This is a genomic window from Neisseria macacae ATCC 33926 (assembly GCF_022749495.1).
Taxonomy (GTDB): Bacteria; Pseudomonadota; Gammaproteobacteria; order Burkholderiales; family Neisseriaceae; genus Neisseria; species Neisseria macacae.
Map to the genome: position 1 here is coordinate 2,240,666 of NZ_CP094241.1, position 115,343 is coordinate 2,356,008.

Below are 115,343 nucleotides of genomic sequence, written 5' to 3' on the forward strand. Positions count from 1 at the left end.
TCGCCATCCCGCGCTCTTTTCAATAAACTGGTTGCGCTACCCTGCCCCAATCCTTTGTATAGTGGATTAACTTTAAATCAGGACAAGGCGACGAAGCCGCAGACAGTACAGATATAGTGGATTAAAATTGCAATGATACGGCGTTGCCAACGCCCTTATGTACTACCCGTACACGGCGGGCGTTGCCGCCTTGTCTCATTTTTATTTTAATCCACTATAGTACGGAACCGATTCACTTGGTGCTTCAGCACCTTAGAGAATCGTTCTCTTTGAGCTAAGGCGAGGCAACGCCGTACTGGTTTAAAGTTAATCCACTATATCTGTTACTTGCTGCCGTGTATCCAACGTTCAGCCGCTGAGCAGGAACACTTTACAAAAAGGTCGTCTGAAAACCGAAAAATCAGTTTTCAGACGACCTTTGTTTAGCTCAAACCTTCCCGGTTTAAGCGGCGTTGACTTTGTCTTCGCGGCGCAGCAGGGTAATCAGGTCGCTGATGCGCTGTTTCATGCTGCGACGGTCGACGATTTGGTCGATAGCGCCTTTTTCCAGCAGGAATTCTGCGCGTTGGAAGCCTTCGGGCAAGGTTTCACGGACGGTTTGTTCGATAACGCGCGGACCGGCAAAGCCGATAAGGGCGTTGGGTTCGGCAAGCACGACATCGCCGAGGAAGGCGAAACTGGCGGATACGCCGCCCATGGTCGGGTCGGTCAGGACGGAGATGAACGGCAGGTGTTTTTCAGTCAGAAGATGCAATGCCGCGCTGGTTTTGGTCATCTGCATCAATGAGTTGACACCTTCCTGCATCCGCGCACCGCCCGATGCGGCAACGCAGATGAAAGAGCAGTTGTCGGCTACGGCGCGGCGCACGCCTTGGACGAAGCGTTCGCCGACGACGGAACCCATAGAGCCGCCGATAAAGCGGAATTCGAAGGCGGCAATCACGACGGGCAGGCCGTTCATAAAGCCTTTCATCACGACCAACGCATCATCTTCGCCGGTGGCTTTGCGCGCTGCGGCCAAGCGTTCGGGATATTTTTTGCTGTCTTTGAATTTCAGCGGGTCGGTCGGTTTGATATTGGCGGCGATTTCTTCGCGACCTTCCTCGTCCAAAAGCAAATTGAGGCGTTCGCGCGCAGAAAGCGGGTTGTGATGGTTACATTTCGGGCAAACTTGGTCGTTTTGCTGAAGTTCGGTCGAGTAGATGGTTGCCGAGCAGGAAGGGCATTTGTGCCACAGGCCTTCGGGAACGTTGGACGAGCCTTCGCTTTTGCTGCGGTTTTTGATTTTAGGCGGTAGGATTTTGTCTAACCAACTCATGGATGACTCCTTGGAATTCGGGATTCAGACGACCTTTGCGTGTGTTTGCGGAAAAGGCCTTAACGGATTGCGTCTTTTAATTCTTTTACCAACGCGCCGACGGCTTCTGCTTCGCGGCCTGCGTTATTTTCAATTTCTTTGACGATGCGGCTGCCGACGATGACGGCATCGGCAACAGCGCCGATTTTGCGCGCGCTTTCGGCGTTGCTGATGCCGAAGCCGACGCCGATCGGGATGTCGATATACTTGCGCAAAAGCTCTATTTTACGCGAAACTTCCTCGGTATCCAAACTTGCCGCGCCGGTAACGCCTTTGAGCGAAACGTAATAGACAAAACCGCCTGCAACGCGGGCGATGGTTTGGATACGCTCTTCGGTCGTGGTCGGGGCAATCAGGAAGATGCAGTCGATGCCGCGCGCTTTGAGTTCGTCGTGCAGCGGGGTAATGGTTTCGACAGGGGAATCGACGGTCAGCACGCCATCCACGCCGGCTTCGGCAGCCGCTTGGACAAATGCCTGATAACCCATTTTATGAATTGGGTTCAGATAACCCATCAGGACGACGGGCGTGTTGCCGTTTGTTTCGCGGAAGCGGCGTACGATGTTCAATACGTCGTTGAGGGAAACTTTGTTTGCCAACGCACGCTCGGCGGCGCGCTGGATGGTCGGGCCGTCCGCCATCGGGTCGGAAAAGGGAACGCCCAATTCCAGGATGTCGGCGCCGTTTTCAACCAGACTGTGCATCAGCGCAAGCGTGGTATCGAGATTGGGATCGCCTACGGTGATATAGGGAATCAGGGCTTTTGCGCCGTCAAGCGCGGCAAAGGTTTGCTGGATTCTGCTCATCTTGATTTCTCGTTTCCGTAACGGCTGTTTCCAGCCGGTTTTCATCGACAATAAGTTGGCAAGTATAGCATTGACTGTCTGTTTCGGGCGAAACTGCATGACATTTTCAGTCATTTTTTCATATAGATAAAAGGTCGTCTGAAAATCTTTTCAGACGACCTTTCCAAAACCGGGCAGTCGGAATGCTGCCGCTATGCCGATTTTCCACCGTTTAATCGCGTTTGTGTTCGATATATTCTTGGTGTTTGGCTTGAGGATCGGCGCGGGTCACCGTGTATTCGCCTTCGATGATATCGCCGTCATCTTCAGTACGGCGCGTAAAGGTTTGCTGACGGAAAGACTGCGTATTCATTTGAGCCGCAGGCCGACCCTTTATCGGCAAAAGCAGCAGCAAGGCGATAATAGTGGAAACAAAACCCGGACTGAGCAGCAAAATCCCGGCGACGGTATAACGTATCGGCCACAGCATCTGATACATGGAAATATTGTCCCCGCTGCGGATGGCCGCACCTGCCAGCAAAATGCCGGACAGCCCCGTGTGGCGCAGCATCATCGTGCCGCCGATAAAGCTGACTATCATCAGCAGGAAAGTGAATCCGCCGCCCAGCCAATCCGCCACCCAAACGATGGACATAATTTCCAAAAACAATAATACTAAAAAACCCACACCGAAATACTGCATCTTTGCTCCTTTAAATTCCGAACCCGCTTCATGCCGCGCAAGTCGGCGCGTTTAGCCGCAATTTCAATCTATCTTATTGAATCTTATTAAATATCACAAACCGACATTTTACACTTCCCGAATAACCGGTTTCCCTTAACATAAAGATAATGCGCCCTACTTTCAAGGCGCGCGAATGTGAAAAACCGTAAGGTTTCGGCACGTTTCTTCAGACGAGGTCGTCTGAAACGGCACGCGCTCTTACAGCAACTTCTTGATATCGTTTTCTATTTCTTCCGGCGTTACGCTGGGCGCAAACCGTGCCGCCACTTCGCCTTGCCGATTAATCAGGAATTTGGTGAAGTTCCAGCGGATATCGCCCGCCTGATGCTTACTGCCCCATGCCGCCAGCCGCAACACCACTTCTTTCAACATATGCCCGCCCCTATCCTTCGGCTGTTGTGCCTTCAAATAAACATAAAGCGGCGATGCAGATGCGCCGTTGACATCGATTTTGTCAAAAATTTTGAATGTAGTACCAAACTTCGTCTGACAGACGGAAGCAATTTCCCGACTGCTCTCCGGCGCCTGTCCGCGAAATTGGTTGCACGGAAAATCCAATATCTCCAAACCTTGCCCGTTGTAACGTTCATAAAGCTGCTGAAATGCCGTATATTGCGGCGTCAATCCGCAGTGCGTCGCGGTGTTGACAATCAGCAGCACCTTACCGCAGTAAACACTCAGGGAAACCGGATTACCCTGAGCATCGTTTAAGGTGAAGTCGTCAATATTCATGTTGTCCATTCAAAAAGGTCAGGGAAAACAAATCGAGTCGGGCAAACACCGGCTGAAATTTCGAGCCGTATGTTTCATTTTGATTGATGATTTTTATAGTATTTCAACAATGCCATCATTTCTTTTGCCTTCTTTTTCCCATGCCGCTCGTCAGTGACATAATCCTCTGCCTTATTGCCCAATTCATTTTTGATGTTCGGGTTGGCACCGTTTGCCAAAAGTATTTCAAGTATTGCCACATTGCCGTTGAAGCAGGCATTTTGAACAGGCGTAAAACCCATTTCCCCCTGTTTGTTGACGTCCGCGCCATTTTGAATCAGCAATAAAACATCTTCGCGGGCTTGGTTGATGACCGCCAAATTCAGCAAGGTTTCATCCATCAAACCCAAATCATGTACGGAGGCGATACAGGGGCGCGAGGAGAAAGCCACGTTATTTTGGTATTTGGCGAACAGATTGGTCAGTTTTTGATCCATGATTTATCCTGAAACGATGAGGCTTAAGAGACGGATATGTTTTCAGACGACCTTTTTCAGACGACCCCGACAAACCTGCCCTATTGTTTATCGTCAGCCCATATGAAAAAACACCGCTTTCGCAAGCGGTGTCCGGTAAAGCAGCAATTATTTGCGCAGACCCAAGCGGGTGATCAGGTTGCGGTATGTATCAGGTTGAGTACGGCGCAAGTAAGACAACAGACGGCGACGTTGGCTGACCATTTTCAACAGGCCGCGACGGCTGTGGTGGTCTTTAGGGTTGGTTTTGAAGTGGGGAGTCAGGTCGTTGATACGGAAAGTCAACAGAGCGACTTGTACTTCAGAAGAACCGGTATCGCCTTCTTTACGTTGGAAATCTTTAACAATTTGTGCTTTTTGTTCTACGGTCAATGCCATGATGGATAACTCCGAAAAATAAAAGAACCGTCATTCGGTTCGGACAAGTTTGACGAGCAGGAAACCCGTTCAAACTCCTGAAGTCTTTTTGTAAAGACGGGCGGATTATGCCACAGATCGTCCGGTTTTGCACGACTAAATCCTGTCTTCAGGCAGTGTTTCGCCGAGACTGTGGCTTTCAGACGACCCGCCCGCCCTGAAACCTACTCCCCCGCCACGGTCATGCTCTCAATCAGCACCGAGCCGATTTTATTGGAAGAGCGGCGCAGCGCGTCGTTGGCAGTACCGACGATGCCGAGGTACATATCCTGCAGGCGGCCAGCGATGGTGATTTCTTGGACGGGGTGGCTGATGACGCCGTTTTCCACCCAAAAACCCGCCGCGCCGCGCGAGTAGTCGCCCGTGATGGTGTTCACGCCCTGACCCATCAGTTCGGTAACCAACAATCCCGTGCCCATTTCTTTCAGCAGGTCGGACTGCGTTTCGTGCGTATGGTTCAAATAAAGGTTGTGTGCGCCGCCGGCGTTGCCCGTGGTCTGCATACCGAGCTTTCTCGCGCTGTAACTGCTGAGGAAATAGCCTTCGACAATGCCGTCGCGGATGACGAAACGCTGCTGTGTGGCGACGCCTTCGGAGTCGAAATAGGTGCTGCCGAAGGCGCGGGGGATGTGCGGTTCTTCGCGCAGACTGAGGAAATCGGGCAGGACTTTTCTGCCTATGCTGTCAATCAGGAAGCTGCTTTGGCGATAGAGCGCACCGCCGCTGAGTGCGCCGACGAGGTGTCCGATAAGGCCGCCTGCGACGGTGGTATCGAAGAGGACGGGATAGCTGCCTGTCGGGATGCTGCGGCTGTTCAGACGACGTAAGGTACGCTCGGCAGCGGTTTTGCCGATTTGCTCGGGGCCGTCCATGTCTTGATGGCAGCAGGCTGCGTCGTACCAGTAGTCGCGCTGCATGCCGTTTTCGTCGGCAGCGACGATGCTGCACGAAATGCTGTGGCGCGTGCCTTGTTGGTGGGCGGTGAAGCCGTGGGTGTTGCCGTAAACGTATTGGTAATGTCCGGTCTGAACGCCTGCGCCTTCGGAGTTTTCGATGCGTTCATCCGCGCTCAGGGCGGCTTGTTCACATTGTTTTGCCAACTCGATAGCGGCTTCCGTGCTTAAATCCCATTCGTGATAACGGTCGAGGTCGCCGACGTGTCGCGCCATCAGCGAAGCATCTGCCAGACCTGTGCAATCGTCTTCGGCGGTGTAGCGGGCGATGTCGATAGCGGCTTTGACGGTGTCTTGCAGGGCTTTTTCGGAGAAGTCGGCGGTGCTGGCGCGGCCTTTGCGCTTGCCGACGTACACGGTAATATCCAGCGATTTGTCTTGCTGGAACTCGATTTGTTCGATTTCGCCCAGCCGTACGCTGACGCTTTGTCCGATGGATTCGCTAAAGTCGGCTTCGGCAGCCGCCGCGCCCATGTTTTTTGCCAAATCCAAGGCGTGCCCGCATAAGCCGGTCAGCTCGGAGGCGGTGTGGTTGAACAGCATAAAAGGTTTCCTGACAGAGGTTTGCGGCATTTTAACCGTTTTCAGACGACCTCGGCAAAAATACCGCCGCTGGAGGCAAAAGGTCGTCTGAAAACGCCGTTTCGACAGGGCATTGACGTGAAACCTGCCCGAACGTGCTAAAATACCCGAAACAAAATTAAAGGTTTATCAAAATGTTTGAAAACGAAGACGAATGGGTCAGCAAAACCCAAATGAAAAAGCAGATGAACGATTTGCAGGCTTTGGGCATGGAGTTGACCAAACTCTCGACCGATACGCTGAAAAAAATCGGCTTGGACGAAGACTTGTACGAAGCCGTCGTTACCTACAAAAAAATCACGTCCAACGGCGCGCTCAAACGCCAAAGCCAATTCATCGGCAGGCTCATGCGAGACACCGACCCCGCGCCCATCGAAGCCTTCCTCGCCAAACTGCGCGGCGAAAATACCGCCCACAACGCCTTCTTGCAACGCGTCGAACAAGCCCGCACGCGCCTCTTGGCGGACGACAACGCAATCACCCAATTCATGGCGGACTTCCCCCATGCCGACGCAGGCAAATTGCGCACCTTAATCCGCAACACGAAAAAAGAGCAGGAACAAAACAAACCGCCGAAAAACTTCCGCGCCCTCTTCCAAGAAATCAAATCCGTCATGGAAGGCGGTCAGAGCGATTCGGAAGAAACGCAGGATTGGGCAGAATAAATATCGGGGTCGTCTGAAAACGGGGTTGGGGGTTCTGTAAATCCCACTGCCCCGTTTTCAGACGACCTTTTCAAATTTCATATAATCTTATTAAAATATACCGTCATTTTTCAGACATCCCTTTAACAATAAAACAAACCGACCTTTTCAAGGACTACACTTATGAAACTTCGCCTTACCCTCACTGCCCTCCTCGCCTTATCATTAAACGGCTGCCTAACTGAACAACTGTGGGAAGAGGATAAAAAAGTAGAAAAAATCACTTTTCATCCGATTACTTCCGACCAAGTACATTCTTTCGGTATCGTCAACAAAGACAATGACCAACTTGAAAAAGGCAGCATCGTCATGATGGGCGAAAAATACTGGTTCGTCATTAATACCAAAGATTCAAAAGACCTGACGCCCATCCTCAATGTCAAACTCGACAAAAAATTCCAAATTGCCGATGCTAAAAAATACAAAAAAGACCTCAAAGCCCTGCCTGTTGTGGTAAACAATGAAAAAGAAGCCGATTTCACCACCGATTTCTGCCTACGCTACGACACTCAAAAAGCTGACGAAATCGCCAAACTGAAAAACCTGTCATTTGAAACCGGCAAAGGTAGAAATAACACTGTCTACCACCGCTGTGTTCACGCCAAAGGCAAATACTACGCCACCCCGAAAAACCTGCCCGCCGACTACAAATTTGAACAAAGCATTCCTGTCTCCATCGGCTATACCACTTCTCGCGTATACACCAGTCCGGTGAAAGTAGTAGGTACTCTGTTGATAACGCCGCTGACGCTCACTGTTGACGCCCTTACCCCAGTACTGTTCATTCCTGCCATGATGACAGGCGGCGGCTTTACCCCAAGCTTTTAATAAACTCGTTACGCCTGTTTTCAGACGACCTTTCCGTCCTTGAATACATCAAACATATTTCCACACACCATGCCCGTCAAAATCCAAACCCGCCCCGTCAACCAAAACGTCCTCGATGATTTGCTCACCGCCGGTGCCGACCCTTTAATCGCACGCCTGTGCGCCTCGCGCGACGTGCAGAGTCCTGCCGAATTGGACGACAAACTCGCCGGCCTTCTGCCTTATCAATCGCTGACGAATTGCGAAGCCGCCGCCCGCCGTCTGGCGGATGCCATCGAACGCAAGGAAAAAATCCTGATTGTCGCTGACTACGATGCCGACGGCGCGACGGCGTGTTCCGTCGGCATGAGCGGCTTGGCGGCGATGGGCGCGGCGGTGGATTTCCTCGTACCCAACCGCTTCGAACACGGCTACGGCTTGACGCCCGAGCTTGCCGAAATCGCCGCCGAGCAAGGCGTGGATTTGCTGATTACGGTCGATAACGGCATCGCCAGCATCGCAGGCGTGGCGCGGGCGCAGGAATTGGGTTTGGACGTGATCGTAACCGACCACCACCTGCCCGCTGAAACCGTACCCGACTGCATCATCGTCAATCCGAACCAAAAAGGCTGCGGCTTCCCCAGCAAAAGTCTGGCGGGCGTAGGCGTGATTTTTTATGTATTGATGGCGTTGCGTGCCGAATTGCGCCGCCGCGGTTATTTTTCAGACGAGCTGAAGGAACCGAATCTAGGCGAACTTTTGGATTTGGTCGCACTCGGCACCGTTGCCGATGTCGTTCCCCTTGACCACAACAACCGTATCCTCGTGTCGCAAGGTTTGAAACGGATGCGTTCCGGCAAAATGCGTCCCGGCATCCGCGCCTTGTTTGAAGTGGCGCGGCGCGACTGGCGCAAAGCGCAGCCTTTCGACATGGGGTTCGCACTGGGTCCGCGCATCAACGCCGCCGGACGGCTCGACGATATGTCGGTCGGTATCGCCTGCCTGTTGGCGCGCGACGACGCGGAAGCGCAGGCATTGGCGGCGCAGTTGAACGACCTCAATATCGAACGCCGCGAAATCGAGCAGTCCATGCTGCAAGATGCGCTGAACGCCTTTCCCGAAACCCTGCCTTCAGGTCAGACGACCCTGGTCGCCTACCGCGACGACTTTCATCAAGGCGTGGTCGGCATCGTCGCCAGCCGCCTCAAAGACCGCTTCTACCGCCCGACCATCGTGTTCGCCCCTGCGGACAACGGCGAAGTGCGCGGTTCGGGGCGTTCCATTCCCAACCTGCACCTGCGCGACGCTTTGGATTTGGTGTCCAAACGCCACCCCGATTTGATTTTGAAATTCGGCGGACACGCGATGGCGGCGGGCTTGAGCATACTCGAACACAACATTCCCGCGTTTCAGACGGCCTTTGAAGAAGCTGTGCGCGAAATGGTGTGCGAAGACGATTTGTCGCAAACCTTCATCACCGACGGCAGCCTGAAAGCCTGCGACATCACGTTGGAACAGGCGCAAAACCTCGCCCGCCACGTTTGGGGACAAGGCTTCGCGCCGCCGAGCTTTACCGACGAATTTCACGTCATCCGTCAGCAGCCTTTGGGTGCGGAGGGCAAACACAAAAAAGTCTGGCTGCAAAAAGACGGCTACGAATTTGAAGCCATGTTCTGGCGGTGCAGCGAAGACATCCCCGAATACATCCGCACAGTTTACCGCCCGGTGGCAAACGAGTGGCGCAATCAGATGGAATTGCAGCTTTACATCGATTACTGGGAAGCCGCTTAAGGCTTGCGAAAGATAAAAGGTCGTCTGAAACCAAAAAACAAGTTTCAGACGACCTTTGTTTTCTAGAAGATTATTGTGCGCCAAATTTCAATACCATCGGCAATCAAGAAAACATGCCCGCACAACTTGTATTTAAATTTCAAAAAACCACCTTATCCGAATGATAAAAACCGGCAATCCGAAAGAAAACAAAACCGAAAATCCCCCTTCTACTCAAACACTTTCAACGCAATATTGTGATGAATCAAACTTCCTGACAGATAAACCCGCGATTGCTTGTCAGTCGGTAGATTTTAAAACATAATGCTTACGCGCCTAAGTATTGGAGTTTTACTACAAATACATGATAGGTAAGCCGTACGCAGCGCAGCAGTTCCAACCGATCAACTCAAAGCAAGGAAGGTCTAAAATGAAAGTAACCAGTTTCGGCGAAGTGTTGTGGGACGATTTTCCAAGCGGCAAAGTGTTGGGCGGTGCGCCGCTGAACGTTCTGGTCCGTTTGCAATCCTTCGCGGTCGATACTGCCATCATCAGCCGTCGCGGCGATGATGCCGACGGCGAAGAGCTGCTGCGCCAAATCCAAGCGAAAAACGTCAATACCGACCTGCTGCAAGTGTGCAAAGAATGCGATACCAGCCTTGTCAAAGTCATCCTGGACAAATGCGGCAGCGCGTCATACGAAATCGTCTATCCCTGCGCTTGGGACCGCATCATCGTCGAAGATGCCGCCTTGCAGCGTGTCGCCGAATCCGATGCCTTCGTGTTCGGCAGCCTCGCCACCCGCGACGAGATTTCCCGCTCGGCATTAGACAAATTGATGGAAAAAGCCAAATTCAAAATCTTCGACGTCAACCTGCGCAAACCCCACTACGACACCGACCGCCTGCTCGCCACCATGAAGCGTGCGGATATGCTCAAGCTCAATGACGACGAATTGTATGAATTATCTGCGGTTTACGGCTCGCCATACCACAGCATCGAACAAAACATCGCCTACCTCAACCGCTTGACCGGCGCACAAACCATCTGCGTCACCTTGGGCGGACACGGTGCAATTTTATACAAAGACGGCGAACTCTACCGCCACTGCGGCTTCCGCATCAAAGTTGCCGATACGGTCGGCTCCGGCGACAGCTTCTTGGCAGGGCTGATCTACAAACTGCTCAACAATGCCGAGCCGCAAGAAGCCATTACCTTCGCCTGCGCACTCGGCGCCCTAGTCGCTTCTAGACACGGCGCGACGCCCGACATTTCCTTACAAGAAATCGAAAGCTTCATGAATCCGGCTTGATGTTTGCCATCAAAGGATGTCACAATAAAAGGTCGTCTGAAAACGGATTTTCTGTTTTCAGACGACCTTTTATATCGCCGATTCACTTTTCAGAATACAGCCTCGTGTTAAGCCGATTCTTCAGGCTATTTACCAAACCGTCACGAACTGCTCCAAATCGGTATTTTTTGCGCCACTGCCCGCCTCAGTCGGTGAACCGACCATCATCAGCCCGATGATTTTATCTTTGTCTTCACAACCAAATGCTTCGCGCAAGAGCGGGCTGTTGACCCACATTCCGGTAATCCACACATTGTCAAAGCCTTGCGCGGACGCGGCAAGCTGCAACCCGTAAGCGGCGCAGCCCGCACTCAACATTTGCTCCCACTCAGGCTTGGGTTTTGCCACTTCGCGGTTGGGCGCAAAAGTCACGCCGATCACCATAGGCGCCATATTGCCGACTTTCTCGGCTTTTTTCATCACATCATCGCCAAAATTCAACTCGGTAACCGTTTGGCGCAACAATTCGCGGAAACGTTGCAAGCCTGCCTCGCTTTGAATGACGGTAAAACGAAACGGACGCATATTGCCATGGTCGGGAACCTGCGTAGCCGCTTGCAGCATATATTCGAGCTGTTCCGCATTCGGCGCGGGGGCGGTAAGTTTTTTAGACGAGCGACGTGTGGTCAAAAGTTGTAAAGCATCCATATTTTATCTTTCAATTCATTTGAAACAACGGAATCCATCTTAGACGGGATTCCTTGTGGAACCATCAAAACGATACAGGCTATATTCGGAAAATACTGCAACAGACGGTGCAAACCGATTGGCTAATACTTAACGCTTTTGCAAGCCATTTTCTTCAACCCGGCACAGAGTAAAGCCGTACCTGCTCAAAACGAACCCTCTATATAGCACAAAGCCGGTTTGAATGCCATGCTTGATGGCGCAACAAAAAGGTCGTCTGAAAACCTGTTGCCAAGTTTTCAGACGACCCCTTCACATCGCAATCATAACCATCAGACCACGACTTCTTCTTTTTTCTTCACTTCCTTCGCGATATTTTCGCGGCTCAGACCGAACATCAGCAAGAGCGGGCTGGCTACCAAGACTGAAGAGTAAATACCGAACACGATACCGATGGTCAATGCCATTGAGAAACCGTGTAACGCTGCGCCGCCGAACACCAGCATGGAAACGACCATTGCCTCGGTCGAGCCGTGGGTGATGATGGTACGGCTCATGGTGGCGGTAATCGCATTGTCGATGACTTGCGGAACGGTGTGTCCGCGCATACTCGGTTTACGGAAGTTCTCACGAATACGGTCGAAGACGACGACGGATTCGTTTACGGAATAGCCCAATACGGCAAGGATACCCGCCAACACGGTCAGTGAAAATTCCCATTGGAAGAAGGCGAAGCAGCCCAAAATAATCACGATGTCGTGCATATTCGCGATGATGGCGGATACGGCGAAACGCCATTCAAAGCGCATCGACAGGTAAACGATGATACCTGCTACGACAAAGCCTAATGCCATCAGACCGTTGGTCACCAGCTCTTCGCCGACCTGCGGGCCGATAAATTCGACTTGGCGCAGGGTAACGTCAGGCTGCTCTTTTTTCAGCAATTCCATAACCTGATTGGAAAGCTGCGCGGAAGTCACTCCTTCTTTGTTGGGCAGGCGGATCATGATGTGTTTGTTCGTACCCAACGCCTGAACTTGGACATCGCCCATTTTCAGGGTATCGAGTTTTTCACGGGTTTTGTTGACGTCCACGCCCTGCTGATATTGCACTTCCATCACGGTACCGCCGGTAAATTCGACGGAGAAGTTCAAACCTTTGGTAATGAGGAAGAATACGGCGGCAATGAAGGTTACCAACGAAATAAAGGTCGTCAGTTTGCCGTAGCTCATAAACGGGATGTCGCGTTTGATTTTAAAGAGTTCCATGTCTTACTCCTTGCCTGCCGCTGTTTCGGCTTTGGGTTTCCATACTGCGCCGATGGAAATGTTCTGTAATTTGCGGCGGCGTCCGTACCAAAGATTCACTAAGGCGCGGAAGACGACGACAGATGAGTACATCGAAGTCAGGATACCCAGACAGTGTACGACGGCAAAACCGCGGACCGGGCCGGAACCGAATACCAAGAGGGCAATACCGGCAATCAGCGAGGTCAGGTTGGAGTCGACGATGGTTGCCCATGCGTGTTGGAAACCGAGATTGATTGCCTGTTGCGGCGGAACGCCTTCGCGCAACTCTTCGCGGATACGTTCGTTAATCAATACGTTGGAGTCAATCGCCATACCCAGCGTCAACGCCAATGCGGCAATACCGGGCAGCGTCAGCGTCGCCTGCATGGCAGACAAAATACCGACCAAGAACAAGATGTTGGTACTCAGGGCGATGGTCGAGAAGAAACCCATCAGACGGTAGTAAACCACCATGAACAAGGCAACGGCGGTAAAGCCCCATAAGGTCGAATGGAAACCTTTTTCAATGTTTTCTTTACCCAAAGACGGGCCGATGGTGCGCTCTTCCACGATTTGCATCGGTGCGGCGAGAGAACCGGCACGCAGCAACAAGGAAGTATCATTGGCTTCCGCCTGCGTCATGCTGCCGGAAATTTCCACGCGTCCACCGGTAATAGCGGAACGGATAACCGGTGCGGTAACCACTTCGGATTTGCCTTGGTCGATCAACACCATCGCCATGCGTTTACCGACGTTAGCAGCAGTCAATTCGCCGAAAATACTGCCACCTGCGCTATCCAAGCTCAGACTGACGGCAGGCGCACCCATTTGGTCGAAACTGGGTTGCGCGTCATTGATGTTGTCGCCGGTCAATTCAACCTGTTTGTTAATCAGCAAGGTTTCAGGATGATCGCCACCACTGGACAACAGCTCGAAACCGCTCGGAACATTGCCTTCCAAAGCTTCGCGCACTTTGACAGGGTCATCTTCCACCATGCGCACTTCCAAAGTCGCGGTACGACCGATGATGTCTTTTGCTTTGGCAGTATCTTGTACACCCGGCAGCTGTACGACGATGCGGTCGAGGCCGGATTGCTGGATGACAGGCTCAGCCACGCCCAACTCATTGACGCGATTATGCAAAGTGGTGATGTTTTGTTTCACTGCATCGGAGCGTACTTTGTTAATCGCTTCTTCGGACAATGTCAGCGTGATGTTATTGCCGTCGGCATTCAAATTTGCCTCAGGGAAAAGCTGACGCAGCTTAGGCATGGCTTTCTGTACGTCAGCAGCGTCCTGCATCGGGACAACCAAACCGTTTTCAATCTGACGGATGGTGCCGGTACGGATTTTTTCGCGGCGCATCTCGCGGCGGATGTCGCCCGAATAACGTTCAAACGTTTTCTGCATCGCGGCTTTCATATCCACTTGCATGGTGAAATGCACGCCACCGCGCAAGTCCAAGCCCAAGAACATCGGATTGGCGCCGATTTTGGCCATCCATTCGGGACTGTCCGCCAACAGGTTGAGCGCGGTGATATAGCCATCGCCCAAAGTGTTTTCGATGACATCGCGGGCTTTAAGCTGCGTTTCGGTATCTTTGAAACGCACTTTCAGCGAGTTGTTCGCAATAAATATCCCGTCAGTCTGAATACCCGCCTGTTTCAGCGCGGCATCGACTTTAGACTGGGTCTGTTCGTTAATAATGATGGCTTGTCGGTTGGTTGATACCTGCACTGCGGGCGTTTCACCGAAAAGGTTGGGCAGCGAATACACTACGGCAACCAAAATCGAGCACGCAATCAGCAGGTATTTCCATAAAGGATAACGGTTCATGGTAAACCTTCGATTTATTATGAAGACAAACAGCCGCGCTCAGCTTTCCGAGGCGGCTCTTGGCAAAAATACGGATTACTCGGCTTTGGCGGCAATCGCGTTACGTTCCACTTCGACTTCGATTTTTGCACCTTGACCGATGTCCACAGTGAAAAACTGTTCGCCGACTTTGGTAACGCGGCCTTTGAAACCTGCTGCCAAAACAACCTTATCGCCGACTTTCAAAGCGGCAAGCATGGCTTGGTGTGCTTTGAATTTCTTTTGTTGAGGACGCATGATCAGGAAGTAGAACACCACCATAATCAGCACTAAAGGGGCAAATTGGGCCACAGTTTGATTCATAATTTGTCCGTTTTCTAAGAGATTAAAATTAAGTAAAACACCGCTTGCGGCAGAAAAAAGCATTGGTACGACCGCAAAATTAAGCTATTCTAAAGGTCGTCTGAAAAATTTCCAAGCCTTTCCCTATTTATTAACCATATTTATCATGTCAGGTCGTCTGAAAATGAATTTTCAACGACATTTAAAACCTGATTCCTTCCTACCAACGACAAGCCCCGCGCCCTTTTCCTCATGAAAAAACTCATTCGACGACTGCGTACGCGCCTACGCCGCCTCTTGGGTAAAAATGCGCGTACGGTCTGGATTTCTCATCCCGTTTTTGCGCAACACCAACCCGGCACAGGTCATCCCGACTCGCCCGAACGCACTGCCGTTATCGAGGCGGAGCTCAAACGTCAGGATATTTGGCGGCATCTTCAAACTGCCGAAGCCGAAGAAATCAGCGATACCCGCCTCGCCTTGGTTCACCCGCGCAAATACCTGCGCTCGCTCGAAGCCTGCCAGCCCCAACCGGACAAAATCTACCGCATCGACAACGATACCGTCATGAGCCATGGTTCGCTCAAAGCCGCCCGTTACGCCGCAGGGGCTGTCGTTCAGGCGGTAGATATGGTGATGAATAAGAAAGCATGGCACGCCTTTTGCGCCATCCGCCCACCCGGACACCACGCGCACAGCGATAAGGCAGGCGGTTTCTGCCTGTTAAACAACGTCGCCGCAGGCGTCATGCACGCCATCGCCGAATATCGACTCCAACGCATCGCCGTCATCGACTTCGATGTCCATTACGGCGACGGCACAGCGGAAATCTTCAAAGACGACCCGCGCGTCCTATTTATGAACCTTTTTGAAACCGACCTCTTCCCATTTCCCGAAACCAATCATTCCGCCAACGGCGCCAATATGTTGCACCTGCCTTTCGCGTCCAACACCGGCAGCCGCGTCTTCCGCACTACCGTACGCGAGCAATGGCTGCACAAACTGACCGCATTCAAACCCGAACTGGTCTTACTGTCCGCAGGTTTCGACGGACACAAACAAGACGAAACAGGTCGTCTGAATCTGCACGAAGCCGATTTCGCCTGGTTGACCCACAAAATCATCCAAGCCGCATCAAGCTGCCCCGGCAGAATCGTTTCCGTACTGGAAGGCGGCTACACGCTCGAACCTTTGGCAAAATCCGCCGCCGCCCATATCGGCGTCTTAGCAGGACTACCCAAAGCAGGCTATGTCGCCGCCTATCAAAAGCATTTGAAACGCGGTGGACAGAAGAAAGAAAATACTGCCCCTGCAAGCCAAATAGGTCGTCTGAAAACAGAAAACAGGTTTTAACTTGCTATTTCCGCATTAAAATATAGTGGATTAAATTTAAATCAGGACAAGGCGACGAAGCCGCAGACAGTACAGATAGTACGGAACCGATTCACTTGGTGCTTCAGCACCTTAGAGAATCGTTCTCTTTGAGCTAAGGCGAGGCAACGCCGTACTGTTTTAAAGTTAATCCACTAATTTTCAAAAAATAAAAGATTGGACTGATAATGAAAAAATTGCTTTTTGTATTATTGGGACTGGCGAGCCTTAATGTGTATGCTGCTGACCCAACCTATGATGCAACCAGAGGCGCATTGCAAAATAATTCGGCATTGTGTGCGTATGGTTACAATCCCAACTGTGCGTCATCTCGTCAGCATCAACGAAAGCAACCTACGGAAATTGTTAATATCGATGTCCCTTCAAAATACGGTGCATGGGCAGCCAATCCTAAAACAGGTATATCAGGTGGCGCACTCGAAATGGATTCACTTGCGGCTGCCAAAAGACAAGCTATTAAAACCTGTGAAGAAGGTGGAAAAAATAAACCGTGTAAAGTTTTGGCTTGGGTTCGGAATGGCTGTCTCGCCGTTGCCCAAGCAAAAGATGGTACACTTTTTTTCGGATCAACTGAGCCTGGTCTTGCTGAAGCCGAAGCCCTAAGAAAATGTCAAAAACATGGAGCTTCACAATGCAGAATTATTGCTCCCGAAGGCTGCTCAATGCCAAAATACTGACATTATCAGATATGATTCAAGGTCGTCTGAACCTCTTTCAGCCGCAAGGTTCCGATTTCGGCTTTTATAGTGGATTAACTTTAAACCAGTACGGCGTTGCCTCGCCTTAGCTCAAAGAGAACGATTCTCTAAGGTGCTGAAGCACCAAGTAAATCGGTTCCGTACTATCTGTACTGTCTGCGGCTTCGTCGCCTTGTCCTGATTTAAAGTTAATCCACTATACTTGAATCAGATACAAGAAACCAAGAAAAAAACCTCTGTCAGACAGAGGTTTTTTAGTTTTTCAGAAACCGGATTATTTCAATTTGGTTTCTTTGTAGATAACGTGTTTACGGGCAACAGGGTCAAATTTTTTGATTTCCAGTTTGCCGGGCATAGTGCGTTTGTTTTTGGTAGTGGTGTAGAAGTGACCAGTACCTGCACTTGACTCCAGTTTGATTTTATCGCGCATTGCAGTAATCCTTAATTAACAGTTTAAATTAAGCTTCGCCGCGAGCACGCAAATCAGCCAATACGACGTCAATGCCTACTTTATCAATGGTACGCAATGCAGCGTTAGAAACGCGCAGGCGAACCCAGCGGTTTTCACTCTCTACCCAGAAACGACGTGATTGCAAGTTAGGCAAAAAACGACGTTTGGTTTTGTTGTTGGCGTGTGATACGTTGTTGCCAGACATCGGGCGCTTACCGGTCACTTTGCAAACTCGTGCCATGGTTAGTCTCCAAACTTCTAAAATAGTAAAACGTGATTTATACCATAAAAAGCAGCATTCATTCAAGCTGTTTGATGAAAAAACGATTGTTTTCGAGAATGAGCCTCTCCAATGTTGTTTTCAGGGAACGCTGTTTCTTAAAACGTAACGGGGACGAATTATAGCGGATTTTGTTATCGAATACATTTGTTTATCCCAATCCTCAGCCCGCAATATCAAGAACGGGGTAAAAGCAAGTTGTAAAAATGCTGATGCGAACAGTCCGTATCAACCGCACCGAACATCAACAAAAAGGTCGTCTGAAATTTTTCAGACGACCTTTGTTCAGACAATCCTATCAGTCCAACTGTGCAACCGATACCGGCAAACCGCGTATTGCGGCAAGCATGGTATTGGCAGTTTTCTGCTGTTGGCGGAACGCTGCCATATTGGTAGGCGTCAGTTTCGGAGTCGGCAATGCAACTGTCGTCGGATTGACCGGCTGACCGTTCACGCGCGCTTCGTAGTGAAGGTGGGGGCCGGTTGAACGTCCGCTTGTACCGACGAAACCAATCACTTCACCTGCCCGGACATTACCTTCCGCCGGCGTAAATGCACTCATGTGACCATAAAGCGTCTCAACGCCATTAGAGTGCCTAATCATGACGGTATTGCCATAACCGCCTTTCCAGCCTTTGAAGGTAATCACACCGTCGGCAGACGCTTTAATCGGTGTGCCTGTTGGTGCGGCATAGTCGATACCTGTATGCATACGGACGGTATGCAAGACGGGGTGAACTCGGTAGCCAAACGGCGAGGAAATACGGGTATAGACAACCGGCTCGATGTTGAATCCCTCTTTCTGCTGGAGCGATTTACCGTTTTGATCATAATAGCTGCCGCTCTCTTCGTCGCCTTTGCCTTGGCTGTAGTAATAAGCCTGATAAGTTTTCCCGCCTTTGACAATCTCAGCCGCCAGAATATCGCCGGTACCCATTTGTTGGCCGCGGAAATACATATTGTTGTACAGAAGACGCACGACATCGCCTTCCTGCAATTCTTCCAAGCTCAGTACGTCAGAGAAAATTTCGCTGAGTGACTCGCGGATTTCGACAGGTATTTCGGCCTGCGCCATCGCACCGCGTGCGGAAGTCCGTACAACGATAGAGCGCAAAGTGGGCATGACTTTCATATCTACTTCAGAAGTAGACAGCTGCCATTTACCTTTGACTTTTTCCAACGCAACAAGGTTTCGTTCCAATTCTTCATCGGTAAAGAATTGTACGTCCGTTACCTGACCTGATGAATCGACACGGATGTTGACGGATTGGTTGGCGCGCAAATGCTGCATATTTTGATCTGCGCTGTTTTTCGCCATGATCTGTTTGATGTCGGTCTGCGCCACACCCATACGCGCCAAAACGTCGGCAAGGGAGTCGCCCTGTTGGACAACTTCCTGCGCCCAATAGCTGGACTGGAAATTGTTGGTTTCAACATAAACGGCGGGCAATTCCTCAGAAATCCGCTCCAACGCAATACCTTGAGGATTGGAAACCGGCTCAGTGACCGCATAGGCAGTCATTACTCCTGACACAGGCAGCAGGATGCCCAACAACGACCAACGTACGGGTTTGTTGTGCCAGAAACGGCGCATGAATGAAAATCGAGTTGTTTTAGTCACGCATTATCCTTCAATGCGGTAATAATCACTCTACCACCGCATTTCTTATGTCATTTGAAATTATTGAGTTTAATTGTTTATCTTATCAACCGTGTTTACGGTCTCTCCCAGACAATATATATACCAAGTGAATAAAATAAACAATCAAATTTACTCAGAACCGAGCATGATTATCGGGGCTATTCTTTTGATTTACACCCCTTTTTTCTGAAATTTACGAGAACTTGATTATAACATATGCACACTTCCAACTCAAAAACGCCATCCATCATCCAACCTGATAATGACATTGGTTATTTTGAGTATGTTGTATTTTCTCGCGTAAAATAAGCTTTTTCCGTTCTGACCACCGCCATGAATCTGACGCTTGCCCTCCCCTCCCTCAACCGTCAAAAAGATGAGACACTCCCTCCTCTCCAGCTTCCTGCTTTTAACCAAATCTTGCGATATGGGTTATTACATAAACAAGAAATGAAGCCGTCTGATTTTTATCGCCGGCATTTATGGAAGGGAAGTTTGTTGACACAAATCAAAGAGATGACGGGGATTCCACCGCATCAGGCGGCAGCGTTTGCCAGCCCGATATGGCAGCAAATGGGATTGCACCAAGTCAGCGTAGTCAGCGGCGAACATCTGCAAATCACAAAAGAAGAAGCCGCTCGATTATGTTTGGAACTGTCTGAGTTTTACAGCAAAGAGGGTTGGCATTTTCTGCCTGTCCGTCCCGATTTTTGGCTGATCACTTTGCCATCGGAAAGCGATTGGGGGATTGCGCCGGTATTGGATATCTACGGACAAATCGGGTCGGCGGACCAAGCTGATGGAAAAGACGCCTTGCAATGGTTGGGAATGCAGACTGAAATTCAAATGTGGCTGCATCAACACCCGCTCAACGCCGTCCGCACTCAAAACGATACTCCTACAATCAACGGGCTTTGGCTGTGGCAGGATTTAACGGGACTGCGATCTGCGGACTTCGTCGCTTCCGACAGCATTTGGGCGCAATTTTCAGACGACCCCTGCTTGGATGTGCCTTATGATTTTCAGGCTTGGCTGGATGCGGTTGCCGAATCGGGCATTCATCCCGCCAACCCTGTCATTTTTCTGGACGACTTGGCTGTTACGGAACAAACAGGCGATATTCAGACATACCAAGAAATTTTAGAAAGCTGGGAAACCCGCTGGTTTGCCCCGCTTTGGCAGGCAGTCTCGCAAGGTCGTCTGAAAAATCTGTCTATCAGTACCGACGGTGAAAACGGCGGCACTTTACACATCACGCCGTTTTCAAAATGGAAATTCTGGCACCCGAAAAAAACATTTACCGGCAGATGGTAATGCGCCCGCCCCGCCTCGCCGCCCTGTTTATAGAAACACCAATAACGTTTACAATACGCGACCATTCTACTATTTGCACACACCGCCCATGAAAATCCGACTCGGTCAGCACAATGCACCTGATTTTCCGCAAGGAGCGGCCGTCACTATCGGTAATTTCGACGGCGTACACCTCGGTCACAAACACATCCTGCAAAAACTCAAAAACGAAGCCGATTCGCGCAACCTTCCCGTTATCGTCGTCATTTTCGAGCCGCAACCCAAAGAATTCTTCTCCCTAAAAGCAGGCTTTACGCCCCCATGCCGCATCAGCCCCTTGCGTACCAAGCTGGATTTGTTGAGCGATACCGGTTGTATCGACGCCGTATGGGTGCTGCGTTTCAACCAAGAATTTGCCGATATGAGCGCACAGGATTTCATCGACAAACTGCTGCGCCAAACCCTCAACACACGCTACCTGCTTATCGGCGACGATTTCCGCTTCGGCGCCGGACGCGAAGGCTGTTTCGACTTATTGAAGCAGCAAAGCGATATACAAACCGAACGCACGCCTTCCGTCATCGTCGAAGACATCCGCACCAGCAGCACAGCCGTGCGCGAGGCCTTGACAGACGGCAACTTGGCTTACGCTAAAAAGCTTTTGGGCCACGATTACGTTTTGAGCGGCAAAGTCAAACACGGCAAAAAACTCGGCAGAACCATCAACGCCCCCACCGCCAACATCCAACTTCCGCCCCACCGCTATCCTCTGCGCGGCGTATTCGTCGTCGAAGCGGACGGTACATTCGGCACACGGCGCGGCGTTGCCAGCTTCGGACTCAACCCGACCGTCAGCAGCAACAATTCGCAAAAACTCGAAGTCCATTTGTTTGATTTTGAAGGCAATCTTTATGGACAACGTTTGAAAGTACGTTTCCTGCACAAACTGCGTGACGAACAAAAATTCAGCAATATCGAAGCATTGAAACTGCAAATCGAACAAGATATAGAAGAGGCGAAACAATGGCAGGAAACGGATTATAGTGGATTAAAATTGCAATGATACGGCGTTGCCAACGCCCTTATGTACTACCCGTACACGGCGGGCGTTGCCGCCTTTTCTCATTTTTATTTTAATCCACTATAAAAGCATCTGCGGCCATTGTCGGATAAAAATGAAAAAGGTCGTCTGAAATCTTTTCAGACGACCTTTTTCACAATATGCAGACATCAGCCTGCGAGATTTCTAATGGCCTAAATTCAAAAAGGACGACAACCGTCAAAACGGTGCGCGGGGAACAAAATCCCTCTTTTAATTCAGTCCACTATATCCTACTTATTTAGCAGCAGGAGCCTGTTCTTGGGCGGCAGAAGGTGCAGTTTCGGTAGTAGTTTTACCTTGACCGGTCAGCGGGCTGGCAGCTTCGGCTTCCGGTGCAGCAGTTTCAGCAGCTTTGTCGGTTTTCAGGTCGTTGGCTTGTTTTTTAGCTTTATTGGCTTTTTTGTGAACGTGTTCTGCTTTAGCGGCTTTGCCGGAAGCAGGTTGGGCCATAGCCACAGGAGCAGCGATCAGACCGGCAGAAACAAGAACGAGAGAGGTCAATTTAGACAATGTTTTCATGTGTAATATCCTTTCGGGAAATTTGTCTGATAAAATCATTCCGTCAAATGCCAAATGGCAATTTGCGTAAAGACAACCGCATAACCAATTGGTGCGATTGAGTTTTTATTGTAACGGTTTGTTTGTAAACCGAAGTCAGCTCGAGCGAAATTGAAATAAAGTTTCAAAAGGAGGGTTAACCCCCTTGTCCTGCTTTATTAATCGCACCTCATAGCTTGATTGTTTAAATTTATATATTTCATGGCATTACATCCGATGATTTTCGAACACTCTCGATTCCGCAATGCATCCTACATCCTGATGGGGCTTGCCCTGCTTGCGGTGCTGTATTTCCACTTTTTGCCCCTTTTGCTCGCCGTGATACTGACCTACGTCTTCATCACCAAGACCAACGGCCTGATTCTTTGGCTGCGCCGCCGTACGCTCACGCGCAATACGTTTCTGCACAAATCGCTCAACGCGCACAATATCAACCTGATTTCGACCACGCTGACCATAGGCATCGTATTGACGGTTATCCTCTTGATGTCGCTGGGGATTTACCACCTGATTCACGGCGGGCACATCACCGTGATGCTGACCAAGCTGGCGGCGATTTTGGAGGACACGAAAAACAGCAGCAGCCTGCCGCAGTCGGTTTTGAACATGCTGCCCAACAATACCGCCGAAATCAAAGCCTATGCGGTCAAATTGATTGAAGAATACAGCGCCGCGCTGACGCGCATCAGCAAAAACAGCTTCACCTCGTTCGTGTACATCCTTATCGGCATCATCATCGGCGCAATGCTCAGTTTCCACCGCCTCAACATGCGCAAAAACCGCCGCAAAATGCCGCCCTTCAAGGCAGAACTGGTGCGGCGGATTGTGAACTTCGAAACCAGCTTCGAGCGCGTGTTTCTGGCACAGGTCAAAATCTCACTGATCGATACCGTGCTGACGGGCGTGTACCTTTATCTAATCCTGCCGCTTTTCGGCGTGGAGTTGCCGTTTAAACTAACCGTGTTGGTCATCGCCTTCATCGTCGGGCTGATTCCCGTCGCAGGCAACCTGATTTCCAACACCATCATTATCATCTTGAGCCTCGGCGCGTCTTTATATGTAGCGGTCGCTTCGCTGGTGTTTCTGGTCGTCATCCACAAGCTCGAATACTTCCTGAATGCGAAAATCATCGGTTCGGAAATCGAATCAAGCGCATGGGAACTGCTGGTGGCGATGGTCGTGTTCGAACGGATTTTCGGCGTCGGCGGCATCATCGTCGCACCGGTTTATTATGCGTATCTGAAGAATGAGTTGAAACAGCAGAAGCTGATTTAGATAGTGTTTGAAATATAGATGAAAGGTCGTCTGAAAAGCTCGAAATAGGTTTTTCAGACGACCTTTTTCAGTTACGGCAACCTTATCCCTTCCCCCGTCCGGCGGGGGAAGGGCAGGATGGGGGTGGCTTGCAAATATATAGAATAAGGGCAAAGAGCCACCCTCTCCCCAACCCTCTCCCGCCAGACGGGAGAGGGGGCAGATTACTGAATGCCGCCGTTACTGTTTTTTAGTATCGTATTGAGGCGATAATGGATTTAAAGTATCAGAATACAAAGAGGTCGTCTGAAAAGATTGAGATAGGTTTTTCAGACGACCTCTTTCAGTTACAGCAACCTTATCCCTTCCCCTGTCTGGCGGGGGAAGGTTAGGATGGGGTGGCTTGCATATATACGGCATAAAGGGTAAGAACCACCCTCTCCCCAACCCTCTCCCGCCGGACGGGAGAGGGGGAGAATTCTCGTGGGCAAAACCCACGCTACGATTGTTATCCCTCAAATCAACACAAAAAATTCCGCTATGGGTTTTCTCCAACTTTAGGCGTTGCCCGACGGTGTAGCGTGGGCTTTGCCCGCGAATCCTGCTGTTTTTTTTAGATATTTCGTTATGTTTCTTTTCTGTCGGACGAAACAGCCGATTCATCAGCCGCCGTCATTCCCGCGCAGGCGGGAATCCAGACTTTGAAAGGCCGCTGCAATTTTTAAATATTTCCATAGCTTCCAAAACCTAGATTCCCGCCTACGCGGGAATGACGAAGCAGGTATTTTCCATTTGCATCTGCTAAAGAGGCCGTCTGAAAATCCCCAAAACAGGTTTTTCAGACGACCTTTTTCTTCTCCTACTCATTCCAACCCGACTTCTAAATACTCGCGCTATGCCCTACCCGCACATGGCTGTGATGGTCGCGGCCTTCGTGGTCGTAGTCGGATTTGAAGCCTTTGAGTACGACGTCTATGTCGTTTTCCTTGGCAAAGACGTTGGCGAAGTCTTCAATCAGTTCCAATACGTCGCCGGCGATGTAGGACGAACGTTCGGCGTTGATGGTTACTTTCGAACCCGGACGGATGTTTTTCAGGGTTTTCTTGATGGCGGCTTTGTTCAGGAACGAGACTTCTTCTGCCAGTTCCAAGCTGATTTCGTCGGCTTCGGCGAGTTCTTCGCGGCTGAGGTAGTAGGCGCGTTTCATGTTGCCTTGAAGGATGAAGATGATGCTGATGGCGAGCCCGATGCCGACGCCTTTGAGCAGGTCGAGCGCGACGACGGCGGCGAGGGTGGCGGCGAATGGGATGAACTGGTACAGCCCTTTATGCCAGAAATGCAGGAGGGTCGCGGGTTTCGCCAGTTTGTAGCCCACCAGCAGCAAGACGGCGGCGAGGGTGGACAGGGGGATCATATTGAGGATAAAGGGAATCGCTAAAACGCACACCAGCAACAAAACGCCGTGGATAACGGCAGACAGTTTGTGCGTCGCGCCTGCATTGGCGTTGGCGGACGAGCGCACGACGACGGAGGTGATGGGCAGGCCGCCGATGAGCGAGCTGACGATGTTGCCTGCGCCCTGCGCGCGCAATTCGCGGTTGGTGTCGGTGATGCGGCGGTGGGTGTCGAGGCGGTCGGCGGCTTCGATGCAGAGCAGGGTTTCAATCGAGGCGACGATGGCGATGGTGATGCCGGTCATCCAAACGTAGCTGTTGCCGAAACCTGAAAAATTGGGCAGCGTGAGCATAGCTGCGGCTTCGCGCCATGTGTCGGGGACGGGCAGTTGGACGAGTTGTCCGGCGGGAATGGTAAGGCTGCTGCCGCTGGCGATGAACCATTGGTTCATCAGTATCCCCGCACCCACGGCAACCAGCGCGGCGGGCAGGGCTTTGATGTTTTTCAGCACGGGGATTTTGTCCCATACGATTAGGATCGCCATCGACACGCCCGCTACCAAAAGAGAACCTGTGTGGATGTCGGCGAACAGGGCGGTGGGGTCGGCGAGGCTGCCGCTACTGCCCAAGGCAAACGGAATCTGTTTCATGATGATAATCACGCCGATGCCCGCCAACATGCCTTCGATAACGGACACGGGGATGTATTCGGCAAGGCTGCCGGCGCGGATGAAGCCGAGCAAAAGCTGGATGGCGCCGGCGATTAAGCCTGCACACAGGAACAGCTCGAACGAACCGAGTTCGGTAATGGCGGCAAGGATAATCGCCGCCAAGCCTGCGGCGGGGCCGGACACGCTGATGTGCGAGGTGCTGAGGGAACCGATGACGATGCCGCCGACGATGCCCGCCAACACGCCGGACAACGGCGGCGCGCCTGAAGCAAGCGCGATGCCGAGGCACAACGGCAGGGCGACGAGGAAGACGACCAGTCCGGAAGCGAAATTGGACTTGAACAGGCTGCCCAAAGGTTGTTTTTTCTGATGGGGTTTCATGGTGAGGGGTACTCCTGATGTGTGTGTTTGTGTGTATGTTTTTTGTATGGATGAAGCAGGGTTGCGGGAGGGAAAGGCCGTCTGAAAAAATCGGACATAGCGGATAAACTTATTTTTCAGCCGCCGGACAAACTCACCCGCCGTCCTTCCCGTGCAGGCGGGAATCCACCTTTGGGAGACGGTTTATCGAGTTTCACAAATATTGTTTATCGTCCGAACGGATTTCCGCCTGCGCGGGAAGGGCGGCATCTTTCCAAGCGATATTTTCAGACGGCCTCCGGCCTATCAACCCGCTTTCTTGCGCGCGTTGACCACCCATTCTGAATCGGTGAGGTCGTAGATTTTCTGGATGTCGGCGAGGATGTTTTTGAAGTCGATGTTCAAATCGATGAGGCGGCCGGTGCGCAGGTCGAAGACCCAGCCGTGCACAATCGGGTAGCCGTCGAGCAGGTAGCGTTCCTGCACGCACGCCATTTTGATGACGTTGAGGCACTGTTCCTGCACGTTCAATTCGACCAGGCGGTCGTAGCGCAGGTGTCCGTCCTCAATCGCGTCCAATTCTTCCTGATGCAGGCGGTACACGTCGCGGATGCTGCGCAGCCACGGGTTCATCGAACCCAAATCCTGCGGTTTCATCGCCGCTTTGATGCCGCCGCAGTTGTAGTGGCCGCAGATGATGATATGTTTGACTTTCAGGTGCGACACGGCATATTCGATGGCAGAGGCGGCATTCATGTCCAAACCGTGCACAAGGTTGGCGACGTTGCGGTGTACAAACACGTCGCCCGGCTCAAATCCCATCAGTTCTTCCGCCGCGACACGGCTGTCGGAGCAGCCGATGTAGAGGTATTCGGGGTTTTGCCCGTCGGCGAGGTCTTTGAAGTAATCGGGGTATTGCTGTCTCTTCGTTTCCTGCCATTTGCGGTTGTTTTCAAAAATGACTTCGTATGATTGGCTCATGCGGCTTCCTTTCTGCTTGATGTGTCGTCTGTTTTTTTTGTTACCGCGCCCTGTTGCGGATGCGGCCTCTGTAAGGGTTGCGCATTCTAGGAAGGCAAAATTAGAGAAAAATTAGCCATAAAATGCCGTATAAATATGTAAATTCGGCATTTTCAAGCAAAAGGTCGTCTGAAAACCCTTTTTCAACCCAACCAAACAAAAAAGGAGAAACCGCCGTTTCTCCCTATCTTTCAAAAAATTAAACCGCTCTCATCCACTCGCCGCCACCCCGCTCGAAAAACCCCTGCTGTCTGCCATTTCCCTGCAATTTTCAGACGACCTCCTTACCAATCCTTACACTTTACGGCATAATGGCGGACTGTTAATCCGAGGAGAATTTCATGTCCGTCAAAACCCCGTCGCTATTCGGCGGCGCCATGATTATCGCCGGTACAGTCATCGGCGCAGGCATGCTTGCCAACCCGACCGCCACCTCCGGCGTCTGGTTCACAGGCTCGCTGATTGTGTTGCTCTACACTTGGTTTTCCATGCTCTCCAGCGGCCTGATGATCCTTGAAGTCAACACCCACTATCCGCACGGCGCCAGCTTCGACACCATGGTCAAAGACCTGCTCGGACCGATTTGGAACGTCATCAACGGCGTTGCCGTCGCCTTCGTTTTATACCTGCTCACCTACGCCTACATCTTCGTCGGCGGCGACTTGACCGCCAAAGGGCTGGGCAGTGCGGTAGGCAGCGACGTTTCGCTCACCGTCGGACAGCTTGTCTTCTTCGGCATCCTCGCCTTTTGCGTGTGGGCGTCGGCACGGCTGGTCGATCGCTTCACCAGCGTCCTCATCGGCGGCATGGTGCTGACCTTCATTTGGGCGACCGGCGGGCTGATTGCCGATGCCAAACTGCCCGTCCTCTTCGACACCCAAGCCCCCGCAGGCACGAGCTACTGGATTTACATCTCCGCCGCCCTGCCCGTCTGCCTCGCCTCCTTCGGCTTCCACGGCAACGTCTCCAGCCTGCTCAAATACTTTAAAGGTGATGCGCCCAAAGTGGCGAAATCCATCTGGGCGGGCACACTGATTGCGCTGGTGATTTACGTCCTGTGGCAAATCGCCATCCAAGGCAACCTGCCGCGCAATGAGTTCGCCCCCGTGATTGCCGCCGAAGGACAAGTCTCCGTCCTCATCGAAACCCTGTCCAAGTTCGCCCAAACCGGCAGCATGGACAAAGTGTTGACCCTCTTCTCCTACATGGCGATTGCCACTTCCTTCCTCGGCGTAACGCTCGGCCTCTTTGACTACATCGCCGACATCTTCAAATGGAACGACAGCGTGTCCGGCCGCACCAAAACCGCCGCCCTTACCTTCCTGCCGCCCCTGATTTTCTGTCTGTTGTATCCAACAGGCTTCGTTACTGCCATAGGCTACGTCGGTCTGGCGGCAACCATTTGGACCGGCATCATCCCCGCCATGCTGCTCTACCGTTCGCGCCAAAAATTCGGCGCAGGCAAAAACTACAAGATTTACGGCGGATTCGGACTGATGGTTTGGGTTTTCCTCTTCGGCGTCATCAACATCGCCGCGCAGGTATTAAGCCAACTCGAACTCGTCCCCGTGTTCAAAGGCTGACAAGCAAATTCGATACCCCGGAGGTCGTCTGAAAACAGATTTCAGACGACCTCTCCCGTTTTCCGTTACAATAAACACCCTCCGAATCACAGCACACGACCGTCCATGTACGACAACATCCGCTTCCACCTAGACGAAGAATATCCCGAAGGCCTGCCGTCCGAAAACGCCGCCACGCATATCGGCATGTACTGGATATGGGCGGCGCAGGCGGGGCTGGCGAATCCCGTTTGGCAAACCGCCCCCGAAAGCGCGGAAGATTTCGCCAATATGCTCAAAGGCAGAACCAGCGGCCGCCGCTTCCTGCTCAAACACATGGACGGCGCGCTCACGCCCGACGACTTCACCGAACAAGGGCAGAAATTCACCTCCTATTACTACGACAATGAAGAAGACGGCTACGGCGCATTTTTAGAAGACTACGTTCGCACCCTCGACACCCCGTCGCTTGGCGGCTTCTACCACGTCCCCAACACCCCCGAAATCTACAAACGCCTCAAACCCGTCTTTCAGGCAGCGTTTGAGCAATGGAAAAACCATTTAGCATCCACAGTCGGAGAGCAACCGTGAAACTCATCATCCTCGACCGCGACGGCGTCATCAACCAAGACCGCGACGACTTCGTCAAATCCGTAGACGAATGGATACCCATAGAAGGCAGCATGGACGCCATCGCCTTCCTGACGCAGGCAGGCTACAACATCGCCGTCGCCACCAACCAATCCGGCATCGGCCGCAAATACTTTACCGTCCAAGACCTGACCGAAATGCACGCCAAAATGCACCGCCTCGTCCGTCAGGCGGGCGGCGAAATCGACGGCATCTGGTTTTGCCCGCACACCGCCGCCGACAACTGCGACTGCCGCAAACCCAAGCCCGGCATGATTTACGACATCCTCGAACGCTTCAAAGCCGACCCCGCCGAAACCTGGCTGGTCGGCGACAGCCTGCGCGACCTGCAAGCCATGCACGAAGCCGGCGGTAAAACCGCGCTCGTCATGACCGGCAAAGGCAAGAAAACCCTGTCGCAACAGGAAAAAGAATTACCCGAAAACACCCAAATCTTCGATAGCCTGCTCGCCTTCTCCCAATACATCATGCACGAAGCCGCGCAAGACCGTGCAGACGGACAGGCAAATCCGTAAATACACGAGGTCGTCTGAAACCCTGTTTCGCCCCATTTCAAGCCCAAACAAGATTTCAGACGACCCATCCGACAGGTAGAAACATGCTCCTCATCCGCAACCTAACCTACTGGTTCATCCTCAGCACCAGCCTGATTTTACTTTTCCCCTTCATGCTCCTCGCCCTGCCCGTCCAAGGCGGCGCGCACAAAATGGCGCAAATCTGGGTACGCATCCTCAACTGGTCGCTCAAACACATCATCGGACTCAAATACCGCCTCATCGGCGCCGAAAACATCCCCGACCGCCCCTCCATCATCTGCGCCAAACACCAAAGCGGCTGGGAAACCCTCGCCCTGCAAGAAATTTTCCCGCCGCAGGTTTACGTCGCCAAACGCGAGCTGTTCAAAATCCCCTTCTTCGGCTGGGGTCTGAAACTCGTCAAAACCATAGGCATAGACCGCAGCAACAGCCGCGAAGCCAGCAAACAACTGATGGAACAAGGTATGGCGCGCAAAAACGAAGGCTACTGGATTACCATCTTCCCCGAAGGCACACGCCTACCGCCCGGCGAAAAAGGCCGCTACAAACTCGGCGGCGCGCGCATGGCGAAAATGTTTGAAATGGACATCGTCCCCGTCTCCCTCAACAGCGGCGAATTTTGGCCGAAAAACGCCTTCCTCAAACACCCCGGCACCATCACCGTCGTCATCAACCCCGTTATCCCCCACGGCAGCGGCACGGAAGCCGAATTGATGGCGGAATGCGAAAAACGGATTGAAACGCAACAACCCCTTATCGAAGGAAAAGGACCGTTTGCCGTCGCAAAGGTCGTCTGAAAACGCAGATTCGCCCCGACACCGACCCAATCCATGTCCCGACACTACGCCCACACCCTTTCAGACGGCCAGTCCATCCGAATCCGGCTCAAACGCAGCGCCAAGAAAAACCTCATCCTGCGCCCCGTATCCCGTGACACCGTCAGCATCAACGTTCCCCCGTTTGTCAGCCATCGCTTTCTCGCCCAATGGCTGACCGACAACGAACCGCTCTTGCGCCGCACCCTAGACCAAGCCCCGACCGCCGCCGCATCCGCCGACACCCTCCCCGAATGGATTTGGTATCAAGGCGTTCAGACGACCCTGTCCGTCCACAGCGGCAACCACATCCAAATCAGGTCGTCTGAAATCCTGCTGCCCGAAAAAGAACCCGCCGCCCAACTGACCCACCTGCGCCGCTTCCTGCACGAACGCGCCCGCGAATACCTGCTGCCGCGCCTCGAACACCACGCCCGCGCCACCGCCCTCATTCCCGCCGCGACCGCCCTCTCCAACGCCAAAACCTTCTGGGGCGTCTGCCGCCACACCACCGGCATCCGCCTCAACTGGCGGCTCATCGGCGCACCCGATTACGTTGCAGACTACATCTGCATCCACGAACTCTGCCACCTGCCCCACCCCAACCACAGCCCGCAATTTTGGGCAACCGTCAACCGCCTCACCCCGCACACCCAAACCGCCGAAACATGGCTGAAAGCCCACGGGCGCGAATTGTTTGCATTAGGCTAAAGCGTGCGATACGCCGATACATCAAGGTCGTCTGAAACCCCGTTTCGCCCGTTTCAAGCCCAAACAAGATTTCAGACGAACCAATCCATGATGGCTACGCGCAACAAATCATGCCAATCCGTCACAAACCATCCGCCCCACTATCCGCCCGCCCTGCAAAACAGGATATAGTGGATTAACTTTAAACCAGGACGGCGTTACCTCGCCTTAGCTCAAAGAGAACGATTCTCTAAGGTGCTGAAGCACCAAGTGAATCGGTTCCGTACTATCTGTACTGTCTGCGGCTTCGTCGCCTTGTCCTGATTTAAATTTAATCCACTATAATGCCGTATACTTTTGCGACGACAGCCCGCGCATCATCCGTCCGACAAAAAAGGCTAAAATACGCAGACTTTCAGACGCGTGAAAACAAGCCTTAACCCACGCGACACATCAAACCGCCCGACAAACAGACAACATCCGCATCCCGCCACACAAACAGACAACATTGAGGGAAAACACATCATGATCAGCATTTTCGACATTTTCAAAATCGGCATCGGCCCTTCCAGCTCCCACACTGTCGGCCCCATGAAAGCCGCCGCCGCCTTTTCAGACGACCTCAAACAATCAGGTCTAGACGCGCAAACCGAACGCATCGTCATCGATATTTACGGCTCACTGGCGCTGACAGGACGCGGACACGGCACATTCGACGCCCTCCTGCTCGGCTTGGAAGGCAGCCTGCCGCACGACATCCCCCTTGCCGACATCCCCGACCGTCTCGAACGCATCCGCACGCAACACATCCTCCGCCTCAACGGACGCGAAATCAGCTTCAACCCCGACAGCGACCTGAATATACGCGGCGACCAAGTGTTGCCCAAACACCCGAACGGACTGAATTTCACCGCCTACGGCAAAGACGGCGGCAAACTCAAAGAACAAATTTACTACTCCGTCGGCGGCGGCTTTATCGTTACCGATCAAGAGTTTGACCAACAAGCCGAACAAACGCGTCCAGTTCCCTACCCTTACACCAGCTGCGCCGAACTGCTCGCCCAATGCCGCATGAACCAGCTCGACATCTCCGAAGCCGTGTTGGCAAACGAAGCCGCGCTTGCCGGTTGCAGCGAAGCCGAAATCCGCCGCCGCGTCGCCGGCGTTGCCGACGTTATGGAAGGCTGCATCAAACGCGGGCTGGCGGCAGACGGCGAACTGCCCGGCGGCTTAAACGTCCGCCGCCGCGCCCCGCAGCTCGCCGCCAAACTCAAAGCCCTGCGCGAAACCGAAATCGTCAACACCCAACTTTGGCCTATGGTTTACGCCATGGCGGTCAACGAAGAAAACGCCGCCGGCGGACGCGTCGTTACCGCCCCGACCAACGGCGCAGCCGGCATCATCCCCGCCGTCCTGCACTACTTCCGCAAGTTCAACCCGCACGCCACACAAGAGCGCGTCGAAAACTTCCTGCTCACCGCAGGCGCCATCGGCATCCTCTACAAAACCAACGCCTCCATCTCCGGTGCGGACGTCGGCTGCCAAGGCGAAGTCGGCGTCGCCTGCTCCATGGCGGCGGGCGCATACGCCGAAGTCATCGGCGGCACGCCCAAACAAGTGGAAAACGCCGCCGAAATGGCGATGGAACACCATTTGGGCCTGACCTGCGACCCCGTCGGCGGATTGGTGCAAATCCCCTGCATCGAACGCAACGGCATCGCCGCCGAAAAAGCCCTCAAACTCGGCACCCTCGCCCTGCTGGAAGACGGCACGGACAAAAAAGTCTCGCTCGACGAAGTCATCCAAACCATGCTGCAAACTGGGCGCGACATGAAGTCCACCTACAAAGAAACCTCGCTTGCCGGACTCGCCATCACCCTCCAGAAAAAAGCTGTCCCCGTCTCCGTCCGCGTTGTGGAATGTTGAAAACGGAGCAGACAAAAAGGTCGTCTGAACATTTTTTCAGACGACCTTTTTGATGGATTCGACTCCTGCCGTATGTATAGTGGATTAACTAAATCAGGACAAGGCGACGAAGCCGCAGACAGTACAGATATCACTTGGTGCTTCAGCACCTTAGAGAATCGTTCTCTTTGAGCTAAGGCGAGACAACACCGTACTGGTTTAAAGTTAATCTACTATACACAAAACCATCGCCGCAAATGACGGCAAGCCTTCAGCCCTATTTGCGGCGCAACATTTTCAGACGACCCCTCAGCTTAAAAGGTCGTCTGAAAAATCATTTCAGCCTTACCGTTTCAAAGCCAGCGTCAACACGCCCGCCGTAACCAGTCCCAAGCCTACCCATTCCTGCGTGCTGGGGCGTTCGTCCAGAAAAACCACCGCCATCAGCGCGACCAATACCAGGCTGAATTTATCGACGGGGGCGACTTGCGAGGCGTTGCCCAGTTGCAGGGCTTTGAAGTAGGCGAGCCAGGATGCGCCGGTGGCGAGGCCGGAGAGAATCAGGAATGTCCAGTTTCTTCCCGTAAACCCGTTTACGCCCTGCCATTTGCCGGTATAGGTCAGGAACAAGACCAGCGCGGCGAGGATGACCAGCGTGCGGATGAAGGTGGCGAAATCCGAATCGATGCCCTGCAAACCCATTTTGGCGAAAATCGCCGTCAGCGAGGCGAAGCCTGCGGAAGCCAATGCCCAGAAAAGCCATGCGTTGCTGCCCATGTTTGTCCGTTTCTCTTGTGGATTGTCAACAATATGAACCGTATTTTTGTTGAATTATCGAATTTTTCACTGCGATTCATTCTCAGATAACGCTATAATATGCCTAATATTCTTTTGAATCCATCAGCGTTTGTCTTTCCGATGGGCTTTCAGACGACCCTCCTCTTTTTCTTCTCCATTCAGTAAAGGAAAATCATGAGCTTCAAAACCGATGCCGAAATCGCCCAATCCTCCACCATGCGTCCGATTGGCGAAATTGCCGCCAAGCTGGGTTTGAACGTTGACAATATCGAACCCTACGGCCATTACAAAGCCAAAATCAATCCTGCCGAAGCGTTCAAACTGCCGCAAAAACAAGGCCGTCTGATTTTGGTTACCGCCATCAACCCGACTCCGGCGGGTGAAGGCAAAACCACCGTGACCATCGGTTTGGCGGACGCGTTGCGCCACATCGGCAAAGACGCCGTTATCGCCCTGCGCGAACCTTCTTTGGGGCCTGTGTTCGGCGTCAAAGGCGGCGCGGCAGGCGGCGGCTATGCCCAAGTTTTGCCGATGGAAGACATTAATCTGCACTTCACCGGCGACTTCCACGCCATCGGTGCGGCGAATAACTTGCTCGCCGCCATGCTCGACAACCATATTTACCAAGGCAACGAGTTGAACATCGACCCCAAACGCGTGCTGTGGCGGCGCGTGGTCGATATGAACGACCGCCAGTTGCGCAACATCATCGACGGCATGGGCAAACCCGTTGACGGCGTGATTCGTCCCGACGGCTTTGACATCACCGTCGCCTCCGAAGTGATGGCGGTATTCTGCCTCGCCAAAGACATCAGCGATTTGAAAGAACGTTTGGGCAACATCCTCGTCGCCTACGCCAAAGACGGCAGCCCCGTTTACGCCAAAGATTTGAAAGCCCACGGCGCGATGGCGGCATTGCTCAAAGACGCCATCAAGCCTAACTTGGTGCAAACCATCGAAGGCACGCCCGCCTTCGTACACGGCGGCCCCTTCGCCAACATCGCCCACGGCTGCAACTCCGTTACCGCCACCCGTCTGGCGAAACACCTTGCCGATTACGCCGTAACCGAAGCAGGCTTCGGCGCGGATTTGGGTGCGGAAAAATTCTGCGACATCAAATGCCGCCTTGCCGGTTTGAAACCCGACGCAGCTGTCGTCGTCGCCACCGTCCGCGCCTTGAAATACAACGGCGGCGTAGAACGCGCCAACCTCGGTGAAGAAAACCTCGAAGCCTTGGCAAAAGGCCTGCCCAACCTGCTGAAACACATTTCCAACCTGAAAAACGTCTTCGGCCTGCCCGTCGTCGTCGCCATCAACCGCTTCGTGTCCGACTCCGATGCCGAGTTGGCCATGATTGAAAAAGCCTGCGCCGAACACGGCGTCGAAGTTTCCCTGACCGAAGTGTGGGGCAAAGGCGGCGCGGGCGGCGCGGATTTGGCGCGCAAAGTCGTCAACGCCATCGACAACCAACCCAATAACTTCGGCTTCGCCTACGATGTCGAATTGAGCATCAAAGACAAAATCCGCGCCATCGCCCAAAAAGTGTACGGCGCGGAAGACGTCGATTTCAGCGCAGAAGCATCCGCCGAAATCGCCTCGCTGGAAAAACTGGGCTTGGACAAAATGCCCGTCTGCATGGCGAAAACCCAATATTCCCTCAGCGACAACGCCAAACTCTTGGGCTGCCCCGAAGGCTTCCGCATCACCGTGCGCGGCATCACCGTTTCCGCCGGCGCAGGCTTCATCGTCGCCCTGTGCGGCAACATGATGAAAATGCCCGGCCTGCCCAAAGTACCCGCCGCCGAGAAAATCGACGTGGACGCAGACGGCGTGATCCACGGCTTGTTCTAATTTGAGTCGGCAGTGAAGTAAAACGGCAAAGGTCGTCTGAAAACGGTTTTCAGACGACCTTATATTATTTGGAACAGTTTCAACTCAAACTCGACAACCCGTAGCGTGGGCTTTGCCCGCGAATCCTCCCCTAATGAAAATAGTCGTCTGAAAAGACGGAGCAAATCCGCCGCACTCGTTTTCAGACGACCTTATATTATTTGAAACGGTTTAAACTCAACCGCGACAACCCGTAGCGTGAGCTTTACCCACGAATCCTCCCCTGATGAATAGTCGTCTGAAACGATAGAGCAAACCCACCGCATTGGTTTTCAGACGACTATTTATAGTGGATTAACTTTAAACCAGTACGGCGTTGCCTCGCCTTGTCGTACTATCTGTACTGTCTGCGGCTTCGTCGCCTTGTCCTGATTTAAATTTAATCCACTATATTTACTCGACCGCTTTGCCTTATCCTGATTTGAAGTTAATCCACTATAATACCGCCCATTGTTTTTAAACCGACGAAAGGTCGTCTGAAATGACTCAAAACGCAAGCAACCTCTGCTGGCTCGATATGGAAATGACCGGGCTTGACCCCGAACGCGAACGCATTATCGAAATCGCCATGATTATCACTGACTCCGATTTGAACGTCTTGGCGCAGTCCGAAGTTTATGTCGTCCACCAAAGCGACGAACTGCTCAATGGCATGGACGAGTGGAACACCGCCACCCACGGCCGCACGGGGCTGACGCAGCGCGTGCGCGAATCGCGGCTGACCGAAGCCGACGTGGAGCAAAAACTGCTCGACTTTATCGCGCAATGGATTCCCGAAAAATCCACGCCGATGTGCGGCAATTCCATCCATCAAGACCGCCGCTTCATGGTCAAATACATGCCGCGCCTCGAAGCGTATTTCCACTACCGCAATCTGGACGTGTCCACACTGAAAGAACTTGCCAAACGTTGGAATCCGCCCGTTGCCAAAGGCGTGGTGAAACGCGGTTCGCATCAGGCTTTGGACGATATTCTCGAAAGCATCGAGGAAATGCGTTACTACCGCGAAAACTTCTTGAAACTGCCCGAGGTCGTCTGAAAACACCGTCGGCACACTTTTTCAGACGACCTCCCACCATCATGTCCTATCAATACCGCCAATCACTGCCCGACACGCCGCTGGACATCGTCGGCGACGTTCACGGCGAATTTGCCGCCTTTCAATCGCTGCTGCACCGGCTCGGCTACCGCGACGACGGTTTCCATCCGCGCGGGCGGCGGCTGGTGTTCGTCGGCGATTTGTGCGACCGCGGCCCCGACAGCCCCGCGATGCTGGCGTGGTTCAAACAGGCTTACGAACGCGGATGGGCATGGATGGTTTTGGGCAACCACGAATTGAACATCCTTGCCGACGACCCGAAAGACGGCTCCGGCTGGTTTTTCGATGCCCGCGCCGAAAAAGACGCCCATTACGCGCCGTGGCATTGCGTGGAAGAAAAAGAAAAAACCGAATTGCGCGCATGGCTGGCCGAACAGCCCCTGCTGCTGGAGCGCGAAGACCTGCGCATCGTCCACGCCGCCTGGCTGCCGCCGCAAATCGAACGCCTCGAAGAAGCAAAGGACGAAAGCCTGACCGCGCAATACCGCCGCTTCGATGCCGAGTTGAAACACCGCCTTCAGACGGCCTCTTGGTATCCCGACTACCTCTACGAACAGGCGCATTACGCCCCGCAGGCGGAAAATCCCGACCATGCGCCGCCGCCCATGCCTGCTACCGCGCGATACGAACTCGAGCGCAGCCGCCTGCATCCGATACGCGCCCTCACCAGCGGCGTGGAGCGTTTGGCGGACGAGCCGTTTTACGCCGGCGGACGCTGGCGCGGTACGACCCGTTGCGCGTGGTGGAACGACTACCGCGACGATAAGCCCGTCGTTATCGGCCATTATTGGCGCAGTTGGCAGCCGTCCCCCGCTGCCGTTGCCGCCGAACGGCTGTTGCTGCCGCCGCAGCCGGATGTGTGGCACGGGGCGCGGCGCAACGTGTTCTGCGTCGATTTCTCCATCGGCGCAAGCTGGCGGGCAAGGAAATTCCCGCAGAAATACCGTCCTGAACAGTTCAGGCTGGCGGCATTGCGCTGGCCGGAGAAGGTGTTGGTGTTTGAGAACGGCGAATGCGCGGCGACACGTTAGCCTGACAACAAACCGGCATACTCGCCCAACCCACAGAAAAGCAATCCATAATTTTGAACTCTCCCCAACCTTGCGCAAACATTTTTCTGATTCAATCACGCCCAATAAAAAAAGCCGGCCGAACCTATTTAAGGTCCGACCGGCTTTTATCGTTTTAAAAATTAACGATGTCTGTGGACTTGGCTGCCGATGACGCCGCCTAATGCAGCGCCGCCCAAAGTAGAGCCGGTATCGCCACCGATCAAGTTACCCGCTACACCGCCCAATACCGCGCCAGTAGCAGTATTGCGTTGTGTTTGGGTCATGCCCGCACATGCACTCAGAGAAGTAGCAATGGCGATCAAGGTCAAAGTTTTAGTCAAGAAAGACTTGCTCATGGTGTGTTCTCCGTTGTGGGTTAACTCAGTGACGAAAGTATGTCACACCAAGTCATTAATATTTATTCCAATAAGTAAAGTCATTTTAAACTAGGATAACTTAACAGGCGGACAGTTAGAAAAAACCATAATCCGATAAATCAGACAAATTAAATAAAAGGTCGTCTGAAACTGTCTGTTTTTACCCACACACAGACCTTTCAGACGACCTCTTTTTCACCACTCAAACCGGCTTAAGGTGCGACCCGTTTACGGTTTGCCGCAGCCAAAAGCGCGAGCATTTCTTCGGTGGTATCCCAGCCGATACAGGCATCGGTAATGCTTTGCCCGTAAACCTCGGGCTTGTCCTGTCTGCCTTCGACCAAATGGCTTTCCACCATTACGCCCATAATATTGTCTTCGCCGTTTTCCAGTTGCGCGGCAACATCTTGGGCAACTTCCATCTGCCGTCTGTAATCTTTACGGCTGTTTGCGTGGCTGCAATCGACCATCAGCTTGGGCGACAAACCGGCCTTTATCAATTGTTCCGCCGCCGATTTGACGTGTTCGGTGCTGTAATTCGGTTCTTTGCCGCCGCGCAGGATAACGTGGCAGTCGGGATTGCCGCTGGTATGTACAATGGCGGAATGCCCTGCTTTGGTTACAGACAGGAAGTGATGTGGATGACTTGCCGCGCCAATCGCATCGATGGCGATTTTCAGATTGCCGTCCGTACCGTTTTTGAAACCGACCGGACAGGACAGGCCGCTGGCGAGTTCGCGGTGTACTTGGCTCTCCGTCGTCCGCGCACCAATCGCGCCCCAAGAAATCAAGTCCGCGTAATATTGCGGCGTAATCATGTCGAGGAACTCTGTCGAAGCGGGCATGCCCATATTGTTCAGCGTCAGCAGCAAGCTGCGCGCCTGACGCAGACCGTAGTTGATGTCGAACGTACCGTCCAAGTGCGGGTCGTTAATCAGACCTTTCCAGCCGACCGTCGTGCGCGGTTTTTCAAAATACACGCGCATCACAATCAGCAATTCTTTTTCATATTTCTTGCGCAACACCAGCAAACGTTCGGCGTATTCCAAGGCGGCTTTGGGGTCGTGGATGGAACACGGGCCGATAATCACCAGCAGGCGGTTGTCCTTGCCATGAACCAAATCGGCGATTTCATGCCGCGTGCGGTGTACCAGCCCCGCCGCTTCCTCGGAAATCGGCAGTTCGTACAAATGGGCAATCGGCGGCAGCAGCTCTTTGACTTCTCTAATCTTAATATCGTCGGTAGGGTATTGTTTGGTCATTTTTATTGCTTTCAAATTCAGATAAATTAAGGCATAGATTACCTTCTTTACCTGTTTTAAACAAGACTTTTAACCATCTTACGGCAATTTTATTTCAAAAAATCAAATTTTTTCTGTTTTTATATATTTAAATTTCTAAAATTCAAATTTTTTCGCAATAAAATTTTGATTAATTCAATAAGCAATACCTGCGTTGTCAACAATTTTCATCCTTCCCCAATAATCCTCCCGCCTTCCGACAGCATCTTTTTGACGAATACATATAAGACTATTTCATCCAAAACTTGACCGCGGACAAGCCCTGCTTCGTTTTTACGCAAGCCGACATATCACTCACATTGAAATGTAGTAAAATAACAAAATATCAAAGCAATATCGCGCAGCCTGTGTTACTTATCCTACACAACCTACCCTGCCGCATCATTAAAATAACCATATATTCGTCGCACATCCCACACATCCTTCCCGCCCTTACTGAAAAGCCGTCCTACCTTTCAGACGACCTTTCTTTTCAACCTCAAAACAAGGAGCGTTACAATGAAAGCAGCACGTTTTTACGATAAAGGCGACATCCGCATCGAAGACATCCCCGAACCGACCGTCGCCCCCGGCACCGTCGGCATCAACGTCGCCTGGTGCGGCATCTGCGGTACCGACCTGCACGAATTTATGGAAGGCCCGATTTTCATCCCGCCCTGCGGCCATCCGCACCCGATTTCCGGCGAGTCCGCGCCCGTAACGATGGGACACGAGTTCTCCGGCGTGGTTTATGCCGTCGGCGAAGGCGTGGACGACCTCAAAGTCGGGCAACACGTCGTGGTCGAGCCCTACATCATCCGTGATGATGTACCGACCGGCGAAGGCAGCAACTACCACCTCTCCAAAGACATGAACTTCATCGGCTTGGGCGGCTGCGGTGGCGGCCTTGCCGAAAAAATCGCCGTCAAACGCCGCTGGGTGCATCCGATTTCCGACAAAATCCCGTTAGACCAAGCCGCTTTGATTGAACCCCTGTCCGTCGGCCATCACGCCTACGTCCGCAGCGGCGCGAAAGCCGGCGACGTCGCATTGGTCGGCGGTGCAGGCCCGATCGGTTTGCTGCTTGCCGCCGTGTTGAAAGCCAAAGGCATCAAAGTCATCATCACCGAATTGAGCAAGGCGCGCAAAGACAAAGCCCGCGAATCCGGCGTTGCCGACTACATCCTTGACCCGTCCGAAGTCGACGTCGTCGAAGAAGTGAAAAAACTGACCAACGGCGAAGGCGTGGACGTGGCATTCGAATGCACCAGCGTCAATAAAGTGCTGGACACCATGGTCGAAGCCTGCCGCCCGACCGCGAAAGTCGTCATCGTATCCATTTGGAGCCACCCCGCCACCATCAACGTCCACAGCGTTGTGATGAAAGAGCTGGACGTACGCGGTACCATCGCCTACTGCAACGACCACGCCGAAACCATCAAACTGGTGGAAGAAGGCAAAATCAACCTCGAACCTTTCATCACCCAGCGCATCAAGCTGGACGAACTGATTTCCGAAGGCTTCGAACGTCTGATTCACAACAACGAATCCGCCGTCAAAATCATCGTCAATCCCAACCTGTAAACGCCTGACGGATTGATAGAAACACAAAGGTCGTCTGAAAACCTCAAACCGAGATTTTCAGACGACCTTTTTATCTGCAAAGACAATTCACCCCATCATCCACAATATCCGTCGGGCTATTGCCCATCAGTTATAGTGGATTAAATTTAAATCAGTACGGCGTTGCCTCACCTTAGCTCAAAGAGAACGATTCTCTAAGGTGCTGAAGCACCAAGTGAATCGGTTCCGTACTATCTGTACTGTCTGCGGCTTCGTCGCCTTGTCCTGATTTAAATTTAATCCACTATATTTCCAAACACTACCCAATCTACTGCCAAAACATCTGCAAAGGTCGTCTGAAAGCCAACCTCAAGAAACTAAAGCTTCTTTTAAACGCTTTCAGACTACCTCTTATCCAATTTAAATGCCGAATAAAAGATAATCTTTGCAAAAAAACAACAAAAAATAATACAAAAATTTACAAAAAACACAGGAACTTATAAAATGCCAAACAATAACAGTTGCAATAATAATTATATATCATAATAATGCCACATATACCGTTCAGGCATAAAAACCTACCGTATAACCAGCACACAGAAATATTACGGAGACTGTGTCAATACACACCTAAACTCACATACAAGGATAAATCCGATGAAAACACGTTTTACTTTAACTTCTCTGGCTTTGGCTTCACTTCTGATGGCTAGCAATGCTGCTATGGCTGATGAATCCACTGGCAACTTCAACGTTACAATCAAATTAACAGGACAATGTGAAGCTGTCGAAGTAGATGGCGGCAGCACAGCACTTACAGAACCTTCCGCAGCACAAGATGGCAATTCAATTACACAAGGTGCTGATATCAACTTTGGAGACCATGTAGCCAAAGCCGGAGCCAATGTAATTGACGGAACAAGCAAAGGCTCAACTACAAGCGGTATTAAAGTAACTTGTAGTAAAAACATGCCATTCAACATCGCTTTAGAATCAATAAATAAACCTGGTTCCACCGGCGAAGGCCTGATGAAAGGTGTTACAACTGGAAACACCGACGAAATCGGCTACCAACTCTACAAACCTACTGTTTCCTCTGCGGGCTCTTGGCAAAATACCGTTACTGCTTCTACAGACTATTCAGATGCCAACAAATGGGGCAAAGATAGCAATGCTTTGAGCTTATATGGTAAAGGCTATGACGCACCTATGGTCATCCCAGTACTTGCCCGAGTTCCTGCAAATTCTCTGGACAAATATCTCGACCGTTATCAAGACCGCGTAAAAGTAACCTTGTCTTGGTAATAGAACCCTCAAAACAAAACAACTAAAAAATCCTCATGCAAAAAGCAATCAGCACACTTGTCGGTATGCTGACGGCGGCAGCGGTTTTACCAAACCATGCCGCCGGTTTGCAAGTCAGTCCGACATCGCTTTCCCTGCCCGCCAAACAGCGGGCGGGTATTTTTACTTTGGGAAACAAGGGCGCAGAGCCGTTGACGGCACAAGTGCGCGTATTCCGCTGGACGCAGGACGCAAACGGCGGTGAGGTACTCGAGCCCACCGATGCCGTCATTGCCAGCCCGCCCATGGTCAAACTGGAAGCGGGTGCGCAGCAGCAGTTCCGCGTGATGCGTGTCAAACCGTCCGACAAACAGGCTGAAGAAGCCTACCGCCTGATTGTGGACGAGCTGCCTGCTCCCGATGCGAAACCACGAAAAGGCATTCAGTTGGTGATGCGCTATTCGCTGCCGCTGTTTGTCAACGTTCAAAACAATGCCGAACCGAAACTGCAATGGCGTGCGGAAAAATCCGCGAACGGTAAAGCGGTTTTGGTTGCCGAAAACACGGGCAATGCCCATGCGCAACTGAGCAATATTACTTTTCAGACGACCTCTGCCAAAGACGCCTTGACGCTGGCAAACGGTTTGGCAGGCTACGTCCTGCCGGGCAACACTTGGAAACGCGAATTGGAAGTTTCCCCCGCCTCTCTGAACCAAGGTCGTCTGAATGCCACGGTAAACGGTATGCCGATCCAAACGGAGGTACGGTTTGCCGCCCCATGACCTAAGGACACGGCTCACCCGGCTGAGTGCCGCGCTGATGCTGTGTTTCTACGCCCTGCCCTCACCTGCTCAAGACATCCTGACGCAGGCTGCGCCTGCTGCCTACGAGCAGGCATGGCTGACCGTTTACCCGCAGGTCAAAGTCAACGGCAGCATACGCGACGGTATCGAACCCTTCATGTCGCGCAACGGCGTGCTGTATGCGCGCCCCGAATCCCTGCGCGCCTACGGCATTGCCCTGCCCGACGCAGAAGCTGCCGAGGCGGGCAAAAACGGCGTTGTGCCTGAAATTCAGGACGGCGCATCCACACTCGGCGCAGGCGTATGGTTCGAACTCTCCTCTATCCCCGGCTTGCAGGCGAAATACGATGCCGCCGCGCAAACCCTTGATCTCACCGCCCCCCTCGAATGGCAGCCCGATCTGAAAACCGCCCGAATCGGCGCATTGCAGGAAAACCGCTACGCCATCGCCAAACCCGGCTTTGCCGCCGTTCTGAACTATGACGCCAATATCTCGCGCAACCGCTCCGGCAACGGCACACAGGGCGTTTTCGGCGAAATGCGCCTGAGCACGCCTTGGGGCTATCTGAACCACACCCAATTTGCCAACCGTAGCCGCAACAAAGAAAGCGGCTCCCGCGGCAACACCGCCCGCCTGGATACCTACTGGCGCACCGTCTGGCCCGAACAAGGCATATCGCTGACCGTCGGCGACACCCTGACCGGACAAATCGGCTCATGGGGCGGCACACGCATCGGCGGTATCAAAATCTCCCGCACTTACAACACTCGCCCATGGAAACAAACCGCCCCGCTGCGTTCCTACCTCGGTAAAAGCACCCTGCCCGGCACGGTCGACCTCTACCTCGACGGCGTCAAACAAATGAGCCGCGACGTCGAAGCTGGCGAATACGAACTCATCATGCCGCCGTCCATCAGCGGCCGCAGCAACGCCCAAGTCGTTGCCACCGACGTACTGGGACGCACCGTCGTCGTCGATATGCCGCTTTACGGCGGCAGCGGACTTTTGGCAAAAGGCTTGAACGAATGGTCGTTTGAAGCAGGCTACGTCCGCCGCGATTACGGCATCCGTTCCGCAAAATACCAATCCGACCCCGCCGCCTCCGGCACGCTGCGTTACGGCGTCAGCAATACCCTGACCGCCCAAATCCACGGCGAAGCCGCGCGCGGCTACCGTCAGGCAGGCATTGCCGCCGATACCGTATTGGGTTCGCTCGGACAACTCAATCTTAATTATGCCGAAAGCCGCTTTGCGGGCAAAACAGGACGGCGCGGCAGCGCGTTTTTCAGCACCCAATGGGACAGGCTCTCCTTCAGCGCGGGCGCAAGCCGTACCAACGGACAATTTGCCGAACTGGGCGATACCGCATACGGCGCAGACTTTTTCAAAGCCACACGCCACCCCGCCACATCCGCATCCGCATCCGCAGGCTGGAGCAGCGACGAACTCGGCTCATTCAGCCTATCCTACGTCCATTCCCACACCGAAGGCAGTCCCGCCGACGGCGTAGGCTCATTCGGCTGGAGCCGCAGCTTCAAAAACCGCACCTCGCTCTACGCCGGCGCCAATAAAAACTTCCGCAACAGGCGCGAACTGAGTTTCCACGCAGGTCTTTCCGTCAGCCTCGACAACGGCTATTCGACCTCCGCAGGCATCAGCAGAAACAAACACAACAACAGCTACCAAGCAACCCTGAACAAAACCAGCAGCGGCATGGGCAGCACCAGTTGGGGTATAGGCTGGCAGCAAAACGACAACACAAACGGCAACCGCAGCAACACTTTCAACGGCAACATCCGCCATCAAAACACCTACGGCGACGGCTGGGCAAACGTTTACAGCCAAAGCGGCAACAGCAACTGGAACGCAGGCTGGAGGGGCGGTCTCGTCCTCATGGGCGGCAGCCTCTTCGCCACCCGCCAAGTCAACGACAGTTTCGCCGTCGTCAGCACCGGCGATATGGCGAACGTCCCCATCCGCGCAGGCGGTATGCCCGCAGGCAAAACCAACCGCAAAGGGCTGGCACTGATCCCCAGCCTCTCCGCCTACCAAAAAAACACCGTCAGCGTCGATATTGCCGAGTTGCCGCTAGACGTCCAGCTTGAACACACCGTCGCCGAAATCGCCCCGCCCGAACGCTCGGGCATGCGCGTCGAATTCAAAATCCAGCGTACCCGCGCCGCCACCATGACGCTGAAAGACGCACAAAACCAATTACTCCCGAGCGGCGGCAGCATTACTGCCGAAGACGGCACACCGGCAGCCGTAACCGGCTTCGACGGCAAAACATATATTGAAAACATGAAAGAAGGTAGAAACCGCTTCACCGTCATCCTCCCCGAAAACGGCGGCACTTGCACCTTCGAAGCGGACTACCCTGAAACACACAATCCGGATTCCATCCCGGAACTGGGAGACATCATATGCAGATAAATATAAAGAGAGGTCGTCTGAAAACCGCAAACCGTCTTTTCCGACAAATGACATTGCCTGCCGTATTCGGACTGCTGTCCCTGTCCGCAGGACAGACTTGGGCAAACAGTGGCGAAGCTGGAAGATTTGTACAATGCACCGCCACAGTGCAAGGCAACGAAACCGTCAACGGCCATCCTGCCTTGGTATTTGGAAGTCAAGGCAATGGGGTCAACCTTCTGAACAACAACCAGCCGGAAGATATCCAAGCCACCATTAATTACACATGCACCAATACCATTGCCCAGCCCTTAAAAGTACGCCTGTGCTTTAATATTGACGGGGGACGTGCATCACCAACTACATTTAGTCCTCGAAGAATGACAAACTCCAGGATTAACAACCAAACGCTGCAATTCTTATTACTTAAACCCGATGAGACAGAATGGGGTTCAGATTCAAAAAATAATACGCCCAAAAGTTCTAGCACAGATATCATGCGCATCCCCGCCAAAGACACTGTCACAGGAAGCATGCCTATTAAAGCAAGATTGGTTAGCGGACAAAGTAACATCATACCCACGACCACTGGACACTCTTATCTCTCGAACTTTACCGACGGCTCCACCGCATTAAGCTGGAGGGCTGCATATGAGGGTGCTCCCGATCCTGTCGATTGCGGAGGATTCCTAACCACCCAACGTTTCTCCTTTGTCGTCCAAGCCTATGTTGCGCCCGTCTGCGAATTCATCTCTGCCGACGACATCGACTTCGGCACGCACACCGCCGGCAGCAACAACCTGAAACAGTCGGGCAACCTCACCGTCCGCTGCACCAACGGCACGCCCTACACCGTCGGTCTGATTCCTTCCAACAGCAATCAGGAAGGCAGCGGCGAGATGAAATCCACCAACCCAGCCAATACTGACAAAGTCCCCTACCGCCTCAAAAAGGGTACCCATACAAACGCCCACCTATGGGGCAACAATCCTTCGGGATCAGGCAGCGCGTTGAAATCTACCGGCGACGGCAACAGCCAAATTCACACCATCTCGGCAGAAGTAAAAAACACCGACTACACCCCAGGCGAATATAAAGACAAGGTAACCGTCGATATCCGATACTGATCCGAAAGGTCGTCTGAAAAACAGTGCGGCATTTCGGTTATCAAAATGCTGCTCGAACTGTGCTTTCTAATGATGCCGGCGTTCCTGCAAAACCTTGAATCCTTCCTAAATGCAAGCCTGCGACTTTGCGTCAGGTTTGCTTTCGGAACATTCCGGTTTGGCAGGAACGCTTTTTTTCAGACGACCTCTCCCATACGATCCCAAAACAACATATAGTGGATTAACTTTAAATCAGGACAAGGTGACGAAGCCGCAGACAGTACAGATAGTACGGAACCGATTCACTTGGTGCTTCAGCACCTTAGAGAATCGTTCTCTTTGAGCTAAGGCGAGGCGACACCGTACTGGTTTAAAGTTAATCCACTATAAAAAACTTTACATTTACCTCAAACAGGTTTAAAACTCTTCCTTTTCCCCTATTCAGAAATTTGTTAACAATTTCCCCCTAAGGAGCTCAACATGAAAGTAGGTTTCGTCGGCTGGCGCGGCATGGTCGGTTCGGTTTTGATGCAGCGTATGAAAGAAGAAAACGACTTCGCCCACATTCCCGAAGCGTTCTTCTTCACCACATCCAACGTCGGCGGCGCGGCACCTGATTTCGGTCAGGCGGCTAAAACATTATTGGATGCGAACGACGTTGCCGAGCTGGCGAAAATGGACATCATCGTAACCTGCCAAGGCGGCGATTACACCAAATCCGTGTTCCAACCCCTGCGCGACAGCGGCTGGAACGGCTACTGGATTGACGCGGCGTCATCCCTGCGCATGAAAGACGACGCGATTATCGTCCTCGACCCAGTCAACCGAAACGTCATCGACAACGGCCTCAAAAACGGCGTGAAAAACTACATCGGCGGCAACTGCACCGTCTCCCTGATGCTGATGGCGCTGGGCGGCCTGTTCCAAAACGATTTGGTCGAATGGGCAACCAGCATGACCTACCAAGCCGCATCCGGCGCAGGTGCGAAAAACATGCGCGAACTCATCAGCGGCATGGGCGCGATTCACGCCCAAGTGGCGGACGAGCTTGCCGATCCTTCCAGCGCGATTCTCGACATCGACCGCAAAGTGTCCGATTTCCTGCGCAGCGAAGACTATCCGAAAGCCAACTTCGGCGTACCGCTCGCCGGCAGCCTGATTCCGTGGATTGATGTGGATTTAGGCAACGGCCAGTCCAAAGAAGAATGGAAAGGCGGCGCGGAAACCAACAAAATCCTCGGCCGCAGCGACAATCCGACCGTAATCGACGGTTTGTGCGTCCGCATCGGTTCTATGCGCTGCCACAGCCAAGCCATCACCCTGAAACTGAAAAAAGACCTGCCCGTTTCCGAAATCGAAGCAATTTTGGCAGGCGCGAACGACTGGGTGAAAGTCATCCCCAACGAAAAAGAAGCCAGCATCCACGAGCTGACCCCTGCAAAAGTTACCGGCACGCTGTCCGTCCCCGTCGGACGCATCCGCAAACTGGGCATGGGCGGCGAATACATCAGCGCGTTCACCGTCGGCGACCAACTCTTGTGGGGTGCAGCCGAACCCCTGCGCCGCGTGTTGCGCATCGTGTTGGGCAGTTTGTAAGATTCGCAGGTCAAACAAAAAAGCAACGGTTTATCCGTTGCTTTTTTTATGGCAAAGAAAACAGCATCAAACAAAACGACAATGCCGTCCTGACTTAACCGACTTACCCTATGAAGAGGTCGTCTGAAAACTGAACTGCACCCCAAAAGTTGGACATCCCCTCCAACTCACAAGGTGCAGTTTTTTTATGAGCAAATATACATTACACTTCAAATACCAAGCCGTACTCCACTACCTGCATATACGCAGCCAACAACGTACCGCAGACCACTACGGCATTTCCCGAACCCACCTGAGACGATGGATACGCGCCTATCAAGAAGGCGGTATCGGCGCACTCGAACATCCCCAATCCAAAACCATGCCCCAACACCGCAAAAACCCCTTCATCGCCGACAAACCCGACCAAGAAAAAACGCAGGCAGAGCTTATCGAAGAGTTGTGCTATATGCGCGCAGAGGTCGCCTACCTAAAGGAGTTAAAAGCCCTCAGCCAAAAACAGACCGAAAAGGACAAAGCCAAACCGTCCAAACACTGAGGGCGCAACACCCGCTCAAATACCTGCTGCACATCGCAAACCTGCCCAAAAGCAGCTTTTACTACCACCACCAAGACCGGCCCGACACCGACGCAGCCGACAAAGCCCTCCTTGTCGAAACCTACCGGCGGCATAAAGGACGCTACGGACAAAGGCGCATTGCCGCCGCATTAGATTGGAACCGCAAAAAAGTGGCGCGGTTGATGAAGCAGTTGGAACTGAAAGCCCTCATACGGGCGAAAAAAGCCTACCGCCATCCCGCCATGGGCGAGATATCGGAGCACCTCCTCAAACGCCTATTCAAAGCTGAAAAGCCTAACGAAAAATGGCTGACCGACGTTACCGAACTCAAAGGGAAGGACGGCAAACTGTACCTCTCGCCGATATTGGACCTGTTCAACCGGGAAATCGTCGCCTACGCCATGAGCCGCAGAGCCGACAGCGAAATGGTGAAGGAAATGCTCGAAAAAGCCGCCCCCCGTCTGACTGATAAAGGAACGATGCTTCATTCGGACCAAGGTGTGCTGTACCGTACGGCGGGGTATAGGGAATTGCTTGCGGAGCATTCCATGGTTCAAAGCATGTCGCGTAAGGCGAACTGTTGGGACAATGCGCCGATGGAGAGTTTCTTTGCGGTGTTGAAGACGGAGTGTTTCTATAACGCAGGAGAATTGACGGTGGACGAATTGATGAAACAGATAGATGACTATATGGATTACTACAACCGGGAGCGTTGCAGTTTGAAATTGAAAAAGCTGAGTCCTGTCGCATACAGAACCCAGCTTACACAGAGCGCCTGAATAGGCTTTTATGAGTGTCCAAGATTTGGGGGCCAGTTCAAACCCGAAATCCGGTTTTCAGACGACCTCTTGCCATTCAAACAGGAAAACCGTTTGCCTGAAGCCCGTTTATGTTTCGGGCTGTTTCAGACGACCTCCCCTTTTCTGTTCACCGATTAAATACCGCGCAACAATTCATTGACGCTGGTTTTGGCGCGGGTTTGCGCGTCTACGCGTTTGACGATAACGGCGCAGTAGAGGCTGTGGCTGCCGTCTTTGGAAGGCATGCTGCCGGACACGACAACCGAGCCTGCCGGTACGCGGCCTTGGTAGATTTCGCCGGTAGTGCGGTCGAAGATTTTAGTAGATTGTCCGATGAACACGCCCATGGAAATCACGCTGCCTTCTTCGACAATCACGCCTTCGACGATTTCGGAACGCGCGCCGATGAAACAGTTGTCTTCAATGATGGTCGGGCTGGCTTGCAGGGGTTCGAGTACGCCGCCGATGCCGACACCGCCGCTCAAGTGGACGTTTTTACCGATTTGGGCGCAAGAGCCGACGGTCGCCCAAGTATCGACCATTGCGCCTTCGTCAACGTATGCGCCGATGTTGACATAAGACGGCATCAGGACGACGTTTTTGGCAACGAAGCTGCCGCGGCGCGCAACGGCACCGGGTACGGCGCGGAAACCGGCGGCGCGGAACTCGTCTTCAGACCAGTCGGCAAACTTGGTCGGCACTTTGTCGAAGTATTTGTTCACGCCGTCGTTGAGGACTTCGTTGTCTTGGATGCGGAAGGACAACAGGACGGCTTTTTTCGCCCATTCGTTGACTTTCCATTCTCCCACGCCCAAGCGTTCGGCAACGCGCAGTTTGCCTGAATCGAGTTGGCGGATGGTTTCCAACACGGCTTCTTTGACTTCGGGGGTAACGGTGGTCGGGGTGATGTCCGCACGGTTTTCAAAGGCGGTTTCAATGATGTTTTGCAAAGACATGGGGATTCCTTTTGAAGAGGGTAAAAGGTCGTCTGAAAAATTCGGATAACCTGCAAACAGGCGGTATTTTGCCATGTAAACGCTTTGCCGTCAGCTTTTGCGGGAATGCGGCGATATTCCTATCCAATCCGAGCTTCCACAAACCCGTCCCCGCCCGTTTAAAACAAATCGGCATAATCAAACAAAAAGGTCGTCTGAAAACCTTGATTCCGGTTTTCAGACGACCTTCAGGATGGGAAGTAAGGTTAATTAAGGCAACGAACAACCTTCGGGAGCCAAGATTTTACATTCTGTCAATCCTCCTTTCCTGCAATTTTGTAAAGCAATTTGCTCGGCAGTTCCCGGATGACCTGCCCCGTCAACCACAACGAATTTATTTTTAATTTTTCCTTCAGCCGCAGCAACACAACCATTCCGTACCCATGCGATTGCTTTACAGGGAGTCTTACTACCTTGCTGACAGCGTTGGATTGCTGCTTGCTGGGCTTCTGCCTTGGAATTGTGGTTTAGAGAACCTGTAATATAACCAGCCCTTGAACTATAAGCTAAAGCTCCGAATTTGGAGGGGACTTGTACAGTAATGCTTCTACTTGATGAAGTACCGCTTTGGTTTCCCGATTGCGGCGGATCGGAATTATATAGAATCTGTTGCCCATCAGGACCGATAATTCGACATGTCCCAGTTGCAGGTTGGAATTCTCCTCCGCAGTTATGCGCATAGAGATTGGAACTAATTAATCCAAATAACGTAAAAATTAAAACTCTCATTATTCTTCCTTATTTATTTTCATTGACTTTGCTTTGAGCAAGTTGAGATATGGGTGATGATCGGTGTAATTTGACGGCATTAGGAGCAATGTGCAATGTATATATTATATCCAGGCGTGAACGACTGTTTTTCGAATCATCTACCGTCCAATTGGATTATAGCTGTTAAAACTACCTTTTACTCCGTTAAACCAAGCACTAACCATCAGTATCAAGTCATTGGCAGCGTCAAAAGTAACCGCCCCACTGTCTAGACAAACTAAATCAAGAGGTCGTCTGAAAACCTTGATTCCGGTTTTCAGACGACCTTTTGGCAAATACCAAAATCAGTTTGCCGATTCTACGCCATAAGGTTTGTTTGACGTTTTGATGGTCAGGGTCAGTACGGCGGCGATGATAAGGAGGACACCGGCAAAAGTCATGGCATGTCCTGGGTCGGCGCCGAGCAAGTTCTCATAGATTTTACTGAAGGTAAGGGTTTGGATCAGCATCGGTATCACAATCATCATGTTGACGATGCCCATATACACGCCGTAGCGCTCTTTCGGGATGGAATGCACGACAATCATAAACGGCACGCCCATCATACTTGCCCAGCCGATACCGAAGCCGATCATCGGGGCGAGCATCATGTTTTTATCGGTAACATGCGGAATCGCCAAAAGGGCAAGTGCGGCAAGGGTAACGGCAAAGGCATGGACGTATTTGGCGGCGTATTTACGCGCCATCCACATCAACCCGAAGGCAGAAATAAAGGTCACGACGTTGTAAAAGCCATTGACCACACCGGTCCATGCCACTGCGTCCTCATATGCAACTTTGTTGGCAGAGGTAGCATTCCATATAGATTTGGCGAGACTGTGGGAGATGTATTGCCAGTAGATGAAGAGTGCGTACCATTGGAAGAGGTAAACCGAAGCGAGCTGCCACAAGGGTTTCGGCATGTCTTTAATAGCATGGTAAATTTCTTTAATGGCTTCAACAGGACCGCCGGATTGAGCTTTAATCGCCGCCAGCTCTTCAGGAGACGGCTCATGTTCGGGGGTGGACAATACGGTCACTAAAACAGAGCCGATGGAGCAGACGGCGCCAATATAGAACGAGCCGAATACCCAGTAGGGGATACCTGCTTCGGAGGTTTGGTTCAACCAGTCGATTTTCTTGAAGGCATAGAGCGATATGTTGGCAAGGGTAATGCCCAAGCCGGTAAACACGGACTGCATCAAAAAGCCGGTGGATTGCTGGCGTTCGGGAACGGTATCGGCGATGAAGGCGCGGAAAGGCTCCATGGCGGTATTGTTGCTGATGTCCAAGAGCCACAGCAGCAATACGGCAACCCACAATGCGGTAACGTGCGGATAGAAGAACAGACACAAGCTGCAACCGATGGCGCCGAGCAGGAAATACGGACGGCGGCGGCCGAGTCCGGGAATCCATGTACGGTCGCTCATGGCACCGATAAGGGGCTGCACCAGCAAACCGGTAATCGGTCCTGCCATATTGAGATAAGGCAGTTTTGCAGGGTCAGCTTGCAAGAAACTGAAAATCGGGTTGATGGCGGTTTGCTGCAAACCGAAGCTGTATTGAATGCCGAAGAAGCCGAAGTTCATCAGCATAATCTGGCGAAGCGTCAGGGATACTTGTGGGGAAATCTTCATTTTGAAGCGACTCCTGGACTGTATAAGAAGAAAACATGGAACAACAAACTGCGGGAAACACTGCATAGTCGAAGCGGTTGAGCCGCTTTCTTTATTTTTGGGCGTATCGTGTCGATACGTTGCAAATGGATAACGTGATGTGTTGTTTGTGTTTTCAGACGACCTTTTATTGTCGTATTGTGTCAGCCTCATAAAGCAGACGTCGTCTGAAAGGATGTTTTACTTCAATGCCGTGACCGACTGCCGCCAAATCGTTTCCCCGACAACCCGAACGGGCGGACGGGCGGTTTCTTTGGTCTCGATAATGTCGAACAGGATTTCCGCCGCCAGCGCGCCCATGCGCATATAGGGCAGCTCGGTGCTGGTCAGCGGCGGAAACAGGGTTTCGGCAATCGCGCTGTGGTTGTCGTAACCTGCCACCGATATCTGCTCCGGAACGCGTACGCCGCGCGTCCTCAAAATGCCGTAAACGCGGACCGCCATTTCGTCGTTGCCGCAGCAAATGACCGTCGGCGGGTCGGCAAGCGACAACAGCTTCAACACTGCCGCAATCAAAGGTTCGCTGTCGTTGGCAAAGTCGGTGATGCCGGTTTGCACCAAATCAGGATCGAACACCATGTCCGATTCGTCCAAAGCGCGGCGGTAGCCCGCCAAACGCAGCCGCGTCGCTTCTGCGCCCGCCTGCAAGGTGATATAGGCGATACGGCGGTGTCCGTGACGGATGATGTTGCGTACCAAATCGTATTGCCCGCGCTCGTCGTCCGGCAAAACCGACGGCGTACCCGCCGCGTCGAAACAGTTGACCAAAACCATCGGGCAGCGGTTGGGCATTTCGGGCAGGACGATTTCGCGGTGCGATTCGGTTACATACAAAATGCCTTCCGCGCGGTGTTCCATAAACGTCCTGACCAAAGGGTCGATTTGCTCGTAGCGGTTGTCCGTATCCGCAATCATCAGCGTTTTGCCCGCTTCGCGGATTTTCTGCTGGATGCCTTTGATTAAAAACATATCCGGCAGACCGTGTACCCCACCGTATTCGCCCGTGCGCGAGATGGCGCCGGTAATCAGTCCGACCAAGTCCGAGCGGTTCGACCGCATCACCCGCGCCGCCGAAGACGGGATATAACCCAAAGCCGCAATCGCTGTTTCGACTTTTGCACGGGTTTTATCGCTGACCGGCGCATCGCCGTTGATGACGCGGCTGACCGTTTTGGGTGAGACGCCCGCATAAGCAGCAACATCATAAATTGTAGCCATCTTACGACTCCCGCCTCATCCCTGTTTCATTTGATTACGAAGCATATCACACCTGACATCGGTGTCATACCGAAAAATTTACAGAACTTTGATAAAAATCAATCATATAAATTGCATATTGCATACAATTCTTAACCAAGCCGACTCCCCGCATTCGCCAAACCCGCGCCCCTTTGTTAAACTACATACGACTACATAAATATTCACTCTATCGAACCAATCACTACAACGACAATCTATAACTGAATCACATCCCCCGAATGAGCGGGGCGAACCCAATTCCGAAGGAAACCCGATGACCGCATTTACCGAAGCATGGCAAGCCCTTGAACAACACCGGCTCGACACACAACACCTCCACCTGCGCGACCGCTTCGCCGCCGAACCCGACCGCTTCGGCAATATGCACGAAACCCTCGACGGCCTCCTCTTCGATTACAGCAAAAACCGCCTCGGCGAAGACACTTTGCAACTCTTGTGCCGCCTTGCCGAAGCCTCGCCCCTAGCCGGACAAATGCACGCCATGCAAAACGGCGAAAAAATCAACCTCAGCGAACACCGCGCCGTCCTCCATACCGCCTTGCGCCTGCCGCCCGACGCCGCGCCCGTTTACGTTGACGGCGAAAACATCCTCCCCAAAATCCACCGCGAACTCGACCGCGCCCTCGCCTTCGCCGAATCACTCAACAACGGCAGCCACAGAGGCATCACCGACAAACCCATCACCGACTTCGTCCACATCGGCATAGGCGGCTCCGACCTTGGCCCCAGAATGTGCGTAGAAGCCCTCAAAGCCTACCGCCAAAACATCCGCGTCCACTTCGTCAGCAATTCAGACGACGCCGACATCAGCCGCACACTCGCCCACCTCAAGCCCGAAACCACCGTATTCAGCATCGCCAGCAAATCCTTCCGCACGCCCGAAACCCTGCTCAACGCCTACGCCGCCCGCGCCTGGTATCGTGATGCAGGTTTGCCCGAATCCGGCATCTACCGCCACTTCTGCGCCATCTCCTCCGACGTTGCCGCCGCCCGAAACTTCGGCATCGCACCCGACAACGTCTTCGCCATGTTCGACTGGGTCGGCGGACGCTATTCCGTCTGGTCAACCATCGGCCTGCCCGTCATGGTCGCCGTCGGCACAGACCGCTTCCGCGAACTCCTCGCTGGCGCGCACGCCATGGACACCCATTTCTTCCAAACCCCCTACCGCCGCAACATCCCCGTCCTCATGGCGCTCATCAGCATCTGGTACAACAACTTCCAGCATGCCGACGGACAAACCGCCGTCCCATACAGCCACAACCTGCGCCACCTCCCCTCGTGGCTCAACCAGCTCGACATGGAAAGCCTCGGCAAAAACCGCACCGCCGACGGCCGTCCCGTCCCACACACCACCGGCGGCATCGTCTTCGGCGAAGAAGGCGTCAACTGCCAGCACGCCTATTTCCAACTCCTCCACCAAGGCACACGGCTCATCCCCTGCGACTTCATCGTCCCCATGACCACCGCCTACGGCATCAACCGCCAACACCGCTTCACCGTCGCCAACGCCTTCGCCCAAGCAGAAGCCCTGATGAAAGGCAAAACCCTCGAAGAGGCCCGCGCCGAACTTGCCGACCTGCCCGAAGCCGAACGCGAACGCCTCGCCCCGCAAAAAGAATTCCCCGGCAACCGCCCGAGCAACAGCCTCCTTCTCAGCGCCACCGACCCCCGCCGCCTCGGCATGCTCATGGCGGCATACGAACACCGCACCTTCGTCCAAGGCGCGATTTGGGGCATCAACCCCTTCGACCAATGGGGCGTCGAATATGGCAAAGAACTCGCCAAAACCATCGAACCCGAACTCGATCGCGGCAACCCGCAGCACGACAGTTCCACCAACGGCCTCATCGCCTTCTACCGCGCCAGCCAAAACCGATAGGCAGTCCAAACATAAAAGGTCGTCTGAAAACTTATAGTGGATTAACTTTAAATCAGGACAAGGCGACGAAGCCGCAGACAGTACAGATAGTACGGAATCGATTCACTTGGTGCTTCAGCACCTTAGAGAATCGTTCTCTTTGAGCTAAGGCAAGGCAACGCCGTACTGGTTTAAAGTTAATCCACTATACATCGTGTTTTCAGACAACCTTTGTGTGTTCATCATTTTCGTGGACAGAGTCCACTCTACGGCACTTGCGTTGCCAAAAAACTTTGTAGCGTGGGCTTCGTCCACGAACCACTTAAGATTTCAGACGACCTGTCCGCCCATTATTTCCGTGGGTAGAACCCACGCTACGGATACCGTGCCAACCAAAACCGATACGCAGTCCAAACATGAAAGGTCATCTGAAAACTTACATCGGGTTTTCAGACGACCTTTGCGTGTTCATCATTTTCGTGGACAGAGTCCACGCTACGGAGCTTGCGTTGCCAATAAACTTTGTAGCGTGGGCTTCGCCCACGAACCACTCAAGATTTCAGACGACCTGTCCGCCAGTCAGCTTCGTGGGTAGAACCCACGCTACGGATACAGTGCCAACCAAAACCGATACGCAGTCCAAACATGAAAGGTCGTCTGAAAACCTACATCAGGTTTTCAGACGACCTTTTTGTGTCTATCGTTTTCGTGGACAGAGTCCACGCTACGGTGCAAGTGTTACCAACAGACCGCGTAGCGTGGGCTTTGCCTACGAGCCATTGAAGATTCCAACAAACAACCCGCCAAAAATCCCAGACGCAAAAAAAGCAGACCCGTCCGGCCTGCTTTCGATATTTCCGATTAATCCAGATTCAAAACGGCGGAGGTGTAAACGTCCTGCACGTCATCCAAATCTTCCAACGCGTCAATCAGTTTCTGCATTTTGACGGCGTCTTCGCCGGAGAGTTCGGTTTCGTTTTGGGCGCGCATGGTGACGTCGCCGTCAACGGATTTGTAGCCTGCGGCTTCCAATGCTGCTTTTACGCCCGCCCAATCGTTGGGGGCGGTGATGACTTCGATGGAGCCGTCGTCGTTGGCAATCACGTCTTCCGCACCAGCTTCCAGAGCGGCTTCCATCAGCGCGTCTTCGTCAACGCCGGGTTCGAACACCAGATAACCCTGATGCACGAAGTTGAACGCCACGCAGCCGTCGGTGCCCAAGTTGCCGCCGTTTTTGGTGAACGCATGGCGCACGTCGGCGACGGTGCGGGTTTTGTTGTCGGTCAGGCAGTCCACCATCAGCGCCGCGCCGCCGATGCCGTAGCCTTCGTAGCGCAACTCGATATATTCCACGCCTTCCAAATTACCCGTACCTTTGTCGATGGCGCGTTGCACGTTGTCTTTGGGCATATTGTTTTCGGCGGCTTTTTCCAAAGCCAGGCGCAGGCGCGGGTTGGCGCCGGGATCGCCGCCGCCCATGCGGGCTGCGACGGTGATTTCTTTAATCAGACGGGTGAAGATTTTGCCGCGTTTGGCATCTTGACGGGCTTTTTTATGCTGGATATTCGCCCACTTGCTATGACCTGCCATATATGGATTCCTTTCGATTTTCCGCCTTATCCGGCGGGCTCTTGCTCATTTTCAAAGGGCGCATTTTAACATAGGTTGAATATACCTAAAATATTCAGACGACCCTGCATTCTGCCTAAAAGGTCGTCTGAAAACGCCGATAGCGCCCGACAAACGCAAAAATCTTGTCTTTGCCCAAACCTGACCCTTTTTTTCGTTTGCCTCACAAAAGGTTTACGGTATCATGCAGGCCTGCTTCAGGATTGTTGACAACTTGGGGCGAAACGGACGAAGCCGGCCTGCTCGCCGCGCCGTCCGACACAACGGCATTCAACGGAGTAACCGCCGCCGGATGCCGTCATCTGTTCATTTTTCAATATAAGGTTTGTAATTATGGAAAAAACATTGTCTGCACTGGTGGGCGCAGTCAATCTGATTCTGTGGGACTACCTGCTGATTTACGCCCTTTTGGGCATCGGCCTGTTTTTCACACTCTATCTGGGTGCGCCGCAGATTACCAAATTTGGCGAAGGCCTCAAATCCGTTTTCGGCGGTTTGTTTTCCAAAAAAGACAAAGACGATAAATCTTTGTCGCAATTCCAAGCACTCGCCGTTGCCGTCTCCGCCCAAATCGGCACGGGCAACGTCGCCGGTGTGGCAACCGCCATTACCGCAGGCGGGCCGGGCGCGATTTTTTGGATGTGGCTTTCCGCCGTTTTGGGGATGTCCACGATTTTTGCCGAAGCCCTGCTCGCGCAAAAATACCGCGTCGTCAGCCACGGCAAATACATCGGCGGCCCCGCGTTCTACATCACACACGGCCTGACCCCGAAAATTGGGCGCGGCGCGGCGCGTTTCTTATCGGGCTTCTTCTCCATCGCCCTGATTATCGCGCTGGGCTTTATCGGCAACGCCACGCAGGCGAACTCCATCGCCTCCTCCGTTACCATCGCCTTTAACGTACCGGCTTTGGCAGTAGGCATCACCCTCGCCGTCCTCGCGGGCATGATTATCGTCGGCGGCGTAAACCGCATCGCCAACATCGCCCAATTCGTCGTACCGTTTATGGCGATTATCTATATTTTGTGTGCGGTCGTTATCTTGTTTGAATTCTCCGACCACATCGTACCGATGTTCAACCACATCTTTACCGCCGCCTTCAATCCCGAAGCCGTTTTAGGCGGCGCGGCAGGTATCGGTATGCGCGAAGCCGTCCGTTACGGCGTGGCACGCGGACTGTTTTCCAACGAAGCAGGTATGGGTTCGACGCCGCACGCGCACGCAACCGCCGACGTGAACCACCCTGTTCAACAAGGCTTGGCGGCATTTATCGGCGTCTTCATCGACACCATCTTGGTCTGCACCGCCACCGCGCTGATTATCCTCCTGACCGATGCCAACCTTTCCGGCGAACAAGGCGCGGCGGTGACCCAATTCGCCTTCAGTAAAGCCTTCCCCGGCTTCGGTTCGCAACTGCTCGCCGTCTGCCTGACCTTCTTCGCCTTCACCACCATCATCGGCTGGTACTACTTCGGCGAGTCCAACATCCGCTTCCTCTTCAGGGGAAAACACTTGGGCATCTACCGCGCGCTCGTGCTGCTGGCTATCGTGTTGGGGACGCTGGGCAAAGTCGATTTGGTTTGGAGCCTATCCGATATGTTCAACGGCTTCATGGTCATCCCCAACTTAATCGCCCTATTCCTCCTGCGCAAAGAAATCCGCGCCGTTTACGACGATTATTTGGCGCAGAAAAAAGCAGGCAAAGGCTTGTCCTACCAATATGAATTCCACGAATTCCACGACAAGGCTTAATCCGCAATCGTGAAAAGGTCGTCTGAAAAGTTTTCAGACGACCTTTTTTATCCCCTAATCATTGAACCGATTAATGTTTTTTTGTACAATCCCCGCCATCTCAACCATTCCTCAGGCCGTCGGAAAAGCGGCCTGAACCTTTTTGCAAAGAAAGCCCATGTCCCAAGAAATCCTCGACCAAGTGCGCCGCCGCCGCACGTTTGCCATCATCTCCCACCCCGACGCGGGTAAAACCACGCTGACTGAAAAACTCTTGCTGTTTTCAGGCGCGATTCAGAGCGCGGGTACGGTAAAAGGCAAGAAAACCGGCAAATTCGCCACTTCCGACTGGATGGAAATCGAGAAACAGCGCGGCATTTCCGTGGCATCAAGCGTGATGCAGTTCGACTACAAAGACCACACCGTCAACCTCTTGGATACGCCGGGACACCAAGACTTCTCCGAAGACACCTACCGCGTTTTAACCGCCGTGGACAGCGCATTGATGGTCATCGACGCGGCAAAAGGCGTGGAAGCGCAAACCATCAAACTCTTGAACGTCTGCCGCCTGCGCAATACGCCGATTGTAACGTTCATGAACAAATACGACCGCGAAGTGCGCGATTCCTTGGAATTGCTGGACGAAGTGGAAAATATTTTAAAAATCCGCTGCGCGCCCGTTACTTGGCCGATCGGCATGGGCAAAAACTTCAAAGGCGTGTACCACATCCTGAACGACGAAATCTATCTCTTCGACGCAGGTGGCGAGCGCCTGCCGCACGAGTTCGACATCATCAAAGGCATCGACAATCCCGAATTGGAACAACGCTTTCCGCTGGAAATCCAGCAGCTGCGCGACGAAATCGAATTGGTGCAGGCGGCATCCAACGAGTTCAATCTCGACGAATTTCTCGCCGGCGAACTCACGCCCGTGTTCTTCGGTTCGGCGATTAACAACTTCGGTATTCAGGAAATCCTCAATTCGTTGATCGACTGGGCGCCCGCGCCAAAACCGCGCGACGCGACCGTGCGCATGGTCGAGCCGGACGAGCCGAAGTTTTCCGGATTTATCTTTAAAATCCAAGCCAATATGGACCCGAAACACCGCGACCGCATCGCCTTTTTGCGCGTCTGCTCCGGCAAATTCGAACGCGGCATGAAGATGAAACACCTGCGCATCAACCGCGAAATCGCCGCCTCCAGCGTGGTAACGTTCATGTCGCACGACCGCGAGCTGGTGGAAGAAGCCTACGCCGGCGACATCATCGGCATCCCGAACCACGGCAACATCCAAATCGGCGACAGCTTCTCCGAAGGCGAGCAACTGGCGTTCACCGGCATCCCCTTCTTCGCGCCCGAACTGTTCCGCAGCGTCCGCATCAAAAACCCGCTGAAAATCAAGCAACTGCAAAAAGGCTTGCAACAGCTTGGCGAAGAAGGCGCGGTACAGGTCTTCAAACCGATGAGCGGCGCAGATTTGATTTTGGGCGCAGTCGGCGTGTTGCAGTTTGAAGTCGTTACCTCGCGGCTGGCCAACGAATACGGCGTAGAAGCCGTGTTCGACAACGCATCCATCTGGTCGGCACGCTGGGTATCGTGCGACGACAAGAAAAAGCTGGCAGAGTTTGAAAAAGCCAATGCAGGCAATCTCGCCATCGACGCAGGCGGCAACCTCGCCTACCTCGCCCCCAACCGCGTGAATTTGGGACTCACGCAAGAACGCTGGCCAGACATCGTGTTCCATGAAACGCGCGAGCATTCGGTGAAACTGTAATAGATTTAAAAGGTCGTCTGAAACCCTGACAGGACAGACGACTAGAATCTTTTTTATGCAATCTACGTCTATGATCTGAAGGAATGTTGATGAAAAAACAAATTGTATTGGCTGTTGCCCTGCTTCTGACCACTGCTGCCGCAAATGCCGGCGGAGCCAAACTCTCCTGCGGTAAACAGAAATGGGATGGAACAGAATTAGGCGTAACCAAATGCCGTTATTCAGGTAACTCTTTATCTGACGCTTATACTGCTGCTTTAAAAAAAGAGGGGGGAAACGGAGTACTGCCCAAAACCCTGCCAACCCGTAATATGAAACGTCAAATAAACGAAGAAACGGAAACCTCCATTCAATGGACCGGCAAAAAAATAGTCAATGTTTGCGTAAATAGCGAGGGATTCGATTGTTTCGAATTGAAACAGCAAAAAGATCATGTGGATGTTACATTTACAGTCGCAACACCATAAATCTTGGTTTAGGTCGTCTGAAAACTCAGTATGGCAACAAGCATGGATACCTGATACAGCCGACCAATTTTGCCTAATTCGGAGAAAATCATGCAAAAACTGCTTTTAGCGGCAGTATTCATAGCAAGTATGCAATTTGCTGCCGCCGAACGCGCACCCATAGCAATTCCTAAAAAAGTACAGGAAGCCATCAATGAAGATAAACAAACCTGCCGTGAAATGGGGGGAAAATTCTCTGTTGGTCAAGCTTTGGATATTATCGATTTGAATAACGACGGTTATCATGATTTTATCTACGACATGAGCAAGGTCACCTGCGCCAACGCACCTGATCTGGGCGGCTCCGGCGGCTGGGCGGTCACTGTTTTTGCAGGCCAACCGGATGGTTCTGCCAAACAGGCATTTCTTCATGGCGCAGCCGGAACAAAAATCATCGGCAACAAACTTTATTTAGGCGTGGGCGGAGAGCTGTGCGGCGAAGACACACGCGGTAAAGTACGCGCACAATATCAAAATTGTATCCGTCCGCTACAATGGAATGCACGCAAGAAAGTGTTTGAGTTTGCGCCCGTCTCGCAGAAAAAACCTTTCCCAAAAAGCTTGCAGCGTTAAGGATAAAATCAATCATTCGGTCGTCTGAAACCCGTAAACTGCACCTTTCACAAAGGTGCAGTTTTTTTTCCTGCCTGCAACTATGTGTGTGCTTCATCTTTTTAGGTATGACGACAACCATGAGTGTTTCAGTTTAAAATTAAAAAAGCCGAGTCCTGCAATATACAGAACCCAGCTTTATTCAAAACGTCCGAACAATCTCTTATACGCGCCCAAATTTGCCGGGCAATTCAAGTTTTCAGACGACCTTTTAGCGTATCAAACCATCCGTTTTATTCAAACAGGCGTACTTCCAAACCGAACATACGGCGGGCGGTATTCAGCATTTGGCAGCTGAAGCCCCACTCGTTGTCGTACCAGGCAAACACTTTAACCATATTACCGTCGGTTACTTTGGTCAGCGTTGCGTCAAAGGTGCTGGCTTGGGTGGTGTGGTTGAAGTCCATAGACACCAGCGGCAGCGTGTTGTAGCCCAATACGCCTTTCAGACGACCTTCTTCTGAGGCGGCCTTCATCAGCGCATTGATTTCTTCGACACTCGTATCGCGCGCGGCTTGGAAGCTCAAATCCACCAATGAAACATTGACGGTCGGCACGCGGATGGCGAGGCCGTCGAGCCTGCCTTTCAATTCGGGCAAGACCAAACCGACGGCTTTTGCCGCGCCGGTTTTGGTCGGAATCATGTTTTCCACACCGCTGCGGGCGCGGCGCAAGTCTTTGTGGCGCACGTCGGTCACGGTTTGGTCGTTGGTCAGGGCGTGAATGGTGGTCATCGCACCTTTGACGATGCCGATGTTTTCGCTCAATACTTTGGCAACGGGGGCAAGGCAGTTGGTGGTGCAGGAAGCATTGGAGATGACGGTCATGTCGTCGGTGATGATATCATCGTTCACACCGTAAACGATGGTCGCGTCAACGTCAGCCTCACCCGGTGCGGAAATCAGCACTTTTTTCGCACCGCTTTCGAGATGGACATTGGCTTTGGATTTGCTGGTAAACGAGCCGGTGCATTCCATCACCAAGTCCACGCCCAAGTCGCGCCAGGGCAGTTCGGCGGGGTTGCGGGTGGAGAAGAACGGGATTTTGCGGCCGTTGATGATGAGGTGGGTCGCATCGTGGGAAATGTCGGCATTAAAGCGGCCGTGAACGGTGTCGAATTTGGTCAGATGGGCGTTGGTTTCGAGGCTGCCGCTGGCGTTGACGGCGACGACTTCAAGTTGGTCTTGCAGGTTGTAATCGTAGATGGCGCGTAATACTTGGCGGCCGATGCGGCCATATCCGTTAATGGCGACTTTAATGCCCATGGTTTTTCCTTTTGGGGTATAGGGTGGTTAACTGATTCGCGCATTATAGCAAATTTGTAGTGTGATGTAATTAACATTTTATCAAATAAATCTTGTTCAATCATATCTGCTTATTTTTATACCAAAAAGATAACGAATTATTTTATTCTACAAAATACCATATAAGGAAATTTATATTTCAATTATATTTAAAATATACGCATTTAATCTTGATTTCCCGCTCTCTCAAAAAAGGGAAAACCCGCATCTTTCTGATTTTATTTATTTGAAAAAGATAATTTCTAACTAAAATCCGCTACATCACGCAACAAAACTCCCCGCCATTCCTTCTCTTTTATCTTTAAAATCAATAAATACAATTCCATTTCTGATTTCATAATAAATTAACAAACCTCTGCCCTCCTCCCAAATCCCCCGTTTTCAAGGCATAAAGCGCGTTCTTAAGCGGAGGCTGCTTGAAGATTCCGTCCCACTGTTTTAAAATAAAAATGTTACGTTATATCAATCTGGAGAGAGAAAACATGAAACATTGGAAACTCGGCGTCATCGCTGCATTAATGTCCGGCGCAATTTATGCAGCCCCGATGAACGTCGTTACCAGCTTCAGCATTTTGGGCGACGTTACCAAACAAATCGGCGGCGACCGTGTTGCCGTACAAAATTTGGTCGGTGCCAACCAAGACACCCACGCCTATCACATGACCAGCGGCGACATCAAAAAAATCCGCGGTGCAAAATTAGTCCTGCTCAACGGCTTGGGCTTGGAAGCGGCTGACGTGCAGCGTGCCGTCAAACAAAGCAAAGTCCCCTTCGCCGAAGCAGCCAAAGGCATACAGGCGCTTAAAGCCGAAGAAGGCGAACATCATCACGACCACGAAGGCCACCACCACGACCACGGCGAATTCGACCCCCACGTCTGGAACGACCCCGTCTTGATGACGACCTACGCCCAAAACGTTGCCAACGCCCTGATTCAGGCAGACCCCGAAGGTAAAACCTATTACCAACAACGCTTGGGCAACTACCAAGTGCAGCTGAAAAAACTGCACAGCGACGCTCAAGCTGCGTTTAACGCCGTTCCCGCTGCTAAGCGCAAAGTTCTGACCGGACACGACGCGTTCTCCTACATGGGCAAACGCTACAATATCGAGTTCATCGCCCCGCAAGGCGTGAGCAGCGAAGCCGAGCCGTCCGCCAAACAAGTGGCTTCCATCATCCGCCAAATCAAACGCGAAGGCATCAAAGCCGTGTTCACTGAAAACATCAAAGACACGCGCATGGTTGACCGCATCGCCAAAGAAACCGGCGTCAACGTCAGCGGCAAACTCTACTCCGACGCACTCGGCGGCGCACCTGCCAATACTTACATCGGCATGTACCGCTACAACGTCAAAGCCTTGACTGATGCGATGAAAAAATAAAACCGCAGAATCCAGCGTGAGCGGATAAACCGAAAGGTCGTCTGAAACAAGCTTGGCAAATTAAGCCCAAACCTGTTTCAGACGACCTTTTATAGTGGATTAACTTTAAATCAGGACAAGGCGACGAAGCCGCAGACAGTACAGATAGTACGGAACCGATTCACTTGGTGCTTCAGCACCTTAGAGAATCGTTCTCTTTGAGCTAAGGCGAGGCAACGCCGTACCGGTTTAAAGTTAATCCACTATATCTTTCTTTTTCGAAGCGCTGCGCCAGTGCGTATCCGCAACAACCGCAGTGTTGACGCTCAAATTTACTCGTCGTCTTCTTCCAACGCTTCTTGTCCGCCTTTTTCGGCAAAATGACCCAACAACCAAAGCAGAGCGCCGCCACCGGTAATCCCTGCTTTAATCCACATTGCAGTATCTTCCCCCCAGTTATAAATCCATGCTAAAACTTTCGGCACAGCATTCATATAATTCAAACCGAACGCTAAAAGACCCAGGATAAACAAAGTGCTGCCAAATCTTTTCATGAAGATTCCTTTCGATGAAAATCAGAAGATTTATAAAGAAATATAAAAAAGATTACTTTCCGCGCAATATAGATGTAAAACGATATCATTATAGTCGAAACAAATTAAAAAATATATTTTCACGCAAAATACATGGTTGAGAGCAAGCACCTCATTCCTCATCAAAGAACATATAGTGGATTAACTTTAAACCAGTACGGCGTTGCCTCGCCTTAGCTCAAAAAGAACGATTCTCTAAGGTGCTGAAGCACCAAGTGAATCGGTTCCGTACTATCTGTACTGTCTGCGGCTTCGTCGCCTTGTCCTGATTTAAAGTTAATCCACTATAAATACTCCCCTTTGAAAAAACAGGTCGTCTGAAAAAACGCCTCCATCCTAAATCCCATCTTCCCCCATCTTCCCCAAACTGCCTGAAATACAGCTAAAAAATCCGTTTCCCCCACTTGCCAAGCCTGTTAAATTTTTTTACGATACAGCCATAGATTGTAAACAAAGGCCACAAGCCGATTGTTTTTTCAGACGACATTACCCCTGTCAGACCTCATTTCTATAACCGTAAGCCGCCAAGCGGCTGTTTTCATACCACATCAAAGCAAGAGGTATCAACGTGTCTGATTCCAAAACAAACGAACGCGCGACGTTTAGCAACCGCCGCGCGTTTATGGTTGCCGCCATCGGCTCTGCCGTCGGCCTGGGCAACATTTGGCGCTTCCCCTACATCGCCTTCGAAAACGGTGGCGGTGCGTTCCTCCTACCCTATCTGGTCGCACTCTTGACTGCAGGCATCCCGCTGCTGCTGATCGACTACGCCATCGGCCACCGCTACCGCGGCTCGCCCCCGCTGGCTTTCCGCCGCCTCGGCCGCTGGTTCGAGCCTGTGGGCTGGTGGAACGTCATGGCCAATATCATCATCTGTATCTACTACGCAGTCATCATCGGCTGGTCGGCAAGCTATGCGTATTACTCGCTGAACGCCGCATGGGGCGCGGATCCGCAGGCATTTTTCTTTAAAGACTTTTTGAACATGGCAGGCCCTGAAGCCTTAGGCTTGGATTTTGTCGGCAAAGTCGTCGGCCCACTGATCGGCGTATGGTTGTTTACCTGCATCATCATGGCTTTGGGCGTACAAAAAGGCGTGGCAGGCGCATCGTCGTTTTTCATGCCGCTGCTTTTGATTATGTTCATCATCATGGTCGGCATCTCGCTGACGCTGCCGGGCGCGGCTAAGGGTTTGGACGCGCTGTTTACGCCCGACTGGTCGAAACTTTCCGATCCGAAAGTCTGGGTCGCCGCATACGGTCAGATTTTCTTCTCGCTCTCCATCTGCTTCGGCATCATGGTGACTTACTCTTCCTATCTGAAGAAAAAAACCGACTTGGGCGGTACCGGCTTGGTTGTCGGCTTTGCCAACAGCAGCTTTGAATTGCTCGCCGGCATCGGCGTATTCGCCGCGCTGGGCTTTATGGCACAAGCCAATGGACAAGCCGTCAGTCAAGTTGCTTCCAGCGGCATCGGCTTGGCATTCATCGCCTTCCCGACCATCATCAACCAAGCTCCGATGGGTGCACTGATCGGCGTATTGTTCTTCGGTTCGCTGGTATTCGCAGGCATTACCTCGATGATTTCCATCGTCGAAGTCATCGTTGCCGCCATTCAGGACAAATTGAACATCGGCCGCGTCAACGCTACCCTGCTCGTCTGCATCCCGATGGGCATTATCTCCACCCTGCTCTTCGGCACGACCACCGGTCTGCCCGTTTTGGACGTATTGGACAAATTCGTCAACACCTACGGCATCGTCGCCGCCGGCTTCGTCTATGTTTTGGCCATCATCGTCCTGCGCAAACTGCCCGAGCTGCGCAACCACCTGAACGCGCTCTCCTCCGTCCGCGTCGGTGCGATTTGGACTGCCAGCGTCATCTTTACCGTTGCCATGCTCGGCTATATGTTGTACCAAGACACAATCGGCCTGCTTAAAGAAAACTACTCGAAATATCCCAGCGATTTCCTCAATATCTTCGGCTGGGGCATGTCGATCGGTCTGATTGTCATCTCCGTGGTGCTGTCGCTTCTGCCTTGGAAGCATGGTCAAAACTTCAACGTCAAAGACGAACACGAACATGAACAAGGAGACAAAGAATGAGTACCTCAGCCATCGTCATGATGATTATCGCACTCGTCGTCATTTGGGGCGGATTCATTCTGTCCGTATGGCGGCTGCCTGAAGAATAGGCTTTTTTCCAACAAGTGTTGCAGACACCGCACAGGTCGTCTGAAACCCAAACGCCCCGAAACCGCATTGCGGCTTCGGGGCGTTTTATTGCCGCCAAATCCAAGACAGACCAAGCTTTCCGTCTATCAGTCGAGTAACCGTACCGAACAAAAGCAACATTTGTTTACGCTAATTTTCCACAGGCGGGCGAAGGTAAACAAAGGGCTGATTATAATGAAAATATAGTGGATTAAAATTGCAATGATACGGCGTTGCCAACGCCCTTATGTACTACCCGTACACGGCGGGCGTTGCCGCCTTGTCTCATTTTTATTTTAATCCACTATAACTCCGGCATCTGCCGTGTTTCACGAAAGGAAGAAACAATGACCATGAAACCACTTATGGCGGTATTGCTCGCCGCCAGCCTCAGCCTCCCCGCCATCCACGCGGAAGCGCGAGGCACGGCAAACCAGAAAAAAGCCACCCTTGCCGGCGCAGCAGCAGGCGCAGCCTTGGGCGGCCTGTTGGGCAACGACGGACAAAGCGCGATCATCGGCGCAGTGGCGGGCGGTTTGGCAGGCAACGCCTACGCCTACCACAATAAAAAAATGAATCAAAAAGACAACGATATCGCCTTGCGCGACCGCCGTTACCGTGAATCCCGCTACTACGGCTACGACGGTTACGGCTATGGTGATCCGTACTACCGCGATACGTACTACAAAAAACACAAACATAAACATTACCACCGCAAACACTACCGCGACTGGGACGATGATTACTACGATTACGACGACGATTAAACCCATCGTTTGACTGTCTGAACAAAAGGTCGTCTGAAAACCTGAAACCGGGTTGAACCGCCTTCCAACCTTGGGGATGTCCTAGCCATTTTCAGACGACCTAGACAAGCCGGATTCTGCTTCCCGCAGATTCCGGCTTTTTCCATTTCCAAGCTCATCGTTCATGGTTGCATGACGTGATGCCGAACAAACCGCCGCATACAGGGACAACGCCAAAGTGGCAATTTTGTCGAATTCCGCCTTTTCAGACGACCCCTTACCCTCCCCCTCAAATTTACCTTTTCCGCCCGCTTCGGTATCATACCGCCTGTCTGTTTATCCCTGACGGAATCCCGATTATGTCTGACTGGTCCCTCCCCGATTTCGAACGCAAAATCTGCCCGCCCGAAGAATTGGCGCAACGTCTGCACGAACTGCCCCGCCCGCTGGTGTTTACCAACGGCTGTTTCGATATTCTGCACAGGGGGCATGTTACCTATCTGGCGCAGGCTCGGTCGGCGGGGGCGGCGTTGGTGTTGGCTTTGAACACGGATGCGTCCGTGCGCCGTTTGGGCAAGGGGGACGACCGCCCCGTCAATCCGCTGGAAAACCGCGCGGCGGTAGCGGCGGCATTGGCAAGCGTGGACTTGGTCACTTGGTTTGACGAAGACACGCCCGCCGAGTTGATCGAGCAAATCAAACCCGACATCCTGATTAAAGGCGGCGACTGGCCGGTCGAAAAAATCGTCGGCGCGCAAGAAACGCTGGCGCGCGGCGGCAAAGTGTTTTCCATTCCGTTCCTGCACCAGACTTCCACCACGAAAACGCTGGAGAAAATCCGCGCAGCCGAGGGCGGCAAATGACCGCGCTGAAACTGCCGCACAGTCGGGTTTTGGCGGAACTCGCCGACGGTCTGCCGCAACACGTTTCCCATCTCGCGCGTATCGCGGGCGTGAAGCCGCACCAGCTCAACGGCTTTTGGCAACAGATGCCCGCGCACATCCGCGGACTGCTGCGCCAGCACGACGGGCAATGGCGGCTCGTGCGCCCGCTTGCCTTGTTTGACGAAGAAGCGTTGCAGCGTTTGGGCGCGGAACGCGGTTTTCAGACGACCTTAAAACACGAATGCACATCCAGCAACGACGAAATCCTGAATCTGGCGCGCACTTCGCCCGAACAAGCCCATAAATCGCTCTGCGTCGCGCATCTGCAAACCAAAGGCCGCGGGCGGCAGGGACGCAAGTGGACACACCGGCTGGGCGAATGCCTGATGTTCAGCTTCGGCTGGGTATTCGACAAACCGCAGCACGAACTCGGCTCGCTCGCCCCCGCCGTCGCGCTCGCCTGCCGCCGCGCCTTGGCAGCATCGGGTTTGGACATACAAATCAAGTGGCCGAACGATTTGGTCGCCGGCAGGGACAAACTCGGCGGCATCCTGATCGAAACCGTCCGCAACGGAGGCAAAACCGCCGCCGTCATCGGCATAGGCATCAATTTCGTCCTGCCAAAAGAAGTCGAAAACGCCGCCTCCGTCCAAGCCCTTTTCCACAACGCGCAGCTTGCCCGCGGCACCGCCTCCGTACACTGCATTCCCGCTTCAACGCTGTTGGACAAATTATTGGGCGAACTCAATGCCGTGCTGACGCAATACGCGCAAGACGGGTTCGCCCCCTTCCTCGAAGAATACCAAACCGCCCACCGCGACCACGGCAAACCCGTCCTCCTCCTGCGCGACGGGCAAACCGTAAACGAAGGCACCGTACTCAATGTCGATGCGCAAGGCGCGTTGCACCTGATGACACCGGCAGGCGAACAAACCGTCGTCAGCGGCGAAATCAGCCTGCGCCCCGACGACACGCCCCGCGCCGCCGCACCGCGCCCGCCCGAACGCCTCCTCCTGCTCGACGGCGGCAATAGCCAGCTCAAATGGGCATGGGTGGAAAACGGCGTGTTCAACGAAGTCACCCGCGCGCCGTACCGCGATTTGAGCAAGCTCGGCGAAGAATGGGCAGCGCGTTCAGACGACCGTACCCGCATCGTCGGCTGCGCCGTGTGCGGCGACCTCAAAAAAGCCCTGGTCGAAGCTCACCTGACCGCGCCCGTCCGCTGGCTGCCCTCCATGCCGCAGGCGCTCGGCATCCGCAACCACTACCGCAACCCCGCCGAACACGGCTCCGACCGCTGGTTCAACGCCTTGGGCAGCCGCCGTTTCAGCCAAAATGCCTGCGTCGTCGTCAGCTGCGGCACCGCCGTAACCACCGACGCGCTCACCGAAGACAACCATTACCTCGGCGGCACCATCATGCCCGGCTTCCACCTCATGAAAGAAGCCCTCGCCGCCAAAACCGCCAACCTCGACCGCCCCGCCGGCAAAGTGTACCCCTTCCCCACCACCACGCCCAACGCCATCACCAGCGGCATGATGGATGCCGTTTGCGGAGCCGTCATCATGATGCACGGGCGGCTGCAACAAAAAACGGGCGAAGGCAAACCCGTCGACGTCATCATCACCGGCGGCGGCGCAAGCAAAGTCGTCAACGCCCTGCCCAAGCAGTTTGTTTTGGACAATACAGTAAAAATTGTAGATAATCTCGTCATTTACGGCTTATTGAACTGGGTCGCGCAAGAGCAGGAACAGCCTGATAAATTGCCCGAATAAGCAGCAATGCCGTAGCACAGATTCAAAAAGGTCGTCTGAAACGCAACACCGCTTTTCAGACGACCTTCAGACGCAGCAAACTTCAGCCGGTTGGCTTTGACGCCGATCCGCCACAACCAATAACAACACAAAACCGCCCGCACACCGCAACGGCAACCGAACACAAAAAAGGAAAACAACTCATGAAATGGCTTTTCGCCGCCCTCGTGGCACTCAACATCATCGTCTTCGGCGGCATGATTACGCACCGCCTCAACAACGCCAAATCCCCCAACGCCGCGCCCGTAGAAGGTGGCGCCCACGAACTCGCCCAACCCGAATCCCTGCGCCCGCAGCAAGCCCCCGCGCCTGCCGACAACGCGCAACCCGACTGGCTGCAAACCGACGAAACACAAACCGACCTGCCCGAGCCCGAATCCGAAGAAGCCATAGCCGAACGCAAGAAAAAAGAAGAAGAGGAACAGGCGCGCCGCGAAAAAGAAAAAAAAGAACGTGAAGAAAAAGCCCGCCGCGAAAAAGAAAAAGCCGCCGCCGAAAACACCAATCCGAATGCTGCCGCCAACGAAAATCCCGCCGCCAAAAACGCATCCGCCGCCCGCCAATGTACGTCTAACGCCAGCGTTACCCTGGACGAAGACGACTACCACCGCATCAAAGGCCTGCTGACCCGTTGGCCGCACGCCGCCAGCCGCACCGTAGAAAAACGCGGCGCATCGAAAGACCACGCCGCCAAAACCTTCCGCGTCGTACTGCCTGCCGACAGCGAAGCCATGAACCGCCTTGAAGCGCTCGGCAACAAAGGCTTCAACGGCACGCTTCACAACGGCGAAATCAGCCTCGGCGTCATGAAAAGCCGCTCCTCCGCCCAAGTCCTCATCTCGCGCCTGTCCGCAGCAGGTTTCGGCGGCGCGCGCATCGTCGAACAAGACGACAAAGGCAACGCCGCCGACAGCACCCTCAGCGTTTCCCGCATGACCGTCATCTTCATGTCGGTCGATGAAAAAGACGCACAGGAAATCCGCAACATCGTCGGCCGCTACGGCAGCCTGAATATGAAAACCTGCAAATAAAACCCAAAGGTCGTCTGAACGTTTTCAGACGACCTTTTGCAAAGATGCAACAGATTAGGCGGCAGTCAAATCTCGTTTGGAAAACCGAATAGGTTAACGTTGATATCACCTTCAAAGATATCCGCATTCAGATTGCGCAACCGCCGACAAACCCTTATCCAAATAAAGGTTCTTGAAAAACCATGAAACCCGCCCAAACCTCCCTGCTGTTCGCCCTTCTGCTCGGACTGCTGCCGGCAGCATACGCCGAAGACTACGACGATAAAGCCTATCAAAACCTGATCACGCAATGCACGCGCAACCAGCTCGACAGTTGCGTCACGCTCGGCATTTGGACCCGCGACTATCTGGAAAGCCCCGCCGATGCCTACCTGCCGCTGAAAAAAGCCTGCGACGGCAAAAACATGAAGGGCTGCAACGTATTGGCAAACCTCTATTTAGACCCATACAGCGGGCTGGGCATGGACTACCCCAAAGCCCTCGAACTCTACCGCAAAGCCTGCAAAGGCGGCTATGAAAACGCCTGCCGTAACGCCAAAGAAACCGAAGAGGAAATGCGCAATCAAACGGCGGAAGACCGCGCAGCCAAACGTCAAGAGCGGCTGGAGGCGCTGCAACGTTCCTGCATGGGCGAAAACGATGCCGCTTGCAGGGCCTTACAACGCGAATTGCAACGCTGATATAGAAGCCGTGGTCCGTCTGAAACGGCTTTCAGACGACCTATGCTACAATTTCACACATTCAAACCGTCCCCATTACAGGAAAACTCATGGAAGCCACCGTCTATCTCGAAGACAACGAATACATCGCCTTATGCGACCTCTTGAAGCTCGCTGGACTTGCCGAAAGCGGCGGGCAGGCGAAAGCGTTTATCGCCGAAGGGCTGGTGTTGCGCAACGGCGAAACCGAAACCCGCAAAACCGCCAAAATACGCGGCGGCGAAGTCATCGAGTTTGACGGCGCGCGCTTGGAAATCGCCGATGGATACGACCCTGAAGAATAAAGCCGAAGCGCTCTTGGGCGAGCCGCTTCTAGACGAACCCGTCCGCCCCGAATCGTGGGAATGCTGCGGCAGCGACTGCGGCGATGTCTGCATCCAGACGGTTTATTGGACGGAAAAAGCCCGCTACGATGCGCAACGGCGGAAATTGAAAGAAGCGGGCTGGACGGACGACGAAGACAACGGAAAGGTCGTCTGAAAACGGTTCGGCTGGATGGAAACCGCGTTTTCAGACGACCTTTTATAGTGGATTAACTTTAAACCAGTACGGCGTTGCCTCGCCTTAGCTCAAAGAGAACGATTCTCTAAGGTGCTGAAGCACCAAGTGAATCGGTTCCGTACTATCTGTACTGTCTGCGGCTTAGTCGCCTTGTCCTGATTTAAATTTAATCCACTATACTTTTCAAAAGCCGCAGGTCGGAGATTTGTATCCGACAAAACGTTTAATGTTCTGCTGATTCAAATCATTACAGCAGGATTTGAAATGTCGGATTCAAGAATCCGAACTACTGGATTTCAGACGACCTTTGTCCGACTCGGTTTTCAACATAACCATCCCCGCCCTTCATTCACCACACACATAACGCCCCATGATAGACCTGCACTGCCATTCCACCGTTTCCGACGGTATGCTCTCCCCCGCCGAAGTCGTGCGCCTTGCGCATCAAAACGGCTGCACGCTGCTGGCGTTGACCGACCATGACCACACCGGCGGCATCGCCGAAGCGCGTGCCGAAGCCGACGCACTCGGGCTGCGTTTCGTCAACGGCGTGGAAATCTCCGTAACTTGGCGCGGGCGTACCATACACGTTGTCGGTTTGGATTTCGACGAACAGGACGAAAACCTGCAAAACCTGTTGGCGCAAGTACGGCAAGGCCGTCTGAAACGCCTTGAAGCCATCGCCGCCAAGCTCGAAAAGAAAGGCATCGGCGGTGCATACGACGGCGCGCTCGCGCTGGCGGCAAACAAAGAAATGGTCAGCCGCACCCACATCGCCGAGTTCCTCATCCGGGCGGGACACGTCAAAAACAAGCAGCAGGCGTTCACCAAATACTTGGGTGACGGCAAATCCTGCGCCATCCGACACGAGTGGGCGACGCTGGCAGACTGCGTCTCCGCCGTCAACGGCGCGGGCGGCATGGCGGTCATCGCCCACCCCATGCGCTACGATTTGTCCGCCACCGCCAAGCGCAATCTGTTTGAAGAATTTAAAAAACTCGGCGGCGTGGGCATCGAAGTCCACAGCGGCAACTGCTGCAAAAACGACCGACTCAACTACGCGCTGTTGGCAGAACGCTTTGGCATGCTCGCCAGCGCGGGCAGCGACTTCCACCGCTTAAACGACTTCAGCGGCGGCATCCTCGGCGCGTGTCCCGAACTGCCGGAAAACTGCAAACCGGTTTGGGAACATTTCAAAAGGGTTTGAGCAAACAAACTTCAAGAAAATATCTAAAATTTGCGTCCAATCATCGTTCTTTTCGTTTAGACGGCAACGTTCTACGTTCCGAACCAAACCGGTCGAACACTTATCTTGCCTCTCTTTTATCTTGATTTCGCCATAAAAAAGGTCGTCTGAAAGCGGGAACAGTGCTTTCAGACGACCTTTTGTGTAGCAATCCGATTAGAACAGGGCTTGCAGAATCAGGTAGCAGGTCACGGACAGGATGGCGGCGGCAGGCAGGGTAATGACCCATGCCAAGCCGATGGGTTTCATCAGCTTCCAGTTGGCGTTGCGGTTGACCAAACCGATGCCGAGTACCGCGCCGACCAAAATATGGGTACTGGATACGGGCAGCCCCATAAAGGAGGCGGCCATCACGACGGCGGCGGCGGAAAGTTCGGCGGTAAAGCCCGAAGCGGGGTGCATTTCCGCCAAGCTGCTGCCGACGGTTTTAATCACTTCTTTACCGACAAACCACAAGCCGACAATCAAGGCGATACCGAATGTCAGCATGGCAATCGGCGGAACGGCGTTTTGAGAGGTAATGCTGTTGGTGCGCAATGCGTCCATAATGGCGGCAAACGGGCCGATGGCGTTGGCAATATCGTTCGCGCCGTGGCTGAAGGCGAAGCCGCAGGCGGTAAATACCTGCATCCATGAAAACATTTGAAAGGTGGATTTATCCAAATCTTTGCGCTTCAGGCTTTTGGCGAATACGAACGTACCCATCCACACTGCCGCGCCGATCATGAAGATGGTCAGGAAGCTGTTGACGTTGCTCATGCCTAAGTGAAGGTTGTTCAACCCTTTGAAGATCAGCATGGCGGCAATCATCATCCCGCCGAAAGAGGCAATAAAGGGAACCCAAGAATGAAGGGCTTTATAGGAGTCGACGTTGTTTTTGCGGTTGTCCAAATCGTACAGGCCGCGGTAGTAGTCGCTTTTCAGATCGGCGGGATCAAAATCCGGCTCGTCGTAGATTTGCGCGTCGTGCGCCATTTTGGTGGCGTATTCGACTTTTTCGCTTTCGCTCAAGGCTTCAAAAAACAGGCGGTGCTGTTCTTTGTAAGCCTTTTTTTCTTGCTTGATGCCCTTGAGCGTGCCTTCCGCCCAAGCGTTGTAATCCAAAACGTTTTTCTTCACTCTGGAAAACAGTAAATAGGAAACCGTGCCGCCCAAAATGGGGGACAAAACCCAAGACAGGGCGATTTCGCCCAATTTGCTCCATTGAATCAGATCGCCCGCATTCATATTGTTCATCACCGCCATGCAGACCGCGCTGCCGACGATACCGCCGATAATGGCGTGGGTGGTGGAAACAGGCAGGCCTTTGCGCGAGGCGAACAGAAGCCACAATGCCGCTGCGAGCAGCGCGGACATCATGATAAAGACAAACTGCATGGGTTGAAGGTCGATGCCGTTCAGATCCACAATGCCTTTGCGTATGGTATCGGTCACTTCGCCGCCCGCAATCACCGCGCCGCTGACCTCGAACACCGCCGCAATCAGCAAAGCCTGGGGAATCGTCAGCGTACCGGAGCCGACGCTGGTACCGAAGGAATTGGCGATATCGTTACCGCCCACATTAAACGCCATGAAAACGCCGAACATGGTAGCGATAATGAACAATATGGAATGGTTGTAATGGGTATAGCCCAAGCCCCAGTAAATAAAATAGCCGACCATGCCCACCAGCATAGCGGCAAAGACAGCATTAATCAGCTTCAAGTTGGCACTCATCTGAGTTTGAGCCATAGGATCAGCTTCCTTAAGAATTGCGGATGTGTTTCAGACTATTGTAACCTTTTTGCAATCTTTCTTGAAACATTTATTTACCTTCGCCGCGCCAAATACCTGACAAATCGCAAAACCGCGTTAAAATGTTTTTTTACGGCCTAATCCGAACCACAACCCATGAATACCCAACTTTATATCGGCATCATGTCCGGCACCAGCATGGACGGTGCAGATGCCGTGCTTATCCGTATGCAGGGCAATCAATGGCAGGGCGCGCTGGCTCATGCCTTTACCCCGTATTCAGACGACCTCCGTCAAGAGCTTCTAAACCTTCAAAATATCGGCGACAACGAATTGCACCGCAGCAATATCCTGTCCCAGACCCTCAGCCGCCTTTACGCGCAAACCGTCCACACCCTCCTCTCAGAACAAAACCTGCCCGTCGAAGCCGTTACCGCCATCGGCTGCCACGGGCAAACCGTCCGCCACGCCCCCGAACACGGTTACAGCATCCAGCTTGCCGACTTGCCCCTGCTGGCGGAACTGACCGGCATTTTCACCATCGGCGATTTCCGCAGCCGCGATTTGGCTTCGGGCGGGCAAGGCGCGCCGCTGGTTCCCGCCTTCCATCAAGCCCTGTTCCAACATCTGCAGGAAACCCGCGTCGTCCTCAATATCGGCGGCATCTCCAACATCAGCGTCTTACCGCCGCAGCAAGCCGCTTTCGGCTTCGATACCGGCCCCGGCAATATGCTGATGGACGCGTGGATGCAGCACAACTGGCAGCAGTCATACGACCGAGACGGGCAACGCGCCGCACAAGGTTCCATCCTGCCTGATTTGTTGAACCGCCTGCTCGACCACCCCTATTTCAGACGACCCCATCCCAAAAGTACGGGCAGGGAGCTTTTCTCCTTAAACTGGCTTCAAGGTCGTCTGAAAGGCGGCGAAAAGCCCGAAGATGTTTTAAGAACCTTGGTTCGCTACACCGCGCAAACCATCCGCGACGCCGTTGATACAGCCGCCCCTGACACGCGCAATCTCTATGTCTGCGGCGGCGGCATCCGCAATCCGGTTTTGATGCAGGATTTGGCGGACCTGTTCTCTCCCGCTGTCGGATTAAACAGCACCGCAGCGCTCCACCTTGACCCGCAATGGGTCGAAGCCGCCGCTTTTGCCTGGCTCGCCGCGTGTTGGATAAACCGAACGCCCAGCAGCCCGAACCATGCGACAGGCGCAGCCAAAGCCTGCATCTTGGGCGCAGGCCACTACGCCTGATGTCCGGTTTCAGACGACCCGTCCGATATCGGCTGCCATAGCCGGACAATCCGTCCACGTCCAAACTCCGCCCCATCAAAAAAGGTCGTCTGAAAAGCGGCAACCCGAGTTTGAAACCTGGTTGAACCGCGTTTTCAGACGACCTTTTACACGTCTCTTTCAATTATTCTTTTTTACCGGCAAGTCCGATGTCTTTTTCTTTATCGCCGACTTTCACTTGCGCTTTACCGGCAATCTCTTCGGCTTTGCTGCCGAAAATGTTCAAACGGTAGCTGCCTTTGTCTTCATTATTGAGCGTCGCGCGTCCGTTGATTGCCGAACCCGCACCTGCTGCGGCAATGTTGGCGGCAGCCAAATCGACATTGTAATCAGGTGCCATGCCGCTGATTTTGCCCTGACCTTGTTTTTTCTCGAAATCAATGGTGTACGTCAGGCGGCCGCTATTATCGTCGCCGTTAAACGCGATACCGCGGTAGGTATAGCGGCCCAGTTGCGGCAGGTCTTTAAAGGCAATTTCCTTACCTTGCACTTCGCCGACTTTAAATTCATACGCCTGCAAGTCTTTCAGCTTGTTGCCGTCGGCAGGATCGGCTTTCTGCTTGATATATTTGGCAGCGACAGCCGAATTGTCTTGTTTGTAAACCATAAAGTCGCCGCGTTCTAAATCGATGACCTGTCCGTTGACGTTGATTTTGCCGACGTAGTCATAATAGGAAATCTTGTCGCGCTTCAGAAAGGCGGTGTCCAAATTATCGCCTTTTTTAAGCGTTTGCACCTTATTGTTGGCACTCAGCTGCATCGTGCCGTTTTCGGGAACGCTCTCGAAAACGGTAATGTATTTCACGCCCTTAGCCTTAGGATCAAAGCCTTTGCCTATCGCATCGGACAGCGCGGAAGAGGAGCTGCCGCAGGCGGCAAGCGTAGAAACCAAAGATGCGGCAAGAACCAAGCGGACGGCTTTCATGGTTTTCCTTTCGTTTGAAGTTGTTTGATAACATATTCATATTATCGCACCAGCCCTCAATGACGTATGATTTAAATCAATATTCATCATTCCTATTCCGCCGCTTTGCCAGCCTTTGCAGTTTATACCGTCGTCTTTTCATTTTTGTGAAACCGTTTCACAGCCCCGCCCGATTGCCAAACAACCCGATACCATGCTGCTTCCGCCATCTGCCTCTACCGTTGAGGTCGTCTGAAAGCCCGCTGCACTCGTTTTAGCGAAACTCACTTTGTTCGTTTTCAGACGACCTTTTTCCAACCCTGCTACAATACGCCTTTTATTGTTCACGCCGATTTTGCCATGACCGAGCCGACCTACATCCCGCTGCGCCTGCATACCGAGTTCTCAATTACCGACGGTATGGTGCGGATTAAAAAACTGATTGCCAAAGCGCAGGAATACGGTTTGCCTGCTTTGGGCATCAGCGATTTGATGAACGAATTCGGTTTGGTGAAATTTTATAAAGCCTGCCGCAGCGCGGGGATTAAGCCTGTCGGGGCGGCGGACGTGTGGATAGGCAATCCGAATGCGCCCGACAAGCCGTTCCGCGCCATGCTGATTATCCGCAACGATGCGGGCTATCTGCGCTTGAGCGAACTTTTGACGGCGGCTTATGTCGGCAAAGACCGCAATGTCCATCATGCGGAACTCAATCCCGAATGGCTGGAAAACGGCGATAACAGCGGCTTGATTTGTTTGAGCGGCGCGCATTACGGCGAAGTGGGCGTGAATCTGTTGAACAGCAATGAAGACGCGGCGCGTGCGGCGGCGTTGAAGTATGCGGCGTGGTTTCCCGATGCGTTTTACCTGGAGCTGCAACGCCTGCCCGAACGCCCCGAATGGGAGGCTTGCGTTTCGGGCAGCGTGAAGTTGGCGGAGGAATTGGGTTTGCCGGTGGTGGCGACGCATCCGACGCAGTTTATGAGCCGCGACGATTTCAACGCACACGAGGCGCGGGTGTGTATCGCGGGCGGCTGGGTGCTGACGGACAAGAAACGTCCGCGCGATTTTACGCCGAGCCAGTTTTTCATTCCGCCGGAAACGATGCTGGAGCGTTTCGCCGATTTGCCCGAAGCCTTGGAAAACACGGTGGAAATTGCCAAACGCTGCAATATCCATATCACGCTGGGCAAAAACTTCCTGCCCCTGTTCCCGACGCCCGACGGCTTGTCGCTCGACGATTATCTGGTGAAGCTGTCCAACGAGGGTTTGCAGGAACGCATGGTTCAGCTTTATCCCGACGAGGCGGAACGGGCGGCGAAAATGCCGGAATATCAGGAGCGGCTGGATTTTGAGTTGAACATCATCATCCAGATGAAATTCCCCGGCTATTTCCTTATCGTACAAGACTTTATCAACTGGGCAAAAACGCACGGCTGTCCGGTCGGGCCGGGACGCGGTTCGGGCGCGGGTTCGCTGGTGGCGTATTCGCTGAAGATTACCGACCTTGACCCGCTGAAATACGCGCTGCTGTTCGAACGTTTCTTAAACCCCGAACGCGTCTCCATGCCCGACTTCGACGTGGACTTTTGTCAAAGCAACCGCGGCCGCGTGATTGAGTATGTGCGTGACAAATACGGCGCAGAGGCGGTGAGCCAGATTGTGACTTTCGGCACGATGTCGTCCAAAGCGGTGATACGCGACGTGGGGCGCGTGCTGGAACTGCCGTTTACCCTATGCGACAAACTGTCGAAGCTGATTCCGCTGGAAGCCAACAAACCTTTGGGTTTGGACGATGCGATGAAGGCGGAGCCGCAGATTCAGGAATTGATCGAGGCGGAAGAAGCAGACGAACTGATTACGCTGGCAAAAAAGCTGGAAGACCTGACGCGCGGTCTGGGTATGCACGCGGGCGGCGTGTTGATCGCGCCGGGCAAGATTTCCGATTACAGCCCTGTGTATCAGGCAGACGAATCCGCCTCCCCCGTATCCATGTACGACAAGGGCGACGTGGAAGACGTGGGTTTGGTGAAGTTCGACTTTTTGGGCCTGCGCAACCTGACCATTATCGAAATGGCGCAGAACAACATCAAAAACACCACCGGCGATATTGTCGATGTCGGCAAAATCCCGCTCGACGACCAAGCCGCCTACAAAATCTTCCGCGACGCGAACACCACCGCCGTATTCCAGTTCGAGTCGACCGGCATGAAAAAAATGCTGAAAACGGCGCACACCACCAAGTTTGAAGAACTCATCGCCTTCGTATCGCTCTACCGACCCGGCCCGATGGACAATATTCCCGACTTCGTCGCGCGCATGAAAGGGCAGGAATTCCAATACATCCACCCGCTGCTTGAAGGCATCCTCGCGCCGACCTACGGGATTATGGTGTATCAGGAACAAGTGATGCAGGCGGCGCAGATTATCGGCGGCTACTCGCTCGGCGGCGCGGACCTGCTGCGCCGCGCCATGGGTAAGAAAAAGCCCGAAGAAATGGTGAAACACCGCGAAATCTTCGCCGAAGGCGCGGCAAAACAAGGCATTTCGCGCGAAAAATCCGACGAAATCTTCAACTACATGGAAAAATTCGCCGGCTACGGTTTCAACAAATCCCACGCCGCCGCCTACGCCCTGATTTCCTATCAGACCGCATGGCTCAAAGCCCATTATCCCGCCGAATTTATGGCGGCAACCATGTCGTCTGAATTGGACAACACCGACCAGCTCAAGCATTTCTACGACGACTGCCGCGCCAACGGCATCGAGTTCCTGCCGCCCGACATCAACGAATCCGACTACCGCTTCACGCCGTATCCGAACATGAAAATCCGCTACGCACTCGGCGCGATTAAAGGCACGGGCGAAGCCGCCGTCGAATCCATCATCGCCGCGCGGCAAAGCGGCGGCAAATTTACCGGCCTGTTGGACTTCTGCGAGCGCGTCGGCAAAGAACACATGAACCGCCGCACCCTCGAAGCCCTGATACGCGGCGGCGCGTTCGACAGCATCGAACCCAACCGCGCCATGCTCTTGGCAAACATCGACCTCGCCATGAACAACGCCGACCAAAAAGCCGCCAACGCCAATCAGGGTGGGCTGTTTGACATGATGGAAGACGCCATCGAACCGGTGCAGCTCATCGATGCGCCCATGTGGAGCGAATCGGAAAAACTCGCCGAAGAAAAAACCGTCATCGGCTTTTACCTGTCCGGCCACCCGTTCGGCCCGTATGCCCAAGAAGTCCGCCAAATCGCCCCGACCAAATTAGGTCGTCTGAAACCGCAAGACAGCGTGCGCCTCGCCGGATTCGTTACCGCCGTGCGCACCATGATGGGCAAGCGCGGCAAAATCGCCTTCGTCAGCCTCGAAGATTTGAGCGGGCAGATTGAAATCATGGTCAGCGGCCAGACGCTGGAAAACTGCGCCGACTACCTCAAGTCCGACCAAGTGCTGATTATCGAATCCAAAGTCAGCCGCGATGATTACGGCGGCGGCGACGGGCTGCGCATCATGGCAAACCAAGTCATGACCCTGCAAATGGCGCGCGAACGTTACGCCCGCAGCCTCAGTCTCGCCCTCGCCCCCGGCCACGACATCGAACGCCTCGCCGCTATCCTCACCGCCCACCGCCTACCCGACACGCCGCACATCCCGCTGCAACTGTCGTACAGCAACGACAAAGCGTCGGGCAAGTTTCAAGTGCCGCCGAAATGGATGGTGACACCCAGCTCTGCGTTATTCGACGAACTGGAAAAACTGCTCGGCAGCAGGGCGGTGCGCGTGAATTGGTAAGGCGCAGGGGTCGTCTGAAACAGCGACGAAAAGCTGCTGTTTAAACTGCATCGCCATTAAAATACAAAGCTGTACCTTTATTTTCAGACGACGTTTGATAAACCATTCAAAGACGTCGTCTGAAAACGCAAAACAACACTATAGTGGATTAACTTTAAACCAGTACGGCGTTGCCTCACCTTGCCGTACTATCTGTACTGTCTGCGGCTTCGTCGCCTTGTCCTGATTTAAATTTAATCCACTATACATTACAACTAAATCATCACTCACCACACCATATCATGAACACATACTCCGAAGAACCCGACGGCTTCATCCTGTATGACGAAAGGCCCGATCCCTTCGACAACCGCCGCGCCAGCCGTACGCGCTTTGCGGCAGTAAACCTGCCCATTTTGCTGGGCATCAGCGCAGTGTCCGCACTATTGCTGTGGATTACCCAATCATGCTTGGGTCAATGCGGCATCAACCGGCAGGTCGGCGGCGCAGTGCATGTCTTTGCCATCGCCCTTTACGGTCTGCTGCACTATCAAAGCACTTGGCTGGAAAAACGCTGCAATGATGCAGGAAAGGGACATTATCCGGCGATATGGATGTTCAGAATCAGCCTCGTACTTGCCGCCATCAGCCTGATATTGCCGGTATTTACATTGCCTATGGTCGCAGGCGGACTGCTTCAATTCGTCTACGGCATGATATTGCCGTCCAACCCGCTGCCCAATCTGATGGGCTACCCCAAAGCCAACTCGACAGCCCTGCAAATCTGCGCGCTCTTAGCGTGTATCACGGCAGTGTTGATGGCTGTCGGATTGTTGCATTGGTTTTAAGTATTTCCCAATAAAGCAAAGGTCGTCTGAAAACCTTATCGAGAAGGTTTCAGACGACCTTTTTCAGTATGGCGGGCTCTAATCCGTCCAACCGCCCACCCCTACTTTCCTAACCCGCGTGCAACACAAATATCGTCGGGCGTTTTTTCAAATTCGGCAGCGTTTTTGATTTCCGCCAAGCGGCAACGGTTTGGCTGATGATTTCCTGCGTCGGTAAAGTCAGGTCGGTTGCGGTGCAGAGGCGGGTTTCAGGGTGCAGCGTTTCCAGCGCGTCGGCGAGCAACGCGTCATTGCGGTAAGGCGTTTCGATGAAAAGCTGGGTTTCGTTTTGCTGACGCGAACGCTGTTCCAAGCTCTTCAAAGCGGCGATACGCTCGCTTTTCTCGGACGGCAGATAGCCTTTAAACGCGAAATTCTGCCCGTTCGCCCCTGACGCCATCAATGCCAGCAACAGGCTGGACGGGCCGACCAGCGGACGGACTTCATAGCCGTGTCGGTGCGCCAATGCCACCAGATTCGCGCCGGGATCGGCAACCGCGGGACAACCTGCTTCGCTGAGGATGCCCATGCTGCGCCCTTCCTGCAAAGGTTTCAGAAGCTCGGGCAGGGTTTTCAAGTCGGTGTGTTCGTTGAGGGTTTGCAGGTTCAGCTCGCGGATGGGCGTCGTGATGCCCAAATGTTTCAAATGGGCGCGGGCGGTTTTCTCGGCTTCGACGACGAAATCGGTCAAGCCGGTAATCTGCGCCTGTTCGTGCGACAGCAGGCAGGGCGTATCGGGTGCGCCCAAAGGGGTGGGAATTAGGTAAAGAATCGGGGACATGATGGATTTCCTATACGGAAGGTCGTCTGAAACCGTCAAACGGCTGTTTTCAGACGACCTAAATGATTTCTACGCCTTCGTTTTTTAAAAACTCGACCAGTTTGAAGATGGGCAAACCGATAAGCGCGTTCGGGTCGCTGCTGTCTATTCGCTCCAGCAACGCCGCGCCCAAGCCCTCGCTCTTCGCCGCACCCGCGCAGTAAACCGCGTCCGGCTCGCGCGCCAGATAACGCTCAATCTGCCCATCTGTCAGCGCACGCATCACAACCGACGTGTTATCGACATGGCGCTGAATGCGTCCCGAAGCAGTATTCAAAAGCACGATTGCGCTGTAAAATTCAATCTTTCTGCCGCTTAAATCCCGAAGCATTTGTTGTGCATTTGCGACGTTCATCGGTTTGCCCAACTGGCGGTCATTGCACCACGCCACTTGGTCCGCGCCGATCACCAACGCGGCAGGAAATCGAGCCGCCAGCGAACGCGCCTTCCCTTCCGCCAAACGCAAGGCAGTATCCGCCGCGTTTTCACCCGCAGCAGGCGTTTCGTCGAAATCAGGCGCGGCAGTTTGAAAATTAACGCCCAAACGTTCGAGCTGCGCGCGGCGGAACACCGAACCCGAACCCAATATCAAAGGCAGTTTTGCACTCATATTTTGCTTAAAAATATTGACGTTAGACTGTCGAAATTATATCATACCCCGTTTATGTCAGACCCTAATTTGATTGACCCAGAAGTTTTCGCCTCCGAAAAGCAGACCCTGCAAGGCAGCTTCCTGCTTGAGGAATTGGACGAACGAGTCCGTTCGCACGATTATCCGGCCGACAAACAGACCAAAGTGTCGTTTACGCTGAGCGGCGGACGCGACCGACTGCAGCGTTTGTTTCTCGATTTGAACGTCAAAGCCGATATGCCGCTGATTTGCCAGCGATGTATCCGCCCCATGCCGTTTACGCTCGACGAAACCAGCCGTATTGTTTTGTTCGCCAACGAAGAGGACTTGGATGAAGCAATGCTTGCTGACGAAGAGTTGGAAGGCATGCCGATTGAGAAAGAACTCGACGTACGCGGGTTGGTGGAAGACCAAATCCTAATGTCGCTCCCCTTCTCCCCGCGCCACGAAAACTGCGACAATGCCGCGCTGGAACAAGTCAATCAGGACAAACCCAACCCTTTTGCTGTTTTAGCAGGTTTGAAAAGCAGTTAATCAGGACACAGTTTTATTTATCTAGGAGCTTGAAATGGCCGTTCAACAAAACAAAAAATCCCCTTCCAAACGCGGTATGCACCGCTCTCACGACGCTTTGACCGCGCCTTCTCTGTCTGTTGACAGCGTAACTGGCGAAGTACACCGCCCGCACCACATTTCCCCCAACGGTATGTACCGCGGCCGTAAAGTAGTGAAAGCCAAAGGCGAATAATCTTATTCGACTGACTGAAAAAGCCAGAATATTGCCATGCAATGCTGGCTTTTTTACATTACATCCGAACTGCCCGACTCCATGCCTGCCCATACTTCAAAATGCGGCACAAAATCCTTGCAGTTCAAACTGATACACCCCATTGAATCGGGAATCGCCATGAAACAGAAAATCTGGTACACCTACGACGACATCCACCGCGTGATCAAGGCGTTGGCGGAAAAAATCCAAAACTCCGGCGTCAAATACGATGCCATGATCGCTATCGGCGGCGGCGGCTTCATCCCCGCCCGTATGCTGCGCTGCTTTTTGGAAATCCCGATTTACGCCGTAACCACCGCCTATTACGACAGCGACAACGAAGGTCAGGTAACGGAAGAAGTCAAAAAAGTCCAATGGCTCGACCCCGTGCCTGACGCGTTGAAAGGCAAGAATGTGCTCGTAGTCGATGAAGTCGACGACAGCCGCGTGACCATGGAATTCTGCCTGACCGAGTTGCAAAAAGAAGATTTCGGCACCATCGGTGTTGCCGTCCTGCACGAAAAAATCAAAGCCAAAGTCGGCAAAATCCCCGAAGGCATCCCCTACTTCAGCGGCCTGACCGTAGAAGACTGGTGGATCAACTACCCTTGGGACGCACTCGACATCGACGAACACAACCGCCTTGCCGCCGAAGGCAAAAAATAAGCCCGCGACGGAGAAGTCCGCCTTCTCCCGAAACGGCAAAAGCAAAATCCGTAGAACACCGACAAAACGAGATTTTGCCTCTTTTCAGCGCATCTTCATAAAACGCATTAGAATGTGGAACGCAACCCTTCAATCCGAAGCCCCCGACCACACATACACCCCTTTTCAGACGACCCCGTACCGCGTATCGCAAAAAGGTCGTCTGAAACCGACTGTGAAGCCGAACAAACCCACAGAGGCAGCCGACACCGCCCCTCTTCCGCTTCACAGCACAAACCGGAGAACAACATGATTACATTGGCCGTAGATGCCATGGGCGGCGACTCAGGTCTCGCAGTTACCGTCCCCGGTGCCCTTGCCTTTTTGAAACAGCAGCAAGACGTACACCTCATTATGGTCGGCGACGAATCCGCCGTCCGCCAAGCCCTCTCCGCAGCCAACGCGCCGATGGAGCGCATTACCGTGCTCCACGCCTCCGAAGTCGTCGGCATGGACGAAGCCCCTCAGCTTGCCCTGAAAAATAAAAAAGACTCCTCCATGCGCATTGCCATCAACCAAGTCAAAGAAGGCACCGCGCAGGCCGCCGTCTCCGCCGGCAACACCGGCGCGCTCATGGCAACCGCCCGCTTCGTCCTCAAAACCATTCCCGGCATCGACCGCCCCGCCATCGCCAAATTCCTGCCCTCCGACAGCGAACACCTGACCCTCGCCCTCGATTTGGGCGCAAACGTCGACTGCACACCCGAGCAGCTCGTACAGTTCGCCATCATCGGCAACGAACTCTTCCAAGCCCTCTACCCGCAAAAAGGCAGCCCGCGCGTCGGCCTGCTTAACGTCGGCACCGAAGACATCAAAGGCACGGACACCGTCAAACAAACCTTCAAACTGCTCAAAAGCAGCAAACTGAATTTCATCGGCAACATCGAAAGCAATGGCGTCCTATATGGCGAAGCCGACGTGATTGTCGCAGACGGCTTTGTCGGCAACATCATGCTCAAAACCATCGAAGGCGCGGTCAAATTCATGAGCGGAGCCATCCGTCAGGAATTCCAACGCAACCTGTTCAACAAAATGGCCGCCGTCGCCGCCCTCCCCGCCCTGAAAGGCTTGAAAAGCAAACTGGATCCGCGCAAATTCAACGGCGCCATCCTGCTCGGCCTGCGCGGCATCGTCATCAAAAGCCACGGCGGCACAGACGATGTCGGCTTCAGCTACGCCTTAGAAGAAGCCTACCACGAAGCAAAATCCGCCAGCCTGTCGAAAATCGAACAAGGTGTCGCCGAACAATTCGCCGCCTTGGAAGCGATTAAGGCGGAACAAGCCGCGCAAGAAGCACAGCAAGCCGAAGAAAACAAAGTTTAAGACCTATCTGCGCAAATCCTCTAAGCGTGTTTGCCACATAGCGAAAGGGTCGTCTGAAATCCGTTTTCAGACGACCCTTTGAGTTTGAATCATTCAAAGTCAATCAACGTTTAATCAAAACAGCGCGGTCTAGCCCCGCCCTAATACCCCATTTGTCTGATAGGCTTCACTTTCTTATCGCAATACTTCAAACCGATACTGGTTTATCCTCTTCTATTTCTTTCCAACTCTGTTAGCAATAACCATTAAATCTTATTATTTTTCAATTAATTATATTAAATTTACGATTTCTTATCAATTTTGTATTGATAATTATTTTTATTAGCGTATAATCAAAACCACTCGGAAGCCGTCCGCTCCGAGCCATTAAACGACAGATTATCCCCTCTTCTTTTTGTCTCATTACCTTCGGAGTGCGCATATACGAGAAATACCGTTCCCATTTATATCAGATACTCAAAACCGAAAAACACAAAACCCGCTATCTCAACAGCGGGTTTTGTGTTTGTTTTGTATGGAGAACGACACAGCCCCCCATCAAACTGGAAATCGCAAGAAGCTGCTGACGGAATACCGCTCCCTCCCTGATGACACCCTTTCATCCGTGACCAAAAAGGTCATCTGAAATGGAAATCTCCAATTTCAGACGACCCCTAGTTAAACATCCAAAAATCAAACCCTGATATAAAACGTCGTCTGAAACCTGATGTCCGGTTTTCAGACGACGTTTTGATGCCGTTTATTTCAAGCAGTCTTACTGCTGCGTGGCAGGTTGGCTAACGGTTTCGCGTTTCAAACCGCCGCCGAGTGCTTTATAGAGGTCGGCGAGGTTTTCGAGGCGGGTGAGCTGGTTGGCAAGCAACGCGGTTTCTGCACTATAGCTGCTGCGTTCTGCGTCAAGCAGGTCGAGGGCGTTGGATACGCCGTGTTTGTAGCGCAAATTGATAAGGCGCAGGGAGTCGTTGTAAGCGCGGCTTTGTTTGTTTAGCGCGGCGTAGCTCTTGTCGAGTTGCTCGCGTGCGACCAAAGCGTTGGATACGTCTTGGAAGGCGGCTTGGACGGCGGCTTCGTAAGCGACGATTTGCGCCTCTTTACGCAGCTTGGCTACGTCGAGATTCGCTTTGTTGGTACCCCAGTTGAAAATCGGCAGGGTAATGGAAGGTGCAAACGACCAGATGCCCGTACCGCTTTTGAAGAGGCCGCTCAACTCGCCGGACGCGGTACCGACCGATCCGGTCAGGCTGATGGTGGGGAAGAAGGCGGCACGCGCTGCGCCGATGTTGGCATTGGCTTGTTTGAGCGAGTGTTCTGCGGCGCGGATGTCGGGACGGTTCAGCAGGACTTCGGAACTCAAGCCGGCAGGCAGTCGGGTGATTTTGAACTGTTTGCTCAAAGGCAGCGCGGCAGGCAGGTCTTCCGGCAGAGGTTGGTTAATCAGGGTTGCCAAGGCATTGCGGGCTTGTTCGCGGTTTTTGACGGCGTTCGCGTAATCGGCTTTGGCGGATTCAATCAGGGCTTCCTGTTGACGCAAATCGACGGCGGAAATCACGCCTGCTTTGTGGCGCATTTGGGAAAGTTTGTAGGTGGCTTCGCGGGTTTTGAGGACGCGCTGCGCCAATGCCATCGATTCTTGGGCGTACAGTTCGTTGAAATGGGCTTTAGCAACGGCGGCAATCAGAGCAAGGTGGGCGGCATCGCGGTTGGCGGCTACGCTGAAATAACCTTGCAATGCGGCTTGGCTGTTGCTGCGGACGCGTCCGAAAAGGTCAAGCTCATAAGCTGCCACACCCAAACCGACGCTGTATTCGCTGCGGGTAACGCCACCGCTCAAGCTGCCTGTCCGCGTACCGGTGCCGCTGGCGTTTATGCTCGGCAGCAAGTCGTTGCGGGCAATCATGTATTGTTTGCGGTAGATTTCGGCGTTCAGCGCGGCGGTGCGCAGGTCGGTGTTGCGTTCCAACGCGATGTCGATAAGGCGGTGCAGGCGCGGGTCGGCAAAGAAGTCCTGCCAGCCCAAGTCGGCGGCGCGGATGCCGTCGTCGAATGTGTCGTATTTGAAGGTTTCGGCAACTTCGACCTGCGGTTGTTCATATTTCGGGATCATGGTACAGGCGGACAGCGCGACGGCTGCGGCGACGGTACTCAATACCGTTTTGAATGTCATTTTGTTCATAAGGATTCCTTGGGGTCGTCTGAAACCGTATTTCGGTTTTCAGACGACCTTTTTGCTAGTGCTTGTTGTCCGTATTTTGATCTTCGTGGGAAATCATGCCTGCTTCGGCAGCGTGTTTCACGGCCATTTCATGTTCGTGCGCGCTTTCCTTAAAGAATTTACGCACAACCACATAGAACAAAGGCACAAGGAACACGGACAAAATCGTACCGATCAACATGCCCCAGAACACAGTCGTACCGATGGCACGCCGGCTGGCAGAGCTGGCACCGCTGGCGACATACAGCGGAACCACGCCCAAAATGAAGGCAAACGAAGTCATGATAATCGGACGGAAACGCAGGCGCGCTGCTTCCAGCGCGGCTTCCAGTGCGCTCTTGCCCTGTGCTTGCAGGTCTTTGGCAAACTCGATAATCAGAATCGCGTTTTTCGCACTCAAGCCCATTACGGTTACAAAGCCGACTTGGAAGTAAATATCGTTACTAAACGATGGAACGCTGTCCAACAAGGCTTCAAAAATATTGCGTCCGGTAACACCCAATGCCGCACCGACCAAGCCCAACGGAATCACGAGGATAACCGCCAGCGGGATAGACCAGCTTTCATAAAGTGCGGCAAGTACCAAGAACACGGCAGCAATCGCCAAGCCGTACAAAATCAAGGTTTGCGAACCGCCTTTGGCTTCTTCGCGCGACTGTTCGCCCCATTCAAGGCTGTAACCGCCTTCCATTTCGTCCACCATTTTCTGAACCGCAGCCATTGCCTGACCGGATGAAACACCGGTAGCCGGAGAGCCGGAAAGTTCCATAGCGGGATAGCCGTTAAACCGTACGCTTTGTTCCGTACCGTTTTCCCAAGAAACAGTAGCAATGGTAGAAAGCGGGACAGCGACACCGGAGCTGTTGGGCACAGTCAAGTTCAGGATGTCGGACGGCTGCATACGAGCAGAAGCATCAGCCTGCACCATCACGCGTTGCAGACGACCCTGGTTCGGGAAGTCGTTGACATAAGACGAACCCAAAGAGGAAGCCAGGGTCGTGCGGATGTCTGAGAACGAAATGCCTTGTGCGGCGGCGGCGGCACGGTCTATGTCGATTTTCAATTGCGGCGCATCTTCCAGACCACCGGCACGGACGGTGTTCGGGTCAAACAGACCGCTTTCGCGCATTTTGCCGATCAATTCATTGCGCTTCGCCAGCAATGCGGCATGACCGGTATTGTTGCGGTCTTGCAGGTTGATGGTCAGCCCTGAGCCGTTACCCAATTCCATAATCGGAGGAGGCGTAAGGGCAAAACCGACCCCGTCTTTGAGTGTACTCATCATCGTACCGTTCAACTTATTGGCGACAGAGGTTGCATCGCTGCCCGGCGTTTTACGCTCTTCCCAGTCCTTAAGTATGGCAAAACCCATTGCCATATTCTGACCGCTGCCTGAGAAACTGAAGCCGGAAACGGTAATGATGTCTTTAATTTCAGGAATGCTTTTCGCCAACTGGGTAACTTGCGCCATTGTCGCATCGGTACGCTCTTTGGTCGCACCCGCAGGCAGTTGTACGCTGACCATGATGAAGCCTTGGTCTTCAGTCGGCAAGAAGGAGGTCGGCAAACGCATAAACAGGAATACGCCTGCGGCTGCCAGACCGATATAGACAATCATCATACTGAACGTCTTACGCAGCACTTTGACAACCCAACCCTCGTAGCCATTCGTCCAATTGTCGAATTTTTTATTAAACCAACCGAAAAGCCCCTTCTTCTCTTGATGGTGCCCTTTCGGAATCGGCTTGAGCATGGTGGCGCACAATGCCGGCGTCAGCGTCAGTGCGAGGAATGCGGAGAATGCAATCGATGCCGCCATGGTTAAAGCGAACTGTTTGTAAATATTGCCGGTCGCACCGCTGAACATCGCCAAAGGCACAAATACGGAAATCAGGACGGCGGTAATACCGACCACCGCGCCGGAAATCTGACCCATCGCTTTTTTGGTTGCTGCTTTAGGCGGCAAACCTTCCGTCGCCATAATACGCTCGACGTTTTCAACGACCACAATCGCATCATCGACCACGATACCGATAACCAATACCATCGCAAACATGGTCAATACGTTAATCGACATGCCCATATAAGAGATGAAGGCAAAACCGCCCAACAGCGAAATCGGCACGACAATGGTCGGAATCAGCGTATAGCGGATGTTTTGCAGGAAGAGGAACATCACTACAAACACCAGTAAAACAGCCTCTCCAAGCGTACTCAACACTTTCTCAATCGAAATCTTAACGAATTTTGAAGTGTCGTAAGGCGTTTTCCAGCTCATGCCCTGCGGGAAGTATTTTTTCAAAACCTCCATTTTTTCCTTTACGGCAGTGGCGGTTGCCATAGCATTACCGCTGTTGGACAACATCACCGCCATACCGGTGGTGTTCACACCGTTCAGACGGGTGGAAGAGGAATAGTCTTCCATACCCAAGCTGACTTTTGCCACATCTTTCAGATAGACATTCGAGCCGTCGGTATTGGATACCAAAATGATGTTGCCGAACTCTTCAGCCGTTTTTAATTGTCCTTCCGCAGTAACGGTCGCCGAAATGGTCTGACCTTCAACGGCCGGTAAAGAGCCGATGGAGCCTGCCGAGATTTGGATGTTTTGTGTTGCAAGCGCATTGGTCACCGTAGCAAAAGACAGGTTGTAGTTTTGCAGTTTTTTCGGGTCAACCCAAATGCGCATGGCACGTTGCGCACCAAACAACTGCACCTTACCTACACCGTCGATACGCTGCAATTCAGGAATGATGTTGCGTTGTGCGTAGTCGTTCATTTCCTCGGTGGACTGTACGTCTGACGAGAGCATCACAATCATCAGGAAGTTTTCACGCGCCTTGGATACGGTAACGCCATATTGCTGCACGGCGGCAGGCAGGTTGCTCAATACTTCGGAAAGTTTGTTCTGCACCTCTACCTGCGCCAGATCCTCGTTGGTTTCAGGCGTAAACGTCAAACTGACCGTACCCGAACCACTGGAGTTGGCGGAAGTGCTCATGTAATCCAAACCTTCCACACCGTTCATACTGCGTTCGATAACGGCAAGCACGCTGTCTTCCATCACCTGCGCGGACGCACCCGGATAAGTGGCGGTCAGCGTAATGGTCGGAGCGGCAACGGACGGATATTGGGAAACCGGCAAACTCCTAATGCCGATAACACCCAATGCGATAATAAAAATCGCAATGACCCATGCAAAGATGGGGCGGTCGATAAAAAACTTAGCCATTGATGCCTTCCTTATTTAGCTGCGGATGCCGGTTTGGCTTCAGAGGTCGTCTGAACGTCTTTTTTCGCTTCGGAAGCAGCTTTGGGTGCGGCTCCGGCAGCAGATGCGGCAGCCTTTTCGGGAGGTGTCCATTCTTTAGGCGTAACCTTTTTCCCGCCACTCATGGATGCAATGGCGATGCCGTCAACAATGACTTTGTCGCCGTCTTTCAGACCCGCAGTGATCACCCAGTTGGTTCCCTGCTGCTGGGCGACTGTTACCTCGCGCGGCTCCATTTCGCCTTTGGCGTTCACAATCATCACGGTATCTTTCGTACCGCGCGTTACTGCCTGCTGCGGTACGACAAAAGCGTTGTCGGCAGCCACTTGTTCCATCAGGACGCGCACATAAAGACCTGACATCAAAATGTTTTTGTCGTTCGGCACTGACGCGCGCAGCGTGATTTGTCCGGTTGTTTCGTTCACAGACGGATCGGAGAACAACAAACGGCCTTTGTGCGGATAAACTTCGCCGTTGTCGAACTTGATGCCCACTTCAATCGCGCCATCCACGCTCGACAATTTGCCCTCGGCAACCTGTTGGCGCAGCTTCATCACTTCGGTCGCGGATTGAGTGATGTTCACATACATAGGATTGGTTTGGCGGATGGTCGCCAGTACGGTTGTATCGCCTGCGTTCAGCAGCGTACCTTCGGATACTTTGGACTGCCCGATGAAACCTGAAATCGGTGCGGTAATGCGCGCCCTGTTCAGATTGATACCGGCAGATTTAATCGCCGCCTGAGCCGCTTTGACGCTCGCCTCGGCAGAACGTTTCGCCGTTACCGCCGCATCGTAATCCTGTTTACTGATGGCATCGGCGGCGACCAGCGGCTTGTAACGCGCCAAGTCGGCATTGGCTTTGGCAAGGGTCGCCTGCGCGCCTGCCAATTGGGCGCGCGAGCTTTCCAGATCAGCTTGATAGGTGGAACTATCGATTTGATAAAGCGGCTGTCCGGCGCGGACATAGCTGCCCTCTTGGAACAGGCGTTTTTGGATGATGCCGCCTACTTGGGCGCGGACATCCGCCGTACGCAGCGACTCCAAACGGCCCGGCAGCTCGGTCGTCAGCGCGACGGTTTCAGGATGGACGGTAACGACACCGACCACAGGGGGCGGAGCTTCTTTTTGCGCAGCTGCCTGCTGCCCTTTTCCATCTTTTGCACCTTGCGTCGCATCGGAGCCTTTGTTACACGCTGAAAGAGCCAACGCAGTAGCGGCAGCGATTGCCGCCATGCGCATCACCTTAGAAGCATAAGAAGCCATTACATTTCCTATCTGTATAATTGTTATGAGGTTTTACCCTATACTTTGTCATCAGAGCCGATTTTTGGTTCCGAAACAACAATAACCTGCCTCAATATCCGGAGCAGGTCGTCTGAAAATTTATTTTATACTTGAGAGCCAATCTCAATTACGAGTGCCATTATACATACATGCTTGCATGGATACAAAGTATTTTTTATAATTCCCAATATTCCGCCCAATTGAAATAGGCATCATGCGGAAAACCAAAACCGAAGCCCTTAAAACCAAAGAACATCTCATGCTCGCCGCGCTGGAAACCTTCTACCAAAAAGGCATCGCGCGCACTTCGCTCAACGAAATCGCCCAGGCCGCCGGCGTGACGCGCGGCGCGTTGTACTGGCATTTCAAAAACAAAGAAGACTTGTTCGACGCCCTCTTCCAGCGCATTTGCGACGACATCGAAAACTGTATGCATCAGGACGCGGCCGATAGCGATGAACAAGAATGGTCGCTTTTCCGCCGCACCTTGATGCACTTTTTCACGCGCCTGCAAACCAACGACATCCACTATAAATTCCACAGCATCCTGTTTTTAAAATGCGAACACACCGAGCAGAACGCCGCCGTCATCGACATTGCGGATAAACATCAAGCGATTTGGCGCGAGAAAATTACCGAAGTCCTGACCAAATCCATTGCCCAACATGCCTTATCCGAAGATTTGGATACCGACATGGCGGTCATCTTCATCAAATCGATGCTGGACGGTCTGATTTGGCGTTGGCTCTCGTCCGACAAAAGTTTCGACCTTGCCCAAACCGCACCGCGCATGATTGACATCCTCTTGGACAATCTGAAAAACCACCCGCAACTGCGTAAGCAAAAATAACGGACTGCATACAAAAAGGTCGTCTGAAAACAAGCATCACACGTTTTCAGACGACCCGTTCCTTGTTTCAACAGGCGTTATATATTATGAATCAACCTGATAGACAAACAACGTCCGAACAATCCCTGCTTAACAAAAACGTCGTCTGAAACCCTTTTTCAAGTTTTCAGACGACGTTTTCTTATTTTCCTATCAACGCGTTACCGGCTTATATTTAATCCGTTTCGGTTTCGCGCCCTCTTCGCCGAGTCGGCGTTTTTTATCGGCTTCGTATTCCTGATAGTTTCCGTCGAAGAACACCCATTTCGAATCGCCTTCGCACGCCAAGATATGCGTGGCGATGCGGTCGAGGAACCAGCGGTCGTGCGAAATCACCATTACGCTGCCGGCAAATTCCAGCAATGCGTCTTCCAGCGCGCGCAGGGTTTCCACGTCGAGGTCGTTGGACGGTTCGTCCAGCAGCAACACATTGCCGCCGCTCAACAAGGTTTTTGCCAAGTGCAAACGTCCGCGTTCGCCGCCGGAAAGCTGCCCCGCGATTTTGCTTTGGTCGCTGCCTTTAAAGTTGAAACGACCCAAATATTGGCGGGCGGGGATTTCAAACTGTCCGACCTGCAAAATGTCGCGGCCTTCGGCGATGTTGTCGAACACGGTTTTGTCGTTTTGCAAACCTTCGCGGCTTTGGTCAATCAGGCTCATTTTCACGGTTTGCCCGATTTTCACTTCGCCGGAATCGGGCTGCTCTTTGCCCGCAATCATTTTAAACAGTGTCGATTTACCCGCGCCGTTCGGGCCGATGATGCCGACAATCGCGCCCGCAGGTACTTTGAAGCTCAAATCGTCAATCAGCACTTTGTCGCCAAACGATTTGGAAACATTCACAAATTCAATCACTTCATTACCCAAACGCTCGGCGACGGGAATGAAGATTTCCTGCGTTTCATTGCGTTTTTGGTATTCGTAGTTGCTCATTTCTTCAAAACGTGCCAAACGCGCTTTGGACTTGGCTTGGCGGCCTTTGGCATTTTGGCGCACCCATTCCAATTCCTGCTTCATCGCTTTCACGCGCGCGGCTTCGGATTTCGCCTCGTTTTCCAAGCGTTTTTCTTTCTGCTCCAGCCAAGACGAGTAATTGCCTTTCCACGGGATACCGTGTCCGCGGTCGAGCTCCAAAATCCATTCGGCGGCGTTGTCCAAGAAGTAGCGGTCGTGCGTTACCGCAACGACCGTGCCGGGGAAGCGCACCAAGAATTGCTCCAGCCATTCGACCGATTCAGCGTCCAAGTGGTTGGTAGGTTCGTCCAGCAGCAGCATATCGGGCTTGCTCAACAAGAGTTTGCACAAAGCAACACGACGTTTTTCACCGCCGGACAAATTGCCGATTTTGGCATCCCATTCCGGCAGGCGCAGCGCATCGGCGGCGATTTCCAATTCGTGTTCCGCACCACCGCCCGTGGACGAACCCGCTGCAATAATCGCTTCCAAGCGGCCCTGCTCCTCCGCCAGCGCGTCAAAATCCGCATCGGGGTTGGCATACTCGGCATACACTTCCTCCAAGCGTTTCTGCGCCGCAGCCACTTCGCCCAAACCGCTTTCCACTTCCTCGCGTACGGTTTTCTCAGGATCAAGCTCCGGCTCTTGCGGCAGATAGCCGATTTTGATGCCGCCCATCGGCACGGCTTCGCCCTCAAATTCCTTATCCACGCCCGCCATAATCCGCAGTACGGTGGACTTGCCCGCGCCGTTCAAACCGAGCAGACCGATTTTCGCGCCGGGGAAGAAAGAAAGGGAAATATCTTTAATGATGGTTTTCTGCGGCGGCACAACCTTGCTCACGCGCAGCATAGAATAGACGTATTGTTGGGACATAGTATTCTCAATTCGGTCAAACAAATTTCAGACGACCCATTTTAACCGATTGCACCGATTGTTGCTTGCACGGATGATATTTAGAGGGGAAATAGATGGAGTGGATTGATTTGTTCGGATTTGGAAGAAGGTCGTCTGAAATAATGGTTTCAGACGACCTTTCTTCATTTTTTCACGAGAATATCCCCAACCCCCGCGCAGCCCTACTCTTCAGCCTGCCGCCTGCTTTTTCCAATCGACACTCCCTGCCAAGTCGGTATTGAAATGCGCGCCGATGTTTTGCCGCCTGGCGTATGCGGCTTGGGCGACGGCGAGGCTGCATTCGAGCAGGTTGCGGTTTTCGTATTCGGACGCGGTGTGCGGTTCGGTTTGGTTTTGCTTCCAAAGCCGCAGTTGGGCGATGGCGCGGCGCAGGTCGGTATCGTTGCGGAGAATGCCCAGATGGCGTTGGTTGAACGCTTGCAGGACGGGGCGGCTGAATGTGTTTTGGAGGTCGTCTGAAAAGATGCCTGCTTCGGCGTAGGGGTTTTCAGACGACCTTTTGGACGGTACGGTTTGGAACGCTTGTCCGTCTGCGATGGTTTGGGCGGCAAGTCTGGCGGTAACGACGCATTCGAGCAGGGAGTTGCTGGCGAGGCGGTTGGCTCCGTGCAATCCTGTGCAGGCGGTTTCGCCTAAGGCGTAGAGCTGCGGCAGGGAGGTTCTGCCGTAGGGGTCGGTTTGGATGCCGCCGCAGGTGTAGTGTTGCACGGGGCGGACGGGGATGGCTTGGCGCGTGATGTCCAAGCCGCATTGGGACAGGCAGTGCCGATGAATGGACGGGAAATGCCGGCGGACGAACGCTGCGGGTTGATGGCTGATGTCGAGCGAGACGAAATCTTGCGTTTGTTTGGCGATTTCGGCGGCGATGGCGCGGGCAACGATGTCACGCGGCGCGAGTTCGGCGCGGCGGTCGTAATGCGGCATAAACCGTTCGCCCGATTGGTTGGTCAGGATGCCGCCTTCGCCGCGCACGGCTTCGGAAATCAGGAAGGTACGGCCGTTTTCAGACGACCTTGCCAAGCCTGTGGGGTGGAATTGGATAAATTCGAGGTTTTCGACTGCGCAGCCTGCGCGTATCGCCATGGCGATGGCGTCGCCCGTGCATTCGGGCGGCGTGGTGGTGGCGGCGTAAATCTGTCCCAAGCCGCCGCCTGCGAGTACGGTATGGCGGGCGCGGATGCGGTAGGGTTCTTGCGTTCGGCAGTCGAGGACGGTCAGTCCGCACGCTGCGCCTGATTCGGTTTGAACGTCCAACGCCATCTGCCGCTCGCAAACGCGGATGTTCGGGCGGCGGCGTATTTGGGCAATCAGGCTCTGCATGACGGCTTCGCCCGTGTAGTCGGCGACGTGGGCGATTCGGCGGCAGGTATGCCCGCCTTCGCGCGTCAAGTGCAGGTCGTTATTATTTTGGTCGAACGCCACGCCCTGCGCCAGCAGCCATTCGATTGCCGGTTTGCCCTGCGACAGGATGGTGCGGACGGCGGCTTCGTCGCACAAACCTGCGCCCGCTTCCAAGGTATCGGCAACGTGTTTTTCGATGTCGTCCTCTCCCGACCACGCCGCCGCAATTCCGCCTTGCGCATGACGGCTGGCGGTGTCGTCCAGCCGGTTTTTGCACAAAATGACGATGCGGAACGACTCAGGCAGCGACAGGGCGAGCGTCAGTGCCGCCAGCCCGTTTCCGGCAATCAATACGTCGCAATCGGTTTGCATGGTGTTGTCCTTGTTTGAGAGGTCGTCTGAAACGGCAATATGGACGGCAAATCAGGCGGGGCCCATGCCGTTGAACACATCTTTTTTCTTCAGCCCTGCCGCGAAGTCGAGCATACGCTGCAAAGGCAGTTTGGCGGCTTCGCCCAGCTTCCTGTCCAACAGGATTTCGTTGCACCCGCCTGTCAGGGCGTATTTGATGCCGCCCAGCGAATTCATCGCCATCCACGGGCAGAATGCGCAGCTTTTGCAGCTTCCGCCGTTGCCCGCCGTCGGGGCGGCGATAAACTCTTTGTCGGGCGCCTGCTTTTGCATTTCGTGCAGGATGCCCAAATCGGTCGCCACAATGAATTTTTTTTCGGGACGCGATACAGCGGCTTTCAGCAGCTTGCTGGTCGAACCGACCACGTCGCCCAGTTCGATGACGCTTTGCGGCGATTCGGGATGAACCAGCACCACCGCGTCGGGATGTTCCGCCTTCAGTGCCGCCAGCTCCTGCCCCTTAAATTCGTTATGAACGATGCACGAACCCTGCCACAGCAGCATATCCGCACCCGTTTCGCGGCGGATGTAGTCGCCGAGGTGGCGGTCGGGCCCCCAAATCAGCTTCTCGCCGCGCGCTTTCAAATACGACACGATTTCCAACGCCACCGAAGACGTTACCACCCAGTCGGCACGCGCTTTCACGGCGGCGGAAGTGTTGGCGTACACTACGACTGTGCGGTCGGGGTGTTGGTCGCAAAACGCCGAAAACGCCTCTTCCGGGCAACCCAAATCCAAAGAACATTCTGCTTCCAAATCAGGCATCAGCACCGTTTTTTCAGGGCAGAGGATTTTCGCGCTCTCACCCATGAAGCGCACGCCCGCCACCACCAGCGTACCGGCCTCGTGTTCCGCGCCGAAGCGCGCCATCTCCAGCGAATCACCCACGCATCCGCCCGTTTCCAAGGCCAAATCCTGAATCAGCGGATCGACGTAATAATGCGCCACCAAGACCGCGTTTTTCTCCTTCAGCAAAGCCTTGATTTCGTCTTTCAGACGACCTGCCGTCTCGCGGTCGGGCGTGTCGGCAACCTTCGCCCACGCCTGACGGATTTGGCAGGCGGAAGTCGGCGTCTGAATGAGGGGCATATCGTAGTCGAACGAGCGGCGGGCGGCGGTTTGCATGATGTTTCCTTGTAGCTGGTTTTTGAGGCGGCATGAAGGTTTGCCGTCTGTTTTTCAAACTGTTTTTATATTATGCTCAACTTGAGTATAATATGCAAGGTCGTCTGAAAACAGGTTTGAGATACCGCAAAACCGACCCGCTTCGTTCCGACAAACCGCTTTGGTTTACAATAAAGCCTTTCCCACCCGCAGAAAGCCGAGCATGGACGCCTACCCCGAAGCCGAAGCCCCGCCGCAAAGCATCGTCGAGCTGGTTCCCGTATTGATTGCCGTTACCGACGGCGGCCTGAGGGTGTTGACCGTCGCCCAAGGCACGCTCCTGCCCAACGGCCCGCTCTCCCCCCTGCGCAATTCCCTGCAGGCGGGCGTGAAGCTGTGGGTCGCCAAGCAGACTTCGCAGCCTATGGGCTATGTGGAACAGCTTTACACCTTTGTCGATACCCACCGCCGCAACGAACACGGCATGCCCGTCTTGTACGTCAGCTATTTGGGGCTGGTGCGCGAGGCAGCCGACAGCATCCTGCATCCGGATGCGAAATGGCAGGACTGCTACGGCTATTTCCCTTGGGAAGACTTGCGCACCGACGGCGGGCAGCGCGACGCCATCGTCAGCCGCCTGCGCATTTGGGCAAACTCGGCAGACACGGAGGAAGTGCGCCAAAAGCGGCTCAAGCGCATTCACTTGTGCTGGGGGGTCGAACCGGAAAACTGGTCGGAAGAATACGTTTTGCAACGCTATGAAATGCTGTATGAAAGCGGCCTGATAGCGGAAGCCGCCGAGCCGCAGGCAAACTTCGACTTCACGCTCACGGGGCAGCCCATGCGCCACGACCACCGCCGCGTACTGGCGACCGCCCTGTCCCGCCTGCGCGCCAAAATCAAATACCGCCCCGTGATTTTCGAACTGATGCCGCCCGAATTCACGCTGCTGCAACTGCAAAACAGCGTCGAAGCCATCAGCGGCAGATTGCTGCACAAGCAAAACTTCCGCCGCCAGATTCAGCAGCAAAACCTCATCGAGCCGTCGGATACCGGCGTATCGGGCAGCAAAGGCCGTCCCGCGCAGCTTTACCGCTTCCGCGACGACGTCCTGCCCGACAGGCTGATTTCGGACATCGGACTGCCGCTGGGCAGCCGTTAGCCCGTTTTCAGACGGCCTTAAATGAAGTTTTAACCTCGCCGCAACACCAATATTTTTCAACAAAGGAAACCCCATGTCGTCTGAAAACACCCTCTTCCCCCTGCCCGACACCCTGTTGCGCCCCATGGTCGAACAAGCCCTGAGCGAAGACTTGGGCAGGCGCGGCGACATTACGTCCGCCGCCGTTATCGCCCCCGATAAAACCGCCAAACTCTTCCTCGTCAGCCGCGAAGACGGCGTCATCGCCGGCATGGACTTGGCGCGCCTCGCCTTTCAGACGATGGATCCGTCCGTCCGCTTCCAAGCCGAAATTCACGACGGGCAAGCCGTCCGCGCACGTCAGACGCTGGCTGCCGTCGAAGGCAACGCCCGCGCCCTGCTCGCCGCCGAACGCACCGCGCTCAACTACCTCACGCACTTGAGCGGCATCGCCACCGCCACCGCTCGTGCCGTTGCCGAAGTCGCCGAATACGGTACAGACATCGTGTGCAGCCGCAAAACCATCCCCCTGCTGCGCGTCCTGCAAAAATACGCCGTCAGAGCAGGCGGCGGCGTGAACCACCGCATGGGTTTGGACGACGCCGTGCTCATCAAAGACAACCACCTCGCCTATTGCGGCAGCATCGCCCAAGCCGTGCGGCAGGCGAAGCAGGCAGTCGGACCGTTGACCTGCGTGGAAATCGAAGTGGACACGTTGGCACAACTGGACGAAGCCATCGCGGCGGGCGCGGAACGGATTTTGCTGGATAACATGAACGACGAAACCCTGAAAGAAGCGGCAAACCGCTGCCACACGCAAACCGCCCACCCCCACACCGTCTATTGCGAAGCATCGGGCGGCATCGGCTTCGACCGCCTGAAGCGCGTAGCGCAAACCGGCGTAGACGGCATCGCCCTCGGCTATCTGACCCACAGCAGCCGCTCGTTGGACATAGGTTTGGATTTCGTGGCGTAAATTTTGCCGAAGACAGCGGCGCAGAAAGAAATCCATTCAAAAACGCCCGTTTCGTCATTCCCGCACAGGCGGGGTAAAGATGACGAAACGGGCGTTTTCTGGAGTGGATTAAAATTGCAATGATAAGGCGTTGCCAACGCCCTTATGTACTTTAGCTAAATTACTTTATTTTCGACACGCAACTTACCGCTTGTCGTCATTCCCGCGCAGGCGGGAATCCATTTTTGAAATTCAGAAACTGTTTTTCAAATCAAGGTTTCACAAGTTTTACAATGGATTCCCGCCTGCGCGGGAATGACGGAAAAAGTATTAAAAACTGGGAAGATAGGCGATATATGTGATACGGCAAACAGGGTTACAGTTGCACAAAGGTCGTCTGAAACCCCTTCACCTGATTTTCAGACGACCTCAATCCATATCGCTTTCGGGCAATTCTGCCGAACCCATGCGACGCAGGATGATGTTGGTTTTGTTGCGCAGGCGTTTGCTTTTGGGGTTGTCGGCGTAAAACAGCGGCGCGGGGACGCGGGCGGCGAGTTTGGCGGCCTGCTGTTTGGTCAGGTTGGCGGCGGGTCTTTTATAGAAATACTGGGACGCGGCTTCTGCGCCGAATACGCCGTAGTGCCATTCAATGGCGTTCAGATACAGCTCGAAAATGCGGTCTTTGTCGGTAACGGCTTCCATCATTGCGGTAATCGCGGCTTCTTCGCCTTTGCGGATATAGCTGCGGCTTTCGTTCAGAAACAGGTTTTTGGCAAGCTGTTGGCTGATGGTTGAGCCGCCTGCTTTGACTTCGCCGCTTTGTTTGTTGCGCTTGATGGCGTATTGGATGCCGCCCCAGTCGAAGCCGCCGTGTTCGGCGAATTTGGCGTCTTCGGAGGCAATCAGGGCTTTTTTCAGGTTGACCGAAATGCGGTCGTAAGGTACCCAGCGGTAATCGAGTGCGACATCTTTGCCTTCGCTTTGAAACTGCCGCATCCGCATCGCCATGAAGGCGGTTTTGTTCGGCGCGACGGCGCGGTAAGTGATGATGTTGCCGTACACATAAGCGTTGAAAAAGATAAATGCGCCCAAAGGCAGGGCAATCAGCCATTTGATGATGCGGAACATTTTATAACTCTCTCATATATTGGACGACGGGCAGGACATCGGGCGCGAAACCGCGCCAAAGCCGGTAGGAAGCTGCCGCCTGTCCGACCAGCATGCCCAACCCGTCGGCGGTTTGTTTTGCACCTGATTGGTGGGCAAACGCTAAAAACGGCTCTGCCACTTCGCCGTAAACCATATCGTAAGCCAAGGTGCAATGTTCAAAGACTTTGGGCGATACGGCGGGAAGCTGTCCGCTTAAGCCGCTGGATGTGCCGTTGATGATGATGTCGAAGCCGCCTTCCAGTTCATCCAAAGGTACGGCATCTATATCGAAATGCGCCGCCATTTCCGCCGCTTTGGCATGGGTTCGGTTGGCGATAACGATGCGCGCGGGGCGGTATTCTTTCAATACGGGAATCACGCCGCGCACCGCGCCGCCTGCGCCGAGCAGCAAGACGGTTTTGCCCGACATTTCCACGCCCAGCCTTTTTGAAATATCGTCCGTCAGCCCGATTCCGTCGGTATTGTCGCCGCGTATTTTACCGTTTTCCAGCAAAATCAGCGTATTGACCGCACCCGCCGCCAACGCGCGTTCGGAATGTTCGTCCGACAAGGCAAACGCTTCCTGCTTGAACGGTACGGTAACATTCGCCCCGCGTCCGCCGTCGGCAAAAAACGCTTCAACCGCCTGCGCGAAACCGCCGATGTCGGCGCAAATGCGTTCATATTCGATTTCAACGCCTTCCTGCAAGGCAAACTGCCGATGGATTTGCGGCGATTTGCTGTGTGCGACGGGGTTGCCGAAAACGGCATAACGGGGGAGGGCAGTCATGGTCGTGTTCCAAAAGACAGGAAGGCTATTTTATAACGGCGGCGTACAGATGGAAACGATGCCGTCTGAAACGGTTGTCAGGTAGCATGGCGGAATGTTTGTTTCTTGAAAAAAAAAGTCGTTTTTTTTTTGTTATAATTTAACTTTATTTTGTTGACAAGGACGAAAGGGGCGGACATGAAAAAGATGTTGTGCTTGGCAGTATTTGCATTAGGGTTGGCAATGCCGGCGGTGGCGGCGGATTGGGTGTGGGTAGAGATTGACAGTGACAATAATACCACGTTTGGTGATGCAGACAGCCGTACGGGCAATAGAGCATGGTTTGAAATAAGGCTCGCCAAGCCGCAAAAGAATGGCAATGGAAAATTTTATAATACAGTGAGAGCGTTGGAAGAAATGGATTGCAGTGGTAAACGTCATAGGGCTTTGACGGCAACGAGGTATTCCAAATCGGGAAAATCTATCGACTCTGAGACACGATCCTATGCCGAATGGGATTATGTTATTCCCGGTACGGCTGGAGAGAGTGCGTACAAATTTGTCTGCAACCGCTATCCCCGCTGACCGTTTTCAAACCAAACAACAGATGCCGTCTGAACTGCTTTCAGACGGCATCTGTTTTGTCGTCATTCGGACAAAAGGGCGGGTATTCCGCTTTTGAACAGACAAACCGAAGCATATTGTTGACAATCTTGCCGTCTGAAACTATATTTCAGTGCGTAAAAACGGGCGCCCTGATGTATTTCAGACGGCCTTACCGTGATAGAATAACAAATTAAACCCAATCCCTCAGGAGCTGAAGATGTCTATCAAAGACGCAGTAAAACTGATTGAAGAAAGCGAAGCCCGCTTCGTAGATTTGCGCTTTACCGATACCAAAGGCAAGCAGCACCACTTCACCGTCCCCGCCCGCATCGTCCTCGACGACCCTGAAGAGTGGTTTGAAAACGGTCAGGCGTTTGACGGCTCGTCCATCGGCGGCTGGAAAGGCATTCAGGCATCCGACATGCAGTTGCGTCCCGACCCTGCGACCGCCTTCATCGACCCCTTCTACGACGACACCACCGTCGTCCTCACCTGCGACGTCATCGACCCCGCCGACGGTCAAGGCTACGACCGCGACCCGCGTTCCATCGCCCGCCGTGCCGAAGCCTACCTCAAATCCTCCGGCATCGGCGACACGGCATACTTCGGCCCCGAACCCGAATTCTTCGTCTTCGACGGCGTAGAGTTTGAAACCGATATGCACAAAACCCGTTACGAAATCACGTCCGAAAGCGGCGCATGGGCAAGCGGCCTGCACATGGACGGTCAAAACACCGGCCACCGCCCTACCGTCAAAGGCGGCTACGCCCCCGTCGCCCCGATTGACGCTGGACAAGACCTGCGCTCCGCCATGGTGAACATCTTGGAAGAACTCGGCATCGAAGTCGAAGTCCACCACGCCGAAGTCGGCACCGGCAGCCAAATGGAAATCGGCACACGCTTTGCCACCTTGGTCAAACGCGCCGACCAAACCCAAGACATGAAATACGTCATCCAAAACGTCGCCCACAACTTCGGCAAAACCGCCACCTTCATGCCCAAACCCATCATGGGCGACAACGGCAGCGGTATGCACGTCCACCAATCCATCTGGAAAGACGGTCAAAACCTGTTTGCCGGCGACGGCTATGCCGGCTTGAGCGACACCGCGCTCTACTACATCGGCGGCATCATCAAACACGCCAAAGCCCTGAACGCGATTACCAATCCGTCCACCAACTCCTACAAACGCCTCGTACCGCACTTCGAAGCACCGACCAAACTCGCCTACTCTGCCAAAAACCGTTCCGCGTCCATCCGTATCCCGTCCGTGAACAGCAGCAAGGCACGCCGCATCGAAGCGCGTTTCCCCGATCCGACCGCCAACCCATACTTGGCGTTCGCCGCCCTGCTGATGGCAGGTTTGGACGGCATTCAAAACAAAATCCATCCGGGCGACCCTGCCGATAAAAACCTCTACGACCTGCCGCCGGAAGAAGACGCACTCGTCCCAACCGTCTGCGCCTCTTTGGAAGAGGCCCTCGCCGCGCTTAAAGCCGACCACGAATTCCTGCTGCGCGGCGGCGTGTTCAGCAAAGACTGGATCGACAGCTACATCGCCTTCAAAGAAGAAGACGTACGCCGCATCCGCATGGCGCCGCACCCGTTGGAATTTGAAATGTATTACAGCCTGTAATCCGCATTTCCTGTCGGACTAAACGAAAGGTCGTCTGAAAACCTTGAAACAAGGTTTTCAGACGACCTTTTTTATCGCTCAAAGCAAACCGTCAGAACGTTTTGCTGAATTCGACAAACATTCTGGTTTTGCCGTATTCGTAGTATTTGTCGTTGCTCCATGTTTTGTGGTGGGCAACGGTCAGGCGCGGGGTGATGCCTTTGAAGTGGAAAGCGCGGTGCCACACGGCGAGCGAAATATCCGCTTCTTTATCGCGGCGGTTTTCCTGACCGCTCAAAAGGCTGGGCGTTTGATAACGGCGTTGTGCCGCACTCAGCCGCAACATAGTCGACAGCCCTTTGCCCCATTCCTGCCCCCATGCGGTACGGAGGCTGTAACGGTCGAAGCTGTCCGATTTGTCTTCTTTATTGCGTTCCTGATAGATGTCGAAACCGCCGACCCAGTATTGGCGGGCGTTTCGGTAATAGACGACGGAATTGCTCAACAGGCGGTTGTTGCTGTCGGATTTGGCGCGGCGGGTGTTTTTCAGACGACCCATTTCAACGGCACTCAAGGTTTGCAGCTTAGGCTGCCACCAGCGGTTGATGTGCAGGCGCGCACCGCTGGAGTAGGTATACGGGTCGTTGCCGTAGAAGCGGCGTTCGTGGAACGGGGTCAAGCCGATGTCGTTGCGTTGGTCGGCGTAGCCTGCGCCTACTGAAAAGCGGGTGGTTACGTCGTTATACTTGGTTTGTTCGGGATAAATTTTGCCGTAATTGTCCGCGCCTGCCGTAACGTACCAGCCTTTGGGCAGCGACCATTTTTTCTCTGCGCCGAGTTGGTAGTTGATGGCGGTGGCGTCGATAGGCTCGGGGAAGGTCCAGTTGCCGTATGTGCGGCGGCTGGGGGCTTGGTTGATGTTTTGTTCGCGGGTAACGCTCAAGCCGGCATTGAATTTCCACGAATCGCGCTCGCGCAATGCTTTGCGGTAGGATTCGATGCCTTTGACGAGCGGCTCGGGCAGGTTGGCTTCTGTTTTGAGTTTGTCGAACTGGTCGGCGGCGGCTTCGTTTTGCTTGTCTTCAAACAAAGCGGTGGCAAGCTGCCAGCGGACGACGGGGGCATCGGGGTTTTCGGCGATAAATTGACGGTAATACCCGATGGCTTCTTTCATTTTGCCTTCGTCTTGGGCAACCAATCCGTGCGCGTAGAGTGCCATGTTTTTATCGTGTCCCGGCCATTGTTCGTAAATCGGCAGGACGACTTTGATGCCCGCGATGTTGCGTGAAACAACGGCGGAATACATGGCGCGGGAAAGCAATTGGGGATTGTCGAGCAGGGTTTTGGCATCGACGTTGACGACTTTTTCAGACGACGTTTCGGCAGCAGGCTTGGCCGCTGCTTCTTCGACGGGGGCAGGTTCTGCCGTTTTGACCTGCAACTCGGGGGCAGGCTGGTTTTGAGGCTCGGACGGCACGTCGGCGGCTTCCGCTGCGGACACGGCGAGCAGGGAGAGGAGTAAGAGTGTTTTCATGATTTCGTAAGACGTTTGGGTTGCAATGATGCATGAATCTGCGTTTTTTATTTGAGGCGAAACCATATCGGGCATTTTGGTGCTTTCGGGCATGGTTTTGCTTTATATTGTTTTGAGCGTGGATTTTACCGTGTTTTACAGTAAAACAAAATATTGCGGTGGCAAATAAAACGATACGGCATGATTTGGCTTTGACCTAAACCACAGTAAATGCCCTGCTCTACCGTTTGGTTCTGTTTGTCCAACCAAACAAAAAGGTCGTCTGAAACCTCTTTTCAGACGACCTTTGCGGTATGTGTCGATTTAGCGTTTGTCCAAGTCTAAATCAGCTTTGTATTCGATGCGGCCATGTCCTTTGTTTTCGATGGACACGTCCAATTCTTGTCTGCCGCGTTTGAATTTCAAATCGGCATCGTCGTGTTTGATTTCAGATTCGACCACATGAAAACCTTTGCTGCGCGCGTGGGCGATGACTTTTTTCGCCAAAGACGGAATCGGGTTGCCGCGTGCGGGCAGCTCGGCTTCGTATTCGAATTCGCCGTTACCCTGACGGTCGGCTTTAACCGTATGCGCGCCTGCGGGACGGTAAATTTCGGCAGGAAGCGGGGCGGCGAAGACGGTGGCGGAGAAAAGCGCCAAAATGCCGGTTGCCAATAAAGATTTTGTTTTAGCCATACTGTATCCTTTCGGGGAAGGCATATAAAAACGCCGCCATGTTATCGGCAAGGCAACACCCTATCAAGCAAATAAACCTTGTTTTACGTATGACAGTGTTTTTGCGCGCAGCGTTTACGCGGTTTTGCGATAACCCTGCAAAACCCTGCGCCTTGCCTGTAATAAAAGGTTTTCAGACGACCTTTTGAAACACGGCTTTGGCGCTTTCGGGTAAAATAGCCGCTTTGTTTTTATTCAGGCAGCCTCAACCAAATGTCTTCCTCCCTTTCCAAAAAAACCGCCTACCTGCTGATCGCGCTGACCGGCATCGCGCTTGACCAACTGACTAAATGGGAAATCCTCGCCCACTTCCAAGAAGGCGAGCGACTCAACATCATCCCTTCCTTATTCGACCTGACCCTTGCCTACAACCCCGGCGCGGCGTTCAGTTTCCTTGCCGACCAAGGCGGCTGGCAGAAATTCTTTTTCTTAGGGCTTGCACTCGTCATCAGCGCCTATCTCGCCCGCGCCATCCTGCGCGACGAGTTCCGCCTTTCGGGCAAAATCGGCGCAGCCATGATTATCGGCGGCGCGCTCGGTAACGTTATCGACCGGTTGATTCACGGTCATGTCGTTGATTTCTTACTGTTTTACTGGAAGGATTGGTATTATCCCGCGTTTAATGTTGCCGACAGCTTTATCTGCGTCGGTGCCGTTTTATTGGTTTTGGACGGACTGTTCCACAAAAAACAACCCAAACCGACCGACGAACCAACAACCGACAACCCATAAGGTCGTCTGAAATCCGGACCATACACATGACCCAAAAAACCATCATCCTTGCCAACCCGCGCGGCTTCTGCGCCGGCGTTGACCGCGCCATCAGCATCGTCGAGCGCGCGCTGGAAGAATTCGGCGCACCGGTTTACGTCCGCCACGAAGTCGTCCACAACAAATTCGTCGTGGACAACCTGCGCGAAAAAGGCGCGGTATTCATCGAAGACCTCGCCGACGTACCCAAAGGTGCCATCCTGATTTACTCGGCACACGGCGTCTCCAAAGCCGTGCAGCAGGAAGCCACCGAACGCGGGTTCCGCGTATTCGATGCCACCTGCCCGCTCGTAACCAAAGTCCACAAAGAAGTCGCCCGCCTCGACGCGCAAGATTGCGAAATCATCATGATCGGACACAAAGGCCACGTCGAAGTCGAAGGCACCATGGGACAGCTTCCGCCCGGCAGGATGCTGCTGGTCGAAACCGTTGAAGACGTCGCCGGGCTGCAAGTCAAAAACCCCGACAAACTCGCCTACGTCAGCCAAACCACCCTGTCCGTCGATGAAACCAAAGACATCATCGCCGCGCTGAACGCCCGTTTCCCCAACATCCGCAACCCGCATAAAGAAGACATCTGCTACGCCACGACCAACCGCCAAACCGCCGTCAAAGAATTGGCGGAAGAATGCGACATCGTCATTGTCGTCGGCTCGCCCAACTCTTCCAACAGCAACCGCCTGCGCGAAGTTGCCGCCCAACGCGGCGTCGATGCCTATATGGTCGACAACGCCGGCTACCTGCAACGCGAATGGTTCGAAGGCAAACACAAAGTCGGCGTAACCGCCGGCGCATCCGCCCCTGAAGTTTTGGTCAGGGAAGTCCTGCAAACCATACAGCAATGGGGACACGAAACCATACGCGAAGGCGAAGGCGCGGAAGAAAGCATCGTCTTCGTCCTCCCCAAAGAACTGCGTCGCGAAGGCGAAAACAAACAGATACTCAACAAAGGTTAAACTGTTTATCCCAGCCTGCTCATCTATGCTGCAAAACAAAAAGGTCGTCTGAAATCCGTTTTCAGACGACCTTCTTTATTTTCCGAGCCGAATCAAGGCATCAGCATGCCGCCGTTGACGTGCAGCGTTTGACCGGTGATGTATTTCGCTTGGTCGGAAGCGAGGAACAAGACCGCATCGGCGATGTCCTGCGCTTCGCCGAATTTGCCCAGTGAAGTTTGCGCTTCGAAGGTTTTGCGGGTTTCTTCAGGCAGCGCACGGGTCATGTCGGTGTCGATAAAGCCGGGGGCGACGCAGTTGACGGTAATGCCGCGGCTGCCGACTTCGCGCGCCATGGATTTGGAGAAACCGATCAAGCCTGCTTTTGCCGCGGCATAGTTGGTCTGACCGGCATTGCCCATCACGCCGACGACGGATGTGATGTTGATGATGCGGCCGGCACGCTGCTTCATCATGCCGCGCAAGACGGCTTTGGAGGCGCGGAACACGGATTTGAGGTTGACCTGCATGATGTCATCCCACTCTTCTTCTTTCATGCGCATCAGGAGGTTGTCGCGGGTGATGCCGGCGTTGTTGACCAGAATGTCCAGCTTGCCGAACGCTTTTTCGATGTCGGCAATCAGGTTTTCGATGGTTTCGGGTTCGGCGGAATTCAATGCACGGCCTTCACCGCCCCATTGCGCCAGACGCTCGCTAATTGCTGCCGCGCCGCTTTCGCTGGTTGCCGTGCCGATGACTTTGGCACCTGCCGCCGCCAGCGTGTCGGCAATCGCCGCGCCGATACCGCGCGATGCGCCTGTTACCAAAGCGATTTTGCCGCTTAAATCTTGTGTGCTCATGTTTACTTCCTTGTTTTGGGAATGGAGTCTGTTAATTTCAGACGACCTTATAGCATAAATAGTGTGATGAATCTAATTTTTGAGGTCGTCTGAAAACATCAAAGGCTTTCAGACGACCTCAAAGAGGCTTACTCGGGTAACGTGATTTCTTGATACGGAGGCAGATCCAATATGTATCTCAACCAGTTGTCGAAGCTGTATTTTTGGTAGATTTCGGGTGGCAGCTCGCGATAGGGTTTGTCGAGAAACGCTTCCATGCCGTCAAAGGTTTTGCCGTCCCAAATATAGATATTGTCGGAATGATAAAAATCGTATTTGGCAACTTCGGCATTGGTGGTAATGAGCTTTTTCCGATAGCCGACCGACTCGATTGTCCGAAACGATAAACCCGTATGCACCGCTGCTTTAAAATCCAGCAAAACGCGGCTTTGCATTTCGCGCTTGATGTTGTCCTCGAACGTGAGTGGCTCTGCCGTCGCTTTGATACTGTCGGGATAAACATCGGAATGTTCGTTCAAACTGCCGTCGTTGACATGGAATATCGTGAAATCGATTTTCCAGCCTTTCTTTTCGGCATATTCGTAAAAAGTCGAAATGGCTTTGTCCCTGCCGAGATCGGGAACATGCGAGCCCAGAAAATAAAAATCGTAGCGGTTGCCGGTATCGGTTGGTTGGTCTACTTCAAAATAAAAATTGGCGGCGGGAATGACTTTATCGCGATATTTCCGGTTATCTTCAGGATCGAAGGCATACACTTTGTCGAAAATATCGATGCTCTCCCATATTTTGGGAAATCTGTCCAACCCGTCCCATTGGTAGGCCACCATCAGCTTTTCGGTTTTTCGCTTGACCTGTTCCAGCAGATACTTCGGATAGATTTGTCCGTTTAAAAACAATGCGTAATCAAAATACTCGTATGTTTTTATTTTCTCCATCATTTCTTGATAAATTTTCGTGAAATGCCGAAGCCGGGCTTTTTTCCTCAAAATTTCTTTTTTCTTCTTCTGTTTCAGGACTTTTTTGCACCAGAATGCCCCCAGCCTCATTTTTAAAGACGAATATTTGAAAGGGGGCGCGATATGGTTGTAGCTGATATCGACAACTTGAAATCCTTGTTTTTCTAAATTTTGGATAAGCAATTTATAAATGTCGTTAACTTGGTACATGCCTAATAGGATAATAGGTTTCCGAGACATGGTGTGTGTCCTCCTATTGATTTTAAAATCATCAACTTATTATTGTTATACAGATGAATAAATATCTTGTTGCCCTGTTCAAACTGACCTTTGAAAACAGGATAGGTTTCAGATTCGGGAAACGGCAAGCGGGAGAAGGTACGGCAAACCGTACATTCTCGATGTGAAAGATGTCTTTTAACGGACAAACCGCCTGCGTTTGAACAGCCGGCGTCCGCGCGGCATCGTTTATTGTGAATAGACTTTGAAAGTACCGAAGCACTCAGTGAATATTTTCCCTTTTATTTGTACCGCCTATCCCGCAAATCTGCTTCTCCGCTATATCTGTTGAATGGCATCTCTGTCGATATGCGGCAGCCCGATCGGTATGTTCGGTTCGATATCGAATGCGCAGTTTATCCAATTGCTGAAGCTGTATTTGCGTTTCAATTCCGGCGCGATGGGGACGAACGGTCGGGTCAGGAAGTCTTTGAGTTCGTCGAGATTGCTGCCGTCCCAGTAGAACATATTGTCGGGATGGTAAAAATCGTAATGCACGATGGTCGGATTGGTGGTAATCAGTTTTTTATCCAAACCGATGGCTTCAAAAATCCGCAAAGACAAGCCGTAATGCTTGCGGTTGAGGAAGTCGACCAATACGGAGGATTTGGCAGCTTCTTCTAAATTCTGGCGGTAAGACAATGCGTTGGCAAACGAGAAGAACTGTACTTCGGGGATGCCCAGTGCGGCTTGCTCTTCGGCGATTTTCTTGCTCGCCAGACGGAAGTCGATATCTAAACCGATGGCGCGTGCGGCATCGCAGAATGCGCAGATGTCGCTGTTGCGGTCTTCTGCGTATGATCCGATAAAGAGGATTTTGTTTTCGGTTTTTTCAGACGGCGTGAAGCTGTCGAAATAGAAACTTGTGGTCGGATGCAATACATGGTCGTATTCGGGCAGCTTGTTTTGATCAAACGGATCGAAGAAATAAAATTTGTCGAAAAATTCGATATTTTCAAAATCTTCTTTCAAAAAAGTCAGCGCTTCCCAGTTGTAATAGACCATCAGTTTGGCGTGGTTGCGCAGCTTGGAAATAAACTCTTTCGGATACGCGCCCAGCCAAATCATGAAGCAATAATCTGCCTGCTCGGGATATTGTTCCAACAACGCTTCTAGCCGCTCTTCCACCAAACGGAACATCACCCGTTTCTTGAAATCCATTCGTCCGAGGACGTTGCGATACCAGATTTTCTGCATGCGTTGGAAGATGCTTTTGTATTTGAATTCTTTTTCTTCGTAAGTCAGGGACAGTACGTCGAAGCCGCATTTTTCCAGATTCTCAATAATGAGCTCGTGGATTTTAAACAGCTCCGGCATAGCCAGGATAACGGTTTTCTTTTTCATAATCGTCGTGCGGTAAAGAGGAAGGGTCGTCTGAAAATATAGTGGATTAACTTTAAACCACTATACAATCAGGCAATGATGAAATTCTTAAAACGGCTGCGGCACAAGTTCGCCTTCATTAATTGCCGATACCGAGCATACGGTTGAGCCATTGGGTAAACGAATATTTTTCTTTGATATCCGGACTGACCGGCTGATACGGACGCGCCAAGAAATCAGGCAATTCGTCCAAGCTGCCGCCATCCCATAAAAACACATTGTCAGGATGATAAAGGTCGGTATCCCGTATGCTTTGGTTGGTCGTAATCAGTTTTTTATCGAATCGCAGGGCATCGAAAATGCGGAACGACAAACCGTAATGGTCAAACTGGGCAAAATCGACCACTGCCCCACAGCTTTGTACCTTGCTTAAATTGTTTTCAAAACTCAGGATGCTGCTGCGGTCGAGATATGTGATGCCTTTTGTGCCGAAGGCTTTTTCGGCGCGGTCGTCTTTGCAATAAATATGGAAATCCAAAGGCAGCCCGAGGCGTTCCGCTTCGCTGATGAAATGCTTAGTCTGCCCTTCCCTCCTCAATTCGTAGCCGCCGAGGAAGTAGAGGCCGCCGTTTGACGGCAATTCGGGGACAGGAAAATCGAAGTAGAAATTGGTCGTGGCTTTGAACCCGCACTCCGGATATTGCTTAATATCTTGCGGGTCGAAAACCCAGCATTGGTCAAAATAGTCCAAATATTCCAAGATATCGGGGAATCTTCCGATGCCGTCCCATTGGTAATTGACGCATATTTCACTGTGCACACGAATGGCAGCAATGATTTCTTTGGGATAAATGTTGGCACGGATACACAAGGCGTAATCCGCTTTTTTACCGTTTAACAAACCCAGCTTGCGCGCAATGTCATCCCGATAGCGGCTATATTTCAAAACTTTTTTGTAGTCGCCGTCTTTGGCAACATATTTGTAATATAGGTTTTTCACCCTGCTCGCCATATTGGGATAAAAAGAATCCCTGTCGTCGTAACAAAGGTTGACGACGTCGAACCCCAAAAAACGCAGATTTTTTTCGATGCACTTGTCGAGTTCGTACATATAGGGAACGGCAAGGATGATGGTTTTATTCATGATTCGGGCGGGGTACGGTTAATCTTAGGTACTTCAACTCATTGGATATTGGCTTGGCGGTATAACGCCGTATGGGTTTAAAGTCCATTCGCTGTCATTTTCAGACGACCCTTTGCTGCCATCGAAAGGGTCGCCTGAAAACATCAATCTGCTTGGTTCGACAGTATTTCTTGATATAGGCCTGCCAATTCGTCTTTTTGTTCCGCAAAAGTCCGGATATGGCTTTTTGGCAATTCAATGACAGCGCCGTCGTCCATCGCTTGATAGCGTTCGCAAACTTCGGCAATGGCACGGCTCAACTCTTCCACGCCGCTGTCAAACGGGATGACCGTGCCGTTTTCGCCGTCAATAATGTCTTCGGACACGCCGCCTGCATCCGTGGCGATTACCCAAACATCACGCAACACTGCTTCCCTAACCGTCAAGCCGAAACTTTCTTTCCATTGGGTCGGGAACAGCAAAACATCGAT

Annotated in this window: 105 protein-coding genes and 2 pseudogenes (1 of these 107 cut by a window edge); 59 read left to right on the forward strand and 48 right to left on the reverse strand. The window is 53.1% G+C overall.

Annotated features, from left to right (window positions below; all coding sequences use genetic code 11):
* Positions 1-442 precede the first annotated feature (442 nt).
* From accD to pmbA, 7 genes are all read right to left on the reverse strand, one after another.
* The gene (accD, locus tag MON40_RS10750) at positions 443-1,318 is read right to left on the reverse strand and encodes an acetyl-CoA carboxylase, carboxyltransferase subunit beta (protein ID WP_003760907.1); all 876 of its coding nucleotides are present in this window, start codon (positions 1,316-1,318) and stop codon (positions 443-445) included.
* 59 nt (positions 1,319-1,377) lie between these two features.
* Positions 1,378-2,163, reverse strand: coding sequence for a tryptophan synthase subunit alpha (trpA, locus tag MON40_RS10755; protein WP_039862744.1), 786 nt, complete (start codon positions 2,161-2,163; stop codon positions 1,378-1,380).
* Positions 2,164-2,374: 211 nt separating this feature from the next.
* On the reverse strand, positions 2,375-2,845 hold the full coding sequence (locus tag MON40_RS10760) for an FxsA family protein (RefSeq protein ID WP_003776600.1): 471 nt from the start codon (positions 2,843-2,845) through the stop codon (positions 2,375-2,377).
* Positions 2,846-3,085: 240 nt separating this feature from the next.
* Entirely contained in the window at positions 3,086-3,619 is a 534-nt protein-coding gene (locus tag MON40_RS10765; protein ID WP_167317431.1) for a glutathione peroxidase, read from the reverse strand.
* A 74-nt stretch (positions 3,620-3,693) separates the two neighbouring features.
* On the reverse strand, positions 3,694-4,095 hold the full coding sequence (locus MON40_RS10770; RefSeq protein ID WP_003776595.1) for an ankyrin repeat domain-containing protein: 402 nt from the start codon (positions 4,093-4,095) through the stop codon (positions 3,694-3,696).
* A 147-nt stretch (positions 4,096-4,242) separates the two neighbouring features.
* A complete protein-coding gene (gene rpsO / locus MON40_RS10775) occupies positions 4,243-4,512 on the reverse strand; it encodes a 30S ribosomal protein S15 (protein WP_003760895.1) in 270 nt (89 codons plus the stop codon).
* 203 nt (positions 4,513-4,715) lie between these two features.
* Positions 4,716-6,047 carry a metalloprotease PmbA gene (gene pmbA, locus MON40_RS10780; RefSeq protein WP_039862743.1) on the reverse strand — a complete coding sequence of 444 codons (1,332 nt, stop codon included), beginning with the start codon at positions 6,045-6,047 and terminating at the stop codon, positions 4,716-4,718.
* A 173-nt stretch (positions 6,048-6,220) separates the two neighbouring features.
* Here pmbA and yjgA point away from each other — a divergent pair, with 173 nt between their 5' ends.
* From yjgA to MON40_RS10800, 4 genes are all read left to right on the forward strand, one after another.
* Entirely contained in the window at positions 6,221-6,751 is a 531-nt protein-coding gene (yjgA, locus tag MON40_RS10785) for a ribosome biogenesis factor YjgA (RefSeq protein WP_003765742.1), read from the forward strand.
* 162 nt (positions 6,752-6,913) lie between these two features.
* Positions 6,914-7,618, forward strand: coding sequence for a hypothetical protein (locus MON40_RS10790; RefSeq protein WP_003776589.1), 705 nt, complete (start codon positions 6,914-6,916; stop codon positions 7,616-7,618).
* Positions 7,619-7,687: 69 nt separating this feature from the next.
* Positions 7,688-9,388 carry a single-stranded-DNA-specific exonuclease RecJ gene (gene recJ, locus MON40_RS10795; RefSeq protein WP_003776587.1) on the forward strand — a complete coding sequence of 567 codons (1,701 nt, stop codon included), beginning with the start codon at positions 7,688-7,690 and terminating at the stop codon, positions 9,386-9,388.
* Positions 9,389-9,797: 409 nt separating this feature from the next.
* Complete coding sequence (locus MON40_RS10800; protein WP_039862742.1) at positions 9,798-10,679, forward strand: carbohydrate kinase family protein; 882 nt, start codon at positions 9,798-9,800, stop codon at positions 10,677-10,679.
* Positions 10,680-10,808: 129 nt separating this feature from the next.
* Here MON40_RS10800 and MON40_RS10805 read toward each other — a convergent pair whose 3' ends face one another.
* From MON40_RS10805 to yajC, 4 genes are all read right to left on the reverse strand, one after another.
* On the reverse strand, positions 10,809-11,366 hold the full coding sequence (locus MON40_RS10805; protein WP_003776581.1) for a nitroreductase family protein: 558 nt from the start codon (positions 11,364-11,366) through the stop codon (positions 10,809-10,811).
* Positions 11,367-11,677: 311 nt separating this feature from the next.
* A complete protein-coding gene (secF, locus tag MON40_RS10810; RefSeq protein WP_003760872.1) occupies positions 11,678-12,613 on the reverse strand; it encodes a protein translocase subunit SecF in 936 nt (311 codons plus the stop codon).
* A gap of 3 nt (positions 12,614-12,616) precedes the next feature.
* The gene (secD, locus tag MON40_RS10815) at positions 12,617-14,470 is read right to left on the reverse strand and encodes a protein translocase subunit SecD (protein WP_003776574.1); all 1,854 of its coding nucleotides are present in this window, start codon (positions 14,468-14,470) and stop codon (positions 12,617-12,619) included.
* Positions 14,471-14,545: 75 nt separating this feature from the next.
* A complete protein-coding gene (gene yajC / locus MON40_RS10820) occupies positions 14,546-14,812 on the reverse strand; it encodes a preprotein translocase subunit YajC (protein ID WP_019270848.1) in 267 nt (88 codons plus the stop codon).
* Between the two features lie 231 nt (positions 14,813-15,043).
* On the opposite strand from yajC, the gene MON40_RS10825 reads away from it, so the two are divergent.
* Together MON40_RS10825 and MON40_RS10830 are read left to right on the forward strand one after the other, a co-directional pair.
* Entirely contained in the window at positions 15,044-16,144 is a 1,101-nt protein-coding gene (locus MON40_RS10825) for a histone deacetylase family protein (RefSeq protein WP_039862741.1), read from the forward strand.
* 206 nt (positions 16,145-16,350) lie between these two features.
* Positions 16,351-16,860 carry a DUF4189 domain-containing protein gene (locus MON40_RS10830; protein ID WP_094112901.1) on the forward strand — a complete coding sequence of 170 codons (510 nt, stop codon included), beginning with the start codon at positions 16,351-16,353 and terminating at the stop codon, positions 16,858-16,860.
* 159 nt (positions 16,861-17,019) lie between these two features.
* On the opposite strand, the pseudogene MON40_RS13600 reads toward MON40_RS10830, so the two are convergent.
* From MON40_RS13600 to MON40_RS10845, 4 genes and pseudogenes are all read right to left on the reverse strand, one after another.
* Positions 17,020-17,085: pseudogene (locus MON40_RS13600) on the reverse strand (transposase); the annotation flags it as partial.
* A gap of 70 nt (positions 17,086-17,155) precedes the next feature.
* Positions 17,156-17,311 (reverse strand): 50S ribosomal protein L33, encoded by a 156-nt coding sequence (gene rpmG / locus MON40_RS10835; protein ID WP_003684373.1) that lies wholly within the window; start codon positions 17,309-17,311, stop codon positions 17,156-17,158.
* Between the two features lie 28 nt (positions 17,312-17,339).
* Complete coding sequence (gene rpmB, locus MON40_RS10840; RefSeq protein WP_002216391.1) at positions 17,340-17,573, reverse strand: 50S ribosomal protein L28; 234 nt, start codon at positions 17,571-17,573, stop codon at positions 17,340-17,342.
* Between the two features lie 337 nt (positions 17,574-17,910).
* On the reverse strand, positions 17,911-19,233 hold the full coding sequence (locus MON40_RS10845; protein ID WP_003776564.1) for a M23 family metallopeptidase: 1,323 nt from the start codon (positions 19,231-19,233) through the stop codon (positions 17,911-17,913).
* 354 nt (positions 19,234-19,587) lie between these two features.
* On the opposite strand from MON40_RS10845, the gene MON40_RS10850 reads away from it, so the two are divergent.
* Together MON40_RS10850 and ribF are read left to right on the forward strand one after the other, a co-directional pair.
* Positions 19,588-20,568: a hypothetical protein gene (locus MON40_RS10850; protein WP_003776563.1), complete on the forward strand. Its 981-nt coding sequence runs from the start codon at positions 19,588-19,590 to the stop codon at positions 20,566-20,568.
* 88 nt (positions 20,569-20,656) lie between these two features.
* Positions 20,657-21,610: a bifunctional riboflavin kinase/FAD synthetase gene (gene ribF / locus MON40_RS10855; RefSeq protein WP_003776561.1), complete on the forward strand. Its 954-nt coding sequence runs from the start codon at positions 20,657-20,659 to the stop codon at positions 21,608-21,610.
* 273 nt (positions 21,611-21,883) lie between these two features.
* On the opposite strand, the gene MON40_RS10860 is transcribed toward ribF, so the two are convergent.
* Entirely contained in the window at positions 21,884-22,168 is a 285-nt protein-coding gene (locus MON40_RS10860) for a late embryogeneis abundant protein (protein WP_231286312.1), read from the reverse strand.
* 255 nt (positions 22,169-22,423) lie between these two features.
* Here MON40_RS10860 and MON40_RS10865 point away from each other — a divergent pair, with 255 nt between their 5' ends.
* The gene (locus MON40_RS10865) at positions 22,424-23,482 is read left to right on the forward strand and encodes an AI-2E family transporter (protein WP_003776559.1); all 1,059 of its coding nucleotides are present in this window, start codon (positions 22,424-22,426) and stop codon (positions 23,480-23,482) included.
* Between the two features lie 859 nt (positions 23,483-24,341).
* On the opposite strand, the gene MON40_RS10870 is transcribed toward MON40_RS10865, so the two are convergent.
* From MON40_RS10870 to MON40_RS10875, 3 genes are all read right to left on the reverse strand, one after another.
* Positions 24,342-25,907: a SulP family inorganic anion transporter gene (locus MON40_RS10870; RefSeq protein ID WP_003776555.1), complete on the reverse strand. Its 1,566-nt coding sequence runs from the start codon at positions 25,905-25,907 to the stop codon at positions 24,342-24,344.
* Positions 25,908-26,100: 193 nt separating this feature from the next.
* Positions 26,101-26,226: a hypothetical protein gene (locus MON40_RS13390; RefSeq protein ID WP_278250522.1), complete on the reverse strand. Its 126-nt coding sequence runs from the start codon at positions 26,224-26,226 to the stop codon at positions 26,101-26,103.
* Positions 26,193-26,867, reverse strand: a complete 675-nt coding sequence (locus tag MON40_RS10875) for a carbonic anhydrase (protein WP_003776553.1) — start codon at positions 26,865-26,867, stop codon at positions 26,193-26,195. Before MON40_RS10875 ends, MON40_RS13390 begins: the two co-directional genes overlap by 34 nt.
* Positions 26,868-27,247: 380 nt before the next feature.
* Here MON40_RS10875 and MON40_RS10880 point away from each other — a divergent pair, with 380 nt between their 5' ends.
* The 7 genes from MON40_RS10880 to MON40_RS10910 all read left to right on the forward strand — a co-directional run bounded on the left by MON40_RS10880 (position 27,248) and on the right by MON40_RS10910 (position 33,086).
* A complete protein-coding gene (locus MON40_RS10880; protein ID WP_003776549.1) occupies positions 27,248-28,489 on the forward strand; it encodes an aromatic amino acid transporter in 1,242 nt (413 codons plus the stop codon).
* Between the two features lie 105 nt (positions 28,490-28,594).
* Positions 28,595-29,059, forward strand: a complete 465-nt coding sequence (locus MON40_RS10885) for a DUF7832 domain-containing protein (protein ID WP_003768299.1) — start codon at positions 28,595-28,597, stop codon at positions 29,057-29,059.
* A complete protein-coding gene (gmhB, locus tag MON40_RS10890) occupies positions 29,056-29,634 on the forward strand; it encodes a D-glycero-beta-D-manno-heptose 1,7-bisphosphate 7-phosphatase (RefSeq protein ID WP_003761702.1) in 579 nt (192 codons plus the stop codon). Before MON40_RS10885 ends, gmhB begins: the two co-directional genes overlap by 4 nt.
* Positions 29,635-29,717: 83 nt before the next feature.
* A complete protein-coding gene (locus MON40_RS10895) occupies positions 29,718-30,452 on the forward strand; it encodes a lysophospholipid acyltransferase family protein (protein WP_003776547.1) in 735 nt (244 codons plus the stop codon).
* Between the two features lie 33 nt (positions 30,453-30,485).
* Positions 30,486-31,181 carry a M48 family metallopeptidase gene (locus MON40_RS10900; RefSeq protein WP_003776544.1) on the forward strand — a complete coding sequence of 232 codons (696 nt, stop codon included), beginning with the start codon at positions 30,486-30,488 and terminating at the stop codon, positions 31,179-31,181.
* 3 nt (positions 31,182-31,184) lie between these two features.
* Positions 31,185-31,352, forward strand: coding sequence for a hypothetical protein (locus MON40_RS10905; RefSeq protein WP_003776542.1), 168 nt, complete (start codon positions 31,185-31,187; stop codon positions 31,350-31,352).
* A 333-nt stretch (positions 31,353-31,685) separates the two neighbouring features.
* Entirely contained in the window at positions 31,686-33,086 is a 1,401-nt protein-coding gene (locus MON40_RS10910; protein ID WP_003768281.1) for an L-serine ammonia-lyase, read from the forward strand.
* A gap of 324 nt (positions 33,087-33,410) precedes the next feature.
* Here MON40_RS10910 and MON40_RS10915 read toward each other — a convergent pair whose 3' ends face one another.
* Entirely contained in the window at positions 33,411-33,842 is a 432-nt protein-coding gene (locus tag MON40_RS10915) for an EamA family transporter (protein WP_003776540.1), read from the reverse strand.
* Between the two features lie 195 nt (positions 33,843-34,037).
* Here MON40_RS10915 and MON40_RS10920 point away from each other — a divergent pair, with 195 nt between their 5' ends.
* The 3 genes from MON40_RS10920 to MON40_RS10935 all read left to right on the forward strand — a co-directional run bounded on the left by MON40_RS10920 (position 34,038) and on the right by MON40_RS10935 (position 37,883).
* On the forward strand, positions 34,038-35,714 hold the full coding sequence (locus MON40_RS10920; protein WP_003776538.1) for a formate--tetrahydrofolate ligase: 1,677 nt from the start codon (positions 34,038-34,040) through the stop codon (positions 35,712-35,714).
* Between the two features lie 520 nt (positions 35,715-36,234).
* Entirely contained in the window at positions 36,235-36,792 is a 558-nt protein-coding gene (orn, locus tag MON40_RS10930) for an oligoribonuclease (RefSeq protein ID WP_003776534.1), read from the forward strand.
* A gap of 41 nt (positions 36,793-36,833) precedes the next feature.
* Entirely contained in the window at positions 36,834-37,883 is a 1,050-nt protein-coding gene (locus MON40_RS10935) for a metallophosphoesterase (RefSeq protein WP_003776532.1), read from the forward strand.
* A 161-nt stretch (positions 37,884-38,044) separates the two neighbouring features.
* Here the strand turns inward: MON40_RS10935 and MON40_RS10940 are convergent, their stop codons facing one another.
* Both MON40_RS10940 and aroG read right to left on the reverse strand, forming a co-directional pair.
* Positions 38,045-38,260 (reverse strand): glycine zipper 2TM domain-containing protein, encoded by a 216-nt coding sequence (locus MON40_RS10940; RefSeq protein WP_003761681.1) that lies wholly within the window; start codon positions 38,258-38,260, stop codon positions 38,045-38,047.
* A 233-nt stretch (positions 38,261-38,493) separates the two neighbouring features.
* Complete coding sequence (gene aroG / locus MON40_RS10945; protein ID WP_003776530.1) at positions 38,494-39,543, reverse strand: 3-deoxy-7-phosphoheptulonate synthase AroG; 1,050 nt, start codon at positions 39,541-39,543, stop codon at positions 38,494-38,496.
* Between the two features lie 537 nt (positions 39,544-40,080).
* Here aroG and MON40_RS10950 point away from each other — a divergent pair.
* The 9 genes and pseudogenes from MON40_RS10950 to MON40_RS10990 all read left to right on the forward strand — a co-directional run bounded on the left by MON40_RS10950 (position 40,081) and on the right by MON40_RS10990 (position 49,664).
* Positions 40,081-41,145 carry a 2,3-butanediol dehydrogenase gene (locus MON40_RS10950; protein WP_003776525.1) on the forward strand — a complete coding sequence of 355 codons (1,065 nt, stop codon included), beginning with the start codon at positions 40,081-40,083 and terminating at the stop codon, positions 41,143-41,145.
* Positions 41,146-41,781: 636 nt separating this feature from the next.
* Complete coding sequence (locus MON40_RS10955; protein WP_039862738.1) at positions 41,782-42,429, forward strand: spore coat protein U domain-containing protein; 648 nt, start codon at positions 41,782-41,784, stop codon at positions 42,427-42,429.
* A gap of 35 nt (positions 42,430-42,464) precedes the next feature.
* Positions 42,465-43,190: a fimbrial biogenesis chaperone gene (locus MON40_RS10960; protein WP_003776518.1), complete on the forward strand. Its 726-nt coding sequence runs from the start codon at positions 42,465-42,467 to the stop codon at positions 43,188-43,190.
* Positions 43,191-43,227: 37 nt separating this feature from the next.
* The gene (locus MON40_RS10965; RefSeq protein ID WP_003776516.1) at positions 43,228-45,645 is read left to right on the forward strand and encodes a fimbria/pilus outer membrane usher protein; all 2,418 of its coding nucleotides are present in this window, start codon (positions 43,228-43,230) and stop codon (positions 45,643-45,645) included.
* A 47-nt stretch (positions 45,646-45,692) separates the two neighbouring features.
* A pseudogene (locus MON40_RS10970) lies at positions 45,693-46,130 on the forward strand (spore coat protein U domain-containing protein); the annotation flags it as partial.
* A gap of 27 nt (positions 46,131-46,157) precedes the next feature.
* Positions 46,158-46,751: a Csu type fimbrial protein gene (locus MON40_RS10975; protein WP_242926050.1), complete on the forward strand. Its 594-nt coding sequence runs from the start codon at positions 46,158-46,160 to the stop codon at positions 46,749-46,751.
* A gap of 459 nt (positions 46,752-47,210) precedes the next feature.
* Positions 47,211-48,326 carry an aspartate-semialdehyde dehydrogenase gene (gene asd / locus MON40_RS10980; RefSeq protein WP_003764573.1) on the forward strand — a complete coding sequence of 372 codons (1,116 nt, stop codon included), beginning with the start codon at positions 47,211-47,213 and terminating at the stop codon, positions 48,324-48,326.
* A 187-nt stretch (positions 48,327-48,513) separates the two neighbouring features.
* The gene (locus MON40_RS10985) at positions 48,514-48,864 is read left to right on the forward strand and encodes a helix-turn-helix domain-containing protein (RefSeq protein WP_003756443.1); all 351 of its coding nucleotides are present in this window, start codon (positions 48,514-48,516) and stop codon (positions 48,862-48,864) included.
* Positions 48,768-49,664: an IS3 family transposase gene (locus tag MON40_RS10990; RefSeq protein WP_242925910.1), complete on the forward strand. Its 897-nt coding sequence runs from the start codon at positions 48,768-48,770 to the stop codon at positions 49,662-49,664. The genes MON40_RS10985 and MON40_RS10990 overlap by 97 nt, the downstream gene beginning before the upstream one ends.
* 155 nt (positions 49,665-49,819) lie before the next feature.
* Here the strand turns inward: MON40_RS10990 and dapD are convergent, their stop codons facing one another.
* The 4 genes from dapD to MON40_RS11010 all read right to left on the reverse strand — a co-directional run bounded on the left by dapD (position 49,820) and on the right by MON40_RS11010 (position 54,324).
* On the reverse strand, positions 49,820-50,641 hold the full coding sequence (gene dapD / locus MON40_RS10995) for a 2,3,4,5-tetrahydropyridine-2,6-dicarboxylate N-succinyltransferase (protein WP_036491649.1): 822 nt from the start codon (positions 50,639-50,641) through the stop codon (positions 49,820-49,822).
* A 249-nt stretch (positions 50,642-50,890) separates the two neighbouring features.
* Positions 50,891-51,409, reverse strand: a complete 519-nt coding sequence (locus tag MON40_RS11000) for a DUF4189 domain-containing protein (RefSeq protein WP_003761644.1) — start codon at positions 51,407-51,409, stop codon at positions 50,891-50,893.
* 326 nt (positions 51,410-51,735) lie between these two features.
* Complete coding sequence (locus MON40_RS11005) at positions 51,736-53,067, reverse strand: MFS transporter (RefSeq protein WP_003756445.1); 1,332 nt, start codon at positions 53,065-53,067, stop codon at positions 51,736-51,738.
* A 219-nt stretch (positions 53,068-53,286) separates the two neighbouring features.
* A complete protein-coding gene (locus tag MON40_RS11010) occupies positions 53,287-54,324 on the reverse strand; it encodes a LacI family DNA-binding transcriptional regulator (protein ID WP_003776497.1) in 1,038 nt (345 codons plus the stop codon).
* Positions 54,325-54,619: 295 nt separating this feature from the next.
* Between MON40_RS11010 and pgi the strand changes: the two genes are divergently transcribed.
* Positions 54,620-56,248 (forward strand): glucose-6-phosphate isomerase, encoded by a 1,629-nt coding sequence (pgi, locus tag MON40_RS11015; protein ID WP_003776496.1) that lies wholly within the window; start codon positions 54,620-54,622, stop codon positions 56,246-56,248.
* Between the two features lie 840 nt (positions 56,249-57,088).
* On the opposite strand, the gene MON40_RS11020 is transcribed toward pgi, so the two are convergent.
* Positions 57,089-57,817, reverse strand: coding sequence for a YebC/PmpR family DNA-binding transcriptional regulator (locus MON40_RS11020; protein WP_003776493.1), 729 nt, complete (start codon positions 57,815-57,817; stop codon positions 57,089-57,091).
* Positions 57,818-58,189: 372 nt separating this feature from the next.
* On the opposite strand from MON40_RS11020, the gene MON40_RS11025 reads away from it, so the two are divergent.
* The 4 genes from MON40_RS11025 to MON40_RS11040 all read left to right on the forward strand — a co-directional run bounded on the left by MON40_RS11025 (position 58,190) and on the right by MON40_RS11040 (position 62,440).
* Positions 58,190-59,608, forward strand: a complete 1,419-nt coding sequence (locus MON40_RS11025) for an alanine/glycine:cation symporter family protein (RefSeq protein WP_003776489.1) — start codon at positions 58,190-58,192, stop codon at positions 59,606-59,608.
* Between the two features lie 157 nt (positions 59,609-59,765).
* Positions 59,766-61,361, forward strand: coding sequence for a peptide chain release factor 3 (locus tag MON40_RS11030; protein ID WP_003776486.1), 1,596 nt, complete (start codon positions 59,766-59,768; stop codon positions 61,359-61,361).
* An 89-nt stretch (positions 61,362-61,450) separates the two neighbouring features.
* Complete coding sequence (locus tag MON40_RS11035) at positions 61,451-61,828, forward strand: cytochrome C (protein WP_234405226.1); 378 nt, start codon at positions 61,451-61,453, stop codon at positions 61,826-61,828.
* A 90-nt stretch (positions 61,829-61,918) separates the two neighbouring features.
* Positions 61,919-62,440, forward strand: coding sequence for a hypothetical protein (locus MON40_RS11040; protein WP_003776480.1), 522 nt, complete (start codon positions 61,919-61,921; stop codon positions 62,438-62,440).
* Positions 62,441-62,712: 272 nt separating this feature from the next.
* Here MON40_RS11040 and gap read toward each other — a convergent pair whose 3' ends face one another.
* Positions 62,713-63,744 (reverse strand): type I glyceraldehyde-3-phosphate dehydrogenase, encoded by a 1,032-nt coding sequence (gene gap, locus MON40_RS11045; RefSeq protein WP_003776478.1) that lies wholly within the window; start codon positions 63,742-63,744, stop codon positions 62,713-62,715.
* 521 nt (positions 63,745-64,265) lie between these two features.
* Between gap and MON40_RS11050 the strand changes: the two genes are divergently transcribed.
* Positions 64,266-65,165 (forward strand): metal ABC transporter solute-binding protein, Zn/Mn family, encoded by a 900-nt coding sequence (locus MON40_RS11050; RefSeq protein ID WP_039862733.1) that lies wholly within the window; start codon positions 64,266-64,268, stop codon positions 65,163-65,165.
* Positions 65,166-65,476: 311 nt separating this feature from the next.
* Here the strand turns inward: MON40_RS11050 and MON40_RS11055 are convergent, their stop codons facing one another.
* Positions 65,477-65,698, reverse strand: coding sequence for a hypothetical protein (locus MON40_RS11055; RefSeq protein WP_003756477.1), 222 nt, complete (start codon positions 65,696-65,698; stop codon positions 65,477-65,479).
* A gap of 607 nt (positions 65,699-66,305) precedes the next feature.
* Between MON40_RS11055 and MON40_RS11060 the strand changes: the two genes are divergently transcribed.
* From MON40_RS11060 to MON40_RS11105, 10 genes are all read left to right on the forward strand, one after another.
* Positions 66,306-67,841 (forward strand): sodium-dependent transporter, encoded by a 1,536-nt coding sequence (locus MON40_RS11060; protein WP_003776470.1) that lies wholly within the window; start codon positions 66,306-66,308, stop codon positions 67,839-67,841.
* Entirely contained in the window at positions 67,838-67,930 is a 93-nt protein-coding gene (locus MON40_RS11065; protein ID WP_009311042.1) for a methionine/alanine import family NSS transporter small subunit, read from the forward strand. The genes MON40_RS11060 and MON40_RS11065 overlap by 4 nt, the downstream gene beginning before the upstream one ends.
* Positions 67,931-68,296: 366 nt before the next feature.
* Complete coding sequence (locus tag MON40_RS11070) at positions 68,297-68,716, forward strand: glycine zipper domain-containing protein (RefSeq protein ID WP_003776468.1); 420 nt, start codon at positions 68,297-68,299, stop codon at positions 68,714-68,716.
* Positions 68,717-69,054: 338 nt separating this feature from the next.
* A complete protein-coding gene (gene rfaE2 / locus MON40_RS11075; protein ID WP_003768921.1) occupies positions 69,055-69,558 on the forward strand; it encodes a D-glycero-beta-D-manno-heptose 1-phosphate adenylyltransferase in 504 nt (167 codons plus the stop codon).
* Positions 69,555-71,354, forward strand: a complete 1,800-nt coding sequence (locus MON40_RS11080) for a bifunctional biotin--[acetyl-CoA-carboxylase] ligase/type III pantothenate kinase (RefSeq protein WP_003776466.1) — start codon at positions 69,555-69,557, stop codon at positions 71,352-71,354. Before rfaE2 ends, MON40_RS11080 begins: the two co-directional genes overlap by 4 nt.
* A gap of 182 nt (positions 71,355-71,536) precedes the next feature.
* Positions 71,537-72,424 (forward strand): hypothetical protein, encoded by an 888-nt coding sequence (locus tag MON40_RS11085; protein WP_003776462.1) that lies wholly within the window; start codon positions 71,537-71,539, stop codon positions 72,422-72,424.
* 182 nt (positions 72,425-72,606) lie between these two features.
* Positions 72,607-73,104 (forward strand): SEL1-like repeat protein, encoded by a 498-nt coding sequence (locus MON40_RS11090; protein ID WP_003776460.1) that lies wholly within the window; start codon positions 72,607-72,609, stop codon positions 73,102-73,104.
* A gap of 89 nt (positions 73,105-73,193) precedes the next feature.
* Positions 73,194-73,427 carry an RNA-binding S4 domain-containing protein gene (locus tag MON40_RS11095; protein WP_002221492.1) on the forward strand — a complete coding sequence of 78 codons (234 nt, stop codon included), beginning with the start codon at positions 73,194-73,196 and terminating at the stop codon, positions 73,425-73,427.
* Positions 73,405-73,623, forward strand: coding sequence for a hypothetical protein (locus MON40_RS11100; protein WP_003756513.1), 219 nt, complete (start codon positions 73,405-73,407; stop codon positions 73,621-73,623). The genes MON40_RS11095 and MON40_RS11100 overlap by 23 nt, the downstream gene beginning before the upstream one ends.
* A gap of 391 nt (positions 73,624-74,014) precedes the next feature.
* Positions 74,015-74,851 carry a PHP domain-containing protein gene (locus MON40_RS11105; protein ID WP_003776456.1) on the forward strand — a complete coding sequence of 279 codons (837 nt, stop codon included), beginning with the start codon at positions 74,015-74,017 and terminating at the stop codon, positions 74,849-74,851.
* Between the two features lie 195 nt (positions 74,852-75,046).
* Here the strand turns inward: MON40_RS11105 and MON40_RS11110 are convergent, their stop codons facing one another.
* Positions 75,047-76,621 carry an inorganic phosphate transporter gene (locus tag MON40_RS11110; RefSeq protein ID WP_003756523.1) on the reverse strand — a complete coding sequence of 525 codons (1,575 nt, stop codon included), beginning with the start codon at positions 76,619-76,621 and terminating at the stop codon, positions 75,047-75,049.
* Between the two features lie 159 nt (positions 76,622-76,780).
* On the opposite strand from MON40_RS11110, the gene MON40_RS11115 reads away from it, so the two are divergent.
* Positions 76,781-77,881 carry an anhydro-N-acetylmuramic acid kinase gene (locus MON40_RS11115; RefSeq protein WP_003776454.1) on the forward strand — a complete coding sequence of 367 codons (1,101 nt, stop codon included), beginning with the start codon at positions 76,781-76,783 and terminating at the stop codon, positions 77,879-77,881.
* Positions 77,882-78,044: 163 nt separating this feature from the next.
* Here the strand turns inward: MON40_RS11115 and MON40_RS11120 are convergent, their stop codons facing one another.
* The gene (locus tag MON40_RS11120; protein WP_003768926.1) at positions 78,045-78,845 is read right to left on the reverse strand and encodes a factor H-binding protein; all 801 of its coding nucleotides are present in this window, start codon (positions 78,843-78,845) and stop codon (positions 78,045-78,047) included.
* Positions 78,846-79,184: 339 nt separating this feature from the next.
* Between MON40_RS11120 and dnaE the strand changes: the two genes are divergently transcribed.
* On the forward strand, positions 79,185-82,619 hold the full coding sequence (gene dnaE / locus MON40_RS11125; RefSeq protein ID WP_003776450.1) for a DNA polymerase III subunit alpha: 3,435 nt from the start codon (positions 79,185-79,187) through the stop codon (positions 82,617-82,619).
* Positions 82,620-82,900: 281 nt separating this feature from the next.
* Entirely contained in the window at positions 82,901-83,446 is a 546-nt protein-coding gene (locus tag MON40_RS11130) for a hypothetical protein (RefSeq protein WP_003756533.1), read from the forward strand.
* Between the two features lie 109 nt (positions 83,447-83,555).
* Here the strand turns inward: MON40_RS11130 and MON40_RS11135 are convergent, their stop codons facing one another.
* Both MON40_RS11135 and MON40_RS11140 read right to left on the reverse strand, forming a co-directional pair.
* A complete protein-coding gene (locus tag MON40_RS11135) occupies positions 83,556-84,266 on the reverse strand; it encodes an SAM-dependent methyltransferase (protein WP_039862730.1) in 711 nt (236 codons plus the stop codon).
* A 58-nt stretch (positions 84,267-84,324) separates the two neighbouring features.
* Positions 84,325-84,915 carry a Maf family protein gene (locus tag MON40_RS11140; RefSeq protein ID WP_003776446.1) on the reverse strand — a complete coding sequence of 197 codons (591 nt, stop codon included), beginning with the start codon at positions 84,913-84,915 and terminating at the stop codon, positions 84,325-84,327.
* A gap of 54 nt (positions 84,916-84,969) precedes the next feature.
* On the opposite strand from MON40_RS11140, the gene MON40_RS11145 reads away from it, so the two are divergent.
* From MON40_RS11145 to plsX, 5 genes are all read left to right on the forward strand, one after another.
* The gene (locus tag MON40_RS11145) at positions 84,970-85,470 is read left to right on the forward strand and encodes a YceD family protein (RefSeq protein WP_003776445.1); all 501 of its coding nucleotides are present in this window, start codon (positions 84,970-84,972) and stop codon (positions 85,468-85,470) included.
* Positions 85,471-85,504: 34 nt separating this feature from the next.
* A complete protein-coding gene (gene rpmF, locus MON40_RS11150) occupies positions 85,505-85,684 on the forward strand; it encodes a 50S ribosomal protein L32 (RefSeq protein WP_003744026.1) in 180 nt (59 codons plus the stop codon).
* Between the two features lie 159 nt (positions 85,685-85,843).
* Positions 85,844-86,371 carry a phosphoribosyltransferase gene (locus MON40_RS11155; protein WP_029609809.1) on the forward strand — a complete coding sequence of 176 codons (528 nt, stop codon included), beginning with the start codon at positions 85,844-85,846 and terminating at the stop codon, positions 86,369-86,371.
* Between the two features lie 112 nt (positions 86,372-86,483).
* Positions 86,484-86,663, forward strand: coding sequence for a hypothetical protein (locus MON40_RS11160; RefSeq protein ID WP_003756542.1), 180 nt, complete (start codon positions 86,484-86,486; stop codon positions 86,661-86,663).
* Positions 86,660-87,733 (forward strand): phosphate acyltransferase PlsX, encoded by a 1,074-nt coding sequence (plsX, locus tag MON40_RS11165; RefSeq protein ID WP_003776441.1) that lies wholly within the window; start codon positions 86,660-86,662, stop codon positions 87,731-87,733. The genes MON40_RS11160 and plsX overlap by 4 nt, the downstream gene beginning before the upstream one ends.
* Before the next feature lie 754 nt (positions 87,734-88,487).
* Here plsX and MON40_RS11170 read toward each other — a convergent pair.
* Genes MON40_RS11170 through MON40_RS11180 form a run of 3 tightly spaced genes read right to left on the reverse strand, consistent with a single transcriptional unit; the run spans position 88,488 to position 94,481 of the window.
* Positions 88,488-89,906, reverse strand: coding sequence for an efflux transporter outer membrane subunit (locus tag MON40_RS11170; protein WP_003776439.1), 1,419 nt, complete (start codon positions 89,904-89,906; stop codon positions 88,488-88,490).
* A gap of 55 nt (positions 89,907-89,961) precedes the next feature.
* Positions 89,962-93,177, reverse strand: a complete 3,216-nt coding sequence (locus tag MON40_RS11175; RefSeq protein ID WP_003776437.1) for an efflux RND transporter permease subunit — start codon at positions 93,175-93,177, stop codon at positions 89,962-89,964.
* Between the two features lie 11 nt (positions 93,178-93,188).
* Positions 93,189-94,481 carry an efflux RND transporter periplasmic adaptor subunit gene (locus MON40_RS11180; RefSeq protein WP_003756555.1) on the reverse strand — a complete coding sequence of 431 codons (1,293 nt, stop codon included), beginning with the start codon at positions 94,479-94,481 and terminating at the stop codon, positions 93,189-93,191.
* Between the two features lie 235 nt (positions 94,482-94,716).
* On the opposite strand from MON40_RS11180, the gene mtrR reads away from it, so the two are divergent.
* On the forward strand, positions 94,717-95,352 hold the full coding sequence (gene mtrR / locus MON40_RS11185; protein WP_003776435.1) for a multidrug efflux system transcriptional repressor MtrR: 636 nt from the start codon (positions 94,717-94,719) through the stop codon (positions 95,350-95,352).
* A gap of 192 nt (positions 95,353-95,544) precedes the next feature.
* Here mtrR and ettA read toward each other — a convergent pair whose 3' ends face one another.
* The 3 genes from ettA to nadA form a co-directional block, all read right to left on the reverse strand.
* Positions 95,545-97,221 carry an energy-dependent translational throttle protein EttA gene (gene ettA / locus MON40_RS11190; RefSeq protein WP_003756559.1) on the reverse strand — a complete coding sequence of 559 codons (1,677 nt, stop codon included), beginning with the start codon at positions 97,219-97,221 and terminating at the stop codon, positions 95,545-95,547.
* A 210-nt stretch (positions 97,222-97,431) separates the two neighbouring features.
* Entirely contained in the window at positions 97,432-98,976 is a 1,545-nt protein-coding gene (gene nadB / locus MON40_RS11195; RefSeq protein WP_003776433.1) for an L-aspartate oxidase, read from the reverse strand.
* Between the two features lie 51 nt (positions 98,977-99,027).
* Positions 99,028-100,140, reverse strand: a complete 1,113-nt coding sequence (nadA, locus tag MON40_RS11200) for a quinolinate synthase NadA (RefSeq protein WP_003776432.1) — start codon at positions 100,138-100,140, stop codon at positions 99,028-99,030.
* Positions 100,141-100,342: 202 nt separating this feature from the next.
* Here nadA and MON40_RS11205 point away from each other — a divergent pair, with 202 nt between their 5' ends.
* Complete coding sequence (locus tag MON40_RS11205; RefSeq protein WP_003741522.1) at positions 100,343-101,281, forward strand: NUDIX hydrolase; 939 nt, start codon at positions 100,343-100,345, stop codon at positions 101,279-101,281.
* Between the two features lie 73 nt (positions 101,282-101,354).
* The gene (gene nadC / locus MON40_RS11210; protein WP_003776428.1) at positions 101,355-102,236 is read left to right on the forward strand and encodes a carboxylating nicotinate-nucleotide diphosphorylase; all 882 of its coding nucleotides are present in this window, start codon (positions 101,355-101,357) and stop codon (positions 102,234-102,236) included.
* Positions 102,237-102,644: 408 nt separating this feature from the next.
* Here nadC and mtgA read toward each other — a convergent pair whose 3' ends face one another.
* Positions 102,645-103,346: a monofunctional biosynthetic peptidoglycan transglycosylase gene (gene mtgA / locus MON40_RS11215; protein WP_003756572.1), complete on the reverse strand. Its 702-nt coding sequence runs from the start codon at positions 103,344-103,346 to the stop codon at positions 102,645-102,647.
* Position 103,347: 1 nt separating this feature from the next.
* Positions 103,348-104,157 (reverse strand): shikimate dehydrogenase, encoded by an 810-nt coding sequence (gene aroE / locus MON40_RS11220; RefSeq protein WP_003776424.1) that lies wholly within the window; start codon positions 104,155-104,157, stop codon positions 103,348-103,350.
* Positions 104,158-104,334: 177 nt separating this feature from the next.
* Between aroE and MON40_RS11225 the strand changes: the two genes are divergently transcribed.
* Together MON40_RS11225 and glnA are read left to right on the forward strand one after the other, a co-directional pair.
* Positions 104,335-104,721, forward strand: coding sequence for a surface-adhesin E family protein (locus MON40_RS11225; protein ID WP_003776422.1), 387 nt, complete (start codon positions 104,335-104,337; stop codon positions 104,719-104,721).
* Between the two features lie 238 nt (positions 104,722-104,959).
* A complete protein-coding gene (gene glnA / locus MON40_RS11230; protein WP_003776419.1) occupies positions 104,960-106,378 on the forward strand; it encodes a type I glutamate--ammonia ligase in 1,419 nt (472 codons plus the stop codon).
* A 91-nt stretch (positions 106,379-106,469) separates the two neighbouring features.
* Here glnA and MON40_RS11235 read toward each other — a convergent pair whose 3' ends face one another.
* Together MON40_RS11235 and MON40_RS11240 are read right to left on the reverse strand one after the other, a co-directional pair.
* Complete coding sequence (locus MON40_RS11235) at positions 106,470-107,891, reverse strand: surface lipoprotein assembly modifier (protein WP_174263540.1); 1,422 nt, start codon at positions 107,889-107,891, stop codon at positions 106,470-106,472.
* A 303-nt stretch (positions 107,892-108,194) separates the two neighbouring features.
* Positions 108,195-108,566, reverse strand: coding sequence for a hypothetical protein (locus tag MON40_RS11240; RefSeq protein ID WP_003776415.1), 372 nt, complete (start codon positions 108,564-108,566; stop codon positions 108,195-108,197).
* A 252-nt stretch (positions 108,567-108,818) separates the two neighbouring features.
* Between MON40_RS11240 and lspA the strand changes: the two genes are divergently transcribed.
* Both lspA and ispH read left to right on the forward strand, forming a co-directional pair.
* Positions 108,819-109,337, forward strand: coding sequence for a signal peptidase II (gene lspA / locus MON40_RS11245; RefSeq protein ID WP_003776413.1), 519 nt, complete (start codon positions 108,819-108,821; stop codon positions 109,335-109,337).
* 26 nt (positions 109,338-109,363) lie between these two features.
* Positions 109,364-110,332 carry a 4-hydroxy-3-methylbut-2-enyl diphosphate reductase gene (ispH, locus tag MON40_RS11250; protein WP_003776410.1) on the forward strand — a complete coding sequence of 323 codons (969 nt, stop codon included), beginning with the start codon at positions 109,364-109,366 and terminating at the stop codon, positions 110,330-110,332.
* A gap of 92 nt (positions 110,333-110,424) precedes the next feature.
* On the opposite strand, the gene fabG is transcribed toward ispH, so the two are convergent.
* The 5 genes from fabG to MON40_RS11275 form a co-directional block, all read right to left on the reverse strand.
* Positions 110,425-111,171 (reverse strand): 3-oxoacyl-ACP reductase FabG, encoded by a 747-nt coding sequence (fabG, locus tag MON40_RS11255; RefSeq protein WP_003776407.1) that lies wholly within the window; start codon positions 111,169-111,171, stop codon positions 110,425-110,427.
* Positions 111,172-111,299: 128 nt separating this feature from the next.
* Positions 111,300-112,367 carry a WaaS/CpsH family glycosyltransferase gene (locus MON40_RS11260; RefSeq protein WP_003776405.1) on the reverse strand — a complete coding sequence of 356 codons (1,068 nt, stop codon included), beginning with the start codon at positions 112,365-112,367 and terminating at the stop codon, positions 111,300-111,302.
* Positions 112,368-112,685: 318 nt separating this feature from the next.
* Positions 112,686-113,750 carry a WaaS/CpsH family glycosyltransferase gene (locus MON40_RS11265; RefSeq protein WP_003776403.1) on the reverse strand — a complete coding sequence of 355 codons (1,065 nt, stop codon included), beginning with the start codon at positions 113,748-113,750 and terminating at the stop codon, positions 112,686-112,688.
* 118 nt (positions 113,751-113,868) lie between these two features.
* Complete coding sequence (locus MON40_RS11270) at positions 113,869-114,873, reverse strand: WaaS/CpsH family glycosyltransferase (protein WP_003776401.1); 1,005 nt, start codon at positions 114,871-114,873, stop codon at positions 113,869-113,871.
* A gap of 143 nt (positions 114,874-115,016) precedes the next feature.
* On the reverse strand, positions 115,017-115,343 hold the 3' end of the coding sequence (locus tag MON40_RS11275; RefSeq protein ID WP_003776397.1) for a glycosyltransferase. It continues 3,393 nt past the right edge of the window; 327 of the gene's 3,720 nt are visible here — the last part of the coding sequence; the start codon falls outside the window, past its right edge — the gene reads right to left on this strand; its stop codon occupies positions 115,017-115,019.

Excerpts from the sequence above, each read along its gene's own strand:
- accD (WP_003760907.1), bottom strand. The coding sequence starts at position 1,318 with ATGAGTTGGTTAGACAAAATCCTACCGCCTAAAATCAAAAACCGCAGC.
- trpA (WP_039862744.1), bottom strand. The coding sequence starts at position 2,163 with ATGAGCAGAATCCAGCAAACCTTTGCCGCGCTTGACGGCGCAAAAGCC.
- MON40_RS10760 (WP_003776600.1), bottom strand. The coding sequence starts at position 2,845 with ATGCAGTATTTCGGTGTGGGTTTTTTAGTATTATTGTTTTTGGAAATT.
- MON40_RS10765 (WP_167317431.1), bottom strand. The coding sequence starts at position 3,619 with ATGAATATTGACGACTTCACCTTAAACGATGCTCAGGGTAATCCGGTT.
- MON40_RS10770 (WP_003776595.1), bottom strand. The coding sequence starts at position 4,095 with ATGGATCAAAAACTGACCAATCTGTTCGCCAAATACCAAAATAACGTG.
- rpsO (WP_003760895.1), bottom strand. The coding sequence starts at position 4,512 with ATGGCATTGACCGTAGAACAAAAAGCACAAATTGTTAAAGATTTCCAA.
- pmbA (WP_039862743.1), bottom strand. The coding sequence starts at position 6,047 with ATGCTGTTCAACCACACCGCCTCCGAGCTGACCGGCTTATGCGGGCAC.
- yjgA (WP_003765742.1), top strand. The coding sequence starts at position 6,221 with ATGTTTGAAAACGAAGACGAATGGGTCAGCAAAACCCAAATGAAAAAG.
- MON40_RS10790 (WP_003776589.1), top strand. The coding sequence starts at position 6,914 with ATGAAACTTCGCCTTACCCTCACTGCCCTCCTCGCCTTATCATTAAAC.
- recJ (WP_003776587.1), top strand. The coding sequence starts at position 7,688 with ATGCCCGTCAAAATCCAAACCCGCCCCGTCAACCAAAACGTCCTCGAT.
- MON40_RS10800 (WP_039862742.1), top strand. The coding sequence starts at position 9,798 with ATGAAAGTAACCAGTTTCGGCGAAGTGTTGTGGGACGATTTTCCAAGC.
- MON40_RS10805 (WP_003776581.1), bottom strand. The coding sequence starts at position 11,366 with ATGGATGCTTTACAACTTTTGACCACACGTCGCTCGTCTAAAAAACTT.
- secF (WP_003760872.1), bottom strand. The coding sequence starts at position 12,613 with ATGGAACTCTTTAAAATCAAACGCGACATCCCGTTTATGAGCTACGGC.
- secD (WP_003776574.1), bottom strand. The coding sequence starts at position 14,470 with ATGAACCGTTATCCTTTATGGAAATACCTGCTGATTGCGTGCTCGATT.
- yajC (WP_019270848.1), bottom strand. The coding sequence starts at position 14,812 with ATGAATCAAACTGTGGCCCAATTTGCCCCTTTAGTGCTGATTATGGTG.
- MON40_RS10825 (WP_039862741.1), top strand. The coding sequence starts at position 15,044 with ATGAAAAAACTCATTCGACGACTGCGTACGCGCCTACGCCGCCTCTTG.
- MON40_RS10830 (WP_094112901.1), top strand. The coding sequence starts at position 16,351 with ATGAAAAAATTGCTTTTTGTATTATTGGGACTGGCGAGCCTTAATGTG.
- rpmG (WP_003684373.1), bottom strand. The coding sequence starts at position 17,311 with ATGCGCGATAAAATCAAACTGGAGTCAAGTGCAGGTACTGGTCACTTC.
- rpmB (WP_002216391.1), bottom strand. The coding sequence starts at position 17,573 with ATGGCACGAGTTTGCAAAGTGACCGGTAAGCGCCCGATGTCTGGCAAC.
- MON40_RS10850 (WP_003776563.1), top strand. The coding sequence starts at position 19,588 with ATGAATCTGACGCTTGCCCTCCCCTCCCTCAACCGTCAAAAAGATGAG.
- ribF (WP_003776561.1), top strand. The coding sequence starts at position 20,657 with ATGAAAATCCGACTCGGTCAGCACAATGCACCTGATTTTCCGCAAGGA.
- MON40_RS10860 (WP_231286312.1), bottom strand. The coding sequence starts at position 22,168 with ATGAAAACATTGTCTAAATTGACCTCTCTCGTTCTTGTTTCTGCCGGT.
- MON40_RS10865 (WP_003776559.1), top strand. The coding sequence starts at position 22,424 with ATGATTTTCGAACACTCTCGATTCCGCAATGCATCCTACATCCTGATG.
- MON40_RS10870 (WP_003776555.1), bottom strand. The coding sequence starts at position 25,907 with ATGAAACCCCATCAGAAAAAACAACCTTTGGGCAGCCTGTTCAAGTCC.
- MON40_RS13390 (WP_278250522.1), bottom strand. The coding sequence starts at position 26,226 with ATGGGTGGTCAACGCGCGCAAGAAAGCGGGTTGATAGGCCGGAGGCCG.
- MON40_RS10875 (WP_003776553.1), bottom strand. The coding sequence starts at position 26,867 with ATGAGCCAATCATACGAAGTCATTTTTGAAAACAACCGCAAATGGCAG.
- MON40_RS10880 (WP_003776549.1), top strand. The coding sequence starts at position 27,248 with ATGTCCGTCAAAACCCCGTCGCTATTCGGCGGCGCCATGATTATCGCC.
- MON40_RS10885 (WP_003768299.1), top strand. The coding sequence starts at position 28,595 with ATGTACGACAACATCCGCTTCCACCTAGACGAAGAATATCCCGAAGGC.
- MON40_RS10895 (WP_003776547.1), top strand. The coding sequence starts at position 29,718 with ATGCTCCTCATCCGCAACCTAACCTACTGGTTCATCCTCAGCACCAGC.
- MON40_RS10900 (WP_003776544.1), top strand. The coding sequence starts at position 30,486 with ATGTCCCGACACTACGCCCACACCCTTTCAGACGGCCAGTCCATCCGA.
- MON40_RS10910 (WP_003768281.1), top strand. The coding sequence starts at position 31,686 with ATGATCAGCATTTTCGACATTTTCAAAATCGGCATCGGCCCTTCCAGC.
- MON40_RS10915 (WP_003776540.1), bottom strand. The coding sequence starts at position 33,842 with ATGGGCAGCAACGCATGGCTTTTCTGGGCATTGGCTTCCGCAGGCTTC.
- MON40_RS10920 (WP_003776538.1), top strand. The coding sequence starts at position 34,038 with ATGAGCTTCAAAACCGATGCCGAAATCGCCCAATCCTCCACCATGCGT.
- orn (WP_003776534.1), top strand. The coding sequence starts at position 36,235 with ATGACTCAAAACGCAAGCAACCTCTGCTGGCTCGATATGGAAATGACC.
- MON40_RS10935 (WP_003776532.1), top strand. The coding sequence starts at position 36,834 with ATGTCCTATCAATACCGCCAATCACTGCCCGACACGCCGCTGGACATC.
- MON40_RS10940 (WP_003761681.1), bottom strand. The coding sequence starts at position 38,260 with ATGAGCAAGTCTTTCTTGACTAAAACTTTGACCTTGATCGCCATTGCT.
- aroG (WP_003776530.1), bottom strand. The coding sequence starts at position 39,543 with ATGACCAAACAATACCCTACCGACGATATTAAGATTAGAGAAGTCAAA.
- MON40_RS10950 (WP_003776525.1), top strand. The coding sequence starts at position 40,081 with ATGAAAGCAGCACGTTTTTACGATAAAGGCGACATCCGCATCGAAGAC.
- MON40_RS10955 (WP_039862738.1), top strand. The coding sequence starts at position 41,782 with ATGAAAACACGTTTTACTTTAACTTCTCTGGCTTTGGCTTCACTTCTG.
- MON40_RS10960 (WP_003776518.1), top strand. The coding sequence starts at position 42,465 with ATGCAAAAAGCAATCAGCACACTTGTCGGTATGCTGACGGCGGCAGCG.
- MON40_RS10965 (WP_003776516.1), top strand. The coding sequence starts at position 43,228 with ATGCTGTGTTTCTACGCCCTGCCCTCACCTGCTCAAGACATCCTGACG.
- MON40_RS10975 (WP_242926050.1), top strand. The coding sequence starts at position 46,158 with ATGCCTATTAAAGCAAGATTGGTTAGCGGACAAAGTAACATCATACCC.
- asd (WP_003764573.1), top strand. The coding sequence starts at position 47,211 with ATGAAAGTAGGTTTCGTCGGCTGGCGCGGCATGGTCGGTTCGGTTTTG.
- MON40_RS10985 (WP_003756443.1), top strand. The coding sequence starts at position 48,514 with ATGAGCAAATATACATTACACTTCAAATACCAAGCCGTACTCCACTAC.
- dapD (WP_036491649.1), bottom strand. The coding sequence starts at position 50,641 with ATGTCTTTGCAAAACATCATTGAAACCGCCTTTGAAAACCGTGCGGAC.
- MON40_RS11000 (WP_003761644.1), bottom strand. The coding sequence starts at position 51,409 with ATGAGAGTTTTAATTTTTACGTTATTTGGATTAATTAGTTCCAATCTC.
- MON40_RS11005 (WP_003756445.1), bottom strand. The coding sequence starts at position 53,067 with ATGAAGATTTCCCCACAAGTATCCCTGACGCTTCGCCAGATTATGCTG.
- MON40_RS11010 (WP_003776497.1), bottom strand. The coding sequence starts at position 54,324 with ATGGCTACAATTTATGATGTTGCTGCTTATGCGGGCGTCTCACCCAAA.
- pgi (WP_003776496.1), top strand. The coding sequence starts at position 54,620 with ATGACCGCATTTACCGAAGCATGGCAAGCCCTTGAACAACACCGGCTC.
- MON40_RS11020 (WP_003776493.1), bottom strand. The coding sequence starts at position 57,817 with ATGGCAGGTCATAGCAAGTGGGCGAATATCCAGCATAAAAAAGCCCGT.
- MON40_RS11025 (WP_003776489.1), top strand. The coding sequence starts at position 58,190 with ATGGAAAAAACATTGTCTGCACTGGTGGGCGCAGTCAATCTGATTCTG.
- MON40_RS11030 (WP_003776486.1), top strand. The coding sequence starts at position 59,766 with ATGTCCCAAGAAATCCTCGACCAAGTGCGCCGCCGCCGCACGTTTGCC.
- MON40_RS11035 (WP_234405226.1), top strand. The coding sequence starts at position 61,451 with ATGAAAAAACAAATTGTATTGGCTGTTGCCCTGCTTCTGACCACTGCT.
- MON40_RS11040 (WP_003776480.1), top strand. The coding sequence starts at position 61,919 with ATGCAAAAACTGCTTTTAGCGGCAGTATTCATAGCAAGTATGCAATTT.
- gap (WP_003776478.1), bottom strand. The coding sequence starts at position 63,744 with ATGGGCATTAAAGTCGCCATTAACGGATATGGCCGCATCGGCCGCCAA.
- MON40_RS11050 (WP_039862733.1), top strand. The coding sequence starts at position 64,266 with ATGAAACATTGGAAACTCGGCGTCATCGCTGCATTAATGTCCGGCGCA.
- MON40_RS11055 (WP_003756477.1), bottom strand. The coding sequence starts at position 65,698 with ATGAAAAGATTTGGCAGCACTTTGTTTATCCTGGGTCTTTTAGCGTTC.
- MON40_RS11065 (WP_009311042.1), top strand. The coding sequence starts at position 67,838 with ATGAGTACCTCAGCCATCGTCATGATGATTATCGCACTCGTCGTCATT.
- MON40_RS11070 (WP_003776468.1), top strand. The coding sequence starts at position 68,297 with ATGACCATGAAACCACTTATGGCGGTATTGCTCGCCGCCAGCCTCAGC.
- rfaE2 (WP_003768921.1), top strand. The coding sequence starts at position 69,055 with ATGTCTGACTGGTCCCTCCCCGATTTCGAACGCAAAATCTGCCCGCCC.
- MON40_RS11080 (WP_003776466.1), top strand. The coding sequence starts at position 69,555 with ATGACCGCGCTGAAACTGCCGCACAGTCGGGTTTTGGCGGAACTCGCC.
- MON40_RS11085 (WP_003776462.1), top strand. The coding sequence starts at position 71,537 with ATGAAATGGCTTTTCGCCGCCCTCGTGGCACTCAACATCATCGTCTTC.
- MON40_RS11090 (WP_003776460.1), top strand. The coding sequence starts at position 72,607 with ATGAAACCCGCCCAAACCTCCCTGCTGTTCGCCCTTCTGCTCGGACTG.
- MON40_RS11095 (WP_002221492.1), top strand. The coding sequence starts at position 73,194 with ATGGAAGCCACCGTCTATCTCGAAGACAACGAATACATCGCCTTATGC.
- MON40_RS11100 (WP_003756513.1), top strand. The coding sequence starts at position 73,405 with ATGGATACGACCCTGAAGAATAAAGCCGAAGCGCTCTTGGGCGAGCCG.
- MON40_RS11105 (WP_003776456.1), top strand. The coding sequence starts at position 74,015 with ATGATAGACCTGCACTGCCATTCCACCGTTTCCGACGGTATGCTCTCC.
- MON40_RS11110 (WP_003756523.1), bottom strand. The coding sequence starts at position 76,621 with ATGGCTCAAACTCAGATGAGTGCCAACTTGAAGCTGATTAATGCTGTC.
- MON40_RS11115 (WP_003776454.1), top strand. The coding sequence starts at position 76,781 with ATGAATACCCAACTTTATATCGGCATCATGTCCGGCACCAGCATGGAC.
- MON40_RS11120 (WP_003768926.1), bottom strand. The coding sequence starts at position 78,845 with ATGAAAGCCGTCCGCTTGGTTCTTGCCGCATCTTTGGTTTCTACGCTT.
- dnaE (WP_003776450.1), top strand. The coding sequence starts at position 79,185 with ATGACCGAGCCGACCTACATCCCGCTGCGCCTGCATACCGAGTTCTCA.
- MON40_RS11130 (WP_003756533.1), top strand. The coding sequence starts at position 82,901 with ATGAACACATACTCCGAAGAACCCGACGGCTTCATCCTGTATGACGAA.
- MON40_RS11135 (WP_039862730.1), bottom strand. The coding sequence starts at position 84,266 with ATGTCCCCGATTCTTTACCTAATTCCCACCCCTTTGGGCGCACCCGAT.
- MON40_RS11140 (WP_003776446.1), bottom strand. The coding sequence starts at position 84,915 with ATGAGTGCAAAACTGCCTTTGATATTGGGTTCGGGTTCGGTGTTCCGC.
- MON40_RS11145 (WP_003776445.1), top strand. The coding sequence starts at position 84,970 with ATGTCAGACCCTAATTTGATTGACCCAGAAGTTTTCGCCTCCGAAAAG.
- rpmF (WP_003744026.1), top strand. The coding sequence starts at position 85,505 with ATGGCCGTTCAACAAAACAAAAAATCCCCTTCCAAACGCGGTATGCAC.
- MON40_RS11155 (WP_029609809.1), top strand. The coding sequence starts at position 85,844 with ATGAAACAGAAAATCTGGTACACCTACGACGACATCCACCGCGTGATC.
- MON40_RS11160 (WP_003756542.1), top strand. The coding sequence starts at position 86,484 with ATGTGGAACGCAACCCTTCAATCCGAAGCCCCCGACCACACATACACC.
- plsX (WP_003776441.1), top strand. The coding sequence starts at position 86,660 with ATGATTACATTGGCCGTAGATGCCATGGGCGGCGACTCAGGTCTCGCA.
- MON40_RS11170 (WP_003776439.1), bottom strand. The coding sequence starts at position 89,906 with ATGAACAAAATGACATTCAAAACGGTATTGAGTACCGTCGCCGCAGCC.
- MON40_RS11175 (WP_003776437.1), bottom strand. The coding sequence starts at position 93,177 with ATGGCTAAGTTTTTTATCGACCGCCCCATCTTTGCATGGGTCATTGCG.
- MON40_RS11180 (WP_003756555.1), bottom strand. The coding sequence starts at position 94,481 with ATGGCTTCTTATGCTTCTAAGGTGATGCGCATGGCGGCAATCGCTGCC.
- mtrR (WP_003776435.1), top strand. The coding sequence starts at position 94,717 with ATGCGGAAAACCAAAACCGAAGCCCTTAAAACCAAAGAACATCTCATG.
- ettA (WP_003756559.1), bottom strand. The coding sequence starts at position 97,221 with ATGTCCCAACAATACGTCTATTCTATGCTGCGCGTGAGCAAGGTTGTG.
- nadB (WP_003776433.1), bottom strand. The coding sequence starts at position 98,976 with ATGCAAACCGATTGCGACGTATTGATTGCCGGAAACGGGCTGGCGGCA.
- nadA (WP_003776432.1), bottom strand. The coding sequence starts at position 100,140 with ATGCAAACCGCCGCCCGCCGCTCGTTCGACTACGATATGCCCCTCATT.
- MON40_RS11205 (WP_003741522.1), top strand. The coding sequence starts at position 100,343 with ATGGACGCCTACCCCGAAGCCGAAGCCCCGCCGCAAAGCATCGTCGAG.
- nadC (WP_003776428.1), top strand. The coding sequence starts at position 101,355 with ATGTCGTCTGAAAACACCCTCTTCCCCCTGCCCGACACCCTGTTGCGC.
- mtgA (WP_003756572.1), bottom strand. The coding sequence starts at position 103,346 with ATGTTCCGCATCATCAAATGGCTGATTGCCCTGCCTTTGGGCGCATTT.
- aroE (WP_003776424.1), bottom strand. The coding sequence starts at position 104,157 with ATGACTGCCCTCCCCCGTTATGCCGTTTTCGGCAACCCCGTCGCACAC.
- MON40_RS11225 (WP_003776422.1), top strand. The coding sequence starts at position 104,335 with ATGAAAAAGATGTTGTGCTTGGCAGTATTTGCATTAGGGTTGGCAATG.
- glnA (WP_003776419.1), top strand. The coding sequence starts at position 104,960 with ATGTCTATCAAAGACGCAGTAAAACTGATTGAAGAAAGCGAAGCCCGC.
- MON40_RS11235 (WP_174263540.1), bottom strand. The coding sequence starts at position 107,891 with ATGAAAACACTCTTACTCCTCTCCCTGCTCGCCGTGTCCGCAGCGGAA.
- MON40_RS11240 (WP_003776415.1), bottom strand. The coding sequence starts at position 108,566 with ATGGCTAAAACAAAATCTTTATTGGCAACCGGCATTTTGGCGCTTTTC.
- lspA (WP_003776413.1), top strand. The coding sequence starts at position 108,819 with ATGTCTTCCTCCCTTTCCAAAAAAACCGCCTACCTGCTGATCGCGCTG.
- ispH (WP_003776410.1), top strand. The coding sequence starts at position 109,364 with ATGACCCAAAAAACCATCATCCTTGCCAACCCGCGCGGCTTCTGCGCC.
- fabG (WP_003776407.1), bottom strand. The coding sequence starts at position 111,171 with ATGAGCACACAAGATTTAAGCGGCAAAATCGCTTTGGTAACAGGCGCA.
- MON40_RS11260 (WP_003776405.1), bottom strand. The coding sequence starts at position 112,367 with ATGTCTCGGAAACCTATTATCCTATTAGGCATGTACCAAGTTAACGAC.
- MON40_RS11265 (WP_003776403.1), bottom strand. The coding sequence starts at position 113,750 with ATGAAAAAGAAAACCGTTATCCTGGCTATGCCGGAGCTGTTTAAAATC.
- MON40_RS11270 (WP_003776401.1), bottom strand. The coding sequence starts at position 114,873 with ATGAATAAAACCATCATCCTTGCCGTTCCCTATATGTACGAACTCGAC.